This is a genomic window from Acinetobacter sp. YH12142, from assembly GCF_013418435.1.
In the GTDB taxonomy this organism is placed as follows: Bacteria; Pseudomonadota; Gammaproteobacteria; order Pseudomonadales; family Moraxellaceae; genus Acinetobacter; species Acinetobacter amyesii.
Genome location: NZ_VPCB01000009.1, coordinates 1 through 115,343 on the forward strand (window position 1 = coordinate 1; position 115,343 = coordinate 115,343).

Annotated in this window: 112 protein-coding genes and 1 pseudogene (1 of these 113 running past the window's edge); 50 read left to right on the top strand and 63 right to left on the bottom strand. The window is 41.6% G+C overall.

The annotated features are described in order from the left end of the window. Window positions 1–200: 200 nt before the first annotated feature. Entirely contained in the window at window positions 201–1,721 is a 1,521-nt protein-coding gene (locus FTU77_RS09040) for a catalase (protein WP_180055605.1), read from the bottom strand. A gap of 1,042 nt (window positions 1,722–2,763) precedes the next feature. Between FTU77_RS09040 and FTU77_RS16165 the strand changes: the two genes are divergently transcribed. Then, a complete protein-coding gene (locus FTU77_RS16165; RefSeq protein ID WP_180055606.1) occupies window positions 2,764–3,042 on the top strand; it encodes a hypothetical protein in 279 nt (92 codons plus the stop codon). 594 nt (window positions 3,043–3,636) lie between these two features. On the opposite strand, the gene FTU77_RS09050 is transcribed toward FTU77_RS16165, so the two are convergent. Further along, complete coding sequence (locus FTU77_RS09050) at window positions 3,637–4,245, bottom strand: TetR/AcrR family transcriptional regulator (RefSeq protein WP_180002945.1); 609 nt, start codon at window positions 4,243–4,245, stop codon at window positions 3,637–3,639. Window positions 4,246–4,336: 91 nt separating this feature from the next. On the opposite strand from FTU77_RS09050, the gene FTU77_RS09055 reads away from it, so the two are divergent. Together FTU77_RS09055 and FTU77_RS09060 are read left to right on the top strand one after the other, a co-directional pair. Further along, entirely contained in the window at window positions 4,337–5,998 is a 1,662-nt protein-coding gene (locus FTU77_RS09055; RefSeq protein WP_180055607.1) for an acyl-CoA dehydrogenase family protein, read from the top strand. 195 nt (window positions 5,999–6,193) lie between these two features. Next, window positions 6,194–6,394 carry a hypothetical protein gene (locus FTU77_RS09060; RefSeq protein ID WP_078189843.1) on the top strand — a complete coding sequence of 67 codons (201 nt, stop codon included), beginning with the start codon at window positions 6,194–6,196 and terminating at the stop codon, window positions 6,392–6,394. A gap of 22 nt (window positions 6,395–6,416) precedes the next feature. On the opposite strand, the gene FTU77_RS15980 is transcribed toward FTU77_RS09060, so the two are convergent. From FTU77_RS15980 to FTU77_RS09080, 5 genes are all read right to left on the bottom strand, one after another. Next, complete coding sequence (locus tag FTU77_RS15980) at window positions 6,417–6,701, bottom strand: DJ-1/PfpI family protein (RefSeq protein WP_257222220.1); 285 nt, start codon at window positions 6,699–6,701, stop codon at window positions 6,417–6,419. Between the two features lie 18 nt (window positions 6,702–6,719). Next, a complete protein-coding gene (locus tag FTU77_RS15985) occupies window positions 6,720–6,998 on the bottom strand; it encodes a hypothetical protein (RefSeq protein ID WP_257222219.1) in 279 nt (92 codons plus the stop codon). A 67-nt stretch (window positions 6,999–7,065) separates the two neighbouring features. After that, window positions 7,066–7,494 carry a hypothetical protein gene (locus FTU77_RS09070; RefSeq protein ID WP_180055608.1) on the bottom strand — a complete coding sequence of 143 codons (429 nt, stop codon included), beginning with the start codon at window positions 7,492–7,494 and terminating at the stop codon, window positions 7,066–7,068. A 79-nt stretch (window positions 7,495–7,573) separates the two neighbouring features. After that, the gene (ptsP, locus tag FTU77_RS09075) at window positions 7,574–9,871 is read right to left on the bottom strand and encodes a phosphoenolpyruvate--protein phosphotransferase (protein WP_180005299.1); all 2,298 of its coding nucleotides are present in this window, start codon (window positions 9,869–9,871) and stop codon (window positions 7,574–7,576) included. A 77-nt stretch (window positions 9,872–9,948) separates the two neighbouring features. Beyond that, window positions 9,949–10,428 (bottom strand): RNA pyrophosphohydrolase, encoded by a 480-nt coding sequence (locus FTU77_RS09080; protein ID WP_078189729.1) that lies wholly within the window; start codon window positions 10,426–10,428, stop codon window positions 9,949–9,951. Window positions 10,429–10,610: 182 nt separating this feature from the next. Here FTU77_RS09080 and FTU77_RS09085 point away from each other — a divergent pair, with 182 nt between their 5' ends. The 3 genes from FTU77_RS09085 (at window position 10,611) to FTU77_RS09095 (ending at window position 12,173) form a co-directional block, all read left to right on the top strand. Then, complete coding sequence (locus tag FTU77_RS09085) at window positions 10,611–11,267, top strand: HAD family phosphatase (protein WP_180055609.1); 657 nt, start codon at window positions 10,611–10,613, stop codon at window positions 11,265–11,267. 93 nt (window positions 11,268–11,360) lie between these two features. Then, entirely contained in the window at window positions 11,361–11,834 is a 474-nt protein-coding gene (locus tag FTU77_RS09090) for a DUF2628 domain-containing protein (protein ID WP_180055610.1), read from the top strand. A 96-nt stretch (window positions 11,835–11,930) separates the two neighbouring features. Beyond that, the gene (locus FTU77_RS09095) at window positions 11,931–12,173 is read left to right on the top strand and encodes a DUF2789 family protein (RefSeq protein ID WP_078189726.1); all 243 of its coding nucleotides are present in this window, start codon (window positions 11,931–11,933) and stop codon (window positions 12,171–12,173) included. 618 nt (window positions 12,174–12,791) lie between these two features. Here FTU77_RS09095 and FTU77_RS09100 read toward each other — a convergent pair. Continuing rightward, window positions 12,792–13,655, bottom strand: coding sequence for a LysR family transcriptional regulator (locus tag FTU77_RS09100; protein WP_078189725.1), 864 nt, complete (start codon window positions 13,653–13,655; stop codon window positions 12,792–12,794). Window positions 13,656–14,124: 469 nt separating this feature from the next. Here FTU77_RS09100 and FTU77_RS09105 point away from each other — a divergent pair, with 469 nt between their 5' ends. After that, on the top strand, window positions 14,125–14,334 hold the full coding sequence (locus tag FTU77_RS09105; RefSeq protein ID WP_180005297.1) for a hypothetical protein: 210 nt from the start codon (window positions 14,125–14,127) through the stop codon (window positions 14,332–14,334). A 129-nt stretch (window positions 14,335–14,463) separates the two neighbouring features. Here the strand turns inward: FTU77_RS09105 and FTU77_RS09110 are convergent, their stop codons facing one another. Next, window positions 14,464–14,700 carry a DUF2061 domain-containing protein gene (locus tag FTU77_RS09110; RefSeq protein WP_078192757.1) on the bottom strand — a complete coding sequence of 79 codons (237 nt, stop codon included), beginning with the start codon at window positions 14,698–14,700 and terminating at the stop codon, window positions 14,464–14,466. A 356-nt stretch (window positions 14,701–15,056) separates the two neighbouring features. Here FTU77_RS09110 and leuC point away from each other — a divergent pair, with 356 nt between their 5' ends. The 4 genes from leuC (at window position 15,057) to leuB (ending at window position 19,049) form a co-directional block, all read left to right on the top strand. Next, a complete protein-coding gene (leuC, locus tag FTU77_RS09115; RefSeq protein WP_180055611.1) occupies window positions 15,057–16,505 on the top strand; it encodes a 3-isopropylmalate dehydratase large subunit in 1,449 nt (482 codons plus the stop codon). Between the two features lie 99 nt (window positions 16,506–16,604). Beyond that, on the top strand, window positions 16,605–17,255 hold the full coding sequence (leuD, locus tag FTU77_RS09120) for a 3-isopropylmalate dehydratase small subunit (RefSeq protein ID WP_180055612.1): 651 nt from the start codon (window positions 16,605–16,607) through the stop codon (window positions 17,253–17,255). Between the two features lie 109 nt (window positions 17,256–17,364). Then, a complete protein-coding gene (locus tag FTU77_RS09125) occupies window positions 17,365–17,928 on the top strand; it encodes a hypothetical protein (RefSeq protein WP_168377913.1) in 564 nt (187 codons plus the stop codon). A gap of 41 nt (window positions 17,929–17,969) precedes the next feature. Beyond that, the gene (gene leuB, locus FTU77_RS09130) at window positions 17,970–19,049 is read left to right on the top strand and encodes a 3-isopropylmalate dehydrogenase (RefSeq protein WP_078192754.1); all 1,080 of its coding nucleotides are present in this window, start codon (window positions 17,970–17,972) and stop codon (window positions 19,047–19,049) included. 74 nt (window positions 19,050–19,123) lie between these two features. Here leuB and FTU77_RS09135 read toward each other — a convergent pair whose 3' ends face one another. The 3 genes from FTU77_RS09135 to infA all read right to left on the bottom strand — a co-directional run bounded on the left by FTU77_RS09135 (window position 19,124) and on the right by infA (window position 20,435). Next, complete coding sequence (locus FTU77_RS09135) at window positions 19,124–19,570, bottom strand: hypothetical protein (protein ID WP_373685819.1); 447 nt, start codon at window positions 19,568–19,570, stop codon at window positions 19,124–19,126. 114 nt (window positions 19,571–19,684) lie between these two features. Continuing rightward, complete coding sequence (locus tag FTU77_RS15990) at window positions 19,685–19,909, bottom strand: hypothetical protein (protein ID WP_257222218.1); 225 nt, start codon at window positions 19,907–19,909, stop codon at window positions 19,685–19,687. A gap of 304 nt (window positions 19,910–20,213) precedes the next feature. Further along, window positions 20,214–20,435, bottom strand: coding sequence for a translation initiation factor IF-1 (gene infA, locus FTU77_RS09145; protein ID WP_001284370.1), 222 nt, complete (start codon window positions 20,433–20,435; stop codon window positions 20,214–20,216). Between the two features lie 231 nt (window positions 20,436–20,666). Between infA and FTU77_RS09150 the strand changes: the two genes are divergently transcribed. Continuing rightward, window positions 20,667–21,674 carry an AraC family transcriptional regulator gene (locus FTU77_RS09150; protein WP_078189717.1) on the top strand — a complete coding sequence of 336 codons (1,008 nt, stop codon included), beginning with the start codon at window positions 20,667–20,669 and terminating at the stop codon, window positions 21,672–21,674. A gap of 130 nt (window positions 21,675–21,804) precedes the next feature. Here FTU77_RS09150 and truA read toward each other — a convergent pair whose 3' ends face one another. From truA to asd, 5 genes are all read right to left on the bottom strand, one after another. Continuing rightward, entirely contained in the window at window positions 21,805–22,602 is a 798-nt protein-coding gene (gene truA / locus FTU77_RS09155) for a tRNA pseudouridine(38-40) synthase TruA (RefSeq protein WP_180055613.1), read from the bottom strand. Between the two features lie 16 nt (window positions 22,603–22,618). Further along, window positions 22,619–23,581 carry an asparaginase domain-containing protein gene (locus FTU77_RS09160; RefSeq protein WP_180055674.1) on the bottom strand — a complete coding sequence of 321 codons (963 nt, stop codon included), beginning with the start codon at window positions 23,579–23,581 and terminating at the stop codon, window positions 22,619–22,621. Between the two features lie 49 nt (window positions 23,582–23,630). Further along, complete coding sequence (locus FTU77_RS09165; protein ID WP_180055614.1) at window positions 23,631–24,941, bottom strand: fimbrial protein FimV; 1,311 nt, start codon at window positions 24,939–24,941, stop codon at window positions 23,631–23,633. 75 nt (window positions 24,942–25,016) lie between these two features. Beyond that, the gene (locus tag FTU77_RS09170) at window positions 25,017–26,450 is read right to left on the bottom strand and encodes a hypothetical protein (RefSeq protein ID WP_180055615.1); all 1,434 of its coding nucleotides are present in this window, start codon (window positions 26,448–26,450) and stop codon (window positions 25,017–25,019) included. 143 nt (window positions 26,451–26,593) lie between these two features. Next, entirely contained in the window at window positions 26,594–27,712 is a 1,119-nt protein-coding gene (asd, locus tag FTU77_RS09175) for an aspartate-semialdehyde dehydrogenase (protein ID WP_180005293.1), read from the bottom strand. Window positions 27,713–27,897: 185 nt separating this feature from the next. Here asd and FTU77_RS09180 point away from each other — a divergent pair, with 185 nt between their 5' ends. Both FTU77_RS09180 and FTU77_RS09185 read left to right on the top strand, forming a co-directional pair. Then, entirely contained in the window at window positions 27,898–29,025 is a 1,128-nt protein-coding gene (locus FTU77_RS09180; RefSeq protein ID WP_180055616.1) for an endonuclease/exonuclease/phosphatase family protein, read from the top strand. Between the two features lie 371 nt (window positions 29,026–29,396). Next, entirely contained in the window at window positions 29,397–29,702 is a 306-nt protein-coding gene (locus FTU77_RS09185) for a hypothetical protein (protein WP_249733635.1), read from the top strand. A gap of 159 nt (window positions 29,703–29,861) precedes the next feature. On the opposite strand, the gene FTU77_RS09190 is transcribed toward FTU77_RS09185, so the two are convergent. The 4 genes from FTU77_RS09190 to FTU77_RS09205 form a co-directional block, all read right to left on the bottom strand. After that, window positions 29,862–30,974 carry a glycosyltransferase family 4 protein gene (locus FTU77_RS09190; protein ID WP_180010178.1) on the bottom strand — a complete coding sequence of 371 codons (1,113 nt, stop codon included), beginning with the start codon at window positions 30,972–30,974 and terminating at the stop codon, window positions 29,862–29,864. Window positions 30,975–31,006: 32 nt separating this feature from the next. After that, complete coding sequence (lpxL, locus tag FTU77_RS09195; RefSeq protein WP_180055618.1) at window positions 31,007–31,942, bottom strand: LpxL/LpxP family Kdo(2)-lipid IV(A) lauroyl/palmitoleoyl acyltransferase; 936 nt, start codon at window positions 31,940–31,942, stop codon at window positions 31,007–31,009. Window positions 31,943–32,029: 87 nt separating this feature from the next. After that, window positions 32,030–32,791, bottom strand: a complete 762-nt coding sequence (locus FTU77_RS09200) for a 3-oxoacyl-ACP reductase (RefSeq protein ID WP_180055619.1) — start codon at window positions 32,789–32,791, stop codon at window positions 32,030–32,032. Between the two features lie 186 nt (window positions 32,792–32,977). Further along, a complete protein-coding gene (locus tag FTU77_RS09205) occupies window positions 32,978–34,882 on the bottom strand; it encodes an ATP-binding cassette domain-containing protein (RefSeq protein WP_180010180.1) in 1,905 nt (634 codons plus the stop codon). 34 nt (window positions 34,883–34,916) lie between these two features. Here FTU77_RS09205 and FTU77_RS09210 point away from each other — a divergent pair, with 34 nt between their 5' ends. The 6 genes from FTU77_RS09210 (at window position 34,917) to FTU77_RS09235 (ending at window position 41,124) form a co-directional block, all read left to right on the top strand. Further along, on the top strand, window positions 34,917–35,162 hold the full coding sequence (locus tag FTU77_RS09210) for a SlyX family protein (RefSeq protein ID WP_078189840.1): 246 nt from the start codon (window positions 34,917–34,919) through the stop codon (window positions 35,160–35,162). A gap of 132 nt (window positions 35,163–35,294) precedes the next feature. Next, on the top strand, window positions 35,295–36,296 hold the full coding sequence (locus FTU77_RS09215) for a hypothetical protein (RefSeq protein ID WP_180055620.1): 1,002 nt from the start codon (window positions 35,295–35,297) through the stop codon (window positions 36,294–36,296). 70 nt (window positions 36,297–36,366) lie between these two features. Continuing rightward, window positions 36,367–36,816 (top strand): ammonium transporter, encoded by a 450-nt coding sequence (locus tag FTU77_RS09220; RefSeq protein ID WP_180055621.1) that lies wholly within the window; start codon window positions 36,367–36,369, stop codon window positions 36,814–36,816. A 38-nt stretch (window positions 36,817–36,854) separates the two neighbouring features. Further along, the gene (topA, locus tag FTU77_RS09225) at window positions 36,855–39,497 is read left to right on the top strand and encodes a type I DNA topoisomerase (RefSeq protein ID WP_078192741.1); all 2,643 of its coding nucleotides are present in this window, start codon (window positions 36,855–36,857) and stop codon (window positions 39,495–39,497) included. A 169-nt stretch (window positions 39,498–39,666) separates the two neighbouring features. Further along, window positions 39,667–40,425 (top strand): hypothetical protein, encoded by a 759-nt coding sequence (locus FTU77_RS09230; protein WP_180055622.1) that lies wholly within the window; start codon window positions 39,667–39,669, stop codon window positions 40,423–40,425. 126 nt (window positions 40,426–40,551) lie between these two features. Continuing rightward, window positions 40,552–41,124: an HdeD family acid-resistance protein gene (locus tag FTU77_RS09235; protein ID WP_180055623.1), complete on the top strand. Its 573-nt coding sequence runs from the start codon at window positions 40,552–40,554 to the stop codon at window positions 41,122–41,124. Window positions 41,125–41,201: 77 nt separating this feature from the next. Here the strand turns inward: FTU77_RS09235 and FTU77_RS09240 are convergent, their stop codons facing one another. Beyond that, window positions 41,202–41,651: a carboxymuconolactone decarboxylase family protein gene (locus FTU77_RS09240; protein WP_180055624.1), complete on the bottom strand. Its 450-nt coding sequence runs from the start codon at window positions 41,649–41,651 to the stop codon at window positions 41,202–41,204. 83 nt (window positions 41,652–41,734) lie between these two features. Here FTU77_RS09240 and FTU77_RS09245 point away from each other — a divergent pair, with 83 nt between their 5' ends. Beyond that, on the top strand, window positions 41,735–42,865 hold the full coding sequence (locus tag FTU77_RS09245; protein ID WP_180055625.1) for a glycerate kinase: 1,131 nt from the start codon (window positions 41,735–41,737) through the stop codon (window positions 42,863–42,865). Between the two features lie 65 nt (window positions 42,866–42,930). Here FTU77_RS09245 and FTU77_RS09250 read toward each other — a convergent pair whose 3' ends face one another. After that, on the bottom strand, window positions 42,931–43,314 hold the full coding sequence (locus FTU77_RS09250; protein WP_180055626.1) for a hypothetical protein: 384 nt from the start codon (window positions 43,312–43,314) through the stop codon (window positions 42,931–42,933). A gap of 97 nt (window positions 43,315–43,411) precedes the next feature. On the opposite strand from FTU77_RS09250, the gene FTU77_RS09255 reads away from it, so the two are divergent. From FTU77_RS09255 to FTU77_RS09275, 5 genes are all read left to right on the top strand, one after another. Next, on the top strand, window positions 43,412–45,400 hold the full coding sequence (locus tag FTU77_RS09255; RefSeq protein ID WP_180055627.1) for an ATP-dependent helicase: 1,989 nt from the start codon (window positions 43,412–43,414) through the stop codon (window positions 45,398–45,400). Between the two features lie 86 nt (window positions 45,401–45,486). After that, entirely contained in the window at window positions 45,487–45,738 is a 252-nt protein-coding gene (locus FTU77_RS09260; RefSeq protein ID WP_078189697.1) for an RNA-binding protein, read from the top strand. A 42-nt stretch (window positions 45,739–45,780) separates the two neighbouring features. Further along, on the top strand, window positions 45,781–46,143 hold the full coding sequence (locus tag FTU77_RS09265; protein WP_180055628.1) for an ASCH domain-containing protein: 363 nt from the start codon (window positions 45,781–45,783) through the stop codon (window positions 46,141–46,143). Window positions 46,144–46,218: 75 nt separating this feature from the next. Continuing rightward, window positions 46,219–46,722 (top strand): DUF6586 family protein, encoded by a 504-nt coding sequence (locus tag FTU77_RS09270; RefSeq protein ID WP_078189695.1) that lies wholly within the window; start codon window positions 46,219–46,221, stop codon window positions 46,720–46,722. A gap of 105 nt (window positions 46,723–46,827) precedes the next feature. After that, window positions 46,828–47,106, top strand: a complete 279-nt coding sequence (locus FTU77_RS09275; RefSeq protein WP_078192732.1) for a hypothetical protein — start codon at window positions 46,828–46,830, stop codon at window positions 47,104–47,106. Between the two features lie 78 nt (window positions 47,107–47,184). On the opposite strand, the gene FTU77_RS09280 is transcribed toward FTU77_RS09275, so the two are convergent. From FTU77_RS09280 to FTU77_RS09300, 5 genes are all read right to left on the bottom strand, one after another. Next, window positions 47,185–47,427 carry a hypothetical protein gene (locus FTU77_RS09280; protein ID WP_078192731.1) on the bottom strand — a complete coding sequence of 81 codons (243 nt, stop codon included), beginning with the start codon at window positions 47,425–47,427 and terminating at the stop codon, window positions 47,185–47,187. A gap of 184 nt (window positions 47,428–47,611) precedes the next feature. Then, a complete protein-coding gene (locus FTU77_RS09285) occupies window positions 47,612–49,330 on the bottom strand; it encodes a cation:proton antiporter (protein WP_180055629.1) in 1,719 nt (572 codons plus the stop codon). Between the two features lie 142 nt (window positions 49,331–49,472). Next, on the bottom strand, window positions 49,473–49,628 hold the full coding sequence (gene rpmG / locus FTU77_RS09290; protein ID WP_001205031.1) for a 50S ribosomal protein L33: 156 nt from the start codon (window positions 49,626–49,628) through the stop codon (window positions 49,473–49,475). A 12-nt stretch (window positions 49,629–49,640) separates the two neighbouring features. Continuing rightward, window positions 49,641–49,877 carry a 50S ribosomal protein L28 gene (gene rpmB / locus FTU77_RS09295; protein ID WP_000048256.1) on the bottom strand — a complete coding sequence of 79 codons (237 nt, stop codon included), beginning with the start codon at window positions 49,875–49,877 and terminating at the stop codon, window positions 49,641–49,643. Window positions 49,878–50,039: 162 nt separating this feature from the next. Next, entirely contained in the window at window positions 50,040–51,488 is a 1,449-nt protein-coding gene (locus FTU77_RS09300; RefSeq protein ID WP_180055630.1) for a coniferyl aldehyde dehydrogenase, read from the bottom strand. 116 nt (window positions 51,489–51,604) lie between these two features. Between FTU77_RS09300 and FTU77_RS09305 the strand changes: the two genes are divergently transcribed. From FTU77_RS09305 to FTU77_RS09325, 5 genes are all read left to right on the top strand, one after another. Next, on the top strand, window positions 51,605–52,306 hold the full coding sequence (locus FTU77_RS09305; protein ID WP_180055631.1) for a TetR/AcrR family transcriptional regulator: 702 nt from the start codon (window positions 51,605–51,607) through the stop codon (window positions 52,304–52,306). 79 nt (window positions 52,307–52,385) lie between these two features. Further along, window positions 52,386–53,252: a formyltetrahydrofolate deformylase gene (gene purU, locus FTU77_RS09310; protein WP_078192727.1), complete on the top strand. Its 867-nt coding sequence runs from the start codon at window positions 52,386–52,388 to the stop codon at window positions 53,250–53,252. Between the two features lie 210 nt (window positions 53,253–53,462). Continuing rightward, window positions 53,463–54,245 (top strand): TonB family protein, encoded by a 783-nt coding sequence (locus tag FTU77_RS09315; protein ID WP_180055632.1) that lies wholly within the window; start codon window positions 53,463–53,465, stop codon window positions 54,243–54,245. A gap of 30 nt (window positions 54,246–54,275) precedes the next feature. Next, the gene (locus tag FTU77_RS09320) at window positions 54,276–54,899 is read left to right on the top strand and encodes a MotA/TolQ/ExbB proton channel family protein (protein WP_078192725.1); all 624 of its coding nucleotides are present in this window, start codon (window positions 54,276–54,278) and stop codon (window positions 54,897–54,899) included. Continuing rightward, window positions 54,899–55,303 (top strand): biopolymer transporter ExbD, encoded by a 405-nt coding sequence (locus FTU77_RS09325; protein WP_180055633.1) that lies wholly within the window; start codon window positions 54,899–54,901, stop codon window positions 55,301–55,303. Before FTU77_RS09320 ends, FTU77_RS09325 begins: the two co-directional genes overlap by 1 nt. A gap of 80 nt (window positions 55,304–55,383) precedes the next feature. On the opposite strand, the gene msrA is transcribed toward FTU77_RS09325, so the two are convergent. The 5 genes from msrA to thyA all read right to left on the bottom strand — a co-directional run bounded on the left by msrA (window position 55,384) and on the right by thyA (window position 59,164). Then, window positions 55,384–55,908 (bottom strand): peptide-methionine (S)-S-oxide reductase MsrA, encoded by a 525-nt coding sequence (gene msrA / locus FTU77_RS09330; protein ID WP_180055634.1) that lies wholly within the window; start codon window positions 55,906–55,908, stop codon window positions 55,384–55,386. Window positions 55,909–56,067: 159 nt separating this feature from the next. Next, window positions 56,068–56,526, bottom strand: a complete 459-nt coding sequence (locus tag FTU77_RS09335; protein ID WP_168377884.1) for an META domain-containing protein — start codon at window positions 56,524–56,526, stop codon at window positions 56,068–56,070. 84 nt (window positions 56,527–56,610) lie between these two features. Beyond that, window positions 56,611–57,681, bottom strand: a complete 1,071-nt coding sequence (locus FTU77_RS09340; RefSeq protein ID WP_180055635.1) for a DUF4105 domain-containing protein — start codon at window positions 57,679–57,681, stop codon at window positions 56,611–56,613. Window positions 57,682–57,708: 27 nt separating this feature from the next. After that, on the bottom strand, window positions 57,709–58,221 hold the full coding sequence (locus FTU77_RS09345; RefSeq protein ID WP_168377882.1) for a dihydrofolate reductase: 513 nt from the start codon (window positions 58,219–58,221) through the stop codon (window positions 57,709–57,711). Between the two features lie 100 nt (window positions 58,222–58,321). Next, complete coding sequence (thyA, locus tag FTU77_RS09350) at window positions 58,322–59,164, bottom strand: thymidylate synthase (protein WP_111884060.1); 843 nt, start codon at window positions 59,162–59,164, stop codon at window positions 58,322–58,324. A 559-nt stretch (window positions 59,165–59,723) separates the two neighbouring features. Here thyA and FTU77_RS09355 point away from each other — a divergent pair. Further along, complete coding sequence (locus tag FTU77_RS09355) at window positions 59,724–60,236, top strand: peptidoglycan amidohydrolase family protein (protein WP_168377881.1); 513 nt, start codon at window positions 59,724–59,726, stop codon at window positions 60,234–60,236. A 21-nt stretch (window positions 60,237–60,257) separates the two neighbouring features. Here FTU77_RS09355 and FTU77_RS09360 read toward each other — a convergent pair whose 3' ends face one another. From FTU77_RS09360 to lgt, 3 genes are all read right to left on the bottom strand, one after another. Then, entirely contained in the window at window positions 60,258–60,626 is a 369-nt protein-coding gene (locus FTU77_RS09360) for a hypothetical protein (protein WP_180055636.1), read from the bottom strand. Further along, window positions 60,627–61,019 carry a hypothetical protein gene (locus FTU77_RS09365; protein ID WP_180055637.1) on the bottom strand — a complete coding sequence of 131 codons (393 nt, stop codon included), beginning with the start codon at window positions 61,017–61,019 and terminating at the stop codon, window positions 60,627–60,629. Between the two features lie 156 nt (window positions 61,020–61,175). Next, entirely contained in the window at window positions 61,176–61,988 is an 813-nt protein-coding gene (gene lgt, locus FTU77_RS09370) for a prolipoprotein diacylglyceryl transferase (protein ID WP_180007176.1), read from the bottom strand. A 93-nt stretch (window positions 61,989–62,081) separates the two neighbouring features. Between lgt and FTU77_RS09375 the strand changes: the two genes are divergently transcribed. Further along, the gene (locus FTU77_RS09375) at window positions 62,082–62,861 is read left to right on the top strand and encodes an NRDE family protein (protein WP_180004559.1); all 780 of its coding nucleotides are present in this window, start codon (window positions 62,082–62,084) and stop codon (window positions 62,859–62,861) included. Window positions 62,862–62,900: 39 nt separating this feature from the next. On the opposite strand, the gene FTU77_RS09380 is transcribed toward FTU77_RS09375, so the two are convergent. From FTU77_RS09380 to tatA, 4 genes are all read right to left on the bottom strand, one after another. After that, complete coding sequence (locus FTU77_RS09380) at window positions 62,901–65,117, bottom strand: PhoX family phosphatase (protein WP_180055638.1); 2,217 nt, start codon at window positions 65,115–65,117, stop codon at window positions 62,901–62,903. Window positions 65,118–65,338: 221 nt separating this feature from the next. Next, window positions 65,339–66,109: a twin-arginine translocase subunit TatC gene (gene tatC / locus FTU77_RS09385; protein WP_180055639.1), complete on the bottom strand. Its 771-nt coding sequence runs from the start codon at window positions 66,107–66,109 to the stop codon at window positions 65,339–65,341. Then, window positions 66,106–66,582: a Sec-independent protein translocase protein TatB gene (gene tatB, locus FTU77_RS09390; RefSeq protein ID WP_180055640.1), complete on the bottom strand. Its 477-nt coding sequence runs from the start codon at window positions 66,580–66,582 to the stop codon at window positions 66,106–66,108. Before tatB ends, tatC begins: the two co-directional genes overlap by 4 nt. Before the next feature lie 12 nt (window positions 66,583–66,594). Further along, window positions 66,595–66,816, bottom strand: a complete 222-nt coding sequence (gene tatA / locus FTU77_RS09395) for a Sec-independent protein translocase subunit TatA (RefSeq protein WP_078189673.1) — start codon at window positions 66,814–66,816, stop codon at window positions 66,595–66,597. Window positions 66,817–66,957: 141 nt separating this feature from the next. On the opposite strand from tatA, the gene FTU77_RS09400 reads away from it, so the two are divergent. Next, window positions 66,958–67,839: a permease gene (locus tag FTU77_RS09400; protein WP_180055675.1), complete on the top strand. Its 882-nt coding sequence runs from the start codon at window positions 66,958–66,960 to the stop codon at window positions 67,837–67,839. Window positions 67,840–67,875: 36 nt separating this feature from the next. On the opposite strand, the gene FTU77_RS09405 is transcribed toward FTU77_RS09400, so the two are convergent. From FTU77_RS09405 to FTU77_RS09450, 10 genes are all read right to left on the bottom strand, one after another. Continuing rightward, entirely contained in the window at window positions 67,876–68,169 is a 294-nt protein-coding gene (locus FTU77_RS09405; protein ID WP_180055641.1) for a hypothetical protein, read from the bottom strand. A 65-nt stretch (window positions 68,170–68,234) separates the two neighbouring features. Further along, window positions 68,235–68,858, bottom strand: coding sequence for an RdgB/HAM1 family non-canonical purine NTP pyrophosphatase (gene rdgB, locus FTU77_RS09410; protein WP_180055642.1), 624 nt, complete (start codon window positions 68,856–68,858; stop codon window positions 68,235–68,237). Between the two features lie 103 nt (window positions 68,859–68,961). Next, a complete protein-coding gene (locus tag FTU77_RS09415; protein WP_078189669.1) occupies window positions 68,962–69,552 on the bottom strand; it encodes a tetratricopeptide repeat protein in 591 nt (196 codons plus the stop codon). Beyond that, on the bottom strand, window positions 69,549–70,142 hold the full coding sequence (gene metW, locus FTU77_RS09420) for a methionine biosynthesis protein MetW (protein ID WP_067763682.1): 594 nt from the start codon (window positions 70,140–70,142) through the stop codon (window positions 69,549–69,551). Before metW ends, FTU77_RS09415 begins: the two co-directional genes overlap by 4 nt. Further along, window positions 70,142–71,302, bottom strand: a complete 1,161-nt coding sequence (locus FTU77_RS09425; RefSeq protein ID WP_168377871.1) for a homoserine O-acetyltransferase — start codon at window positions 71,300–71,302, stop codon at window positions 70,142–70,144. Before FTU77_RS09425 ends, metW begins: the two co-directional genes overlap by 1 nt. Before the next feature lie 104 nt (window positions 71,303–71,406). Beyond that, window positions 71,407–73,104, bottom strand: coding sequence for a 2-isopropylmalate synthase (gene leuA / locus FTU77_RS09430; protein ID WP_111884051.1), 1,698 nt, complete (start codon window positions 73,102–73,104; stop codon window positions 71,407–71,409). 263 nt (window positions 73,105–73,367) lie between these two features. Continuing rightward, complete coding sequence (locus tag FTU77_RS09435; RefSeq protein ID WP_180007180.1) at window positions 73,368–74,468, bottom strand: alpha-hydroxy acid oxidase; 1,101 nt, start codon at window positions 74,466–74,468, stop codon at window positions 73,368–73,370. Beyond that, window positions 74,465–75,148, bottom strand: coding sequence for a Fe2+-dependent dioxygenase (locus FTU77_RS09440; RefSeq protein ID WP_180055643.1), 684 nt, complete (start codon window positions 75,146–75,148; stop codon window positions 74,465–74,467). The genes FTU77_RS09435 and FTU77_RS09440 overlap by 4 nt, the downstream gene beginning before the upstream one ends. Before the next feature lie 97 nt (window positions 75,149–75,245). Further along, window positions 75,246–77,534 carry a catecholate siderophore receptor Fiu gene (locus tag FTU77_RS09445; RefSeq protein WP_180055644.1) on the bottom strand — a complete coding sequence of 763 codons (2,289 nt, stop codon included), beginning with the start codon at window positions 77,532–77,534 and terminating at the stop codon, window positions 75,246–75,248. Window positions 77,535–77,835: 301 nt separating this feature from the next. Beyond that, window positions 77,836–80,046, bottom strand: a complete 2,211-nt coding sequence (locus FTU77_RS09450; protein WP_180055645.1) for a TonB-dependent receptor domain-containing protein — start codon at window positions 80,044–80,046, stop codon at window positions 77,836–77,838. Window positions 80,047–80,318: 272 nt separating this feature from the next. On the opposite strand from FTU77_RS09450, the gene tig reads away from it, so the two are divergent. The 4 genes from tig (at window position 80,319) to FTU77_RS09470 (ending at window position 84,667) form a co-directional block, all read left to right on the top strand. Beyond that, the gene (gene tig, locus FTU77_RS09455; protein WP_078192708.1) at window positions 80,319–81,650 is read left to right on the top strand and encodes a trigger factor; all 1,332 of its coding nucleotides are present in this window, start codon (window positions 80,319–80,321) and stop codon (window positions 81,648–81,650) included. Between the two features lie 194 nt (window positions 81,651–81,844). Further along, window positions 81,845–82,450, top strand: coding sequence for an ATP-dependent Clp endopeptidase proteolytic subunit ClpP (clpP, locus tag FTU77_RS09460; protein ID WP_078192707.1), 606 nt, complete (start codon window positions 81,845–81,847; stop codon window positions 82,448–82,450). Between the two features lie 29 nt (window positions 82,451–82,479). Continuing rightward, entirely contained in the window at window positions 82,480–83,790 is a 1,311-nt protein-coding gene (gene clpX / locus FTU77_RS09465; protein WP_180055646.1) for an ATP-dependent protease ATP-binding subunit ClpX, read from the top strand. Between the two features lie 163 nt (window positions 83,791–83,953). Continuing rightward, complete coding sequence (locus FTU77_RS09470; RefSeq protein ID WP_180055647.1) at window positions 83,954–84,667, top strand: DUF2846 domain-containing protein; 714 nt, start codon at window positions 83,954–83,956, stop codon at window positions 84,665–84,667. Window positions 84,668–84,794: 127 nt separating this feature from the next. On the opposite strand, the gene FTU77_RS09475 is transcribed toward FTU77_RS09470, so the two are convergent. The 6 genes and pseudogenes from FTU77_RS09475 to FTU77_RS09500 form a co-directional block, all read right to left on the bottom strand. Continuing rightward, a complete protein-coding gene (locus tag FTU77_RS09475; RefSeq protein WP_078189659.1) occupies window positions 84,795–86,321 on the bottom strand; it encodes a fumarate hydratase in 1,527 nt (508 codons plus the stop codon). Window positions 86,322–86,948: 627 nt separating this feature from the next. Next, window positions 86,949–87,848 (bottom strand): hypothetical protein, encoded by a 900-nt coding sequence (locus tag FTU77_RS09480; RefSeq protein WP_180055648.1) that lies wholly within the window; start codon window positions 87,846–87,848, stop codon window positions 86,949–86,951. Further along, window positions 87,832–88,684 (bottom strand): annotated as a pseudogene (locus FTU77_RS16100) (DUF2515 family protein). The gene FTU77_RS09480 and the pseudogene FTU77_RS16100 overlap by 17 nt, the downstream one beginning before the upstream one ends. 139 nt (window positions 88,685–88,823) lie before the next feature. Next, a complete protein-coding gene (gene pta, locus FTU77_RS09490) occupies window positions 88,824–90,965 on the bottom strand; it encodes a phosphate acetyltransferase (RefSeq protein WP_180055649.1) in 2,142 nt (713 codons plus the stop codon). A 59-nt stretch (window positions 90,966–91,024) separates the two neighbouring features. Then, on the bottom strand, window positions 91,025–92,242 hold the full coding sequence (locus FTU77_RS09495; RefSeq protein ID WP_078192700.1) for an acetate/propionate family kinase: 1,218 nt from the start codon (window positions 92,240–92,242) through the stop codon (window positions 91,025–91,027). 492 nt (window positions 92,243–92,734) lie between these two features. Beyond that, window positions 92,735–94,000 (bottom strand): glutamate-5-semialdehyde dehydrogenase, encoded by a 1,266-nt coding sequence (locus FTU77_RS09500; protein ID WP_168378406.1) that lies wholly within the window; start codon window positions 93,998–94,000, stop codon window positions 92,735–92,737. 303 nt (window positions 94,001–94,303) lie between these two features. On the opposite strand from FTU77_RS09500, the gene FTU77_RS09505 reads away from it, so the two are divergent. After that, window positions 94,304–95,632 (top strand): alpha/beta fold hydrolase, encoded by a 1,329-nt coding sequence (locus FTU77_RS09505; protein WP_180055650.1) that lies wholly within the window; start codon window positions 94,304–94,306, stop codon window positions 95,630–95,632. 28 nt (window positions 95,633–95,660) lie between these two features. Here FTU77_RS09505 and FTU77_RS09510 read toward each other — a convergent pair whose 3' ends face one another. Further along, window positions 95,661–96,530 carry a class I SAM-dependent methyltransferase gene (locus FTU77_RS09510; RefSeq protein ID WP_180021060.1) on the bottom strand — a complete coding sequence of 290 codons (870 nt, stop codon included), beginning with the start codon at window positions 96,528–96,530 and terminating at the stop codon, window positions 95,661–95,663. Between the two features lie 130 nt (window positions 96,531–96,660). Beyond that, window positions 96,661–97,683: a beta-N-acetylhexosaminidase gene (gene nagZ, locus FTU77_RS09515; RefSeq protein ID WP_180055651.1), complete on the bottom strand. Its 1,023-nt coding sequence runs from the start codon at window positions 97,681–97,683 to the stop codon at window positions 96,661–96,663. Window positions 97,684–97,883: 200 nt separating this feature from the next. Here nagZ and FTU77_RS09520 point away from each other — a divergent pair, with 200 nt between their 5' ends. The 7 genes from FTU77_RS09520 to FTU77_RS09550 all read left to right on the top strand — a co-directional run bounded on the left by FTU77_RS09520 (window position 97,884) and on the right by FTU77_RS09550 (window position 108,183). After that, on the top strand, window positions 97,884–100,094 hold the full coding sequence (locus FTU77_RS09520; protein ID WP_180055652.1) for a carboxy terminal-processing peptidase: 2,211 nt from the start codon (window positions 97,884–97,886) through the stop codon (window positions 100,092–100,094). A 436-nt stretch (window positions 100,095–100,530) separates the two neighbouring features. Then, window positions 100,531–102,597, top strand: a complete 2,067-nt coding sequence (locus FTU77_RS09525) for an EAL domain-containing protein (RefSeq protein WP_180055653.1) — start codon at window positions 100,531–100,533, stop codon at window positions 102,595–102,597. 240 nt (window positions 102,598–102,837) lie between these two features. Further along, the gene (locus tag FTU77_RS09530; protein ID WP_078189646.1) at window positions 102,838–104,430 is read left to right on the top strand and encodes a peptide chain release factor 3; all 1,593 of its coding nucleotides are present in this window, start codon (window positions 102,838–102,840) and stop codon (window positions 104,428–104,430) included. A gap of 106 nt (window positions 104,431–104,536) precedes the next feature. Then, window positions 104,537–105,364 (top strand): hypothetical protein, encoded by an 828-nt coding sequence (locus FTU77_RS09535; protein WP_180055654.1) that lies wholly within the window; start codon window positions 104,537–104,539, stop codon window positions 105,362–105,364. 74 nt (window positions 105,365–105,438) lie between these two features. Further along, the gene (locus tag FTU77_RS09540) at window positions 105,439–106,395 is read left to right on the top strand and encodes an RsiV family protein (RefSeq protein WP_180055655.1); all 957 of its coding nucleotides are present in this window, start codon (window positions 105,439–105,441) and stop codon (window positions 106,393–106,395) included. Window positions 106,396–106,403: 8 nt separating this feature from the next. Further along, window positions 106,404–107,225, top strand: a complete 822-nt coding sequence (locus tag FTU77_RS09545; RefSeq protein ID WP_180055656.1) for a TatD family hydrolase — start codon at window positions 106,404–106,406, stop codon at window positions 107,223–107,225. Between the two features lie 151 nt (window positions 107,226–107,376). Further along, on the top strand, window positions 107,377–108,183 hold the full coding sequence (locus FTU77_RS09550) for an enoyl-ACP reductase (protein ID WP_180055657.1): 807 nt from the start codon (window positions 107,377–107,379) through the stop codon (window positions 108,181–108,183). A gap of 151 nt (window positions 108,184–108,334) precedes the next feature. On the opposite strand, the gene secB is transcribed toward FTU77_RS09550, so the two are convergent. From secB to rsgA, 4 genes are all read right to left on the bottom strand, one after another. Beyond that, entirely contained in the window at window positions 108,335–108,790 is a 456-nt protein-coding gene (gene secB / locus FTU77_RS09555) for a protein-export chaperone SecB (RefSeq protein ID WP_078189641.1), read from the bottom strand. A gap of 40 nt (window positions 108,791–108,830) precedes the next feature. Continuing rightward, window positions 108,831–109,085 carry a glutaredoxin 3 gene (gene grxC / locus FTU77_RS09560; RefSeq protein ID WP_078189640.1) on the bottom strand — a complete coding sequence of 85 codons (255 nt, stop codon included), beginning with the start codon at window positions 109,083–109,085 and terminating at the stop codon, window positions 108,831–108,833. 20 nt (window positions 109,086–109,105) lie between these two features. Then, window positions 109,106–109,513 (bottom strand): rhodanese-like domain-containing protein, encoded by a 408-nt coding sequence (locus tag FTU77_RS09565; RefSeq protein ID WP_078189639.1) that lies wholly within the window; start codon window positions 109,511–109,513, stop codon window positions 109,106–109,108. A gap of 93 nt (window positions 109,514–109,606) precedes the next feature. Next, window positions 109,607–110,665 (bottom strand): ribosome small subunit-dependent GTPase A, encoded by a 1,059-nt coding sequence (rsgA, locus tag FTU77_RS09570; protein ID WP_180055658.1) that lies wholly within the window; start codon window positions 110,663–110,665, stop codon window positions 109,607–109,609. Window positions 110,666–110,790: 125 nt separating this feature from the next. Here rsgA and orn point away from each other — a divergent pair, with 125 nt between their 5' ends. Next, window positions 110,791–111,348 (top strand): oligoribonuclease, encoded by a 558-nt coding sequence (gene orn / locus FTU77_RS09575; RefSeq protein ID WP_067763591.1) that lies wholly within the window; start codon window positions 110,791–110,793, stop codon window positions 111,346–111,348. A 56-nt stretch (window positions 111,349–111,404) separates the two neighbouring features. Here orn and FTU77_RS09580 read toward each other — a convergent pair whose 3' ends face one another. Further along, window positions 111,405–111,845, bottom strand: a complete 441-nt coding sequence (locus tag FTU77_RS09580) for a GNAT family N-acetyltransferase (RefSeq protein WP_180055659.1) — start codon at window positions 111,843–111,845, stop codon at window positions 111,405–111,407. 199 nt (window positions 111,846–112,044) lie between these two features. On the opposite strand from FTU77_RS09580, the gene FTU77_RS09585 reads away from it, so the two are divergent. The 3 genes from FTU77_RS09585 to FTU77_RS09595 all read left to right on the top strand — a co-directional run. After that, window positions 112,045–112,815, top strand: coding sequence for a ThiF family adenylyltransferase (locus tag FTU77_RS09585; RefSeq protein WP_180004537.1), 771 nt, complete (start codon window positions 112,045–112,047; stop codon window positions 112,813–112,815). Between the two features lie 115 nt (window positions 112,816–112,930). Next, window positions 112,931–114,745, top strand: coding sequence for a tetratricopeptide repeat protein (locus FTU77_RS09590; RefSeq protein WP_180055660.1), 1,815 nt, complete (start codon window positions 112,931–112,933; stop codon window positions 114,743–114,745). A gap of 236 nt (window positions 114,746–114,981) precedes the next feature. Continuing rightward, window positions 114,982–115,343: the 5' portion of a type VI secretion system Vgr family protein gene (locus FTU77_RS09595; protein WP_180055661.1), read on the top strand. 3,055 nt of this gene lie beyond the right edge of the window; only the first 362 of its 3,417 coding nucleotides appear in the window; its start codon is at window positions 114,982–114,984; its stop codon lies off the right edge, out of view.

The following is a 115,343-nucleotide window of genomic DNA, read 5'->3' on the forward strand; positions in this document are numbered from 1 at the left end:
AAGTAACTTGGACCAGTGTTGATCATTTAGCATTGTTCGAGGCATAGCGAGTGTAAAATTGGGTTTGGCGATTTAATTTTACTATCTCGCTATTTTTTTAATCAACAAATGTCAACAGACCCTAATTAAAAGGTAATTGGAATATTTAATGCCAAGAAAAAACCACCTTAAAAGGTGGTTTTTTTATTCAAAGATAAAACTTAAAGCAAGCCAGGATTACCTTGAGCTGGATCAGTTGCACGAGCAGCTTGCGCATCCGCTACAGTTAAGCCTAATGCTTTTGCAACACCTTCACCATAAGCTGGATCACATGTGTAACAGTTACGGATATGACGGTATTTAATGAAGTCGAGTGCATCGCCCATTGCGCCAGCAGTGTTATTAAACAATGCTTGTTTTTGTTCATCATTCATTAAGTTGAATAATGCACGTGGTTGACTGAAATAGTCGCTGTCATCTTCACGATAATCCCACAAGTCAGCATCACCAGTAATTTTCAATGGTGGTTCTTTGTATTGTGGTTGCTCTTGCCATTGGCTGAAGCTGTTTGGTTCATAATGCGGTGTTGCACCATAGTTACCATCCATACGGCCTTGACCATCACGACGGTTGGAATGAACAGGGCAACGTGGTGCATTTACAGGAATTTGGTAATGGTTTACACCCACGCGATAACGTGCAGCATCAGCATAGTTGAATAAACGCGCTTGCAGCATACGGTCAGGTGAGAAGCTAATGCCCGGCACCAAGTTACTTGGTGCAAAAGCGGCTTGTTCAACATCTTGGAAATAGTTTTCAGGGTTACGGTTGAGTTCGAATTCACCCACTTCAATCAACGGATAGTCGCCTTTAGGCCATACTTTGGTTAAATCAAATGGGTGATAAGGTACTTTTTCTGCATCAAGTTCAGGCATAATTTGAACGTACATTTTCCATTTTGGAAAATCGCCGCGTTCAATTGCATTGAACAGATCGGTTTGTGAGCTTTCACGGTCTTTGGCAATAATCGCTTCAGCTTCAGCATCGGTTAAGTTTTTAATGCCTTGTTGAGTGCGCATGTGGAATTTAACCCAGAAGCGTTCATTATTGGCATTAATAAAACTGAAAGTATGACTGCCAAAACCATGCATATGACGGTAACCATCTGGAATACCGCGGTCAGACATCACAATAGTAACTTGGTGTAGAGCTTCAGGTAGTAAAGTCCAAAAATCCCAGTTATTAGTTGCACTACGCTTATTGGTTTTAGGATCGCGTTTTACTGCTTTGTTTAAGTCAGGGAATTTACGAGCATCACGTAGGAAGAAGACAGGGGTGTTATTACCAACTAAATCCCAGTTACCTTCTTCAGTATAGAATTTAAGGGCAAAACCACGAATATCGCGTTCTGCATCTGCAGCACCACGCTCACCCGCTACGGTAGAGAAACGAGCAAAAAGTTCAGTTTTTTTACCAACTTCTGAGAAAATTTTAGCGCGGGTATATTGGGTAATATCGTTAGTCACGGTAAACGTACCGAAAGCACCAGAACCTTTGGCATGCATACGACGCTCTGGAATTACTTCACGAACGAAATTACCGAGTTTTTCATTAAGCCATAGGTCTTGGGCAAGCAAAGGACCACGTGCACCTGCCGTCATACTGTTCTGGTTGTCTACAACAGGAGCACCAGCATCAGTTGTTAGGTGGGTGACAGGACATTTTTTAACGTCGTCGCTCATTGAGTATCTCCATTATTATAATCATGTATTAAAGTTGGGAGTTATAACCCTTCAATTGATAACACGCTCAACAGCACATGACATTAACCGTTTTGTTAATTCATTTTAAAGTGACAATGTGACAACAGTTTTTCTCTCATTCTAAAATTTTTCAAGCAGCAATCAATCGAAGAGAAGTCATAAAACTGTAGCCGTTAAAAGCTTAAAAATCTTTATATACTTATTGACTCTAAAGCTTTCTGTGGCTTTTGACAAATGGAAAAATAGTTTTGAATAAATGGTTAATTCGATGAATCAAGTTATTGAATTTATATTATTTATTTATATATTTTGTTTTAATATTTTATCGATGAATTAAACTCAAATATATCGCTATGATAGGTAGAATAGGACGAAATATCTAAATCCATATTTCTATTATGGATTTTGGCCTTAATATAGGTTTTTTAGCTGATTCTAGTTAATGAAAGACATTTTTATGTTGTTAATATTGGAGAGCTTTTTTAACATTAAAGACATTATTTAATACTTAAAATAAGCTAAAAATACAGCTGAAGAAATATTGGCAAGTGGTCTAAGTTGTTTTAGAAAATTGTAAATAAATTTTTTATGGGGTGATGCTAGTTGGCACACCTATCTTTATTGTTGTCAGGTCAGGTGTTGTCACTCCAGCTTGAATCGATTCCTACATCATATCAACATACTAGGCAACCTTACGTGATCGCATATCGTAGTTGAGGGGGTTAATGGCGAACCCATTTTGACCTCGGGATATATTTTACGCCTAAAAGGATAAGCACTTAAACAAGACTGGACCGTATTGGCATGAGCACATGGCACGACTGTGTGGCTGATACAAGTGCTCCTTCAAGTGATTATACAATGGGCCTGTATATAGTTTGCAACTAGTCATAGATAGTGCAATCGACAGTTGTTTGAGGCATGGCTATGTAGTGGTTGCAACAGATTATAAGGACTGGGTAAGCCAAAACTGCGCCCTCATATGAATGTAGTCAGTTAAGTTTATAACTTGGTGGATTCTGTGCGTGCATTGCATTCTTGGAAGCCGAGGCAATTTAATAAAGACTGGATGGTGATGGGGCATAGTCAATGTGCTGCAGCTGCTATTGCGGTTGCAGCTCAGGGGCAAAAAGATGCGCTTGAATTGAATCTTAAAGCTGCAATACCCTTGGCACCGGGTGGTTATCAATATGAATGTATTGCTGAATACGTAGAAACCAATCCAAATCCAGATACCAATGTAGCGGCATTTTTCCCCATCGTGTTGTTGGGAGCAGCCGAAGCAGATCGATCAATGTAGATCAACAGGTTAGTCCAGATATGAAGTCTTTACTAAATCAGGCCCGTAAACGCTGTTTATCAGAACTAAAAAATTAGTTAAAACAAGCACCTCAGCCAATCTTTTAAAAAATTCAGACTTAAGGCCATCCCTAAGCTATTTAAAACGGCAGTCGATTGAATATATGACCCTAACCGTAACACTGATGTTTGTTTAAGGCGTCGCAGACCATTTGTCGATCACCTTGGTACTCAAAGTTATTACCAGAAAGTGTGCAAATAAAAATTGCCAGTAGTCTATCAGGCGATCCCAAATGGCTATCCTCGGGGTGCATTAGGCCATAGTCCAAAATATACGGCTGAATTTTTAAAGAGCTTACAACTGGCCAGCATTGCAAAGGCGTATAAATGAGACAAGTAAGCTGGCAATAAAAGCTTAACTTCTAAAGCACTTTTATTGACGGATGAACAAAGTGATGAATGATTTTCTTCTACCGTAAAAATGAATTTCCTAAATATCTAAAATAACTGGTTTAAGAGCCGATTTTTTGTAAATAACATGACTTTATTTTATTCACCGATGCATTTGAAACATCATTAGACTTGTCCGCGAAGTCTAATCGCGCAACATATGAATTATATCTCGCTTTAATTCATCCCACTCCCCAAAATCAGGCTCAATCAATAAAGTTTGCGACACAAAGCCATAACACACCCGCTGCATATTTAAAGCCATCTGTTTGAGCTGTTCATCATCCTGTATAAATGGCTCAAGCATACTGCGCCACATTTGCACCATCATGGCATAACTCTTACGGTAACTTTCAATATCTGAAATCTGCCGTTCTAACAAAAACACCTGTGACCATAAAAACTGCTGTGCTTGAATTTGCTCAATTTGAAAATGAATAATTCGCTCTAAATAAGTCTGAAACTTCAAATCTGTGGATAACTTGATCAAGCTATGTGCATAACTTTTTAAGCTTTCCGCATTGTGTTTCACATGTAAATGAATGGTTAGCGCAATCAAATCTTCCTTTTTAGAAAAATATTCATAGAACGTTCCCAAGCCCACGCCTGCAAGGTCGGTAATTTCCCGAATGGTAATTTGGCTGGCAGGACGCTCATGCAAAAGCCGAACAAAACTGTCCTGTAAGGCTTCTTGCGTCAGTTTGGCACGTGATTGACGTGGCTTACGCCGTATTTGAATGGCTGAATGCTTCATATTTTTAAGCGCGGAAAACCGAACGTCTATGCTTTAAATTTTCTCTATACTGAAATGAAAAGCCAACAAGAACAAGCGGAAAATATAGACGATGAATACATTAGAACAGACATGGATGACGCATCAAATCAGCAACCAATTTGATGAACTGGAAAACTACAATCTATTTTCAAGTGATACGGTTTTACATGAAATCTTAAAGCGCTATGGCAGCCACGATCAGCCGATCTTATGCGAAATGGGCAAAGTCGCAGGTTCGAGTGAATACTTTCAGCATGGGGCTTTAGCCAACAAACATACCCCAATTTTACATGCCTTCGATGCTCGTGGTCGCCGTACTGACTTTATCGAATTTCATCCTTCATGGCATAAATGGATGGGACTCAACCGTCAGTTTGATACCCATGCGCATCCTTTTAATCAGCCTAACTCCAAGACTAAATGGGTGGAATGGGCAGCACGTTTTTATCTCGCAGGTCAGGTCGAGTGTGGCAATTTATGTCCGAACTCCATGACGCTGGGCAGTATTCCCTTAATTCAACGTGAACCTGAACTATGGGCGAAAATTGGCGAGAAACTATTATCGACGGAATATGATGAACGTGATGTACCCATCGCGAAGAAAAAGTCGATTTGGCTCGGTATGGGCATGACCGAAAAGCAGGGCGGTTCGGATGTACGCGCCAATGAAACCATTGCCGTGCCTGTAGCAGAAACAGGACGAGGCAAGGCTTATTTGCTCACAGGGCATAAATGGTTTTTCTCTGCGCCGATGTGTGATGCGCATTTGGTGGTGGCAAAAACCGAACAAGATGGCTTGGCGTGTTTCTTTGTACCGCGTTGGTTGGAAGATGGCACGAAGAATAATATTCAGGTGCAACGCCTAAAAGAAAAAGTCGGTAACCGCAGTAATTCAAGCTCGGAAGTCGAATTCAAAAATGCGTGGGGCATTATGATTGGTGAGGCAGGGCGTGGCATTCCAACCATTATTGAAATGGCGAATTACACCCGTCTGACCTGTTCGGTCGGTTCGAGCGCCATGCTGCGTCAAGCTTTGGTGCAATGCATTGCCTATACCCGTCAGCGTCAGGCTTTTGGTAAACATTTGATTGATCAACCGCTTATGCGTGCAGTCTTGGCAGATTTGGCTTTAGAAAGTGAAGCAGCGACGCAGCTCAGTTTCCATTTGGCGCAGTGCTATGAATCGGATGATACTTTGTCTGTGGCATGGAAACGCATCATGACCCCAGCAGCCAAGTTTTGGATTTGTAAGCGTGCCGTAGAGCTAACAGGGGAGATGATGGAAGTCTTTGGCGGCAATGGCTATGTCGATAACGGCATCATGGCGCGCATCTTTAAAGAAGCACCTGTGAATACCATTTGGGAAGGTTCAGGCAATGTCATGTGCCTAGATGTGCTGCGTGCGATTGGGCGTGACCCTGAATCTATTGAAGTGCTGTTTAAAGATTTGGCGAGTACAGCAAGTACAGATGAAAGCTTGCAAACAGAATTGCAGGACTTGTTCAGGTTGTTCCATCAATCACCTGAAGATTTACAATTTATGGGGCGCAGTTTGGTCAGTCGTTTAACGGTACTTGCACAAGCGGTGTTATTGAAACGCTATGCGCCTGATTATGTAGCAAATGGTTTTATTCAAAGCCGCTATAGTGCGAAACATGGGCAAGTGGTGGGCATGCTGGATGCTAAAAAGGTCGATGTAGAGCGAGTATTAGAACGGGCTTTTGCTAGCTAAATACAACGTATTTCCCTCTCTCAATGGGAGAGGGTTAGGGAGAGGGAAATAATGTGGCAAAGCAATTTTTTTTTGGCCTTGGGGCTAACTACGCTGTATCAAAAAGCCATAGGAAAGTGCTTGAAAAAATCTAAAAATAGATCAATATATGCACTACAGTACGAGGGTGCTGTATAGGCAAAAAGGTGAATGCAAATGGCAAAGAAAAAAGTCCTGCCTGAAGTTGAAGTTCGCAACTTTGTGGCAAAACACATGAACGATTTTAACAAAAGCCAAACTTTTGTAGATCGAAAGAAAAATGCAAAACGCGGCTATGCAAAGCACAAAAAAGGGGGATATTCGAATGATTATCTCCCTTTTTATTTCAGTGTATTTTTAAGTTTTCTAGTACGTTAAATTATTCTGCGTCAACATCTGCTTAAATAAATTCCGCATCATATTGCATACGTTTCGCTGTTTGCTTTGCAATCTCTAGGCCATGCAATTTGGCTACAATATAAAGCGATGCATTGATGCCCGAAGAAATCCCTGCAGCAGTAATAATTTTGCCATCATCGACATATTTCACATCGCTGAGCACTTCAACTTGAGGGAATTCTTGCGTGAGTCGTGGAATATCCATCCAGTGCGTAGTGGCTTTTAAACCATTCAGCAAACCAGCTTCTGCCAAAATAAAGGCACCTGTACAAATTGAAAATGTCAGTTGAGCCTGTGCATGACGCTACAGCAGCCATTCTCTTAATCGTTGGCTATACATCTCGATAGTCGCCGCACCGAGACCACATGGAATGACCAATAGATCAGTATGCGGGGCTGTGTCTAAGGTGTAATGGCTTTTGACCACCAAACCATTACGTGCCGTAATTTCGGGCTGCTCAGAAACGGTAAATACATTAAATAACTTTTGTTGCTCTGAGCAGCTACAAATTGAGAACACTTCAAAAGGGCCTGCAAAATCTAAGACTTCAACCTCGTTGAATACTAAGATAGCTACGTTCATTCAGATGGTTCCATGCGGCATTTAAAGCATTGGTTTTGAGTTGAAATGTAGAGCCCTAAAACACGACTTATTTTGAAAATAAGTTTTCAAACATTTTGTTGAATGTGGATTTTTGTTGCGGTCTAGACGCTGTACTTTGATGTTTTTCTGCGTCATTGGTTTGCTGGAGTACGTGTTCCACTTGACTGGTCAATTGCTCAAACCATGTTGAGTCAGTGTGATGCGTCTGGTTTAGCTGTTTGGCGCGCTGTGCAGCCAGTACCGATGGATCATTTTTACCTAAGCGGCGCTGCTGTGACGCAGTAATTTCTATACCGAGTAAGGGGGGAATACGAGAGCGGCTGACCGGAGCTTTGGATTTTGTTGGCTTGGTTGGGCGTATATTGACTTGTTGTGCTTGGGACGGTCTAGGTCGAGTTGAGGATACTTTTTCAATCGGTGTATCGTGTTGCAGCTCTAACATTTTTTGTTTGAGTTGCGGATGGATCTTTGTCATATAAAAGGCAATTGCGACAAAAGCCAGAAAAAATAAAAAATCCATCATCACCTCATTTTATTATTTTACATGAGTGTTCTTAAGCACTCACGATTCGGGTTGCCGATTTCACCATATCACCAAGACCATGAGTCTTGAAGTAGTACTCCATCATGCTTTTCACCATCAGTGGATTATTCATGCTCAAAGCACGATCCAAGAGCTCTTTTGCATCTGGCATCGGCACATGGCAGATGGCTTTACGGACTTTGAGGATATTACTCGAACTCATCGATAGGGTATTAAAGCCCATCGCCATCAGTAAAATAGCTGTGAGTGGATCACCGGCCATTTCTCCACAAATACTAATCGGCTTGTCGTATTTATGACATTCTTGCACCAAGCGAGTCAGCGCACGAAGTACGGCTGGGTGTGAGTGTGAATAGACATTGGCAACCCGTGGGTTATTACGGTCAACCGCAAGTAAGTATTGGGTTAAATCGTTAGATCCGACCGAGAAGAAGTCAACCAATTCAGCAAACTCATCGATCTGTAACAGCACACTCGGCACTTCGACCATGATGCCGATTTTGGGTTTGGTAATTTTCACCTGTTCTTCTTCTTGCACCGCTTGCCAGTCACGATCGAGCAAATACAACGCTTCTTCGACTTCGCTGACACTGGTCACCATCGGCAGCAATATATGCAAGTTGTTCAGGCCAATACTGGCTTTGAGCATGGCACGAATTTGGGCTGAAAAAATCTCAGGATGATCGAGGGTAAAGCGAATTCCACGCCAACCCAGTGCTGAGTTTTCTTCTTCAATCGAGAAATAAGGAAGGTCTTTATCTGCACCAATATCGAGGGTACGCATCACCACTGGTTTATTGGCAAAATGACTGAGCTGTTGACGATAAATAGCGCGCTGTTCTTCTTCACCAGGGAAGCGATCACGCAGCATAAATGGAATTTCAGAACGGTATAGACCGACACCTTTGGCGCCACGTTGTACACCGCGAACCACATCGATCATCAAGCCAGTATTTACAAACAATCGAACTGCAACACCGTCAGGGGTGATGGCATCTTTGGTTTCGTATTGCTTCAGATCTTTAGCAATTTGCTCTTCTTCTTTTTGAATCTCTTTATAACGTGTGCGTAAACGACGAGGTGGATTGATGAATACACGACCTTGATGTGCATCGACAATCATTTCGACATCATCGAGGGTATTAATTGGTAGTTCAGTCACACCGACTACGGTTGGAATACCGAGGGCACGTGCCACAATCACCATGTGTGAGTTCATGGCACCTTCAGTGGTTACAATCGCCGCTATTTTATCGACAGGGAGTTCAACCAAGGCAGCCGTAGAAATTTCCTCACCAATTAAAATGCTTTCATCGGTGATTTCACGGTGACTGGCATCTGCTTCTTGCAAAAAGGCCAAGATACGACGCCCTAGATCTTTTAAGTCTGAAACACGTTCGCGGAGATAGTCATCTTCCATCTGTGCAAAGAGCGCAATATGTTTATCAATAACAATGCGTACCGAACCTTGTGCCCAGTTACCGTCACGAATTTCACTTTTGATTTCCGCGGGGAGGGCATTGGCATCGAGCATCCGCAAGAACACGCTAAATAATGCCCGCTCTTCGGCCATGAGGGCATCTTGCATCTTTTCATCGAGAGACAAAATTTCTTGACGAACTGCGTCTATGGCATTGTCGAGTAATTCGAGTTCTTCACTGATGTCATCGGCTTCACGATCGGGGACTGAAGCCAAATCAGCAGGTGGATACAGGATGACTGCACGACCTAGCGCAATACCGCCTGAACCTGAAATACCTTGGAAAGTTTTATAGGCAGGGAGGTTGTTTGGTTTACGAAAGACTTCAATATTCCCGACGGCATGTGCATGGGCAATCACCCCTGAAAGTTGAGCGCACAGGGTCACGAGGAAAGATTCGGCAGCTTCGCTAAAGTCTTGAGGCTCTTTGTTTTGAACCACCAAGACGCCCATAACTTTACGGCGATACATCACCGGAACACCGAGGAAGGAATTGTAAATTTCTTCCCCCGTTTCTGGCAGATACATAAAGCGTTCGTGTTTGGGTGCATTGTCTAAGTTGACGATTTCTTCACGTTGTCCAACTAAGCCGACCAAACCCTCACTGGTATGCAAAGAGACATGCCCAACGGCTTCAGGGTTTAAACCCTTAGAAGCCATTAGTAAATAACGATGATTTCGTTCATCAAGCAAGTAGATTGAGCAGACATCCACATGCATGGCTTCGGCCACTTGATTGACCATAATGTCTAAAGATTCATGCAAACTGGCCGACGCATTAATCTCTTGGACTATGCGTCTTAAGGTATCCAGTTGCATGTTCGACATCGTGTTTGCTCCAAAATTTATTCTGCTTTATTTATAACAACACTCATCCTAAAAATCTGCATCCATTCTGCAAATTTTTACGGTTTTTGCGGAAGCTGATTGCACAGCTCCACCATGGCTTTACGATATACATCGCGTTTAAAATTCACCACTTGACCCAAAGGGTACCAATAGCTGACCCATTGCCATTGATCAAACTCAGGTGGATCTGACAAATCCAGCTGAATATGCTGTGCTGAAGCTGTCAGTTTCAATAAAAACCACTTTTGCTTTTGACCAATACAAACGGGGTCTGAATCCGTACGTATATACCGATGTGGCAAACGATAGCGCAACCACCCTTGGGTTTGTGCTATCACCTGGACGTGTTCGGGCAGTAAGCCAACTTCTTCTCTCAGCTCACGGTAAAGTGCCTGTTCGGGGGTTTCTCCATGTTGGATACCTCCTTGTGGAAATTGCCAGGCATTGTGACCAATGCGCTTTGCCCATAAAACTTGTCCAATGTCGTTTGCCAAAATGATCCCGACGTTGGGTCGGAAACCTTCTGAATCGATCATTTGGCTACCTAAATATTGTGTAATTTATGACTTTGCTCACGGGGACGTTTTATTTCTGTGTCCATCTCGAAAAAGCAAAGTGTAAAAATGTTAAAATTGTTATGATCTTAACGAATTTCTATCGACTAGCGGAGATAGATTTACAATTTTTTTCTTAAATTTCAGCTTTTACGAGTATTTTCATGAAATTGGCACTGTTTGACCTTGATCACACCTTATTAAATACCGACTCAGACCATTCTTGGGGGGAGTTTTTGGTCAATGAAGGCTTGGTTGATCCAATTCGTCATCGTGCCATGAATGACAAATTTTATGATGATTATAAAAAAGGCCAGCTTGACCCGATTGCTTATAACGAATTTGTATTTGAGTTTTTAACCCAACATGACAATGCCTACTTAACTGAGTTACATCAGTTGTTTATGAAAAAAGTTATTCGTGCGCAAATGCGTCCTGAGGGCTTTGCTGCCATTCAGCGCCATCAAGATGCAGGACATCAATTGGTCGGGATCACCGCAACGTCTGATTTTATTACCGCACCGATTTTTCGTGAATTTGGTATTACTGAAATCATTGCGACCAATGCCGAAGTTGTGGATGGTAAATATACGGGTAAAGTGATTAATACTCCGTGCTACCAAAAGGGCAAATTAGTCCGTTTGAATCAATGGTTAGAAGGTCGTGATGTGACAGAATCTTGGGCCTATTCAGATTCAATCAATGATCGATTCTTATTGGAATATGCGGATCATGCAATTGCAATTAACCCAGATGACCGTTTAGAAGTCCTTGCAAAAGAACAAGGTTGGGACATTCAAGACTGGTCAATTCAAGCCTAAAAATAGATATGATAAAAAAGCATCTTGAGATGCTTTTTTATTTGATGTTCTTTTGATTAACCCTCGACTCACTTATTTGAACTATCGCTCCGTATGCAGACAGAAGCTTCTTTTAAACATTTAATTCAAATCTTTATTGGGCCACGTGCTCAATCTTATTTAAATTTCATTGAACAACAAGTTGGACAGAACAATGGTCTGAGTTGGGCAGGGCTAATTTTTGGACCCTATTGGTTACTCTATCGAAAGATGTACCGCTATTTCTTCTTATTCTTTGCGGTTGGTTTTTTGATTAGCATGTTGGCACTCATCATCGGTGTGCCTGAACAAGTCTTGATGGGGCTGTCATTGATTCCTAACCTCATACTCGCAGGGATCGGAAAGTGGCTTTATAGCGATTTTGCTGTGCAAAAGACCAAAGCCTATATGCAGCAGCCGAAATATAGTGAACAGGTGTTTGCTGAAGAAGGAGGAGTGAACTGGGGGCTGCCTTTATTGTTGGTATTTATTCAATCTGTCGTGATGATTATGCTCAGTTTGCCTTTTATTCAATTTTCACCGCTATAGAATTCTGTAATTGAGTGCGTGTTCGTTCCGTGTTATATCCTTAAAACAGAATAATTTTGTATCCATAAACAATAAGTTTTAACACGGAGAATGACAATGAGTGTACGTCCACGCATGACTCATCTATTTGAACAACTGGGTTTAGATTCGAGTGAAGACGCGATTGCTTTATTTATCGTGACGCATCAACTCAGTGCCCAAACTAAAATTACCGAAGCAGATTATTGGACAGATGCTCAGCGCCAGTTCTTGGCCGAAAAAATTAAGTCAGATGGTGAGTGGGCGATTATTGTCGATCAATTGAATGAATCATTACATGAAGATTCATTGACGAAATAAAACCGACAGGTCTTCCTTGGTTTTTTTAATGGGATCGGCTGAAATAGGCGATCCCATTTTTAATGAAAAACTGATGTTACGTACGTAAAAGTTATTTCGTGTTTTTAAAATGATTTTTAAGTCTATTCAACGAAGTCTTACATCTAGGAATTGAATAAATTGATTGGCCTTCGGCTGGAGGTACTTTTGTTTCGGCAAAAGTACCCAAAACCATTGTCATCCGCAAAACTCGTTCACTACCGTCTAATTATTCAAAGTATCGCAAAAACATTTTTGATGAGAAGTAGTCCTATCTCAAACACTTGCGGATGACCTTGCCGCGTATCGTTCTTATATTTGAATCAAATTGCACTTCTGATGTTACTGTATAACATCAGTGAAAAGAGGTTGAACTTTCACAATAAGTAAGAGCATCTATTGCTGACCTTGAGCCAAGCTACAAATATTGATGGCAGATTTGAAGGTCACTGCATTGTATATGATGACTATTCAACAAGGACTGTTCAACACTTGGCTAATCAAATCATTCGCTTTTTCTAAATGCTCAAACAGATCACTAAAAAAAGCCACCATAACGGTGGCTTGATTAATAATTGAATTTTGTAGGTAAAAATTCAATTAGATGTGTTTCATCAATTCAACCAGCTTTTGTGCAGCAAGTGACTGAGTACGGCCTGGGTGCCATACCATGCCCAATTGACGATTCATGTTTGAAGGTAAATTCAGTTGTTTTAAATCTTGGTTCAATAAGGTTTTAGGAAGGACAGACCAACCGAGACCAATGGAAACCAACATACGAATCGACTCAAGTGAGTTATTGCTCATGGTAACTTTTGGCTTGAGTCCATACTTTTCAAACTCAGCCAAGGTAATTTGACTGGTATAGGTTTGCGCTGCAGGTAAAAGACTTGGGTATTGGATCAAATCCTCTAAGGTCAAATGTTCGACTTGCGCCAAAGGATGGAAAGGCGCAACCACGAATACCAGTGGATCATTCCATGTCGTGATGTATTTTAAACGGCTGTCACCTTGTGGTGGTAAAGTCAAAAATGCCAACTCTAAGTCACCTGCCAAAACTTGCTCATGGGCTTGTTCAGAATCAACAAAGTGTACATCTAAGGTCACTTCTGGAAACTGTTGTACATATTGACGCAAATGCGCCGGTAAATGGTGTAAGCCGATATGATGGCTAGTGCCAATTTTCAGTTTACCTTGAACCTGACCTTGCTCATGGCTGAGCGTATGGTGAATATCGCCCAACTCATTCAGCCAGCTTTTTACTTTTGGCAAGAGAGAGTTTGCCGCATGCGTCGCTTGAACACCACGACCCGCCGATTCAAAAAGTTTGACACCGAAGTATTCTTCTAAACTGTGAATACGCTTGGTCACAGCAGGTTGCGTAATGAAGAGCTGATCTGCTGCCAAAGAGATCGAACCAGTTTCCATGACTTTTACAAAGGCTTCAAAGGCTGCGAGATTCATCTTCATTCCTATAAAGAATTTTTATGCGTAGTCTCATTGTTATAATATTTTAAGAATAAATCAAAGGAAAAGTTGTATCTTTTGATTTAAAACTAGGCGTTCAAGCCAGATGACGCTTTAAATCTGAGGGGATTTTCAGGGTTCAATAGTGTTATTTGAGTACTTGGTCACTGCATGATTTAAGATTGGGCTGTGACATTTTCAGCTCAAATGCGCTGTTACAAAGTTATTTTTTAAACCGAAACCGCAGTTATGCATAATATAAAAAATACAGGGCTGGAAAGTAATTCAACCGTTTGAATTAAAGAGGAGCGATGACGTTTCTTTTTAATTCAGTATTGAACTAAAACAAAAAAATGAACTCAAGTTTTGATGGCTTGGGGAACATACTTTTCAGTGAATAATTATAGCAACAGGTACAGTCATGGCTGCATCGATTAGCAATGTTGTACCTCACAGGGAGAAGGCGATGGATATTAAACACATTAAAAATTTATTGGATATTTTTGAAGGGACAGTCGAAAAGCGCTGTGCAATATATGAAATCGCAGATGACGAAGACGACGAAAACCGTGCAGCTGCCGAGTGTAATGCGGCAAAAAACAAACTGATTCTTGCGATAGAACAATTGATCGAGGCGCATGATCAGCTGGTCTTACAACAAAAACCCAAGCTTTGATGATCTGTCTACAATTGAATCTATAGGATGAAATGAATAGAAAGTTAAAGTGGATAGAGTAAAAGAACGTTTTAAGGTCATTAAAAAAACCACCGTGATGGTGGTTTTTTTACAAGGAGCAGGATTGGATTAAGCGGGGATATTTTCCTCTACAGCTTTATCTTTCTTTTCCCATGCTTTTTCGTGGAAGAAAAAAGCAACCGCTTGAACAGTTGGTTCAAGTAAACTTAAGGTAATGGCCATTGCAATACTGCCTGTCACGTAATAACCAACCAACATCGCAACCGTGATATGCATAATGTAATAGCTCAAGGTTTTTTTGAACATGCGCTGATTATTTTCGACGAACTTGTTAATGTGTGCCATGAGAATGCTCCTTGTTAAATTGATAAATCTTGGCAATGAGTTAATAATAATGATTCTTATTTGCAATGTAAAAGAGAAAATTCAATTTATGATCATTGAATTTCTAAATCACTGCTTAAAAATGGCAGAAAGTGATCAAAAAGTCGGAGAAAATTCTAAAGTTTCATCTGCTGAAAGTATTGAAGTGAGCGTGTTTTGAACGCATCAATGGTGATTAAAATGCAGCGGAAATCAGCAGTTAAATATCATTCCTATAAGTTTTTAAACTAATAAAAATGATAAATTAGATTTATGTGAATACGTGGTTATAATCGATTTAACGAAAGAATTTACCCAGTCCAGTGGAGCAAATCGACATGGCAGGCGAAACCCAAAAAGCGGAAACCCAAATAAAAAAAACCTTGTATGACAAATTGTGGGATGACCATCTAGTAAAACAACGAGATGATGGCTCTTCATTATTGTATATCGACCGTCATTTATTGCATGAAGTGACTTCTCCACAAGCCTTTGAAGGGCTACAACTTGCAGGTCGTAAACCATGGCGTTTAAGCGCTAACGTGGCAACGCCAGACCATAACGTACCTACGTCTACTAAGGAGCGTGCTGAAGGTATTGCGGGTATTGAAGATGATACCTCACGTATCCAAGTGCAAACTTTAGATGACAACTGTAAAACCTTTAATGTTGCCCAGTTTGACATCAACGATGTACGCCAAGGGATCGCGCATGTAGTTGGGCCTGAACAAGGTTTAACGTTGCCGGGTATGACCGTGGTGTGTGGTGATTCACATACTGCAACGCATGGTGCATTTGGCTGCTTGGCACATGGTATCGGCACATCTGAAGTTGAACATGTGTTGGCGACTCAATGCTTAGTTCAAAAGAAAATGAAGAACATGTTGGTGCGTGTTGACGGTCAATTGGGTCAAGGCGTAACTCCTAAAGACGTGGTTTTAGCAATTATCGGTAAAATCGGTACGGCAGGTGGTACAGGTCACGCAATTGAGTTTGGTGGTCAAGTATTCCGTGATATGTCGATCGAAGGTCGTATGACGGTGTGTAACATGGCGATCGAAGGTGGCGCGCGCGTGGGTATGGTGGCTGTCGATGACAAAACCATTGCCTATGTAAAAGACCGTCCATATGCACCGAAGGGCGAACAGTGGGATGCTGCAGTAGAATATTGGAAGACTTTAGTGTCTGATGAAGGCGCGCATTTTGATACTGTTGTGGTGTTGCAAGGTGAAGAGATTGAGCCACAAGTGTCTTGGGGGACTTCTCCTGAGATGGTGATTCCTGTATCTCAAGCAGTGCCAACTTTAGAACAAGCTAAAGATGACGTACAGCGTAATGACTGGACACGTGCATACAACTACATGGGCTTAGAAGCGGGTCAGGCATTGGCTGATATTCAATTAGACCGTGTATTTATTGGTTCATGTACCAACTCACGCATCGAAGATATTCGTGCAGCGGCTGAAGTGGCCAAAGGCAAAAAAGTGGCGGCATCGATTAAACAAGCCATGGTGGTTCCGGGTTCAGGTTTAGTTAAAGCACAAGCAGAAGCAGAAGGCTTAGATAAAATCTTAATTGAAGCAGGCTTTGAATGGCGTGAGCCGGGTTGCTCAATGTGTTTGGCAATGAATGCTGACAAGTTGCAACCGGGTGAGCACTGTGCATCAACGTCTAACCGTAACTTCGAAGGTCGTCAAGGTAATGGTGGTCGTACGCATTTGGTGAGTCCAGCAATGGCAGCAGCTGCGGCAATTGCAGGTCACTTTGTGGATGTGCGTACATTCTAGTTTAAGCCCTCATCTCAACCTTCTCCCTGAGGGAGAAGGAGTTCCCTCTCCTTTTAGGAGAGGGTTAGGGAGAGGTCACGGATTCAGTGAGAAATAAACATGAAAAAATATACCGTTGAACAAGGTATCGTTGCACCATTAGACCGTGCCAATGTGGATACAGATTTAATCATTCCAAAGCAGTTTTTAAAATCAATTAAGCGTACTGGCTTTGGTGCCAACTTATTTGATGAGTTGCGCTATTTGGATGAAGGCTATTTAGGTCAAGACATTTCAAAACGTCCAATTAACCCCGATTTCGAATTGAATAAACCGCGTTATCAAGGTGCGTCGATTTTGATCTCTCGTGCAAACTTTGGTTGTGGTTCGAGCCGTGAGCATGCGCCTTGGGCATTAGAAGAATATGGTTTCCGTACTGTCATTGCACCAAGCTATGCGGACATTTTCTTTAATAACAGCTTTAAAAATGGCATGTTGCCAGTGATCTTGTCTGAAGAGATCGTCGATCAGTTATTTAAAGAATGTACTGCATCTGAAGGCTATCAATTAACCATTGATTTGGCTGCGCAAGAAGTACGTACACCGAGTGGTGAAGCATTTACATTTGAAGTCGATCCATTCCGTAAACACTGCTTATTGAATGGCTTGGATGATATCGGTTTAACCTTACAAGCAGCCGATGATATCCGCGCTTATGAAGAAAAAACCAAAGCATCTCGCCCTTGGGTATTTGCAGACATTAAAGCTTAAGTCAGTGTCATTGTAGAACTTCTTAGTAGTCAGTCGGCTTAAGTCTTGCTAATATCAGGCGAAACAAAATTTATACGTTAGCCAGAATTTATCAGGTTGGGTTCGAAAAATGAAAAAGTTCTTCGGTCAGCTGGTTGTAACGGGAGCGCTGTTCGCAACGCTCTCTGCCTGTCAAAGCTTTGACACGGCACGCATTAAAAATGTGAAAGAAACTGAAAGTACAAAAAATAATGCTCTGATTTACTGTGCAGGTACAGCGCATTGTGAATTTGAGCGTTTTGATCAAATACAGGTGGTTGATCCAAATAATCAACATGTACAACGTGCTGCGATTAAAGCAGGCATTGTACGGTTGAATGGTCGTTCATTGTCTGAGCCTAATCCTTTGTATTTGTCTGTACCTTCAGGTCAGCATGAAGTCGTGATTCGCTATTATCCAATTTCTCAGGAAAAAGCAGAGCGCTTGCATGTCATTCACAACTTTAGGTCCAAACACGAGTACACCTTTAAAATGTACCGAGAGCGTTCAAAAAACACAGGCAGTTTACTGGATAAATCTGCGCCTGATCCGCTCTGTGTAGACTTAAAGCAAGGTGCAAAAACGATTCGACGTTTCTGCCGACCCTACAATGTCCTCACAGGACTTGGTGAGTTTGTAGAAAAGAAACTTTAAATCTGACTGGTAATCAAGCCAGCGTATAAATGGAAAGACTCATGTCAAAACATATTTTGATTTTACCAGGTGATGGTATTGGTCCTGAAATCGTGAAAGCGGCTGAACAAGTGCTGACACGTGTAAACGAGAAATTCAACTTAGGTTTGACTTGGGAACAAGGTCTTTTAGGTGGTGCAGCGATCGATGCGCACGGTTCACCTTATCCAGAAGTAACAGCAGCACAAGCGAAGACTGCTGATGCGATTTTATTGGGTGCAGTGGGTGGTCCTAAGTGGGATACCATTGAGCGTTCAATTCGTCCAGAACGTGGCCTATTAAAAATTCGTTCAGAATTAAATTTATTTGCTAATTTACGTCCAGCAATTCTTTATCCGCAGCTTGCAGATGCGTCGAGCTTAAAACCTGAAATCGTAGCAGGTTTGGATATCTTGATCGTACGTGAGTTAACTGGCGGGATCTATTTTGGTCAACCACGTGGTATTCGTGAACTCGAAAACGGCGAAAAACAAGGTTTCAATACTGACGTATATGCAGAATCTGAAATCAAGCGTATTGCCAAAGTTGCTTTTGAAATGGCGAACTTACGTGGTGGTAAAGTGTGTTCAGTGGATAAAGCCAATGTACTAGAAGTGACTGAGCTTTGGAAACAAACTGTAACTGCGTTAAAAGAAGAGCAATATCCTGAAATTAACTTGTCTCATATGTATGTTGACAATGCTGCAATGCAATTGGTTCGTGCGCCAAAACAATTTGATGTGATCGTGACTGGTAACTTGTTCGGCGATATCTTGTCTGATGAAGCGGCAATGTTAACCGGTTCTATCGGCATGTTGCCATCGGCTTCTTTAGATGAAAATGGTAAAGGCATGTATGAACCTTGCCACGGTTCAGCGCCAGACATCGCAGGTCAAAACATTGCGAACCCATTAGCAACGATTCTGTCTGTTGCTATGATGCTACGTTATACCTTCCGTGAAGAAGCTGCGGCGAAAGCAATTGAAGATGCAGTAGGTAACGTCTTAGATCAAGGCTTACGTACAGGTGACATCATGTCAGAAGGCAGTACTCAAGTCGGTACTGTTGAAATGGGTCAAGCTGTAGTTTCTGCATTGAACTAATGGCGAATCAAAAAACGCAGCGTTTATGCTGCGTTTTTTTGTGCCTAGAAATTATCAATCCTAGAATTGATGCGTTAACAGGTGCGACCAGTTAATCGGACATCAGTTGCAATATTATGCTTTAAGCTAAATTGAATAAGGCAGTTTAACTCAACCTCATAGCGTGTATTTCCACTGGGAATCGGCACAGCAGCGCCGCTGCCCATGCCCATCGCAGGATTTTCCGCCATCGGTAAAGGAATACTGATCGGGCGTGCGACACGATAAAGGAGGTAGTCCGAACTGACCTCTACGGGAGAGGTTCTTTGATAGCCGAGTTTGCTGAGGTCGAGTTCTGCTTGAATCGTTTGGCTCGATTGACCAATAAATGAGGCTAAATAGCGTTCACGTTCAACGGATGAGAGAGTTGAAGTCGTGGTACAGCCAGCCAATAACACAATGCTTAGAACGCAACCCATGCTCAATGTGGGGTGAATAAAATGGTGATCTTCGTAAACCTGATGTTCCAAAATAAATTTCATGGATCAGCTCCTCACGAAATAAATTCAGTTTAGTCAGATTGGTCTGTATAACACTGTAGTCATTTGATACACGGTCATCCGAGCAGGATTAGCCTCTAGTATTCAAATACAGGATCAACAAGCTTTACCGACATAGTCAATGGATTCAACGATTTGGTTGCGTAATTTGAACTCGATTTTACATTCCATATCGACAGTGATTCCACCTTTAGACGGCGTTGGGATAGGTGCGCCCATGGCTATACTGGTGCCGATATTTGGTGTACCTATTGGGATTGGCATCGAGCGTACAATCGTATAGCTAAGTTTTTCATTGCTTTGTACAGGTGCTCCCATCACTTTGTAGCCCAATTGACTTAAGTTGAGCTCTTTACGAACTTGATCAGCTGGCTGTCCAATATCGTGTTGTAGGGATTGATTGAGTTGCTTTTGGCCTGTCGTGGCACAAGCAACTCAAAAGACAGCACCGACTAATCCTAGATGTTTCATATGATTTTATATCCTTATATTTTAAATTTTTTAATCGAATTTTTATGTTTTTAGACTGTAAAGGAAAGCAAATTTGCAGTCAATTTTTATCATTGCATTGAAATAGATACAAAAAAAAGCCACTTATAAAGTGGCTTTTTCGCTTCGCTAAAACTTAGCGCGCACGGTAAGTGATACGACCCTTAGTCAAATCATAAGGTGTCATTTCTACTTTAACACTGTCGCCAGTCAAAATACGGATATAGTGTTTACGCATTTTGCCAGAGATGTGAGCAATCACTTCATGACCGTTTTCTAAACGTACACGGAACATAGTATTAGGAAGCGTCTCGGTGACAACGCCTTCGAACTCGATGAGTTCCTCTTTATTGGCCATAGCCTACCTGAATGAATAAATTAGCAAGGCGCAAATTATAGTCAATTTTTTTTCAGAATACAAGCCGTAAAAGGCTTTGAACTGATCGACTGTCAGTAAAATAAGCGAACAATTTAGTTAAATATTTTCAACAAAAAATGTGCAGTAACTGTTGTCAGTTTGGTCAATCGCAGTTAATCTAAAATCAATCTTTTTAGGTATAAATGAAGTACATACAAGGAAGGTTCTGGAGTGGGTCAGCTAACTGATGCATCTGTTGTGTTGCGTTTAGGGTATCAAGCGATTCGTCGTGCCGGATTGCCAACAGAAGAAATTTTAACAAAAGCGGGTGTGGCATTAAATCAGGTTGAAACCAATGACCGTACCCCATTGAATGCGCAATTTGCGTTCTGGGTGGCTGCAGAAGAAGTCAGTAAAGATCCTGATATTGGTTTGCATCTGGGAGAGCATTTGCCTTTATATCGAGGGCAGGTGATTGAACACTTATTTATATCATCTGAGAATTTTGGTGAAGGTTTAAAGCGGGCTTTGGCGTATCAACGCTTAATCAGCGATGCCTTTCATGCGCAATTGGTGATAGAAGATGACCGCTGCTATTTGACCAATGGTCATCAGCCTTGGGCAGAAAATATCGTGAATCGTCATTTTTCTGAATGCGCGATGTCCGGTGTTTTGCGTTTCTTTAAGTTTATTACTGAAGGGCGTTTTCAGCCGATTTATATCGACTTTAACTTTAGTCAGGGCGCGCCAGATGATGAGTATTTCCGTGTTTATGAATGCCCTGTGAGCTTAGGGCAAAAAGAAACCCGATTGTATTTTGATCCGGCTATTTTAGAGTATCAATTGTGGCAGGCAGAACCTGAGTTATTACAATTGCATGAGCAGTTAGCGATTGAAAAACTTCAGGAGTTGGCGCGTTATGATTTGGTTGGTGAAGTTCGCCGTGCTATTGGTTCAACGCTTGAAAGTGGTGAAACCACACTCGAAACGGTCGCTGCACAGCTCAACATTACCCCACGTCGTTTACGGACTCAGTTGTCAGAAGCCAATACCAGTTTTCAGCAAATTTTGTCAGACTATCGCTGTCGTTTGGCTAAAAAATTATTGGCCAATACCAATGAAAGTGTGGAGCGCATTGTTTACTTAACGGGTTTTTCTGAGCCAAGTACGTTCTATCGCGCATTTAAACGCTGGACCAATGAAACGCCTGTGGAATACCGTAAGCGGAAGCAGCGTTAAGGTTGATCTTCGATAAAATCCTTCCCTAAACAGAATCCCCCCCTTTGAAAGGGGTACTTTCATTTTTAGAACCTAGCAATGGCGAAAATGACACTCATCCCTCTGTGAAAGGGAGGTTGGGAGGAATTTTTTATTCAGGCATATTTAACCAATGAGGTCCCAGCGGAACTTGAGGAAGTTCAAACTGTGCTGGATAGTCTGCATGGATAAAATACAGCCCATCGGGCGGTGCGGTGACACCAGCTGCTTTTCGGTCTTCAGCCGCAAAAATGTCGTCAATATGGTCAACGTCATACATACCTTGCCCAATTTCCAATAAACAGCCCATGATGTTACGCACCATGTGATGTAAAAAACCATCGGCCTGAATATCTAGGACTAAGTAACATCCGTGTTGGATCAAGCGACAATGGCTGACATGACGAACTGGCTGATTGGACTGACAGGCTGCGGCACGGAAGCTTTCGAAATTATGAGTGCCTTCAAATTTGGCCGCGGCACGTTGCATTTTCAGCACATCTAGCTTGGTATAAACATGGGTCACTTGCTTATGTAATAAAGCTGGACGCTGTGGATTATTATAAACCACATAGCGATAACGACGTGCTTGCGCTTTAAAGCGGGCATGGAAGTCCTGATCCATTTCCTTAATCCATTGGATGGAAATATCACGGGGTAATTGGCTATTGCTGCCCATTAACCATCCACGAATGGGACGAATCGCCTGAGTATCGAAATGTGCCACCATATTGGTTGCATGGACGCCGGCATCTGTTCGGCCAGCGCCGTGCAACATGATTGGCTCATTGGCCACTTTGCTGAGGACGGTTTCAATGGTTTCTTGCACGCTTGGTACGCCCGGTTGCTGAGTTTGCCAGCCCTTGTATTGCATGCCACAAAACTCAATCCCAATCGCAAAACGTTGCATAGTTACCTCAAATGACTTAATCGTTCCAATGCGCAGTCCAGTCTGCGGCACTGCCGTATTGTAAATACATTTTCAAACATTTGGCATAAAGATCTGCATGACCCAAACAATTGCTCAGTAATATTCCACTATCTTTGACCCAGTCACTGACAGCATAGCGCTGATCTATACCGCCATGAACAACCTGTGTACTTAAAATAATTTTGCAATTTTTTTGTTGTATAGCCTTCAATATATTGAGTAATTCAGCATCAACGGCAATGTTGCCTGTGCCAAAACCTTGCAGAATTAAAACGTCTGGAGTGTGTGTAAGTAGAGCCGCTAAATTTTGACTGTGTAGCTTGGTTGCAATCGGTTGCAACATCCAATTCAGGCAATTGAAATGAGCCGCTTTGTCTAAATCATTGGCTTGAACAATATATGGCGATGTAAGCGTTGAAAGTGGCTGTGTGGCTGGCAGCCCATCAAAGGCTTTCAGATCGGTTGTATGTACTTTTAGTGCGGATTGAGCATGCATCAGTTGATGATGAAAGGCCAAATAAACCCCAACACTCGATTGATGTACCGATTCCAATGCAAAATTTAAATTGTCGATGGCATCGGTAAATTCACGGGTGTTGTCACCAGCCACATTAAACAGCGGATATTGGCTGCCTGTAAGCACGATATGAGCAGACTGTGCCATAAAGTGTGCAAGTACTGCGCTGGCATAGCTAAGCGTGTCTGTGCCATGAATAATTACGAAATGCTGAAATTGTTGTAATTGTAAACTTTGAATTTGTTGGATCAGTGCCAGCCAGTCGGGTGCAGTACAAGCACTACTGTCACGAATGACAGGTGCAACAAAACATTCAATGTTTAGGTGTAGTGGCAGCACATGCTGTAATTTAGGTAAAAACGCATTCGCTGGCATGGGGCTTAACGGTTCACCGATACAACCGAAGGTACCACCCATATAAATAAGAGCAATTTTTTTCATCATAAAAAAAGCAGCCTTGAAAGACTGCTTTAGTTTAAATCGCTTTTGCTTAAGATGCGATTTGATTCAGTAACTGATCTGCTTGTTGACGTTGAGCTGAAGAAAACTCAGCTTCTTTTTCAGTCAAAATTTCACGTGCAGCGTCATAAGCACCCAGTTTGATGTATTGCGCTGCCAACTCAAGATTCAATTCAATTTCATTGACTTCAACCAGTTCGGGGAAAGATTGAACCAATGGATCGTTTTGGTCTGTAGCAGATGGGGTTGAAGGTGTGCCTAAACCGCTAATGTCAAAACTCACACCACTTGAAGAAGGTGCGGCAGGTTTCTCTTCAGGCGTAGACTCTAAGTTAAACTCTGTTGCAGGAGCGACAACGGCTTCTTCTGTTTTTGCTGTTTCAAAAGCACCTAAGTCAAAGTTTAAGGTTGGAGCTTCAACTTTGTTTTCTTCTACAACTGGTGTTTCTGTTGTAAATGAAAAATCTAAAGGCTCGATTTTTTCTTCTACAGTTTCTGTTTTAGTTTCAGCCGCAGCTTCAGTGCTTGGGGCAAAGTCCATTGCAAAATCAATTGGTTTGATTTCTTCAACGGCAGGAGATGGCTGAGCAATCTCTTCGGTTTTCAGTGTTGCTTCAAGTGCAGGTTCTGGTGAAATTGAAAGCGTGTCAAATTCAAGCGGCTGTATTTTTTCAGCAGGCGCACTTTCAACTGGGGTAGAAATGTCTGCTTTTGCAGGCGTTTCAGTGGTGAAATTAAAATCTAGTGGTTTAATTTCGGCTGCTTTGGGCTCAACAGGTGCAGCAGTTGAACTTTGCATTAAAGCATCAAAATCAGAGGTATTTTGGGCTTTTGAGGGAGCCTCTTCAGTGATCGGTGATACAAAGTTAATGGCATCATCTTTCACATTTTGAGAATTTTCAAACTCTACTTTTTTTGCTTCAGCTTGTTCTAAAATTTCATCGAGTTCAAGTGAACGAATATGGCTCAGCAATTGGCTGATGGCAAATTCGTCTTTTTGTAAAATGTGAATATCTAATAGATATAGATACAACTCATGTTGTGAGTTGTCACGTTTTAATGATTGATTAATTTGCGCTTCAGCAGAAAAGAAATTACGTTCCGCAATTAATTTTTCAATTTTACCACGAGCATCGGTCGTTAACGGCGTCATTGATTTTTTTTCAATGACACTGCTTTCAACCACTTGAGTTTTCTTCGGAGTCGCTTTGGCTGAAACACCCGATTTCTTGGTTTTAGTGGATGTTGGTTTGGCTTTATCTGATTCTTGACCTTTTTGGCGTTTGTTTAAAAAAACCAATACGATCACTAAGATCACTAATGGAATCACATAAATCAGCATGTTTTAACCCCTTGGAGATAGAGCGATATAAAGTTGCACTCATCCCTATAAAATCTTGATTAGTAACGTTTTAGTTTATTGGCTTCTTTTATCTGCTTGTTGAGCTTTCAACTGTTGTTGCAGTTGAGCAAGACGAGCATTTAATAATTGAATTCTGTGATCCTTTTGATTTAGCGCCAATTCTAATTCAGTTACGTTTCTCTGTAATTTAACGGTTTTTTCACGAGATGTCATAACTTTTAATGACAACTCTTTCGAAGTTTTATTCTTTTCTGCTGCGCTGTTGGCAGAAGATTGTGCCGAATCTTGCGCTTTCTCTGCCACCAGACTCATTTCAGCTTGATTCAAGCGGTATTTGGTTTTGCCTGACTGCTTCGAAGGCACTTTGGCAAGTTCTGCAGCAGAGACTTTTACAGGCTGTTTTGCTTGCTGCATACCATGCAGATTTAAGGCAGCACCACGGCGCAGACGGTTTACATCGCCTTGAATGAATGCATGTTCGTTGCTGTTTTTAATTTGTTGCATGACTTCAGAAACAGGGCGGTTTTGTTCTGTCGCGATACGTGAGGCAATCCCCCAAAGGCTTTCATTTGAGCGAACCACATATTTTGCCGCTGGTGTTGCTGTCGATGAAGCCGCGGTACTTGTTGGTTTTGGTGTAGATGCTTTTTGAGCTGTCGTTGTTGGATTTTCACGTTTTTGTGCTGCCTGCTCCGCAGCAAATTTTTGTGCCAATGGGTCTTTAGATCTTGCAGTTGATGCTGTTGCAGTTTGTGTGGCTTGCATTTCTGAACTGACAGAGCCGGTCGAATTGGTTTTTGTAACTTGCGAAATTGATGTTTCAGAACCAGATGAAGTATTTGCGCTATTTTGCTCCGCAGGTGCAACGCTATAATTTTGTACATGCGTGACAGGTTCAATCGCAACAGGCGTTGAAGTTGCTAATTGTGCTAATTTTGGCGGTGCTTTGGTACTGAGTAATAGGGGGTGTTCTGCAGCTACGGGTGCTTTTGCGGTATACAGTGTGCTGACAGGTAAATTTAAGGCAATATCTTTTTCATTTACAATAACGACAGGTGCTAAAGCACGCTCATTGGCACGTGTTTGATTCGCATTCGACGGCGCTGGATTGCGTTTTAATGGTGTGCGAATTTGTTGCAGGCGTGAAGCATTACCTTCTTTAATATTGACAATAAAATTAAGCTCAGCATCGGTCACTGGACGCGAAGAGGTAATGGTAATTACCCCATTGCCTGCACCATCACGACGTGTAAAGAAGTTTAAATGTCCCGGTGGTTGATGCCCTGTACCCATACTTAACAAATCCTCTGCCGTGGCTAAACTTGCATTGAGCGGCACAGATGTATTTGAGTGGCGAAAATGAATCTCAGCGTACAGCAATTCCCCGGGTGCTGACTGGACTTGTACAGGATCAATGCTGATCGCTTGAATGTTTTGAGATGCAATAACGGCTAAAATGGCGATCTTTAATTTGTTATATACGGTCATCTTAATCTTTAGCTCGAATATATGTCGCATGGCGAAAATTATAGATTAGCGAGTTGTCGAAGAATTGTAAAATATTTACACGACAGTTACATAAAAAAGCCGATCAATTGTGATCGGCTTCTTGTTCAGAGACTTAAAAATGCTTAAGCATTTTTATAATCAATGAGAATTCTTAGCATACGACGTAAAGGTTCAGCAGCACCCCAAAGCAATTGGTCACCCACAGTGAATGCACCTAGGTATTCTTTACCCATGTTGAGCTTACGTAGACGACCAACTGGAACAGACAAGGTGCCAGTTACAGCAACAGGAGTCAGATCAGTCATTGACGCTTCACGCGTATTTGGAACCACTTTAGACCAATCGTTGGCACTTGCGATAATATCTTCGATTTCATCCAGTGGAACATCTTTACGAAGTTTTAAAGTCAATGCTTGAGAGTGACAACGCATTGCACCGATACGGACACAGTGGCCATCGATTGGAACGATTTGCTGGTTGCCTAAGATCTTGTTGGTTTCAACTTGCCCTTTCCATTCTTCTTTCGACTGACCGCTTTCAAGCTGTTTGTCGATATAAGGAATGAGAGAACCCGCTAAAGGCACACCGAAGTTTGCAGATGGGAAACCTTCGCCACGTTGTAACTGTGCAATTTTAGAATCGATATCTAAAATTGGTGAACGTGGGTCATCCAGCAAGTCTTTGGTGTTGTTATACAAGTAGCCCATACCTGAAATCAGTTCACGCATGTTTTGCGCGCCTGCACCAGAAGCCGCTTGATATGTCATTGAGGTTGCCCATTCCACTAAATTATTTTGGAATAGACCGCCTAAACCCATCAGCATAAGTGAAACGGTACAGTTACCACCCACGAATGTTTTTGTACCTTTCACTAAGCCGTCTTTGATTACGTTCATGTTTACTGGGTCAAGTACGATGATCGCTTCATCATCCATACGTAAAGTCGATGCAGCATCGATCCAGTAACCATTCCAATTTTCAGCTTTAAGCTTAGGGAAAACTTCAGTCGTATAATCGCCACCTTGGCAGGTGATAATGACATCCATTTGCTTCAGACTATCAATGTCCGTTGCATCCATAAGTGCTGGGGCAGTCTTACCACCAAACGCAGGGGCTTCACCACCTGCATTACTGGTAGAAAAGTAAAACGGTTCGAAATGAGCGAAATCGTTTTCTTCAACCATACGTTGCATAAGGACGGAACCAACCATCCCGCGCCAACCGACCAGACCTACTTTCATGTCACTTTGCCTCGGTGCGTTAAAAAAATAAAAAGGGGGTTCGAGTGTACCAAAAGGGCGCATAACTGCAAGCGCTACATAATGAAAACACCAATAATATTGTGCAATATATCTTGTTTATGTTACATGCAAAACTGATATAAATTTATGAATCAATAAAAAATAAAGAATATAAGGGAGGCGTAATGATTTGGATTGAAATACTGGCGGGCTTCGTCATTTGGTTGACATTTTGGTCACTCATACCACGAGATGAATGGTGGTTTCGTGGTGCAGATTTTCCGCGTCTGCAAATCTTGGCTTTGGGCATATTTGCCTTCATAGGCTTAATTTTATGGAATGCTGAATGGGACTTGGCGCGTGAAATCATTTTAATTGGGTTGATTGCTGCCTTGGCATATCAATTAAAAATGGTTTTGCCTTATACCTTTATTTGGAAAAAACAAGTCAAAAAAGTTCGTTCAGACCAGTTAGATAAACAGAAACAAATTTCAATTATTGTCTCAAATGTACTTACGCCGAATACTCAATATCACTTATTATTGGCACAAATACAAAAGCATCAACCTGACTTAGTACTCACGCTAGAAACAGATCAAACTTGGCAAAATGAATTGGCAGTGATTGAAGCTGATTATCCTTATCGCGTACCCGTACCTTTGGATAATTTGTATGGGATGCATTTGTATAGCAAGTTAGAACTTAGTGAAACTGAAGTCAAATTTATTCTCAGTGATGAAATTCCTTCGATCCATACCCGAGTCACCTTAGCATCAGGAAATCAGGTTCAACTGTATTGTTTACATCCCAAACCGCCAAGTCCAACAGAAGCCAAAGATTCAACTTTACGCGATGCAGAATTGCTGATTGTGGGCGATCAGATTAAAGATTTAGATGAAAGTTGCATCGTTATGGGGGACCTGAATGATGTGGCATGGTCACGTACTACACGACTCTTTCAACGAATCAGTGGGCTTTTAGACCCACGTGTTGGACGGCATTTCGTAAATACCTTTCATGCCAATTATCCACTGCTGCGTTGGTCGCTCGACCATATTTTTCATAGTACAGATTTTGCCTTGGTACATATGGAACGCTTGCCCAATATCGGTTCAGACCATTTTCCTGTCTATGTAGTGCTGCAAACAGGCAGGGTATTTGAGCAAATCCAAGAAGAATTAGAGCAAACAGATGAAGATGAACAAGAAGCGCAAGAGGCAATTCAGGAGGGTATAGAAAAAGCTGAGAAAGAGGAGAAGATTGTGACCGATGAAATCGCCCGTGATTATAAGGATGGTACGAAGGCACTTTGATTTTGTTTGATTTAAGAGAAAAGTGTAAGAAATAGCTTACACAGCTTTCGGCTTCTGACGAATGGTCAGGTCAAGTGTATTGACTTATTCTTTGTTCATCGGCACATGGAACTGGGAACGGAACATCCCACTAAGGAAGACGAAGCCGATGGAAGCATCACGGAACGGATGCAGGAAAGGAAAGCCAATAAAAAATAAAAAGAATACTTGTGAAAGCACAACCTCATAGACCCGAGTTTTGCAGGATGCAGAACTCGGGTTTTGCTTTTGTGATATAGAATTTTTTGCTTTTCTTTTGATCAATTTCTTTATACAGTGTGCCAAGAAAAAAACGATGAATTTCCAATAAAAATATAGGTATGAGACGTTCTATGCTGTACGAATGGCACCAAAAAATATTGCAGATTACACACTTATCCACCGATGCACTTTCCATTTACCTTGGCTTAATACTGTTCTTTTTTGTGGCCTTTTGCCATCACCGCCAATTGAAATCACCTTATGCGATTTGGACTGTTGTGGTCGTCGCAGTGGGATTGGAATTGTTTAATGCACGCCATGATATTTTAGATAGAGGCTTTTGGCGTATAGGGCAAAGTTTGAAACATATTCTAAATGTCATGTTGTTGCCGCTAATTCTTTGGTTGATGGCCCGATACCGTGTATGGAAGGGTTGAATCACCATTGAGTCATTCATAATAACCATTGAGTAGTTCATAATAAAAAAGGATATTGTGCATTTCACAATATCCTTTCTAGATGCTGATCTAGTTGCTGAATTAAAAAGATTTCCAGAGCGTTATCCTGTACAGCAAAGATCTATGGCGTGTAGTCAATCAAGCTGAATGCTGAGAGACCACTTGCGTATACAACTCCAAAGTCTGATCACACATCTCTTTTAAACTAAACATGCTGATAGGCTGCACGTGTTGTGGTTGGTCTAAATGCAACTTTAAGGTGTCGAGTAATTGTGTTTCATCATCGACAGTGACTAAACCTTGCGGATAGACATTCGATAAAATTTCAGCTACGCCACCACGGTTCCAACCGATTACAGGTGTACCTACAGACAGTGCTTCAAGTACTGTCCGTCCAAAGGTTTCCGCTTGGCTCGACAAAGACAAAACCAAATCGCTAAAAGCTAACCATTCACGGATATCTGAACGATGACCGACAAAAGTAATCCGATCACTCAGCCCTTTAGCCGCAATACTGTCTTGCATTTCTTGTAAATAAGCCGCTTTTTTCGGATCTGCACCACCGACCACCACCGCATGTACGTCGGGATACTGTGTTTGTAGCTGTTCCATTAAATGGATCAGGGTTTCATGACCTTTCAAACGGGTGATACGGCCTGGTAAGCAAATCAGACGCTTATTTTCTAGTTCAGGGAAATCTTTTAGGGTTTGATTGAGCCACTGTGCTGAGGGTTGATAACCATGTGGAAAAGCAGCGGGGTCAATGCCACGATAAATACGCACAATGTCCTTGGTAGGACAGTTTTTGTAGTTGTCCGTGATGTATTTGACAACACTATCCGAGACCGCAATGACTTTTTCAGCCTGCGTCATGATTTGACTATAGCGATTAATCGAATAAAAACCATGTACAGTTGAAATCAGGTGAGGTCGCTTGTTTGCAGGAATCCCTTTGAGGGCAAAATGCGTGAGCCACGCAGGGACACGTGAGCGCACATGCACGATGTCTGGTTGATGCTGCTCAATCAGTTTACGTAGAGGACGAATTTGCCATAAGCTTGATAAGGCTTTTTTATGGATTGCGAGCGTGAGATGAGTTGAGCCTTCGGCTTCCAATTGAGTCACCATACGGCCACCATTTGAAACCACTAAGGACTCATGACCGGCGGTCACTAAAGCACGAGCTATTTCTAAGGTTCCTCGCTCGACACCACCACTGTTCAATTCAGGTAAAAGCTGCATCACTTTCATAGCATTTCTCTTTTTTATGTGCTGAGTTGAACTCAATAGATTTTGTCATAGCCTTGTGGGCGGGTTTTAAAGCGGCGATGGAACCACATGTATTGTGTCGGTGCGATTCGCAGCTGATTTTCAATAATTTTATTGGTTCGAATAGCATCCGAAACTTCATCGTCACTCGGAAAATTGTCCAAAGCAGGTTCAATCAATACATGATATTGAGGGTTGCTGATGTCGCCGTCTCGATAAAAATACAACGGGATCGCCTCGGCTTTAGCAATTTTTAATAAGCGACGATGTGCAGTAACAGTGGCTGCTGGAGTACCAAAAAATGGTGCCATGACCCCTTGTTTTAAACCAAAGTCTTGATCGGGACTGTACCAAATGGCATGGCCATTTTTCAGATTGCGAATCAAGCCACGCATATCATCATGATCGATTTGGTTGGCATAGATGGTGGCACGGCAACGCACAATCAACATATCCAACAGCGGATTATTTTGCGGACGATAAACCACATCCGGTTCAAAGAACTGTGCGCATAAATAGCCACCTGCATCGAGCAGGGTAGAATGTGTGCCGAGGAGCAAAATACCTTTGCCTTCAGCTTGTGCATTTTGAATATGTTCTAAGCCTTCAATTTGCACCCGATTTTTGAACCACTGCGGGCTGTACCATGCATTTAAGGTTTCAAAAATGCCAATCATTTGGTCGATAAAAACCTGTCGTGCATTGGCCTCAACTTGTTCTGCCGTCCATTCAGGAAAGCAAACTTCCATGTTGCGAATCGTGGTTTTACGACGTGACTTAAGATTGTTAAATGCAACAGAACCGAGGAGTTGCCCAAGTCGATACTGAACTGCCCATGGAAGAATCGCCAAAATCATAAGAAATACAATCCCTATCCATATTCCCCAATACTGAGGAAGTAAGAAAGACCATTGGAATTTTCCGGGTTGATATGTTGGCTTTTGACTCATAGGGCTAAATCAAAGATTAAAAAATAGGGTTCAGTTTAGCATGAAGCTGAATTGAAAGAGAAAGTTCAACCTCATGCTGCGCTAGACTTAACCTTTGACTAAACCGCCATCGACAATCAAATTCTGCCCTGTGACCGCACGTGAGTATGGGGATAAGAACATCATGATGGCCGCAGCAAATTCTTCAGGCGTGGTCACTGTGCGTAAAGGTGTTGATGCCGCGATTAAATCAAACACGGCATCGGGCGTCGCTTTACTGGCATCGGTGCTTTGTAATAAGCCACCTGAAAGCATATTGACGTTAATCCCAAACTCACCCAGCTCATGCGCCGCTGTGCGAGTGAAGGCCAAAAGTGCCGCTTTTGCTGCAGTGTAGTCGTGGTAAGGCACGACAGGGTTTTGTACCAAGTTGGTGCCAATATTGACAATGCGACCAAAACCCTGTGCTTTCATCTTGGGAAGCGCCGCTTGCGTGGTGTTGAGTGCAGCGACGACTGCGCCATCAAACTGTTGCTGTAAGTGCTGTGCAGTCAGTTCTTCCATTTTAGGACGGGCATCGCCATTAAATTGAAAATGGATGAGGGCATTATTCACGACAGAGGTGATTGCGGTACCAAAATGTACTTCCGCCGCCGCAAAAAGCTGTTCTACTTGAGCTTTATCGGTGACATCTGCTTGATAGGCAAACACTTGCTGAGGAAATGCGGTCGCCAACTGTTTTGCTGCAGTTTGACTGGATAGATAGTTCACGACCACGCGTGCGCCTTCAGCAATTAACGTTTGGCTAATTGCCAAACCGAGGCCACGTGCGCCCCCTGTAACCAAGACAATTTGATCTGAAATTTGCATGCTCGTGACTCAATCTTATGTTGAACGTCACCATAGCAAGCTTTTCACATTAGCGGAATCGTCTTTACAAACGCTGTATGCTCCAATTTAAAACAGCGTCATTTAGGTTAGCCATCCAGTCGAGTCATATGACATAAAAAAAGCCGTATCGAAATACGGCTTTTTCTGTATGGAATCTTTGTGGACTTAGCCTTTAGCAAGTGTTTCTAGCTCATCTAGACGTTCCATTTTTTCCAGCATTTCGTCATCAATTTCAGCTAGACGCTGTGATGCTTTGGTCGCAGCATTAGCGTCAGTCATAAACCAAGAACCGTCAGCTAATTTTTCAGACAATTCAGCTTGCTCTTGTTCCAATGCTTCAATTTCAGTCGGCAGTTGTTCTAGGGCACGTTGGTCTTTATAGCTGAGCTTGACTTTTTTAGGCACCGCAGCGGCAGCCGCTGCTTCGGCTTTAGCCATGGCTTTTTTCACATCGCTTTTTTGATCCACGACAGTTTGGTCAGGACGCTGTTCCAAATAGTCTTGGTAACCGCCGATGTATTCATCGATTTTACCTTTACCATCAAATACCCAAGTCGACGTCACCACGTTGTCCATAAAGGCACGGTCATGCGAAATCAGTAACAGTGTGCCTTTGTAAGCGCTGAGCATTTCTTCCAACAGTTCAAGAGTTACCATATCCAAGTCGTTGGTCGGTTCGTCCATCACGATAAGGTTCGATGGTTTCAGTAGCAGTTTCGCCAACAGAATACGGTTACGCTCACCCCCAGACAGTGCTTTAACTGGTGTACGTGCGCGTTCTGGAGAGAATAAAAAGTCTTGTAAATAACTGTAGATGTGACGACGGCTACCGTTTACATCGACATGGTCTGAGCCTTCAGAAACGTTATCTTTCACTGATTTTTCAAGATCAAGTGCATTTCGAAGCTGATCAAAGTAAGCAACTTCAAGCTGTGTACCTGTTTTTACTGTACCAGTATGTTCTTGCTCACCCAAAATAGCTTTGATAAGAGTGGTTTTACCCACACCGTTGTCACCGACTAAGCCGATACGGTCACCACGTAATACCAGTGCCGAGAAATCTTTGATGATTGGCGCGCTGTTGCCAAATTGCACAGCTAAGTTTTCAATTTCAAAGACCACTTTACCTGAGCGCTGCGCATCTTGCGTTGCCATGCTCACTTTGCCTTGTTGTGAACGGCGCGCTTTAGACTCTTCACGCAATGCTTTTAAGGCACGAACACGACCTTCGTTACGGGTACGACGCGCTTTAATGCCCTGACGAATCCATACTTCTTCTTCAGCGAGTTTTTTATCGAATAGCGCATTTTGCTTTTCTTCCGCTTCCATTTGCTGAGCTTTGAGTTCGAGGTAACGTGAATAGTTACCTTCATAGCTACGCAAAATGCCGCGGTCAAGTTCCACAATACGGGTTGCGATGCTGTCGACAAATGAACGGTCATGCGAAATAAACAACAGGGTTAAGTTGTTTTGATCAAGCAGGAATTTTTCGAGCCATTCAATACTTTCAACGTCCAAATGGTTGGTCGGTTCGTCGAGTAGTAATACGTCGGGCTGCGTCAAGAGAGCACGTGCCAATAAAACACGACGCTTACGACCACCAGACAAATCTGCAAGGTCAGCTTCTGGGTCTAGGCCCATTTTACTGAGGATGGCATTCACTTTAGTTTCAAGTGACCAGCCATCCATTTGATCCATCTGATGTTGTAGGTTACCCATGCGCTCACAGGCGTCCATATCACCGAGTACGCAGGCTTCGCTGGCTTCATGATAAGCACGCAGTACAGTAGCGGCTTCACCTGCACCATCGGCAACAATATCAGCAACTTTGCCCGAATCCATGGGCACATCTTGAGCAAGCATTGAAATCGTAATGCCATTTTGCAATGAAACTTCACCCCCGTCTGGCAATAAAGTTCCCTCAATCAGTTTAAGTAAAGTAGACTTACCTTCACCATTACGACCGATTAGACACACTCGCTCGCCACGTTCTAAACTGAAGTTCGCGCCGTCGAGTAGGGAAGGTCCGCCAAATGCAAGCTGGACGTCCCTTAAAGTAATATAGGCCATAATGTTTCCTGAAATCTTATATGAGGAGTGTAAATTGACTACACAACAAAATCTTGATGAACAGGCGTCATTTTCCGCACCCATTGAAGATTTGCAAGTCCGAATTGCATTTTTAGATGATTTAGTTGACCAACTGAATGATCAAGTTGCGCGTCAAAACGCCGAAATCGCTGATTTAAAGAAACAAATGCAGATGTTGTATCGTCGTATTGAATCGGCAGATTTATCTGAAGGCATCGCGGCATTTGACCCGATGACCAACCGCCCACCGCATTATTAATGTCACTATTGAATGACAGGCAGATGACGAATCAGCGCCAAAGCTGTGGATTGGTGTAAATTTATTTGACCTTTTGCAGCGTGACAGGTCTAATGCACCGCATCTGCTGATCGAAACCCATTATTTCATCTCATGAGTCAAAAAGTTGTCCTGCTAGATTTGGAAAATAACCCGCCCACAGCAAATCTATTGCGCAATATCATTGAACATTACAGTACTTTGTATGTGTTTAGCTGCAGCGGAAAATTTGAATATGCACTTGAAGATTTGACTGAAATTGCAGGGTGGATCGCGAGTGGTCAATTGGTGGTTTTGGATATTCCAGAAACACCGCAAAAAGAATTTGAATATGCGGTGATTGTGGGGCAACTGATGGCCTTGATGGATCCAGATGCGCATATTGAAGTCATTTCAGCAATGCCTGATATTGAATTACTGATGGAACAATTGGATGGCTCTGGACTCAGTGCACATCTCATTCAAATTCAGTCAGAACAAGAAGTTTCACATAAAGTGAAGTATAAAATTCCTGACCTAGAAACCATTCGGAATAAACCTGATTTATTACTGATTAAACACTATTGTGATGGTCTGGAAAAACTCAGTGGCAAACCCAACAGTTTGGATAAACTGAAAAACTCATTGATGAATATTTTGCAAGTCTCTAGCGAAAAAGCTCAGCATTTGGTCGGTATGTTGATCAATCTAAAAATCGTCAAACGCTTTGATGAGCAAATTTCGATTCGAAAAAAAGTACTCAAACAATGGGTACAGCTAGATTTAAATGCGACTGCTGAAACAGCATTGCCGATAAAAACAGACCTGAATGCATTTAGTGCTTCACTCGAAGATCAAACCTCAAATACTGATGATACGGCATCGATGATTCAGGCTGCACAGCAAGGCTTGTTTAAAAATTTCAATAAAATTGACCCTGTGCAAATGGAAGTGATCCGAAAATTGCATGAATTAAAGTCAGATAAACCAAAAGATATCTACGCCTTACGTGATTTATTGGAGCAAATGTTCCCACAATCTGACGTTCGATTATTACTTAAAGAGTTGATCGAAAAAGGATATATCTATTGGAATGGTCACGAAGTGCTATATAGCCACGAGATGTTCCTGAATTAATTTTATCGAGTGAACTTGCGTTTTATATTGCGCTTATGCAACTCTAATAAAGGAATATAAAGGTTGTGCTATGGAAAATACTGGAATCTGGGTTACCGTTTTTATTGTGGTCTTTGTACTTGGGTCGATTTTTGGACTTCGAGTAAATCCTAGAGAAAAAGCCTTGGGCATTATGCGTGAGAAGGCGCGTAAGATGGGGCTGCACCCACGTTTAGTGGCTGCACCTGCTTGGACCAAGATTCCAATGGCTTCTGAAAAACGTGCCAGTATGGTGGCGTATTACAGTGTGCTGATTCCAGATGCGCGTTTGCCTTTAATGCGTGCTTTAGTGGTCGATGAAAAACTTGAACTGGTGCATGGTGATGACAAGTTCAAGGATTTAGCCATTACATTAAAGGGCATTTATGCTATTGATATGCAGGCAAACTGTGTAGGAATCTATTGGAACGAAGAATCTGACTTAAGAGCCACACAGCTTGAAGATATGAAAGCATTTTTACATTCATTGGCTGAACTTTAAATTTTAAAAAACCTATTAAACAGGAATGATGGTTAACTATGGCGAACGCTCCTCGGTCCACATCTAAAAGTACCACAGCAAAATCTGCCGATGCTGGGAAAAAGCGTGCGTTAGTGATTGTGGAATCGCCTGCAAAAGCGAAAACAATCAATAAATATTTGGGCTCTGATTACATCGTGAAATCATCGGTGGGTCATGTCCGTGATTTACCTACAGGCGGCTCGAGTAAAACAGCAGAGAAAAAGCCAGTAACTCGTGCAAAATTAACTGAAGCTGAAAAAGCCAAAAAAGCACAAAAAGCTTTGGTTAATCGTATGGGTGTAGACCCTGAAAATGACTGGAAGGCACAGTACGAAGTCCTACCGGGTAAAGAACATGTTGTTGCGGAACTGAAAAAGCTTGCATCGCAAGTTGACGAGGTCTATCTCGCAACGGATATGGATAGGGAAGGAGAAGCAATTGCTTGGCATTTAAAAGAAGTGATTGGCGGTGACGACTCACGTTATCAACGTGTGGTGTTCAACGAAATTACCAAAAATGCCATCCAAGAAGCGTTTAAACATCCTTCTCGCCTCGATACAGATAAAGTCAATGCTCAACAAGCCCGTCGTTTCCTCGACCGTATTGTGGGCTTTATGATCTCGCCACTCTTATGGGAAAAAATCGCCCGTGGTTTATCGGCAGGTCGTGTGCAATCTGTGGCTGTTAAACTTGTGGTTGAGCGTGAACGTGAAATTCGTGCCTTCGTTCCAGAAGAGTTTTGGCAAGTTTTTGCAGATACCAAGTCGAAGAAAGACGATATCCGCTTAGAAGCGGTGAAGCAAAATGGCAAGACTTTAAAACTGCACAACAAAGCTGAAACGGATGCTTTACTGAACCTGATTAAAGATGCCGACTACACAGTTTCAGCTCGTGAAGATAAACCCACCAAGGTTAATCCAAGTGCGCCATACATCACGTCTACACTGCAACAAGCAGCGAGTACACGTTTAGGTTTTTCTGTGAAGAAAACCATGATGTTGGCACAGCGCTTATATGAAGCGGGCTTTATTACTTACATGCGTACAGACTCAACATTCTTGAGTGATGACGCTGTAAATATGGTTCGTGGTCATATTGAAACTGAGTTTGGACAAAAATATTTACCGGCTAAACCAAATCGCTACGGCAATAAAGCTGGTGCGCAAGAAGCCCATGAAGCGATTCGTCCATCAAATGTAGCGCTAAAAGGCGATAGTTTGGTGGGTGTAGAGCGTGATGCGCAGCGTCTTTATGACCTGATCTGGCGTCAGTTCGTTGCATGTCAAATGACCCCTGCAGAATATTTATCATCAACGATTTTAGTCAATGCCAATGGTGTTGAACTCAAAGCCAAAGGCCGTACACTGGTCTTTGATGGTTTCACTAAAGTACGTGGTCAAAACAAATCGGATGATGATGTACTGCTACCTGCTGTAAAAGTTGGGGAAGTACTCAAGCTTGAAAAATTAGATCCATCTCAACACTTTACTAAACCACCTGCGCGCTTCACTGAAGCATCATTGGTCAAAGAGCTTGAGAAAAAAGGGATTGGTCGTCCATCGACGTATGCTGCGATTATCTCAACCATTCAAGACCGTGGTTATGTGAAGCTCGATAACCGTCGTTTGTTCGCCGAGAAAATGGGTGAAATCGTGACAGACCGTCTCGATGAAAACTTTAATAACTTGATGAACTATGCATTTACTGCAGACCTTGAAGGCCAGCTGGATAAAGTCGCCGATGGTGATCGTAACTGGAAAGAGTTACTCAATAGCTTCTACGGTGATTTTAAAACACGCTTAACCACAGCTCAGGGTGAAAATGGCATGCGCCGTAATTTACCTGTAGAAGTGGATGCGGTGCACTGTAAAGAATGTGACCGTCCGATGCAGATTCGTACAGGGACTACAGGCGTGTTCTTGGGTTGTTCAGGTTATAACTTACCGCCAAAAGAGCGTTGTAAGGGAACTTTAAACCTGACACCTGTAGAATCATTGGCTGCATTGTCTGACGATGACTCGGCAGAAACAGCAGATTTAATGTCGAAAAAACGTTGTCCAATCTGTGAAACAGCCATGGACAGCTATGTGATTGATGGCGGTCGTAAGTTACATATCTGTGGTAATAACCCAGATTGTGCTGGTTTTGAGCTTGAAGAAGGTGAGTTCAAAATCAAAGGTTATGATGGTCCAACCATTCCGTGCGACAAATGTGATGGCGAAATGCAATTGAAGACAGGCCGTTTCGGTCCTTACTTTGCATGTAATAGCTGTGACAATACACGTAAAGTGTTGAAGAGCGGTCAGCCTGCACCTCCACGTGTAGATCCGATTAAAATGGAGCACTTACGTTCAACCAAACATGATGACTTCTTTGTCCTTCGTGATGGCGCAGCAGGTTTATTCTTAGCTGCAAGTAAGTTCCCGAAAGTTCGTGAAACTCGTGCACCGAAAGTGGCTGAACTACGTTCTGTCGCAGATCAGTTGGATGCGAAATATCAGTTCATCTTACAAGCACCAGATGTCGATCCTGAAGGAAACCCAACATTAGTAAAATTCAGCCGTAAAAACCAAGCGCAATATATTGGTTCTGAAAATGCTGAAGGCAAACAAACCAAATGGTCTTTGGTGTACCAAGACGGTAAGTGGGTTGAGGCTTAAGCTTTAAAACCAATAAAGTGCTGACTTCGGTCGGCATTTTTTATGTCTTTTGATCAGGCATATTTGATGATAGGCAATCTATTGAGCTTTTAAATTGTCCAAGACATTTTAAGAATGTTCTGTTTTAATTCTGAAAATAAACGCTAAAAATTAATTGAGATCTTGGGGAATGTGGAAAAAAATTCGGGTACTGTGCTTATTGCTGATTTTATTGGTTGTCGCAGTCAATGCCTATAAAGACAAAAATCAAGACTGGAGTAAACCGATCTTTGTATTGTTACATCCAATTAATGCTGATAGTCGAGAGAGCACACAAGCTTATATACAGCAGCTCTCTGTCAATGATTTAAACGATGTTCAGCAATATTTACAAGCGACGGCACAGAAATACCGAGGGCAACCGACTTATGTATATTTTAAGTTAGGTCGCGAGCTGAAAGTTTTACCTCCCAAAGTACCCAATGATGCTAGCATTTTGGACGTTATCTTATGGAGTTTGAAATTCCGCTACTATGCTTGGCAGCAGCATGAAAATGTAGATGGTGTTTCGAGTGTGACGCTATTTTTAAATTATTACGATCCGACTCAAACCAAAGAACTTAAACATTCCACAGCCTTGGAAAATGGTCGAATTGGATCGGTGAATTTATTTGCATCGAATAAACAGACAGCGCAGAATAAAATCGTTTTAGCCCATGAGTTATTACACGCTTTTGGTGCAACTGATAAGTATGATTTGGCTACAGGTCAGCCGATTTTTCCTGTCGGTTATGCAGAACCCCAGCGGCAGCCTTTGTTTCCACAAAGTAAAGCTGAATTAATGGCGGGGCATATTCCTACCTCACAGACGCAAAGTAAAATGCCTGAAGATTTAGCTGATACTGTGGTGAATGACATCACAGCGATTGAAGTGGGATGGAAAAAATAATGTGGATAAAGCGTATTTTATCCACAGCTTCAAGTGGCAGTGTGGATAAGATTTGGACTTTTCTTTCATTTTTCTTCATCATGAAGTTGCATAATCCATTGAATAACGAATAACTTGAGAAAAAACATGAGAACAGTAGGCAACGATTTAATTCGCAGTCAGCTCCATGAAAACCGTAAGTGGTATCTCGGTTTAGGTGCTTTATTGGTGGTCTTCGGATTGGTCCTTTTGGCAGCTTTGCCATTCGCGACAATCACTGTCATTTATATTTTTGGTGTGCTGATGATGTTAGGTGGTGTAATCCATTTCATCGCGGCATTTAAAATTTTTGAAGGCGGCTACCGCTGGTTCTGGGCACTATTTGGTGTGTTGTATTTGGTCGCAGGCTATTATGCATTTACAACGCCTGTTAAAACGGCCATTGTCCTAACCAATTTATTGGCGATTATTTTGATCATTGCAGGGGTCATTCGTATCTTTAATGCTGTGCTATTTCGAGCATTTCAAGGTTGGGGATGGACACTATTTTCAGGCATTCTAACTTTGGTGACAGGTGTTATTATTTTGATGTCGCCTGATGCGCCATTTTGGGTATTAGGATTATTCTTGGCGGTTGATATTTTATTCCAAGGTGTCAACTACCTTACTTTGGCTTCTTATATTCGACGTGAAGTGCCGAAAAGCTCGGCAGAGCAGTAAGCTGCTTGCGGATCCAATAAATAAAAAAAGAGTGCTGAGGCACTCTTTTTTTATTCAGTTTTAATGTGTACAACCCGTTAAGGTTTCACGCTATAGCGGCTACTAATGGCGATACGATTCCATGTGTTAATGACAATCGCAAGCCATTCAATCGCACTGATTTGATCATCCGTTAAAAATGGTAGAGCATCTTCATAGACGGCATCGGGAACTTGGCCTTCAGCAATTAACGTGATCGCTTCGATCAAGCTCAAAGCTGCACGTTCTTTTTCATCGTAGTACGCAGTTTCACGCCATGCATTGAGTAGGCTAATACGTTCAATGCTTTCACCTGTTTTAAGTGCATCTTGCGCATGCATGCGAATACAGAACGCACATTCGTTGATTTGGGATGCACGTAATTTGAGTAAATGAGCTAATCCTTCACTTAGGCCAGCTTCATTTATTTTTTTCATTGCCAGTGCATCAAGTTCTGCGACTTTTTTATATAGCTCAGGTGCAGACTGACCTAGATTGATTCGTGACATTTCGAGCCTTTCTGATGTTTTTAGATATACCTGCTATTTTAAAACCGTTATGGTTGAGGACAAGTTTTATTTTGAGCATTTAGATGACCACTTTTGTTCTTGCGCCCGATTCATTTAAAGAAAGTATGAGTGCTCAACAAGCCTGTGACGCGATGCGGCGTGCAATTTTAAAACTCATACCTGATGCAAATGTCATCGCTGTGCCAATGGCAGATGGTGGTGAGGGAACTGTAGATGCGTTACTCAGTGCTTGCGACGGCCAAAAATTGACGATAGCGCTTACAGGTCCTTTGCCCAATCAAGCTGTGACGACGTATTTCGGTTTGATCGACGGTGGAAAAACTGCGGTGATTGAAATGGCAAAAGCCAATGGAATTCATCTTGTCGATATTGCTCAGCGAAATCCTTTACTGACGTCAACTTATGGTACGGGCGAAATGATCAAGGCTGCTCTAGACTTCGGAGTAAGTAAAATTATCATTGGCTTGGGCGGGAGTGTGACCAATGATGGCGGTGCAGGTATGGCGCAGGCCTTGGGGGCGCAATTTTTAGATGAAAATGGCTTCGAAATAGCAGTTTGTGGTGGTTATCTGGATCAAATTAACAGTCTTGATTTGACGCAGCTCGACTCACGTTTAGCGCATACAGAAATTATCATTGCCAGCGACGTCATTAATCCACTATGTGGTGAAAATGGTGCATCCCATATCTTTAGCCCGCAAAAAGGTGCAACGCAGGAGATGGTGCGTCAGTTAGATCAGAACCTCAGTCATTATGCCGATGTGGTTGAAGCGACATTGGATTGTGCTTTACGTGCTGTCGCAGGTGCAGGCGCTGCAGGTGGATTAGGTTTTGGGTTGATGGCTTTTGCAGGTGCATCGATGCAATCAGGTGTGGAATTGGTCATTGAACAATGTCAGTTGAATGAAAAAATAGCACAGGCAGATTATGTGCTGACAGGTGAAGGGAAAATTGATCATCAAACTAAGTTCGGTAAAACGCCATTTGGTGTGGCGCAAGTTGCAAAAAAGTTTAATAAACCTGTGATCGCCTTTACTGGTCTAGTGGGTGAGGGGATAGCAGAACTCTATGATTTAGGTTTTACACAGATTGTTGGGATTAATCCACCAGATTGTAAGTTGGAAGATGCATTAAAAAATGCGGAACTAAATTTGGAACATTGCTGTCGAAATGTGATGAGATGTTTGAGATAAAAATCAAGGAAAAATTTATACATGCATCTAGTGAGTTTTAAGATAATCATAGTTAGAAAATATGATTAATTTGGTTGAGAATCTTTGCAATATTTTTCCATTGGTTTTTGATTTTTTGGAATTATATTTTCAATGTTTTTTATATTTTCTATTGCATTTTCTTTTGCCCGTTTCGCTTTTAATAATCCAGAATTCTCTGAAGCAATTTCATATTGTGCTTTACTCATTTTATAAGTTGCACATAAATTATCGGATATAAGCTTATGATTGCCAGAAATTAGAGCTACAGCTAGATCATCATGGAGTTGAATTCCTTTCTGATTATTTTTACTTATCAAGTGATCAAATTCAGTTTGAGTCAATTTTTTTGCATAAGATGGATGATTTGTAAATATTATGAGTAATAAAACTGGCTGAAGGAAATGGCTAATTAGCTTAAAATTTTTCATAAACTTATCGTTTTCTAGTTTTAATTTTGATCCTACATTAGCATGTATTTTTTTTCAATCTGCTAAACTATACCTATCCATGAAATGATGAGTACATATGAGTTTAGCCAACCTGATTGATGAATTAAATCCTCAACAAAAACAAGCCGCAACAACAGAAGCACAGCATAGCTTGGTTTTGGCAGGAGCAGGTTGTGGTAAAACCAAAACCATCGTGGCGCGTGCAGCTTATTTAATTGATCAAGGCGTGCCTGCTAATCAAATTCAAATTTTGACTTTTACTCGCCGTGCAGCGAGTGAAATTGTTGCTCGTGTGGAGTTGGCTCTAGGTGAGCAAGCCAAAGGGTTACGTGCATCAACCTTTCATACCTTTTGTATGTACCTCTTGCGCCGTATTCCAAAAGCCTTTGGTCTAGAACAGTTTTCGATTATTGATCGTGATGATCAACTCATGATGTTCCGCTTGATTCGTGGTCGTGATGATAAGAAAAACCCGAACCACTTGCCCAAGCCGAAAGAACTCTGTGATCTGTATTCCTTTGCGCGGAATACGCGTCAAAAACTCAGCATTGCCATGGAAAAGCAAATGCCTGAGTACTTTGCGTTAAAAGATCAAATCGCGGATATCATGAAAGAATACGAAGCTCGTAAACGTGCGCGTAGTTTTTTAGATTATGACGATATCTTGGCGATTGTGGCGAAAGCCTTGGCGGAATCAGATGGACTGGTCGATTATGTCGCTTCAATTTGTCGCCACATGTTGGTTGATGAAATGCAGGATACCAATCCGCTGCAATGGGCGTTACTTGAGCCACTAAAAGAACGTGTCAGCTTGTTCTGTGTCGGCGATGATGCACAGTCCATTTACGGCTTCCGTGGTGCAGACTTTGAAAATATTCATCATTTCAAAGAGCGTGTACCCGACGCACAGATTTTCAAACTCGAAAAAAATTATCGTTCAACCCAAGAAATTTTAGATCTGTCAAATTGGTTGTTGGATGAAAGTGAAATTAAATATGACAAACGCCTAGATGCCTATCGTGGTGAAGGGATTAAGCCGAAAATGCATATTTTCCCGAATGAGTTTGATGAAGCCAAATGGATTGCCATTGATATTAAAGAGCGTCATTACCTCGAAGGCAGCAAATGGTCGGATCATATGGTGCTTGTGCGTTCAAGCTTTGCTGCTCGTCATATTGAAGCGGCCTGTATTGCCGCAAATGTGCCGTATCGCTTTATCGGCGGCATGAAATTACTTGAAACAGCCCATGTAAAAGACTTACTCAGTGTATTGCGTGTAGTGGCCAATCCTTTAGATGATATCGCGTGGATGCGCTTTTTAACCTTATGGAATGGTGTGGGTGATGTCGGTGCGAGTAAGTTATCGCAGCAGATTTTACTTGAGCCAGAAATGAAAGCCATTGCAACCAAGTTGGAAAATTTTGGCAAAGTACCTGACCAAGCGATTCTGATGATGAAGCAAATGTCGGTGTTGAAAGATCAGGTCAAAGAATGTGTAAGCTTGGCTGTTCAAGCGATTTCTGAGCAGCTAGAAGAAAACTATAAAAAAGATTGGAACCGCCGTCAGGGTGATTTTGATTTGGTGAAACAACTAGCATCCAAACATACGCAGTTGAGTGAATTCTTAGAAGAATATGTCCTTGATCCAGTGTCCATTTCTGAAATTGAACGCCAATCTGACAGTGATGTCGTGACTTTAATTACCATTCATTCGGCAAAAGGAACGGAGCAAAAAGTCTGTTATGTGGCGAATGTCACGCCAGGGCAATACCCGCATGCACGTGCCCAAGGCAATTTCGATGAAGTGGAAGAAGAGCGTCGCGTGTTATATGTAGCGCTGACACGTGCGCAAAATGAACTGATTTTGACTAAGCAAAACTTGAACCACTGGGCGCGTGAAACTGTCGATGAGCAAGGGCGTAAAGTAGAAAGTTACTTTATGAATGATTTAACTCGAAATTTATGTAGTTTGGAAACACACTATAAAACCCGTCAGCAAACCGTAAAAAGTGCGTTAATCGAAAGAAAATCGATTAATTTAGATTTTGGTATCGATCTCGATTAAAATAGATTTTTGACGTGATTTACACGCAAGTTAAAAAGCAAAATAGACAAATGCTTTTTGATGATGCTGTCTATTTGGAAGATTGAATGAAAATTTTAGTACGTAACTTAGAGCGTTCAGTTACTGAAGCAGAATTGGTTGAACTGTTTAAACCATTTGGCGCAGTAGAGTCTGCTGTTGTTGTTATGGATGCAAGCACAGGTAAATCGAAAGGGTTTGGTTTTGTCGAAATGCCAAATGGTCGTGAAGCTGTAAAAGCGATTAAAGGCCTGAATACATTGAAAGTCAAAGGTGCGGGTATTCGCGTAAAAGCGGCTGAAGATAAGCCTAAAGCATAAATTTAAAAAGGAGCGTTACGCTCCTTTTTTTATCGGTGATCTATGAAAAAATGCTACTCGGCTTTGTCTATTGTTGCGCCATCTGGTTCGAACATTGCGTGCGGGCTTAAAACGCTTGAAGTCCGCTCATGGCGGCCTGAGCATTTGCCTTTAAAAGATTTAGTGATCGTGGAAAATCAACGCTACTTACATGAAAGCGGAGATGAAGATATTGGACGTGCAGTGGCGATGGTCGATGTATATGACGTTCATGCATGGACTGAAAATGAGGTAGAGCTAGCGCAGGCGACATATTGGGCAGCAGGGTACTGGGCTTGGCGTCTGGAAAATATCAGGATGATTGATTGGGATATGCCTGTTCCTGCCAAGCGTGACATTTATTTAATTGAAATCGATCATCCATAATATTTATTGTGAATTTCCTAAAAATCCGTTTAAGCTTATTCATGTAGAAAAACGCCAAAATTTAGGGAATTGTTCATGTCTCGTGTTGCTCGCTTTCATGCTGATCGTACCAATCAAAAGTTATATTTTACCCGTCTTGCATGTCAGCAAGCTGAGCAGACCGATCATGTTCAACAAGCTCAGGCTTATCGCGAAGCAGCAGTTTTTCATTTGCATGGTGCAGTACTTGCGTTTTTACAAGAGTTGGTGCGTTACTATCGTTTAAATGATCCTGCGCCCACGTTAAAGTCGATTGAAACGCTGATGGCTGAAAAAGGTCAGGTGTCACCTGAAGTGACTGTTATGCAGCAATTGGCAAAGCAGGGCTTTATTGCAGAGCTGAAACGCGCACATCGTATGTGTCAATATGCACCTGAACCGTCTGCACCAGAGCCAGAAGATGAAACGTCTTCAAATTTAATTATTAAAGTTACCCAAACACCGCAAGCATGGTTGCCAGATACCGCTATTTTGCGTGAATGGCATCGTGATCTAACTCAATTAATTGATGGATTTCGTAACGAGATGGTGGAGTTCTAATTGGACTATTGCTACTTGAAATAAATTTATTTAACCCGATATAAGATTATCTAAGTAATACAAAGTGCAGATGCCTTTATCACCATGTTGCGCATGGAGGGATATATGTCTATAGAACAGTTGAAAGAACTCTTTGGGAACCAGGAAGCAATTTTAGAGCTGGTTCAATTGGAAGGTGGTGAGTTGGCATTGCGTAATGCAGGCTCAGAAAAAGAGCCTTTGGTGACTATCCAATTCAATGAAGAATTACGCAATATTTTGGGCGATCAAATGAGTGTGATCGCTCAGCAAATGATTCAGGCTGCATTGTTTGGTTTGTTAGAAAAACAAGTGGATGAATGGCATGCCGAAGTGGTTGATGAAAAGCCCAAATATATGAGCTAATCATATAGCTGCTGACTTTGCGGATCATGATAATGAAAACGCACCTTTCGGTGCGTTTTTTTATGCCCAAAATGACACTTAGACTGTGCCCAGTTCAGTAGGTGAGATCAGTATCGAACCTAAAAATACAATAAAGACCCCGATGAGCTGTAAAAAAAAAGGATTTTTGGCATCTTGCCAATACAGAATCAGAAAGACGATGGAAATGGGATAAAACAATAGACAGCCCAGTCCCCATAAAATACTGGTTTTAAATGCAGCGATGAGAAAGCCCAGACCGCCAATCAAAATAATGGCAAGGCCTAAATAGAGGATGTACATGTTTTTCTCGTTTCTTGTTTGAAGTTTTTAAAAATGATGCTTCGTTTGATGCTTATTTTATCAATATGTTTTTTAAATTCAATTATTTGTAATTTTAAAATCAATGAATTATATCCATTAAAAAAAGGCGATGCTTAAATGCATCGCCTTTTTGGTATTGCCCCTAAGCGTTTTATTTAGGCACTTAGTGTGTCGGTGTTTGGTGATGGGCAATTTGGATTTGATTTAAAATATGATTGCTCATATTTTTCGCCATTTCCTCTTTGGCATAATAAACCTCACCGACATTGTCACGACGAATGACTTCAGCTTCTTCTTTGCTTTCCGCACAAACCAACACTTGGATAGACGAATTCAGCATTTTTGCAATGTCGACAATTTTATGAATATCTAAAATATCCATAGGTGAAATGACCAAAAGGCGTGCGTGTTGAATATGGGCTTGAATTAAAACGCCGGGTTCTGTTGCCACACCAGATACCGCAGCGATGCCTTTTTCCCGTAAGTTTTCCACGATTTCACGGTTTTCTTCAGCAATAACCACTTTAATGTTTTCATTCATTAATTCGCGGGTAATACGACGACCGACTTCACCATGACCAATCAGCACCACCTGATCACGTAGATAATCCTGTGAGACCTCATCCGGCAACATGGCCAATGGGTCACTACTACGTTCCAGTAAACGAGCCAAATTCGAGCGCTCACGGATGAGTCGCTGCATAGGCTCGATTGCAGAAAATACAAATGAATTCAGCGTAATCGAGATTAATGCACCTGCCAGTATCAGGTTTTGTCCTTCCATAGAAAGGAGGTTTAGAGATACACCCAAGGTCGCCAAAATAAATGAGAACTCACCAATTTGCGCCAAGCTTGCCCCAACGGTTAATGCGGTATTGATGGGGTAGCGGAAGAACAATACTAATGCCATTGCAGCGATGGTCTTACCAATCATGATAATACCGACCACAGCTAAGACGTGAAGCGGTTGTTCAATCAAGATCCGTGGATCAAACAGCATGCCGACGGAGACGAAAAACAGAATCGAAAAAATTTCACGGAGCGGAAGGGTTTCTTCTTCTGCACGGTGACTAAAGTCAGACTCTTTGACCACCATACCGGCAAAAAATGCGCCCAGTGCCATGGATACACCAAATACCTTGTAGGCACCAAAGGCAATAGACACGGCTGCTGCAACCACAGTGAGCGTGAATAATTCACGTGAGCCTAAGCGTGCAACCACTTGCATAATCATTGGCACTAAACGTTTACCAATGATCAGCATGAAGGCAATAAAGCCAGCAACTTTGAGTAAAGTTAGACCTAAGGTCAGCCAAATATTTTCATCAGCACTGCTTTCTGTGAGCGGTTGGCCGCCAAGCAGTACGGCAGTAGCAGGCAGAAGGACCAGGACCAAAACCATCACCAAGTCTTCAACCAAGAGCCAACCCACGGCAATTTTACCATTGACGGAGTTGAGTAAACCGCGATCACCTAAGGCTTTGAGTAGAACGACAGTACTTGCACACGACAAACTTAAGCCAAACACTAAGGCTGAGCCCATGCTCCAGCCCCAAAGCATGGAAATTCCCATACCGAGTAAGGTCGCCACTGCAATTTGTAAAATGGCACCGGGGAGGGCAATACGACGGACTTGCATCAAATCATTGAGTGAAAAGTGCATACCCACGCCAAACATCAGGAACATGACACCGAGTTCGGCCAATTGGTTAGCGAGATGGATATCGCCAACTACCCCAGGTGTGTTTGGGCTAATAATAATACCGGCAATCAGATAGCCGATAAGGGGAGGAAGTCGCAGGCGTGCAGCAATATAGCCAAAAATTAAGGCAAAACCAAAGCCAACAGCAAGTAATATTATGAGTTCTACATCATGAGGCACTAAAAACTCCTTAAGCCTAAGTTAAGGGTAAAAAAGACAAGCACAAAAAGTGCCAAAAAGCATTTTGAAAGTTTAGCAATTCGAATAAAAAAAATGCAAAAAAAAACGACCTAAGTAGGTCGTTTTTTTCAAAAAACTAAAATTATTTGATTTTAGCTTCTTTGAAGATTACGTGTTGACGGATTTTTGGATCAAATTTTTTGATTTCCATTTTTTCCGGCATAGTACGTTTGTTCTTAGTGGTAGTGTAGAAATAACCTGTACCAGCAGAAGAAACTAGGCGAATTTTATCACGCATGTTCGTAGCTCCTTAGATCTTTTGACCTTGAGCACGTAGGTCAGCAACAACCTTTTCGATGCCCAATTTGTCGATAATACGCATACCTTTAGTAGTTAGACGAAGACGTACGAAACGTTTTTCGCTTTCTAACCAAAAACGGTGGTGATGCAGGTTCGGCTCGAACCGGCGTTTAGTTTTGTTGTTGGCGTGTGAGACGTTGTTACCAACGACTGGACGCTTGCCGGTAACTTGGCAAACCTTAGACATGGTGTAACTCCATTGATTTAGCCAACAGCAAATCTGTATGGCCAGTCAAAAAAAACATTGAATTCATTCAAGGGGCGTTTTATATCAAAAATGCGCTTAAAAGACAAGCGATTTTGCATAAAACGAACGATCACCTAGTGTGATCGTTCATGCCTTGATCGTTTATCGAAGAAGTGTCTTCGAAATCAGTTTGTGGATCGGCTTATTGAACGGTGGAAGAATGAATTTCAAACTATAGAGTTTTGGATTCGACATCACCGAGCGTTCATGCGACAAACTGAAGAAACCTTCTGGACCATGATATTTCCCCATACCCGAAGCCCCCACACCGCCAAACGGCAGGTCATCTTGAGCAACATGGGTTAATACCGTGTTTTGTCCGAAATGTCCTGAATGGGTACGTGTTGCGACATAGTCGGCACGTGCCTGATCAAAGTCGAAATAGTATAAAGCAAGTGGACGAGGACGGCTATTAATAAAAGCAATAACCTCGTCAATTTGATCATATTCCATGATCGGAAGGATCGGACCGAAGATTTCATGCTGCATAATTTGCATGTCTGGAGTGACACCCGTTAAAACAGTCGGTGCAATTTTACGTACAGCGTCCACATCTTCATTTTGTGGGTTAAAACTGATGATTTGTGCGCCTTGATCACGCGCATCTTCTAAATAACCTTGTAGGCGGTTGTACTGCTTGTCATTAATAATCGAGGTGTAGTCCTGATTATGGGCAATACTTGAGTACATGGCTTCAACGCACACTTTATAGTGATCTAAAAATTCAGCCGTTTTACCACGAGGTAAGAACACATAGTCAGGTGCAACACAAGTTTGACCTGCATTCCAAAGTTTACCAACAGCAAGACGCTGTGCGACATCTGCTAGGTCAATAGACGGATGAACCAATACAGGTGACTTTCCGCCTAATTCTAAAATCACCGGAACTAAATTTTCAGACGCTGCCGCCATGACGGTTTTACCGACATTGGTCGAGCCAGTAAAAATCATTTTGTCGAAGGCAAGGTGACTAAACGCATCTGAAATTGGGCCACCACCGTTGACGACTGCGACCAATTCTTGAGGAAATGCTTCTGCGAGAGCTTTTTCTAGCACATCACCAAATGCCGCAGAGGCACTCGAAATTTTGATCATGGCATGGTTGCCCGCAGCCAAAGCACAAATCAGTGGGCCTATAGAAAGAAGCAGTGGGTAGTTCCATGGCGTAATAATGCCGACGACACCAAGCGGTTGATATTGCACCCATGCTTTTGCAGGTTGGTGAATAATTCCGACATGGCGTTTGGATGGTTTCATCCAGTCTGTCAAATGCTTGCTATAATATTTGATGTGCTCAAGACATGTGAGTAACTCACCAATCTTGGTTTCACCGATAGAACGGTTACCATAGTCTTGATTAATTGCATCAGCAAATTGATCTTGATACTTAACTAAGATACGCTTAAGCCGAGCCAAACGGTCAATACGTTCCTTCGCTGTAGGCAATGGGTAACGTAAATACGCTTGTTTCTGCTGTTCCAACATATTGTTGAGATGCTGGTGATCAAAAGAATGTGGTGTCATTGAAGTTGTTTTTGTCTGACTATTCATGTCGCACGACCATATCCAAATTAGCGATTAATTAATTTTTAGAGCAAATACTCTAAATAGTCAAGTTACTTTATGTGTTAGTGTTCTAATGCTTTGAAATAAATGGTTGTTTTAGGATGTCTCACACCAAAACCTTAAAAACGAAAGAACGTATTTTGCAGCTGAGTTTGCAGTTGTTTAATGAGCGTAGCGAGCGTTCAGTGACAACCAATCATATTGCTGCTGAACTGGGAATGAGCCCAGGTAACTTGTATTACCATTTCCGAAATAAAAGTGAAATTATTAAGGAATTAATGGAGCAATATCAGCATGAAACGCTAGAAATGTTAGCGCTTCCTGATGATCGTCAGCTTGATGCCAATGATAAAATTCGCTATTTCCAAGTGTTAAGTAGCCAATTATGGGCTTATCGCTTTTTACATCGTGATGTTTATCACTTGGTCGAAAATAATGAAGATTTCCGCAAAATGTATCCACGTTTTGCCGGTCAAGTCATGCAACAAGGGCAGAAAATTTATCGTGCCTTTGTTGACGCAGGCTTAATGCAGATGACCGATTCTGAAATTGAGGCCTTAACCATTAACTTGTGGATCGTGCTGACCAACTGGACCAACTTCCTTTATATGTCGGGCCATATTACTGACTCAAACACTTTGGAAGAAAAGTGGGTGTGGCAAGCACTACGACAAATGGTGTTCTTAGAAGGCGCATATCTACGTGGTGAAAGCCGTGAAACCTATGAGCGACTGCTCGATACTTTAGGGCCGTCGGACTTATTTGCAAGTCTTTCAAACGCAAAGCATCAGGTTACTGAATAAGACTATTTAGTCTGGCTTTAAAAAGCGTTAGAATACTCGGCTCTTTTTTCAATTTAACTGATTAGTGATATAAACCAACATGAATATGTCGACCGCTAACACAGCACGCTTACTCATTACCTGTGAAGATAAACCAGGGATTGTGCAAGCTGTATCGAGCTTTTTGTATCATCAGGGAGCAAATATTACCGCACTTGATCAATACGCGACTGAAGCTCAAGGGGGGCGATACTTCATGCGTGTTGAGTTTGAATTGGACAATTTACAAAGCCGTAAAGAAAGTCTAACTCAAACATTTGCGAGCAATGTTGCTGAGCGTTACAACATGCACTGGCGTTTAGCTTTAGTCAGTGATGTGAAGAAAGTCGGTATCTTGGTGTCTAAAGTTGACCATGCATTGCTTGAACTGTTATGGCGTCATGCACGTGGTGGTTTGCCATGTGAAATCACCAAAGTCGTGTCTAACCACGATGCTTTACGTGAATCTGTAGAAAATTTCGGTATTCCGTTTGAAGTTGTTCCTGTGAATAAAGAAAACAAACGTGAAGCTTATGAGCAAATTGATCAATTGATGCAAGGCAATGATTTACTCGTTCTTGCTCGTTATATGCAAATTTTAGACGAAGAATTTGTTCAAAAATGGGAAATGAAAGTGATCAACATTCACCATTCATTCCTCCCAGCCTTTGTTGGTGCGAACCCATATAAACAAGCGCATGAAAAAGGTGTGAAGTTGATTGGTGCGACAGCACACTATGTGACTGCGGATCTTGACCAAGGGCCGATTATTGAGCAAGACGTAGAGCGTGTAAGTCACGACTTTACCGTTGAACAATTGCGCGAGTTAGGTCAGGACGTAGAGCGTAATGTACTCGCACGTGCAGTCAAATGGCATCTTGAAGATCGTATTATTGTCGATGGTAATAAAACTGTTGTATTTCAATAAAACGAGATAAATTTTTGAATAAAAGGGCATACTTTAGGTATGCCTTTTTTATATTATGATTAAAAAAAGTCATTAAAACTGACGAATTAATAGTTGCAAATGAAAACACTTCTCATTTATTATTGCCGTACTTTAATTGTGCTAACCGATGAGCATGATTGTATTTTTGACAAAATAAATGCAATCGCTTCTTCAAGGTAACTGAGTTTAATGAGTCAATCTCCCGCTCCAATGATGCAATCACCTAACCCGATGAAAAAGAAAATCATTACTGCGCTTCTCGCTGTTGTGGTAGGGCATATGGGAGTATTGTGGGCGGTCAGCAATATGAAAGCACCAGAACTTAAACCGATTGAAAAAGATCCGATTAAAGTTCGTTTTGTGAAGATTGTTGAAGAGAAAAAACCTGAACCTCCAAAGCCAAAACCAGAACCGAAGAAAGAGCCACCAAAGCCAAAAGAAGTTAAAATTGTAGATAAGCCTTTACCACCTCCACCGAAGAAAGTGGAAAAAGTGGAACAGGTGAAAAAGAAAGATGCGCCGAAACCAACTGTTGAAGCGGTCAAAAACGTACCACCAACACCTGTTGTTTCAACTGTGGTTTCTGAAACGAAAGTCGTTCGTGTTGAACCAACACCTCCGGCACCTGTTGCACCACCACCTGCGCCTCCAGCACCACCTGCGCCTCCAGCACCACCTGCGCCACCGACACCTAAAACAGTCAGCATCGGTAATGGTGTCAGTTGGATTAAGAAACCTAATGTTCAATTTGAAGATGGTGAATTAAAAGCGTCGTGTACAGTTGAAGTTGCGATTGCAGCAAGTGCTGAAGGTAAAGTCGAATCAGCAACGATTAAAAACTCGACTTGTGGCGCTGCTGTGAACCGTAAAGTGACTGCAGCAGTGAAGCGTGCGCGTTTATCCAAATATATTGATAATGGTGTCGCAACTCCGACGCGAGTTGATCAACCATTTAACTTTAAACTTAATTAAGATTCCGGCTAACCCATTAGGAGTTCGAATATGAACTTTTCAGTTTATTGGCAACATGCAGATGCAGTCAGCAAAACACTGTATTTCGTGTTACTTGCAATGTCGATTGCGACTTGGACGATCTTCGTTCTTCGTATTATGGGCACACGTCAGCTCAAACAAGTGGCGTATAACCACCTTGCAGATGCACTAAGCAAACTGAAAGCGAAATTTGCTCCTTTGGCTTTTGAACAACGTAAGGCTGTGGCTGAACAAGCATTACTACGTCAAATTTCGGTAGAAAAAGCTAATGCTGAAAAAGGCGTATCTGTATTGGGTACGATTGCTTCAATTGCACCGTTCGTAGGTTTGTTCGGTACAGTGTGGGGTATTTTCCATGCCCTTGTAGCAGTGGGTAAAAGCGGTCAAGCGGGTTTAGCGCAAGTGGCAACTCCAGTCGGTGAAGCTTTGATCATGACCGGTCTTGGTTTGGCTGTGGCGATTCCTGCGGTATTGGCTTATAACATCTGTGTTCGTTTTAACCGTACACTGTCGAATGAATTGCAAGATCAAGCGCATGGTTTATTGATTGATACTATGTTGCAACAAGAATCTGCAGCGAAGAAAGAAGACGTGAAAACTGCACAGCAAAGTTTAGCTGGAGGTCAAGCTTAATGGCTTTTCAATTGGGTGAAGACAACGATGCTGGCATGAATGAGATGAACCTCATTCCGCTCATCGATATTATGTTGGTATTGATGATCATCTTCTTGGTGACTGCGACTGTTGCCAACCCATCAATTCCATTAACCTTGCCACAAACGACTGCAGAAGTGATTGATCTGCCGCCTGAAAGCGTAACCATCAGCATTAACTCAGCGGGTGATATCGCTTGGAATGGTGATATTATCACGCTCGAAGATTTAGAAAGTCGTCTAAATACAGCTGGTCAGCAAGAACGTAAGCCTGCATTGGTATTAAAAGCCGATAAAGAATCACGTTATGACACAGTTGCACAAGTGATGTCGCGTGCGAGTGGAGCCGGACTCAGCGATATCGCCTTTGCCAGTGATAACTAAGCACTGAGCTAAGATATAAAAAAGCGACAGAAATGTCGCTTTTTTATATCTCTATTTTGAAAAGACGTCGTACAAATAGATCACTCAGATTTGAGTAGGTCTTGAAATTTGCTACGTAATTTCATGAGTTTAGGTGGTATTGAAAAATTACAGTAGCCTTGGTTTGGGTTACGCGCAAAGAAGTTCTGATGATATTCTTCGGCAGGGTAGAAGGTCGGCATTGGACTGAGTTCAGTCACGATATTGATGCCTTCTGCTTTTAACTCTTCAATACGTTGTTCAGCGAGCTGCTTTTGTGATTCGTCCTGATAGAAAATCACAGAGCGATACTGTGTGCCGACATCATTGCCTTGACGGTTCAGCGTGGTTGGATCGTGGGTTGCGAAAAATACATCCAGCAATTGGCTAAAACTGATTTGGCTGTCATCAAAATTGATTTGGATGACTTCTGCATGTTGGGTATTTCCCTCACAGATTTGCTCATAGCTTGGATGCTGAGTAATTCCCCCTGCATAACCACTGACAACTGTTTGCACGCCCTGAAGTTGTAGAAAAACTGCTTCTACACACCAAAAGCATCCACCACCAAATACCGCTTGTTGCATAGTGAAATCCTATCTTGTTCCCTGATGTTTAATATGGGGTTATAGCTAAAAACTGCAATGTACGTCTGTATACTAATCACAAGTTTATGTGCATTAAATGTCTCTGGCATGACTGAACAGTGAATAAAAAAGTCTGCCGAAGCAGACTTTTAAAATGATTTAACGCGGTTGAACGGCGCTTTCATATTGAATTAATAAATTGCCATGACGGTCTAGCAATTTCAAGGTTTTTCCAAAAACTTGATAATGCGTTACCTTTTCGAGTGCTGCATGGTACTGTCGGTCTAGCCCATTGTTATTGAGACAAGCCATTTGTGTCGCTGCAATCGGGCCAAACGTTATAGTGTCTTTGCCGGCGTTATAGCCGCCCATTATACGATTACAGCCGTCTGCACCTGAGACACGTTTTGAAGCCGCATCGAATTGAATGCTTGGAATATTATGCGCATTGGGTGCTGTTTTAATTGGGGTATTGCCAATCTGAGTGGCAATCCAAGTACGATTTTGTAATAGGTTTAAATTTTCAGTTATGGTGTTGTCTTGTGCAGGCATGCTTTCACAGCCTGTCACCACTAAAGTTGAAACCAAAGTTGCAGCAACAAATATTTGTTTTAGCATCGGAATTTCCCCGTGGAAGCATTTCAATTATCTAAGCAAATATCGCACAGATAAGCTAGCCATATTTGTATCAATATTTAAGAATTACAATTGATTGGCGCTTGGATTAGACTGTGAATGCGGCAAACCTTGTCGGATTAACTTCGAATATTGTTCACTGCTCAGTTGCTTAATTTGAGAGACGCGGGGGTTAACATGGGCTTTTTGATACCATGTTTTCATATCCCAATTTTGGTCTATGGCATGTAGGTCGTGCAAATAATTCGGCAAATAACCGGATGCAAATAAGCGGTAATCGGTTGGAAGTTGATGTTTGGAAACCGCTTGAATCATATCAAACACCAGTGTTGTACAATTACTGGTGAGCGTGTTGTACCATTTGGGTTGAGTCTGTAGTTCATCGGCTTTATGCAGATATTCAATAAACAGCGCCTGCATTTCAGATTTTGGCATGTTGACGGGGAAGAAATAGACCTGTTCACCGCGTGTGTTGCTGCGGGTATAGATGATATCTTTTTCATCAGAAGCAATGAGGCTCAGTTCATATTTACGGAAAAAACCACCAATCGCAGAGAATTCTTCATTTTTCTCTTTGCGAATTTCAATCGAAAACGTCAGCGGTGGTCGGTCAGCAAAATCAAAACTGACCAGTGTATGTGCAATTTGCGGCCCCATCCAATACGAGGTAATGATGTTGACGCCATTGATTTGACTTAGGTCATATTGGCGGGTTTCCCAACGCGGGGTATAGCTGCCATCGGCATGCCAGTCGAAATTACGCACATTGTGTAAGGTGACCAGATTGCCTTGCTTTTCATAATGCAGAATTTCTGCCACTTCAGGATTCCATTCACGATCTTGGCGTGCTTCCATGCCAAAATACCAAAATAGACCACAGATAAAGCCCACAATATAAATCAAGACATCTTTACGACGGCTAAAAAAGTGTTGGGTAATATAGATGCCTAAAATGCTCAGGGCAAAAGCAATCCAGATCCCAATGATAATGCGGCTGCCTAACCAGCCTGCCGGTTGCTGTATCCACAGGGCGGCACAGAGCCAAATCGAAGAACAGAGGACAAACACACTAAATAGGGCATGAAGAATACTTCGCCCTATTTTTTTGAAGATTGCTTGTTGGTCACTCTGTTGCATATTTTTCTTTTAGCTTAAGATTTTTCTTTATTTTCGGTAAGTTGCGAACTCAAAAGCAATCCCAGTTTTGTCGTCGATATGTTGTTCTGACGCCACTTTTTGAAAGTCCGCAGGAATTTCAGGATAATGCGCATCACCTTGAACATCGAGTTCAACATGCGTGAGTTCTAAACGGTCTGCGATGCCGATGGTTTGCTTAAAAATTTCACCACCACCAATAATAAACAAACTCGTTGGTTTTTCTGAACTCGCGACATCAGCAACAGCTTGCGTTAACGCCTCGTCGATACTATATGCGACTTTGGTGCCTTCAAATGACCAATTACTATCTCGTGTAATGACCCAATTGACACGCTTCGGTAGGGTACGTCCCATAGACTCTAAGGTTTTGCGTCCCATAACCACCACACCACCTTGGGTGATGGCTTTAAAGTGCTGTAAATCGGCAGAAATATGCCACGGCAAATCATTCCCTTTACCAATGCAGCGCTGCTGATCCATAGCGACAACGTGCACGATTTCTAAATTTTGAAATGCCATAGTTTGAACTCAAATAGCCGAAATATTTGCCGTCTATTAGAATGCAAAATCCCGCTTGAGGTAAAGCGGGATTTTGCTTTTCACTTGGGATTTCTAAAAATTAAACAGCAACAGGGGCTTTAATCGCAGGATGTGATTCATAACCTACAATTTCAATATCTTCAAATTTAAAATCGAAAAGATCGGTGATTTCAGGATTGAGTTTTAATTGGCACAGACCCATTGGTTCACGTGTCAGTTGCAACTGCGCTTGTTCGAAATGGTTGGCATACAAATGTGTATCCCCACCGGTCCAAACGAAGTCGCCCACACCAAGACCACAAACTTGCGCAATCATGTGTGTTAACAGGGCATAGCTGGCAATGTTAAACGGCACACCCAAAAAAACGTCAGCACTACGTTGATATAATTGGCAGGATAATTTTCCGTTTTGGACAAAAAATTGAAACAAGGTATGGCATGGTGGCAATGCAACATTACCTGCCTCATTTGGGTTCCAACCAGACACGATTAGACGACGAGAGTTAGGATTGGTTTTGATTTCATTGACCAACCATTTGATTTGGTCGAAACCATCTTGTTCATATAGGCCATCGGCTTTTTTGGTTGCACCGAAATTACGCCATTGATGACCATAAACAGGACCTAATTCACCGGCAGGACGACCAAAACGAGCAGTTTGTTCTGCTGTAGACCATTCATCCCAAATCGAGACTTTATTGTCTTGCAAATATTGAACATTGGTATCGCCTTTAAGGAACCACAACAGTTCAATCACGATAGAGCGGAAATGAACTTTCTTGGTGGTGAGTAAAGGGAAACCTTGAGAAAGATCGAAGCGCATTTGATGACCAAATACAGAACGTGTTCCCGTACCCGTACGGTCGCTCTTGTCGCCGCCGTTGTCGAGAATGTGTTGTAAAAGGTCTAAATACTGGCGCATGTCTCTCTCATAATTTGCTAAATTTCTTGTGGCACATATTAGCTTGTTTTGCGTGTGGAAGGAACTGTGATGGGCGCTTGAATATAGTCAGGTTTAAAAAATCCAAAACATACGGTGTTTATTGGGTGATGACCAAATTTTGCAGGCAACAAGAGCTGAGTTGCCTGAGCTGAAGACGTCTATTTATAACAACTACATCAAGTGTTAACGAGACAATATGTCTGTTAAATCAAGCATGAGCTTAGAAAACGAAGCTCTATTTTTTACATATTGAGAGATGCTTCTTTCGCAGTGTTGAAAAAAATACAGATAAGTTTGATTAAAAAATAAACGTGATTTTTCTCATTATGAAGAGGTGATATTGAACAACTATTTTTGATTAAGAGTTTGATATAAAAAATAAATCTATTTGAATTAAAAATAGACGGTCGTATTTAAATGTGAAGATTTGTTTAAGAAATCTTACATTTTTTACATGAAAAAACATGATTTACGCGGTACTATCACCCTCGTTAAAATTTTTGAATGCCTAAATATAGGCGGGAGTGTGGGTTAAAGAATGGCTTATGATCACAATGTAAACTTGAGTGAAGTGCATGCTCCAGTTCAGGCAAATATCATAATTCGTTCTCAGGCGAGTAAAAATACGGGCAAGTCCAATACCACTCAAAAAGCAGCGACTAAAAATGTGGTATCCCGCAATGGTCAGCGTATCGATATCGATCGTTTGACTGGATTTTTACAAGGCATTACCCGCCAAAGAAGTACTCAGAAATGTGCCCGCAGTGTTCGTTTAGCACTTGAGTCCGCAGGGGCACGTTTTAACGGTCACCCCGTTGCCGCAGCAGATTGGGGCAGCACATTACAAAAAATTGGTTATCAAAAAATTAATTTAGCGTTTGATCGACCAAAGAAAGGCGATATTTATATTATCGACCGCAATCAAAGTAGCCGTTATGGTCATATCGCAGCATATTCAGGTAAGGATTGGGTGTCTGATTATCGTCAAGCGGGTTATGCGGTCTATCGAACTCCAAATGTGAAATACAGCTATTACCGCTTAGCGGATTAACAGCCCATGGCTGCAAAAAGGTTAGTCTTCAAACCTTTTTGCACGCTGACTGTAGATCGAGACGATAAATAATCCAATTGCCGCAAAGCCCATACATTGCAGCGCTAAAATCCAGCGTTGCTCATTGGGTAGAAAATAAATTAAGCACACTAAACATAAAATTGGCAAACTAGCCAAACCGTATTTTAATGACGGAGACAGTGTTTTTAGTTTGTCTTGTCTGAGCTTATAAAGCAGATCAATCATCAAACCAATGGCTAAACTTATGCCCGCAAAGCGGGGATCTAGTTGTTTTTGTTCAGCGCATAGAAAAATAAGCACACAGGTACTGATACAAATGATGAGCTTGATTTGTCGGTTACAGCGCTCAGAGTACCAAAACGTCAGCATTTAAATTTTACCTTGGGGTGAAGTTTTCTCGTTTTTATTCAGTAGAGAAATCGGGGAGAGTAGGCAGATTGCCAAAGCCATGATGCCAATGCCTTGAGCACCCGGGATCAGAATTTCACCCTTATTCATGTTAATAAAAACCAATGCCAACAGCAGTGCAATCGGTATCCACGTCAATAAACGATAGAGCAAACCTGTTGGGTTTTTTGCTGCAAAATGAATCTTGCAATAACGACAAATCAGGAAAATGACGCCTGTACCCATGAACATTAGAATGGCTTGAAGTGTTAGGGGTTCCATCCAATACAGAACACCGGTCAGTACGACCATCGCAATAAAAAACAGGATTTTTTTAAGTACAGAAACGCTGGGGTTAAACCAAAATTCAAGCATGGATCGATAGTTTAAAAATAAGCTGAATAAACTTTAGCACAGATCAGTTGTCTAATTCAGTCACTTCATGTGCAGTAAATGCATATGAAGGAATAAATTTCAGCGCATAAAAAAGCGAGGCTTAGACCTCGCTTGCTTAAAGACAATTATAAAATATTAATGATTTTTTTGTGGACCCCAGTCATAGATTTTTTTCTGGTAGGCATACCACATCATCCATAGGCCAATCAGAATCATCGGAACCGTCAGGAACTGACCTTTACTCATCCATCCAATGAACAGTTGACCATTGTCCGGCTCACGGAAGAATTCAACGGTGAAGCGTGCGATACCATATCCGATAAGGAACAAGGCTGAAACGGCATAACGTGGACGAGGTTTTGAACTAAACCACCACAGCACGATAAACAGAATTAAACCTTCACAGAGTGCTTGATAAAGCTGCGACGGATGGCGCACCAACTGAAGTGGATCGGTTGGGAAGATCATACCGAAAGCAAAATTTGGGTCAGTCACTGCACGACCATATAGTTCGCCACCAATAAAGTTGCCAATACGACCAAACATTAAGCCTGTCGGAACGCAGGGTGCAATAAAGTCGAGGGTCTGGAACCAAGTCATTTTATATTTCTTGCACCACAGTAACATGGCAATCATGACACCAAGGAAACCGCCATGGAAGCTCATGCCGCCTGTCCAAACTTGGAATAGCCACAATGGGTTGGCAAGGAACTGATCGAAACCATAAAAGAAGACATAGCCAAAGCGTCCACCAATCACGACACCTAATGCACCGTAGAAAATCAGGTCAGAGACCATTTCTGCGTTCCAGCCGTCACGTTGTTTTGCGCGGTAGCTTGCCAAGCCCCATGCAAATAAAAAGGCCAATAAATACATCAGACCATACCAGTGAACTTGTAGTGGCCCCAGTGATATCGCCACAGGGTCGATATTTGGATATGTCAGCATTGCTGTTCCTTGTCATTATGTTTTGCACAGATTTTAGCTGAATGTGCTGAAAAATGTTGTACATTCAATGTGTAAAGATATTGAGAGTTGAATATGTGCATTGTGGCTTTTGCTTGGCAGGTCTTGGATGACATGCCACTCTGCCTGATTTCGAATCGTGATGAGTTTTATCATCGACCGACGACAGGCCTAAAGCAATGGGTAGATAGTCCGATTATTGCAGGGCAGGACTTACAGTCTGGTGGAACATGGATGGGGATAACCGCTCAAGGGCGTTGGGCGATTGTGACCAATTTTCGTGATGGCCGTGATCAGACCACATATCCCACTTCACGCGGCGCTTTGATTCAGCAATTTTTAGAATCAGAGCAAACACCCATTCGGTTTGCGCAAGCACTTGAACAAGTCCAATGTAATTATGCCGGCTTTAATTTATTCGTTGGCGACGCCACTCAAGCCGTTTATATGAGTAATCGCGGTGAAGCGCCACAAGTCTTAGCCAAAGGGGTGTATGTCACGTCTAATGGTTTAATGACTGAACATTGGGAAAAGACCCGACATTTACGTAAACGTTTCACGCAAGAATTTTTGCCGATGCTACAAAGCCAGCAACCACAGGCGGACATAGATGCCGCTGCGTGGGATATTTTGGAAGATGAACGTAAAATCATTCCAGCGCTGTTACCCAATACTGGGATTCAGGCGGAAATGGAACATTTGTTGTCTTCAACCTTTATTCAAAGTCCGGTGTATGGCACACGTTGTTCAAATTTATTGTGTATGCGGGATTCACAGTGGCAATGGCAAGAAAAACAGCAGCAGGGTGAGCAACAAGGACAGATCACCCAGATAGAAGTGCATTTAAAGCAATAAAAAAGCCGACGATTCGTCGGCTTATTTTTTAGAGTTTTTTTATGCGGTTTTTTGCGTTGGCTGAGCTTGTTCTACCGCTTCGCCAGCTATCACACCACCATTTTTACGGGTGATGACAACGGTTGCAGAACGTGGGCGTGAGGTCGCTGCAGCATTGGTTTGTGATGCAGGCCAGTGGCTGGTCGGTTCAGCATAGGATGCTGAATCTTCGCCGGGATGTTGCACATTGATAAAAATCGCTTTGTAGTCAGGTGTCATCGTCACACCTGTGATTTCACATTCTTTAGGTCCAGTCAGGAAGCGACGTAAGTTTTCATCATTCAGTTTTGCACCCACAATGGTTTCTTGACCCGATGAGGTCGTAGCTTTTGTGCCATCACCGACTTGACCTGGAAGTGCAGCAAGCATCATACAGTTGGTGGTATCGGTATAAGCACCGTCATCGGTTTGAATCCATAACACACCACGTGGGTCGAACCACATCCCATCAGGTGATGACAAGTCATTATTGTCATTTAGACCAGATAAGTTAATGTTGCTCGCCATTTTTGCTTCAGCACCAAACAGGTAAATATCCCAAGTAAAGCTGAGTGCTGTGGTTGTATCACCATCTTCACGGAAACGGATAATATGACCGTTGACATTGCCTTTACCACCTTCAGGGTCGGTGTAGTTACGAGGGTTGGCAGCATCTAGTGCATGCGTCGTACCACGGTTCGAGTTATTGGTGAGGGTCACATAGACTTCACCATTGTCTGGATGCACAGCGACCCATTCAGGGCGGTCCATTTTGGTAGCACCGACAGCATCTGCGGCAAGACGTGCGAAGGTCAGAACATCTGCTTGTGAGCTAAACGGATACACGCTGTTGCTTTGGTTTAAACCATTGACGTTATAGCTCAATTCAATCCATTGACCTTTGCCATCATTGTTAAATTTGGCAACGTATAACTTACCGTTGTTCATGTATTTGTCGCCCGCGGCATAGCCACCGTTGACATCTTTTTTATTCCATTTTTGGTCTGATACAAATTTATAGATGTATTCACCGCGCGAGTCATCGCCCATGTAAAACGCAAGGTTGTCATCTTCACGTAAGCGACTTGCACGGCAGTCTTCATGTGCAAAGCGACCCAGTGCTGTACGTTTTACTGGGTTTTCACGGCGGTCAAATGGGTCGATTTCGACAATCCAACCAAAGGTGTTTGGACCATTACGATAATCTTCTGCTGCCTGAGTACCGGTAACATTCGCTGACCAACGGTCATATAAATCTTGTGACTCATTACTTCCAATCGCCGTTTCCCAACCATAGCGTGAGTTTGCACCCGCTTTTAGGCCATAACGGTTGAGTGCCACAATTTCAGCAGGACTACGTTTGGCATCATCGTCTTTTGCACGAGCGAAGTAACCAATGAAGTTTTCTTCTGTTGTCAGGTAAGTGCCCCAAGGGGTATAGCCATTACCGCAGTTGTTGTGTGTACCACGGGTTTGCTGGCTATTGGTTGAAAATTTCGTGCAAACTAAGCTTGAGCCTGCTACAGGGCCTTTAAAGTCCATTACGGTCGATGCGGTAATACGACGGTTAAATGGAGAATTTTGTACCAGTTTAACGGCTTGAGTCTTGCTGTCTTTTTCAATTTGAATCACAGAAACACCGTGTGCATTGACTTCACGGATGACTTCATCTTCAGGGCGACGACCATCCACTTTGGTTGGGCCTTGTGGGTGTAAGAAGGTTGGATTGATGTATTCATGGTTCATCACCAACAAACCTTGGTCAGACTGCTTGGCATCATAACGTCCAGAGGTGGTATTTAAACCAAAGAAGCTCATACCGTCATGGCAGTCACCAGAGCGGAATTGGAAGCTCGGGCCAGAAGGAACATTGTTATCATCCCACGCTGGGTATGCAGGGTTAATCGAGTCACCCATCGCATATAGCACATGCGCTTGATAGCCTTCAGGAACAGTCACGATATCGTCTAAATTTTTTTTCACCGGTGTGAAATTGAACTTGGTCGGTTTTTGATTTGGATCGGTAACTGGTGGTTTGGTATTGCTATTTGAACCTGAGTCATTGTCATCATTACACCCCGTTAATGAAGATGCCAATGCAAGTGCGACTGCACCACTCGCAGTCTTGGTAATCAAGCTACGACGGCTGATGCGTTGTTCTAAAATGTCACGAAAATGAAGGTTATCCGAAGTGTTGTTATCAAGTTCTTGATCTTCGTTATATGGCATGTTTGTCATGAATTTAAATCCTGGCAAAGGTGTGCTGGGTAAAAGTTGATCACATAAAACTATCGATAAAATATGACAATGCTTTGAAGCTAATGTTGCAAACTGATGAAATAGGCGTTTAGATTTCGCTGCATGTAAATTGCAAAACATTAAATGGGTGCATAAAAAAAAGAGGCTATCTCAGCCTCTTAGGTGTAAAACTCACCAAAATTGTCGAAAAATAAGTTTGTTTAAGGTGCAGATGCACGTCGTTTTTCAATCAGCTTGCCAAAGAACAAACCCAGCTCAAACAACATCCACATAGGAATGGCTAACATGATCATCGAAAGCGCATCGGGTGGAGTGGCAAACATGGCGACAAAAAAACAGCCGACGATAATAAAACGACGCTTCTCCACCAAGGTTTGAGTAGACACCACCCCGATCAAAATCAAAATTAACGTGATGATCGGAATTTCAAAGGTCAGTCCAAACACCAAAAATAGCTTTAAGCAGAAACTTAAATAACTATTGATGTCCGTCATCGGGGCGACTGTTTCAGGGGAAACACTCATAAAAAAATGTAGGATGGATGGCAGGGCAACCCAATAGGCAAAGGCAATACCGGCATAGAAGAGGATGATGCTGCCGAATAATAAGGGCATCGCCAAATGCCGCTCTTTTTCATACAGTGCAGGTTTGATGAAGGCCCAAAGTTGATAAATTACGAAGGGCATAGCGAGCATTAGCGCGACAAAGAAATTCAACTTAAACGGCGCCATAAAGGTGGCGGTCACATCCGTTGCGATCATGGATGAGTTCATCGGCAACTGCGCACGCAGAGGCTCTGACATCAATTGATAGCTTTGATTGGCAAAGGGCAATAAACAAAAGAACAGAATCAAAATGAGCCCTGTAATTTTGATCAAATGCCGACGCAAAATCACCAAATGTTTGGTGATTGGCATTTCTTCCAAATCAGGCACAGTGTTCTGTGAATTATTCAGTGAAAGATCTGTCATACGGCCACCTGATATTCTGCTAATGCATCGGTCGAGCTTAATGCAGCAGATTGATCTGTTTTAATTTCGTGCTTTATTTTCATTTGGGGTGTAACCATGGCAAAGATCGTGATCTGACCACGTTCGATGTACTGATAACGTGGGGATAAATTTTTATTGTCAGGTAGGACGGCTTCTTGTTGTTTTTGCGCAGTCTGTTCTATGGGGTGTTGCGTTTGTTGTAATTCATTCATCTGCGCTTGCATACGCGCTTCGAGGTGTTGAATACGTTGCATTTCTTTTTGCATTTCTTCACGAAGTTCGGACATGCGAAGTTCACGGTCAATATCTGTTTGCACGTTACTGATCAGTCGTTTAACTTTCCCGTACCATTTACCTGCAAAGCGGATACCTTCGGGCAGTTTTTCTGGGCCGAGTACGATCAGCGCAATAATGCTGAACACCAGTAATTCGCTAATACCAATATTAAGCATTATGACAACCCCTTAGCTTTGAACTGAGGAATTGGTTTTATTTTGAGCTTCATGCTCTAGCGTGCGAGGCTCATTAAGCTGCGTATTTGCTGCGTCTTCATCACGCATCGATTTTTTGAAATCTTTGACCGCGCCGCCGACATCTTTGCCCAAGTTTTTTAGTTTTGATGTACCAAAGAGTAAAATCACCACAATTGCAAAAATCAGTACATGCCAAATCGATAGTCCAGCCATCTTGTTATCCTCTTGTTGGTCTGCACAACATTTCAGCAGTTGTAGATGACAGTGAAGTGACCAAGATGTTGCAGTTTAAAGACAGCCGCGACGCTTATGTTCAGTGTTACTATGCATGGATTGAGCAGTGAGGGTGGTGTAGTGGCGTTTCTTCTTCCGATATTGGGTTTTTTAAGTGGCCTCGGATTGGCATCATTATCAGGAACCGCATCGCTCAAATCGATTTTCTCTAGCTTACTTGCACGCTGTTTTATTCCAGCCGTGATCATCTACAACATGGTGTTCTATCAAGCAGGAAGTTTAGCACTCATGCTTTTTAGCTTTGGTGTTGCCGTGCTGATGTTTTATTTATTTCGCTGGCTGTTAAAAGATAGTTTACGTGCCTTGTGTGTCAGTTATTTGAACTTGGCTTGGCTGGGTTTTCCTTTTGCCTTAGCACTGTTTGGCCCTGAAATTAGTGCAGCGATGGTGGCTCTGTATGTCGGTGGCTCTATCTTTGGCAATATGTGGGCAGTGACAGCCGTCAGTTCAGCCCAATTACCATGGTCGAGCGTGATGCAAAAAGTGGCGATGTCTCCCCCTGTATTTGCCTTGATGATTGCAGGCGTTTGTCGAATAGTTGGACTGCAGCATTTAGAAGAACATCAGATCTTAGATTGGCTCTATCAAGCTGCAAAAATTGGAATGAGTTTCACGGGGATGTGTGTCTTAGGCATGTGGCTGCGTCAAACCAAGGTACAATGGCGTGATCTGATGAACAGTAGTCGTATTTATGCGATGAAACTCACCGTTGGCGCGGTGATCTGTAGTTTGAGTTATGCCTTTCTTCCAATTCCTCAGATCGAGAAATATATTGGGGTGATGTTTATGCTCTTTTGCTTACCCCCTGCAGCGAATATTGTGGCTTTAGAAACGCATTATCAAGGAACAGGCACTTCGGCGCGTTATATTGCTTCAGGCACGATTATGAGCTGCATCGTCGTCAGTTTTTATGGGTTAATTTTGCATCTTTTTTCGCTTTAAGATGAAAAGTGAATTATAGATGCCCGCAAAGGGCGACTACTTGAGCTGTTTGCGAATCTGCCAATCACGCACGAGGGCATATATCATCGCGATACCTATCAGGCCTGGAAATCCAATTTGACCTTGCGACAGATTAAGCATGATCGACAGTACGATCAACACTGCAAAAATAGCGTAAGTGGTACGAAAGCCTGAGGTGAGCGGGTAGGTCAGTTGCGCCTGGCAATGAGGGCAGCTTAGTTTTTGAAAACCAAGAAAAGAGCGTGTCGGGATTTCAGTTGAAGTGTGATGGCAAGCGTTGCATATGATCTGTATCGGTTGAAGTTCCATAATTATTCTATTTTTATTCAGGGATTGGAGTTAATCTTTGGCATTAAGATTAACTCCAATGCAAATTATTTCAAACTTGCTTTAAATAATTTCATCGCCTGACCACGATGGCTGATTTTATTTTTTTCTTCTTTTGATAATTCAGCGCTAGAAACATTCAGTTCTGGCAGCCAAAACAGTGGGTCATAGCCAAAGCCATTTTCACCACGTGCTGCTTCCATCACTTCACCGCGCCAAACCCCTTGGAAAATTTGTGGGAGTGGGTCTTCAGCATGTTGGACCAAAGCCAAGACACATACAAACATACCTTCGATTGCTTCACCCTCTTTACGGAGCGGTTTGAGGTCAGCAAGCAACTTGGCATTGTTAGCGGCATCATTGCCATGTTCACCTGCATAGCGCGCAGAGTAAATCCCCGGTGCGCCACCAAGCACAGGTACGCAAATGCCAGAATCATCTGCAATGGCTGGCTTGCCTGAAATTTTCGACGCATGACGCGCTTTGATAATGGCATTTTCAACAAAGCTTAGGCCGTCTTCGATGGCATCTTCTATGTTTAATTGACCTTGTGGAATCACTTCAACAGGAAGATTAAGCTCGGCAAACATTTTTTCAAATTCTGCAATTTTGCCTTTGTTATTACTTGCAAGCACTAAAGTGCCTTGAGATAACCAATCAGTTGAAGCCATGTGAATATTCACCATAAAACAAGATTTGAGGCTATTTTAACAAGATGCTGTGGTTGACAGGCAATAAAAAAGCACCCGAAGGTGCTTTTTAAGATTCAAAAACTTATTGTGCCTGAATCCATTTGTCCGCACGGTCACGTGCTTGACGAATTTGGTCTTGGCTTAAGTTGGCTGCCAATGCCGTTTTCTTACCTTCAGATAGGCTGATCACTTTGTTGTCGAGCATGCCATCACGGGTAGAAAGCTCATACCATTGGTATGCACCCATGTAGTTTTTCTTTTGCTCTTCCATCATGGCTAAGTTAAAGCTTGCGCGGTTATCACCACGGCTGGCTGCTTTTTCGAAATATTGACGAGCAAGCGCTTCATCTTTTTTAGTCCCAATGCCATCTGCAAGCATACGACCTACATTAAGCTGTGCTGCAGATAAACCTTGATCAGCAGCAGCCTTATACCATGCAAAAGCTTGACGTTCATCTTTGGCAACGTCTTTACCTTGTTGATATTTAGTGCCTAAGTAAAACTGAGCACCGGGCTGACCTGCTTTAGCAGCTTTACTTAAGCTGTGAATATCCATAATTGAATATTGAGCAGCTTGGCTAGAAACTGAAGATGATGGAGCAACATAATCCGCATGGGCTTGTATGCTAAAAAGTCCAATCAGTAGCGTCGTGCTTAATAATAATTTTTTCATAGAGCGCTCACTCGATAAATTGCGACTTCACCAAATAGATTTGGGAGACGTTTACTGAGTAAACTGTCTTGTTGATCCCCATTCACGGCAAGTCGGTTAATAATCCGGATGTTATTCTCAGCACACAGCGCTTCAAAATCACGGAAAGTACATAAATGAATATTGGGCGTGTTATACCACATATAGGGTAACGCGTCTGAAACGGGCATCATTCCTTTTAATGCAAGGAAAGAACGAGTCTTCCAATGTGCAAAGTTTGGAAAGGTGATAATGGCCTGTTTCCCCACACGCACCATGTCTCTTAAGAGAACGTCTGGTGCATCTACAGCTTGCAAGGCTTGTGCCATAACCACATAGTCAAAAGACTGGTCGGCAAAGCGACTTAAACCTAAGTTCAAGTCCTGTTGGATGATATTTAACCCGCGACTGACTGCAATTGCAATCTTTTCTTGATCAATTTCTAAGCCATATGCACGAATATTGTGCTTTTTGCTCATATGTGCAAGCAGTTCACCGTCACCACAACCTAAATCGAGTACGCTTGAATCTGGTTTAATCCAACGTTCAGCCAGTTGATGATCAATACGCATTAGTTGGTCTCCTTCGGTGTTTCTTGCAGGTGTTTTACACCGCCTAGGAATGCACGTAAGCTTTTCACATATAACGGAATCGGGAACAAGAAAGAGTCATGACCTTGTTCGGCATCAATATCCACATAGCTCACAGGCTTATGATTGCTAATTAATGCATCTACAATTTCTTGCGAACGAGCAGGGGTAAAACGCCAGTCCGTTGTAAATGAAACAACTAAAAATTGACACTTGGTTTTAGACATCGCGGTTTTTAATGATTGCTCATATTCACGTGATGGATCGAAATAATCTAAAGCCTTGGTCATGATCAAATAGGTATTGGCATCAAAGTTACGGCTAAATTGCTCACCTTGATAACGCAAATAACTTTCGACTTGGAATTCGACGTCAAAGCCATACATAAATTTACCTGACTTTAAGTCACGGCCAAATTTTTGTTTCATGGCTTCTTCAGAGAGGTAAGTGATATGACCCACCATACGGGCCAAGATCAAACCACGCTTAGGATAACTGTCATTTTCTAAATAACGACCATCATGAAAATCTGGGTCAGACAAAATAGACTGACGCGCCACTTCGTTAAAGGCAATGTTTTGCGCAGACAGTTTTGGTGTACTGGCAATAATCACGCACTTTTGTAAACGATCTGGATAGTCCACAGACCATTGTAGAGCTTGCATGCCGCCTAAAGAGCCGCCAATCACCGCATACCACTGCTGAATTTCTAAACGATCAGACAACATGGCTTGGGTTTTGACCCAGTCACGGACAGTCACTAATGGGAAATCAGGACCATAAGGGCGATTGTCATTTTCAGGATTTGGAGAGGTCGGTCCAGTAGAACCGCTACAGCCGCCAATATTATTTAATGCTACGACAAAGAATTTTGACGTATCAATGGCTTTGCCTGGTCCAATACATGCGTCCCACCAACCCGGTTTACGGTCATCTTCATGATGATAACCTGCTGCATGATGATGGCCTGACAGTGCATGACAAATCAAAATTGCATTAGATTTGTCTGCATTCAGTTCGCCATAAGTTTCAACCATGAGCTCAAAACGTGGGAGTATGCGATCGCATTCGAGCTCTAACGGCTCTTCAAAAATAAACTTTTGTGGGGTAACTAAGCCCACTGAGTCAGCTGGAAAAGACACAGGAATAATTCGCCTTAAATCTTTAGTATGAATAATAAAAGGATACCACTTGAGGGTATCCTTCTAAAGTCATTTTATTGCTATTTGATATTTATAGCATTGAATTAGACTGCAGCAGCAATCACTTGTTCAGTACTCAAAACACCTTGTTCAATTAAACGGTTAGTGCTGGCAATAATCGCCTCGATAGATGCGGTCACGATGTTGTCATGCACACCTGCGCCGAATGCAGACTTACCTGTACCTTTCACTTGAAGCTCAATCAACGCCAAGGCTTTAGCATGTGCGCCTGAACTGATGCTACGTTCTTCATAGTTCAAGACATCAATCGGTAACTGCAAGGCATTTAAGATAGCAGAGATTGGGCCGTTGCCTTCACCACGTAATTGCTGGATCTCACCGTTCACTTCGACATCAAGCTCAATGACTTGTTTGCCATTTTCATCATGTAAGCGGTAGTTTTTCGCCGCATAATGCGTGTCTTTGGCAGCCACATACGTGTCTTTAAATAAAGACCAGATTGCTTGCGCAGAAATCTCGGTACCGTCTTCATCTGTTTTTTGCTGTACGATTTGCGAGAACTCAATTTGAATACGACGAGGCAACACCACGTTGTAATTTGATTCTAACAAGTACGCAATACCGCCTTTACCAGACTGTGAGTTGACACGAATCACGGCATCATAGTCGCGGCCCAAGTCTTTCGGGTCGATTGGCAAATAAGGCATATCCCACATTTCTTCGTTCTTTTGGAACTCGAAACCTTTTTTAATGGCATCTTGGTGTGAGCCAGAGAACGCGGTGAAGACCAAATCACCAGCATACGGATGACGAGGGTGTACCGGCAAGCCTGTGCATTCTTCAATGATTGAAATGATTTCGTTAATGTTTGAGAAATCTAAGTTTGGCGCAACACCTTGGGTATACATGTTCAATGCAATCGCTGCAACGTCCACGTTACCTGTACGTTCACCGTTACCAAACACACAGCCTTCGACGCGGTCAGCACCAGCCATAATGGCCAACTCAGAAGCGGCAATACCACAGCCACGGTCGTTATGACAGTGCACAGAAATAATCACACCGTCACGGCGTTGAATGTTACGGTGCATCCATTCCACTTGGTCTGCATAGACGTTCGGACCTGAAACTTCAACCGTTGCAGGCAAGTTTAAAATCACTTTGTTCTCTGGAGATGCTTCCCAAATTTCAGTGACCGCATCACAGACATCTTTAGCAACTTCTAATTCTGTTGCAGTAAAACACTCTGGACTGTATTGGAATACAAATTCAGTTTCAGGCTGTTTTGCAGCGTATTCTTTGACTTTCGTTGCGGCATTAATCGCTAATTGTTTTGCACCAGCAACATCAACATTCAACACTTTATTGCGGAAAGTTGGAGAATTTGAGTTGTAGATATGCACGATTGCGCGTTTTGCGCCCTGCAATGATTCAAATGTGCGTTGAATCAGATGATCACGCGCTTGAACCAAAACTTCGATGTACACATCATCAGGAATATGGCCGCCTTCGATCAACAAACGCGTGAAATCGAAGTCGATTTGTGATGCAGAAGGGAAGCCGATTTCAATGTGTTTGAAACCAATTTTCACAAGCATTTGGAACATTTTGAACTTTTGTTCAATGTTCATTGGCTCGAAGATCGCTTGGTTACCGTCACGAAGGTCGGTACTCATCCAGATCGGCGCTTTATTGATTTCGTTATTTGGCCATTGACGGTCTGGTAAGTCTACACGTTGGTACATGCGACGGTATTTTTTGCTTGGATCTGCCAACATCATGTGAAAACTCCTTATAGCACCGTGGATAAATGTCGTGGATAAACGGCAAGGTACTACTTATATAGATTGTGTCTATTCTAGCAATTTACAAGTTTAATTTCGGAGTCTTTAGCCGAAAGTCGAAATAAATCTGTAAAGATTCACATGACTTAGCTTTACCGTAAGCTCGTAAATGTATAACTAAATATTAGTCCATATATTCCGGAAATAATTTCCTATTTTTGCGTCAAGATGCCATTACTGGAAAATATTTTTCTATAAAATTAGCTTTTTTGAAAAATATAATCTTTATTAATCTCATCGACGGTGGCTGTTCCCATCAATGCCATCGTAATCTCAAATTCTTCTTTCAGTATTTTGAGTACATGTGCAACGCCTAAAGCACCCGCAGTCGCTAAACCATAAATGCAGGGACGGCCGACTAATACGGCAGATGCACCCAAGGCTATCGCTTTAAACACATCTGAACCACGACGAATACCACCATCATATAAAACTGGGAAATCCAGAGGCACAACTTTTTTAATCAGTTCTAAGGCGGTGAGAGGGGAAATGCAACCGTCCAGTACGCGCCCACCATGATTCGACACAATAATGCCTTGTACACCGTGTTGCAGGGCAAGTTCAGCATCATGTGGACTGACAATGCCCTTTAAAATAATCGGTAATGAGGTGTTTTGACTGAGCCAAAGGATATCCGCCCATGTCGGCGCGATTTTCATCAGACCTTGAAATAATGGGTGTTCATTTTGCTTGCTTTGAGGTTGTTGAATAAAATGATGAGGCTGAGGTTCATACTTAGGAAGTTCAAAAAATGCATGTCTCTCTCGGTCACGAATTCCTGAATGTGGAGAATCAACGGTCACCACAATCGCTTTAAAACCATGTGCTTCTGCCATTTTGACCAGTGATAATGACTTTTCGCGCTCACCTTGCCAATACAATTGGAACCATTTGAATGGATTGCCCTGCTTTAACTCACGCATATCTGTATTGGTAAACGTACTGAGGATCATATTGCTGCCAAGGACTTCGGCGGCGAGGGCTGTTGCAGCTTCAGCATCAGGATGAAATTGTTGTTGATGTCCGATCGGGGCAACAAAAATAGGGTGCGGAAAGCGCTGTCCTAATATCTCAATTTGGGTATGACCTTGGGTCAGATCTCTGAGCATACGTGGTAGAAGTTGTATCTGTTCAAACTGAGACAAATTGCCACGTACACTGTGTTCATCCATAGAACCACCTTGTAGGTATTGCCACACCATGTGTGACAGGTGCAGTTCAGCCTGTTTTTCGTAATCGGCAATGGTTTGTAAATGAGCAGGAATCTGAGTCAGTGGTTGCAATGGAGAATGTTGACTCATAGAACTGCCCATTGACGTAAAAGATTATGGTAGTGATTCGTCAGTTGTAATATTTCTTTGCTATCGCCTAAATTTTGTCGTAATTGCATAATGGTCTGATCTAAATTAAAAAGCATGCTTCTTTGCCAATCATCTTTGACCATGCTTTGTACCCAAGTACAAGCTGCTATACGGGAGCCTGAAGTCACAGGTTCAACACGATGTAGACTGGTCGCTGGATAAATAATTGCATCGCCAGCATCTAACTTAACTTCATGTTCACCATAAGTATCCTCAATGATCAGTTCACCACCTTCATATTCATCGGGTTCTGATAAAAAAATGGTCATTGAGACATCTGTACGCACAGTTATATTTTTTTCATGATAGTAATGGATTGCATTATCGACATGATTACCGTAGTGACCGGTATCTTGGTAGCAATTGAAAAGCGGAGGCAAGATTTCTTTAGGTAATGCAAAAGATTGAATGAGCAGACTTTCATTAATTTGCGGTAATACTTGCTGACTTAACTGCTGATAGAGCTGACTGTTTGAATTGATTTGTAAATTTTTTTTGATGTTTTGAGCTTGTGCTCCGGCCGAACTTTTTCCTGAAACCCACTGATTATCTTGGTTCATCGCTTGTCTGATGCTTTGAACGTGTTGCTTTGAAAGGACATGAGGGACATGAAGAAGCATAATTTAACCTTAATCTAATTTTAATCAAATCTACATAAGATAAGCATAAATAAAAAAGCCTTAATACAAGATTAAGGCTTTTTTTAGAATATTTAATTTAGAACTTAAAATTAAATGTTAAGCGATAGTTACGTTCAGCACCTGCGATGTAACGTAATCCACCACGGTTGATGCTGTTAATGTAGTCTTCATCAAATAAATTGTTGATGTTGAATTGAATCCCTACATTTGGTGTTGCTTGGTAACTAACCATTGAGTCAAATACCCAGTAGTCAGGGATGACAGCAGGACCGACCTGATTGCCATCTTTGTTTTTAGTCATTTCACCATTGTAACGCGCGCCGCTACCAATGCTCCATTTATCCATATTGTAGGTCGTCCACAATGTGAATGCATCAGAAGGCGTAAATGGCATATTACTTGAACCATCTGCTGAAACTTGCTGGTTACTCGCAGCTTGGGTTACATTTTTAATGTCTGTTTTTTGATGTGTATAACCAGCAATAACTTGCCAATTGTCATTTAAGTTACCAATCACGCCAAGTTCAACCCCTTTAACTGATTTTTCACCAGTTTGGTAGTATTCTTCACCATCTTTTTCCAACTCATTTGTGAGTTCAGTTTGGAAAAGTGCACCTGTTAAGAGTAAACGGTTGTCAAAAAATTCCCATTTAGCACCAACTTCAATGGTTTCAATTTCTTGAGGATCAAGATCTAAGTTGTTATTGCTGCTCGCTGAACCAGATGGGGCAAATGCATTGGCATTACCAATACCGTCACCACCTGTAATAGTACCCGGTGCTTGTTGTTGGATGGCGTAGTTAGCATACAAGCTACCGTTTTCAGTTGGTTTATATAGTGCCCCAACTTTCCAGTTGAATAGGTTGCCGTCATCCTTAAAGCTTTGTGCAACATAATTTGCCGGTTGACCTGAAGCAGCCGTATTCACAAATGTATCGGCATCAAGTTTATAACGATCTAGACGAACGCCACCATTCACAGAAAATTGTGGTGAAATTTCAATAGTATCGAAGGCAAAAATAGAGTAGGTATCCATTTGAGCTTCAGAATCACCATTACCATTGGTATTTCTGACTAAAGCGGTATGTACAGTGCCTTGTGGGTTATACAATGAACTTGTACCGGTAACCGTAGCAGTCCAACCACGTGTTTTCATTTCTTCACGTGTAAATTCAACCCCTGTACTGACATCATGTTTTAAGCGACCTGTATTGAAACTTGTAACCAAGCTAGTTTGGTTAGTTATAATTTCATTTTCAGTATCACTATTATTTGCACTGCCTGAAACGCGCATCGCAGTAGGATCATTCAGGTCAGTTGACGTTGTAGTGAAGGCATTACCTGAGAATGTCGTTAAATATTGATGCTCTGCTTTGCCCCAACGAGAAGTATTTTTGATTTTCGTATTTTCTGATAAATCATACTCTAAACGAGCAGTTGCCATGTCCGCAGTGACATCATCAAAATCTTCAGGTGCACCATAATAATTTGAAGTATCAACTTTATGGCTATTTAGATATGGCGCAAGACTTTTAATACTTGCATTCGTACTTTTATTTGCATCAAACCCTGGTAAACCTACAGTTGGGATACCACCATCCAAGACATTGTCTTGTTCAATATGTAGATAGTCTAAGAAAAAGCGAAGATCTGTGCCTAAACCAAAGCCTGCTGAAAGTGCAGCAGCCCATTTTTCATTTTCAACACCGTCACGACCAATACCGTCTGAGTTTTCACCCATGGCATTAAAACGGATGGCCGTTGTATCGTTTATTGCTTTATTAATATCCGCAGTTGCTCGGTAATATTCATCTGAGCCGAAACCAAGAGTTGCATTGTTAGCGTCTTGAAGTTTTGCTTCTTTTGTTGATAAATTAATTGAACCTGAGGCAGCTGTACGACCATTATCTGTACCAGCAGGGCCTTTAAATACTTCAATTTGTTCGTAATTAAACATGTCTCGAGTAACGTTACCCAAGTCACGTACTCCATCGATGAAGATACTATTTGCTGTATCAAATCCACGCATGGTAACAGCATCACCAGTATTCATTCGTCCGTTTTCACCTAGGGAGAATGTGCCGACACCAGGAACGTTTCGAAGTGCTTCTGTTAGGGTCGTTGCATTTTGTTCTTTTAATACTTTCTCAGGGATAATGGCCATAGTCTGAGTCGTATTTAGTTGAGATTGCGTAAACTTATCTGAAGACGCTTTTTCTACTTTATAATTCTCTTTATTTACAGTTTGATTAATCGTCTCGAGTTGGACAGCTTTTTCTTCAGCCATTACATTGCCTGCAATGATTGAAAGTGATGAAGCAATCGCTGTAGAAACAATTTTCTTACGTGTTTTAATGAAGGCCATTTCGAACCCGATTCGGAGTAGTGAATTTGTATGCGAATAATAATGATTCTTATTTGTTCTTACATCTTTATGTAATTGTTATTCACGATAAATAATCGTATCGTGATAGCCATATTTAATGTAATGATATAACAAGTATTAATTAAGTATCTGTTTTTTATTAAGTATTGATAAAACATATTATTGGTTTGTAATTGATTGAGATTACAAATATAGCCATGATTGTGAATTAAATAAGAATAAATCGTAAATTGTTGATGCAAAAAAACCTGCCGAAGCAGGTTTTTTTATAAAGTGTTATTTAGAATTTAAAGGTTGTACTTAATTGTACGCGGCGGCCTTCTTGAGTATTGCTATAATGGTTGTAATAGCTATTTGCGACTTTCTCATAATCGTTAAAGTCTTTATCAAAGACATTGTACAGAGCAACACCAATATCCCAGTTTGGCGTGACATTAAAGTTTGAACCGACATGTAATAATGCGTATTCCTTGTAGTCACCAAGGGCATCATAAACCTGTTGATTCGCTGCAGTTAGATTGTCATGGGTTGAGGTGAAACGTGCACGTTCACTTCGATACTCACCACGCGCCCATAAATTCATAAAGTCAGCAGCTTGCCATTTAAGCGACGCATTAACTATGTGTTCTGGTGTGTCATTAAGTACAGGATTGCCTAAACTGCTATCTTTAATTTCAGTTTCAGTCCACGTGTAGTTCAGTCCAAATTTCCAATTATCGGCAAATGCCCAGTTTAAACCAGCTTCAATACCATAGACTTCAGCTTCTTCGGCATTCACAGGGCGAGTCACATTCCATGAGTCTGGTGTGCTACGGTTATAATCCATCACCCATGGCGTTCCAACCGATGCCATGAAAGCTTCACAGTCAGCTTTAGACCAATTAATACCCGAAGTCGTTGTGTTATCAGTATTACAGCTAATTTCCTTGTTACCCGTCATGATTTTATCTTCGATTTGACTAAAGAAAGCCGTAACGTTGAAGTCAAAATTATGATTGGTTGAGAAATATGTACCAAATTCAAAGTTTTTACTGGTTTCAGGTTTTAGATTTGGGTTACCAAAAGTTGGTGTACGGCCCTGACCACTGACATTGACCACACCGTCAGTTAAGCGTTCCAAACGTGGGGCTTTATAACCCTCACTATATCCGCCTTTGAAGGTCCAGTTTTCATGTGCATTCCATACCAAATATGCACGTGGCGTCCAAAAATCACCAAACGTATCGTGGTCGTCATAACGAAGACCAAGTGTTAATGCTAGATTGTCGTTCAGCGACCAAGTATCTTCGGCAAATAGACCCAATTGCTCAAAAGAAACTTCTTTTTTTACACGTAAACCATCACTGATACTGGCTTCCCACCATTGACCGCCTAGAGTAATACGGTGGTCTTCAAAATGTTGAGTGGTAAATTTAGTATCAAAAATCGTATCTTCACTTTCTAACACACGAGGAGTGATGGCTGTTGACATCCCTTGTGCACGTGCAGGAATTAAACGTCCAACCGTTTCTGTTTGAGTATTGATAATACTTGACTCAAGTTTACCAATAGCATTATTCCAAGTATGTGCGAGGATCATTTTCTCACGGTTATATTCTTGAGCATCACCATAACCACCGTTTGCACCAAGCGTCCCTAATTGACCTTTGCTATTGTCATACCATTGTTCAGTTTTTTCATATTCAACTGAAATATCATGGTCGCTGTGCGGTGTCAGTGTTAAGCGAGCACCGATAGTTTCTAGATCTGATTTAGTTGGGCTATTTCCGCCACTAAGTTCAGCACCAGTATCATCGTCATCACTACGTATTAAATCTGATTGATCACGTTCCGCTTTACGTGCACGGATTTGTAAGCCCAATAAATCTTGAATGATTGGCCCTGTTAAAAATGCATCGACAGCGCGTTGGTTACCAAAGTCTGAGTGATTTGGCAGCACTGTCCCTTCTAACGTGACCGAACCTGTCCATTCTGGTGAAACTTTTTTGGTAATGATATTGACTACACCACCAATTGCATCAGAACCATATAAAGTAGAAGCTGGTCCGCGGATGACTTCGATGCGTTGGATAGCCGAAACAGGGGGGATAAAACTATTATTCGACTCACCAAATCCATTAGGGGCAATGTCACCTGTACTATTTTGTCGGCGGCCATCAATTAAAACCAAGGTATATTCGGCGTCCATACCACGAATACGAATATTTAATCCGCCGGTTTTCCCTGCTGTAGGGCTAATATCGACACCTTCTACATCACTTAATGCATCTGCAACGGATGTAATTCGTTTATTTTTTAAGTCTTCAGCCGTAATCACGGTAATTGAAGCAGGAGCATCCTTTACTTTTTGTTCAAAGCCCGCTGCAGAAACAACAATGGTCTCCATCTGTTGAGCTTGAGATTCAGCTGTTTCAGCATGTGTGAAACTCGTAGTAGTTACAATTGCCCCAAATAAAGCAGCGGAAAGAGGGTTGAGATTAAATTTACTCATAAAAGAATACCAAATATGGACAAGATAAATATATGAAAATAAATTAAAAAAATATCATTAAGAATAATAGTGAGAAAGTTTCTCATTTTCAATGGTGAATTAAAAAATAATCAATATTTCTTCGAAAAAAGCTGAAAAATTCTAAAAATAAGAAGGGCATCCATGCCTGAATTTATAGTGTTATAATCCATTTTTGTATATCTTTAATTGTTGTCATATAATGTGGCACTTTTTTTTAAAACTGTTTTAACTAACAAATTATCGAGGAAGCCATGCAAGTAACTTCTGAAGCGGTTTCGGGCGTTGCCCGTCGTTTAAATGTATCTGTACCGACGAGCCGTATTAACGAGCAGTTTGAAGCTCGCTTGAAACGCACTGCCAAAACTGTGAAGATCAACGGCTTCCGTCCAGGTAAAGTACCTGTAAACGTTGTTCGTCGTGAATACGGTGCTGGTATCTATCAAGAAGTTGTAAACGACATCATTCGTGACACAGTATTCGAAGCGATCCAACAAGAAAAAATCAATGCTGTTGGTATGCCAAACATTGAAAAAACTGAAATGAAAGATGATGCTTTAGTTTATGAAGCAACTGTAGAAGTTTATCCAGAAGTTGAAGTTAAGTTCGAAGGTCTAGAAGTTGAACGTAAAACAACTTCAGTTGACGACAAAGACGTTGAGAAGATGATTGAAAATCTTCAAAAACAACGCGCTTCATGGGTTGAAACTAAAGGCATGGCTAAAAAAGACATGCAAGTAACTTTCGACTTTGAAGGTACTGTTGATGGCGAGAAGTTTGAAGGCGGCGCTGCTGAAGACTTTAAACTTGTTCTTGGTTCTGGTCGTATGATCCCTGGCTTCGAAGACGGTATCGTTGGTATGAAGAAAGGCGAAGAGAAAGTTATCGATGTAACTTTCCCTGAAGACTACCAAGCTGAAAACCTTGCTGGTAAAGCTGCTCAATTCAAAATCACTGTTAAGCTTGTTGAAAAACAAAAACTTCCAGAAGTTGATGCTGAATTCTTAAAAATCTTCGGTCTAACTGAAGAAGAAGGCGTTGAAAAACTGAAAGCTGACGTGCGTAAAAACATGGAACGTGAAGTGAAAAACGGTCTTCGTAACCAAGTGAAAGGTGCAACTTTTGATGCGCTTGTAGCTGCAAACGAAGTAGAACTTCCAGAAGCAATGGTTGCTCAAGAAATTGACCGTCAACGTCAACAAATGATCCAACAATTCACTCAACAGTTTGGTGCTCAAGGCGCTAAAGCGTTTGATTCAAGCATGCTTCCAGATGACCTATTCAAAGAGCAAGCTGAAAAATCAGTTAAACTTGGCGTATTAGTCAGCAAAGTATTAGCTGATGCTAAAATTGAAGTTGATGCTGCACGTGTTGATGCTTACATCGAAGACATGGCTTCTTCTTACGAAGATCCTAAAGAAGTAATTGAATACTTCAACAACGATAAACAGCAACGTGCTCAAATCGAAGCTGTTATTCTAGAAGACCAAGTTGTAGATCACATCTTAGCTTCTGCTAAAGTAACTGATACAACTGTGAGCTATGAAGACTTATTGAAAGAGCAACAAGCTCGTCAACAAGGCTAATTTCTAGCTTTCAAAAAAAGGCGCATTAAGCGCCTTTTTTTATCGAAATTTGCCCCCAAATAAGTTGTCCTGATTTCACAATGCTTATGAAAAAAATATCTGTTATTTAATTGGGAATCTTTTGCAATTTCGACAAATATCCCTCATATTGTGAATTATGGGTTGAGTCAGAAAAATTTAGGAATAAATAACGTATGTATGTTCCAACAATTGAAAACGCACTAGTGCCAATGGTGGTAGAACAGTCATCTCGTGGCGAGCGTTCTTTTGATATTTATTCACGCCTTTTGCGTGAACGTGTGATTTTTTTAACCGGTGAAGTTGAAGACAACATGGCAAATTTGATTGTTGCCCAAATGTTGTTCTTAGAAGCAGAAAACCCAGATAAAGATATTCATTTATATATCAACTCACCAGGCGGTTCGGTTACAGCAGGTATGGCGATTTACGATACCATGCAATTTATTAAACCTGATGTTGTGACTTACTGCATGGGGCAAGCAGCATCGATGGGTGCATTCCTGCTTAACGCCGGTGCTAAAGGCAAACGTTACTGTCTTGAAAATGCCCGTGTCATGATTCACCAACCACTCGGTGGTTTCCGTGGTCAGGCATCTGACATTGAAATTCATGCACGTGAAATTCTATTCATCAAAGAACGTTTAAATCGTTTAATGGCAGAGCATAGTGGTCAAGACTACGAAACTGTTGCTCGAGATACTGACCGTGACAACTTTATGACAGCGCAAGCTGCGAAAGAATACGGTCTTGTGGACGAAGTTTTATCTAAACGCCCATAAGTTTTAAAGAATTAATTATTGGAGTGAATATGTCCGAACATCCTCAAGGACAAAAGCATTGTTCATTTTGCGGTAAAATGCAGTCTGAAGTCGGGAAACTGATTGCAGGTGAGGACGCGTACATCTGTAATGAGTGTGTGGACGTATGTCTTGACCTAGTTCAGACCAGTCAGCAAGTTGAATCAAATGACTGGGCAACTCGTCCTTTACCAAAACCGCATGAAATCCGTGCTGCGCTTGACCAATATGTGATTGGGCAAGATGTTGCGAAAAAGACCCTCTCTGTTGCGGTATACAACCACTATAAACGCCTAAAAGTTGGCACCAGTGGTAAAAAACCAGAAGACGGAGTAGAGATTTCGAAAAGTAACATTATGTTGGTTGGACCAACAGGTTCAGGTAAAACGCTGCTTGCTCAGACACTTGCGCGTCTTTTAGATGTGCCATTTGCGATGGCAGATGCAACGACTTTAACTGAAGCCGGTTATGTGGGTGAAGACGTTGAGAACATTGTTCAAAAACTCCTTCAAAAAGCCGATTACGATGTAGAAAAAGCACAAAAAGGCATTATCTATATCGATGAAATCGACAAAATTACCCGCAAGTCTGAAAACCCATCGATTACTCGTGATGTATCGGGTGAGGGTGTTCAGCAAGCGTTATTGAAAATGATCGAAGGTACGGTTGCGTCGATTCCGCCTCAAGGTGGTCGTAAGCATCCGCAGCAAGAATTTATTCAAATTGATACTTCAAACATCCTGTTTATCTGTGGTGGCGCATTCTCTGGTCTAGAGAAAATCGTACAGCAGCGTCAGGAAAAAGGTGGTATTGGCTTTACAGCTGAAGTGCGTAAGAAAGATGAAACTAAAAAACTATCTGACTTATTCCGCCAAGTTGAAGCGACAGATTTGGTTAAATTCGGTCTGATTCCTGAATTTATTGGTCGTTTACCTGTCATTGCTACCTTGGAAGAACTCGACGAAGAAGCATTGATGCAGATTCTGACTGAACCAAAAAATGCATTGACACGTCAGTACCAATATTTATTTGAAATGGAAAATGTTGACCTCGTATTTGAAGACTCAGCATTGCGTGCCGTGGCTAAAAAAGCCCTTGACCGTAATACGGGTGCACGTGGTCTACGTTCGATTTTAGAAAATTCATTGCTTGAAACGATGTATGACCTACCAAGTCGTTCAGATGTGGGTACGGTTGTCGTCAATGAAGCGGTGATTAATGGTGAAGCGGAACCTGAATTTAAATCAGAACGTCAACCAAAGAAAACTGAAGAAGCTGCACCGAAGTCAGATTTAAAAGTTGTGAACTCTAAATCTGCTTAAGCGCTATTCGTCTGAAACGTGTGTAAATCCAAGATTTGCACACGTTTTTTATTTCCAAAAATAAAAGCAGAATGTTAATCTCAGCAGGATGGCGTGGATGCCTGAATGTAAAAAACTGAAAACAAAAGTGTAAAAATAAAAAAAGACGCAGTGAGGGATAATCATGCGTGGAGTTGCAATTCTACTTTTAAGCAGTGTAGCGCTGCTGGGTTGTCATGGAAAATCAGCCGTTGAGCAAACGTCATTGGCTTCAACATTAAAGCCTGTGGATCCTGAAAGTACACCGGGTCATATTGAGCAATATCGATTGGGTATGTTTACCATTGGTGGTTGGGTCAATCAGAAACAAGGCCGACATTTTCAAGAAGTAAAAGCTCAGCATGACCAAGCAGCGATTGTGTATTTATATCGTCCAGACAGTAAGTGGAACCGCCAAGAAATTGTGGCTAGTAGCTTATTTCTGAACAGTGAGCGTATTCCAAGTTTATTGAATAATCATTATTACTGGGTGGAGTTACCGGCGGGGAATTACCGCTTATCATCGAGTCGCCCTTTGGGGGTGAATCATTTTCAAAAGCCTAAATATTTAGACTTTGATGTTGAAGCAGGTCAAACTTACTTCATTAAATATGATGAAGAGAATTTATCCAGTAAAAGAACGGTTTCAGGGCCATTGCTGCTCATGCCTGAAAAAATTGGTCGAAATGAAATCGCATTTACAGAGTTGAAATCCAACAGTTTTAACTTTGTGGCAAAAGATCAAAACACTGGAAAAGTGCGGAAAAGTGCGCAGAAGTTGAAGGCACCTCATTATGATCCTGCGGAAGATGTGCAGTTGACCAAGCCTTTTAAACTGTGGAATCCATTAACTTGGTAATGTAATTAGCCGTTGTTTTTAGTGTGTGAAAGCATTAAATAGCGAATGTCATTCGACAGACAGTCTAAATATTGACAATAAAAAAGCACCCGATGGGGTGCTTTTTTAGATCTTGAATGTGGCGAAATTAGTTCGCAGCAGCATCAACTACTGGGATTTTACCAATTTTTGCTTGCCAGATTTTTGGTGCAGTTGCGTGAACAGAAGTACCATTTACGTCAACAGCTACAGATACAGGCATGTCTTTTACAACAAATTTGTAGATCGCTTCCATACCTAAGTCAGCAAATGCTACAACTTCAGCTTCACGAATCGCTTTCGATACTAAGTACGCAGCACCACCGACAGCCATGAGGTAAGTTGCTTTGTTGTCTTTGATTGCTTCAACAGCAGCAGGACCACGATCCGCTTTACCAATCATACCGAACATACCAGTTGCTTCAAGCACTTGACGTGTGAACTTATCCATACGTGTTGCAGTTGTTGGGCCAGCAGGACCAACGACTTCGTCACCGACTGGATCAACAGGGCCAACGTAGTAAATAAATTTACCTTTTAGGTCAACTGGAAGTTCTTCACCTTTGTTTAACATGTCAACCATACGTTTGTGCGCAGCGTCACGACCCGTATAGATTGTACCGTTAAGAAGTAGTGTGTCACCTGGTTGCCAAGAGTTCATTTCTTCTTGAGTGATGTTATCTAAGTCAACACGTTTAGACGTTGATGAATCCCAAGTTACTGCAGGATAGTCTTCAAGGCTAGGCGCTTGAATATGCGCTACACCTGAACCGTCTAATTGGAAATGTGCATGACGAGTTGCAGCGCAGTTAGGAATCATACCCACTGGTTTACCTGCAGCGTGACATGGGTAGTCTTTGATTTTGATATCAAGAACAGTCGTTAAACCGCCAAGACCTTGAGCACCAATACCTAAAGCATTTACTTTTTCGAAGATTTCGATACGAAGTTCTTCGATTTGGTTTTGTGGGCCACGACGAAGTAATTCGTCCATGTTGATTTCTTCCATCAATGCTTCTTTTGCAAGCATCATGGCTTTTTCAGCAGTACCACCAATACCGATACCGAGCATACCAGGAGGACACCAACCTGCACCCATTGTTGGAACAGTTTTAAGTACCCAATCTACGATAGAGTCAGAAGGGTTAAGCATTGCAAGTTTAGATTTGTTTTCTGAACCGCCACCCTTAGCAGCAACAGTAATATCAACTTTATTACCCGGAACGAGTTTGTAGTGAATTACAGCAGGGGTGTTGTCTTTGGTATTTTTACGACCAAAAGCAGGATCAGCTAATACTGATGCACGAAGAATGTTTGAGTTTTCAAGATAACCTTGACGTACACCTTCGTTAATTGCATCGTCTAGGCTCATGGTTAAATCAAATTTAACGTCTAAGCCCACTTCAAGAAATACGTTCACAATACCCGTATCTTGACAGATAGGACGATGGCCTTCTGCACACATACGAGAGTTAATTAAAATTTGTGCAATCGCGTCTTTTGCGGCTTTGTTTTCTTCACGGTCATACGCACGGCTCATCGCTTGGATGAAGTCCTGTGGGTGATAGTAAGAAATGAACTGAAGCGCATCTTTTACCGATGTGATCAAGTCATCTTGCTTGATAATAGTTGTCATACAAATATCTCTTGAGCGGGCTGATAGCTAGCGGGCTAAATTATAAGACAAAAACACAGTTGTGTGGGTATTTCGCTTAATCTTTGGCCGAAAGTTTAATAGGCTTAAACAGCGCCATGTTTCGCTGTCATCAATATCCTAAAAATGACGTTTTCACTGTCATATTTCATGAAATATTTGTCACATAACTAGAGGAGAAGATTTGTTTTTGTTTCTAAGATTATGAAATTAAATAATATTTATTATTTTTGGATATGTCATATTTGTCATATAACTGTCATAAAACTTTTACATAATGACGTCATCAAAGTTAGAGTGTGAATTATATGGTTACTCCAGTGTTGTCAGTTATTGGTTTTTCTCTATTTATCGCAGCAACTTGGTTCTACGGTCAACAAGAAGATCAAGCCTAAAGCTTTATCTTCTTTTTTTTTGCTTTAAATTTTATAAAAATAATATTCTTCTTCAAATCTTCAAATCTTCAAATCTTCAAATCTTCAAATCTTCAAATCTTCAAATCTTCAAATCTTCAAATCTTCAAATCTTCAAATCTTCAAATCTTTAGTTTCAATGATCAATTTTGTGTAAAAGTGCTTTAAAATTGAGTCTAAACGCGACAACATTTGATTATTTAACATATTGCCAAACATCAGGATCTTCATAATTTTCATCGATATGGTAGCCTTGTACTATAACTTCTTTTTCATCAATTTCTCTTGATTTTTTATTTCTTATCAGCTCATTTGCAAATGCTTGTTCTAACTCTTTTGAGGTCATTTTGTAAGTATCAATATTATTCTCTGAATCATCCATTGAATTTCTTTCATCATAACGAATCGTATTGAAAGCATAACGAACCATATATTGTTCTTTACCATCTTCAGTTTTTTGAGTTTGTTTTATACTCAGATCCAAAAGAATACCATTGGCATATAATCGGTAGCCTATAGTGTTCCCTCCAACTGTATTTATTATCTTTTTCCATTCTTCATAATTAAAGATATAAGTCGGGTCAATGACATCACCTGATTTCATTAGATATCGAATATTATCTTCCTTTGCTATTCGTGCAGAAAAACGATAGAAATAATTTTTCCATTCGGCCTGATTTATACGTCTCATTAAGTCAACATAAGCTTGGTGGGCTTGTTCAGGACGTACAAATTCCTCTTTGTTTAGCCCTGCATTAATATCAAGCCCTTGTATTCCATCCTCATTATTAAACGATGTTCCTAGAACTGAAAATACATGATCTATCACTAAGCTATTCTCACCATTTTCAACTTTAATCTGACCTAAGTTGGGCGGTGTAAAATCTAACTCTTTAAAACCTGCTCCAGATGGATGACTATCGGGATGCCCAAGATTATGTTGAGAAAAATCTTTAAATCCTTGTTTGCCTAAATGTAAACTAAAACGCAGTTGATTCATGACATTATTCTCTGTATTTTTTGCACTAGGTTGACAAGCTGAAAGGAGATAACCCACCATAAAAATAACAATGCAGTAATTAAATTTTTCCATCATTACTATCCTTTCCAACTGTAAAATTAGCTTTGCTATCGCCCCATTTCGCAATAATTTTTAGTTCTTCTTCTAAAAAGTATCTTCCTTTATCACTTTGCATTAAACGATGATATTTTTCTGCTGCTTTATTAATCCATTCCATACGGCTATCATAATTGGCGACTTTAGTGTTTGATAATGGTTCGCTGTATACTGTTTCTGGTACCTTATCAAGTACACCGGCGTGTCGCCCCTGATATTCTCTTTCCATGTTTTTGATATTATAAGAACTCGGCAGAATACTTTTCAATTTTTGGTAGATATTCAAAAGCACTTTTAATTTCTAAAGTGCTTTTAAGTTTTTAATTATGGGTAAACAATTTGACCAAGGAATGTTTATAACTTCTTCTTTAATATGAGTAAATTTGGAAACATCACGTTGAGTTCGGCATTGATTAAAAGAGGATGAAGACATGCTCAAAGCATAATGCCAAGGTGCAATATCCATAAATAGCCATAAGTTACCTTTTGCAAAAGTATGTACAGGATCACGAATTACCCCTAGTGGAATCCATTTATATCCCCATGCAGTTAAACCATGTTTAACAATGGCAGCTAAGATTATTTGAAGCAAATGCACCTAAGCCCATCCAATAGTAACGACCAACTAAATCCTTGTTTCCATGTTTTTCTTTTTCTAGATAAATATTGGCATAAACTGAAGCAATACGTCACGCCCTAGTTTCATATCCAGGCTCTAATTTATGTAAATTTTTCCTTTTATTTTTTAAATTAGATATGTGTATCAGAGTTTTGATTTCTTTTTTTAAGCGAAGAATGAATACATTATTGGTCATGTACCAAATACTCAAAATTCAGCCATAGAATTTAAAAGAAATTTCTACTAATTCTGAGTCTTTTCAACATAATGGCAGTTATACAAAACAAAAAACCACCCAGTCTTTCGAAAGGGTGGTTAAGAACTCGAAACTAAAATTAAGCTTCTTGTTGTTCGGATTGAATCGCCGTTAATGCAATGGTAAACACGATGTCATCGACCAATGCGCCACGAGACAAGTCATTTACAGGCTTGTTTAAACCTTGCAGCATTGGGCCAACACTGACTACATTTGCAGAACGTTGAACTGCTTTATAGGTTGTATTACCTGTATTTAAGTCAGGGAAAATAAACACATTGGCACGACCAGCCACTTTAGAGTCAGGTGCTTTAGAGCGTCCCACACTTTCCACCGATGCAGCATCGTATTGAAGCGGGCCATCAATGAGTAAATCTGGACGGCGTTCTTTTGCAATACGTGTTGCTTCAGCCACTTTCTCGACATCTGCGCCTGCACCAGAAGTACCTGTTGAATACGAAATCATTGCGATACGTGGGTCAATACCAAAAGCTTTCGCTGAATCTGCAGATTGAATCGCAATCTCTGCAAGCTGTTCTGCATTTGGATCTGGATTAATGGCACAGTCACCGTACACATAGACTTCATCTGGTAGCAGCATAAAGAACACAGAAGAAACCAATGAATAATCAGGTGCGGTCTTAATCAATTGGAATGCAGGACGTACAGTATTCGCCGTAGTATGTACTGCGCCTGAGACTAAGCCATCCACCTGATCGAGTGCAAGCATCATGGTGCCTAAAACAACAGTATCTTGTAGCTGTTCACGTGCTTGTAGATCATTGAGTTTGCCTTTACGCAGCTCAACCATTTTAGGCACATAGTTTTCACGAATCAGATCTGGATCAATAATTTCCAAATCATGTGGAAGTTCGATATTACGTGCTTTTGCAACTTCAATCACGGCTTCAGGTTTTGCCAATAAAATACAGTGTGCAATGCCACGTGATTGACAAATGGCAGCCGCCTGAATGGTGCGTGGTTCATCACCTTCAGGTAGAACAATCCGTTTTTTCGCAGCAATGGACTTTTGTACCAATTCATGACGGAATGCAGAAGGGGACAAGCGTGGTTGATATGAACCATTTAATACTTCAGTAATCCATTCAGCATTGATGTGGCTTGAAACAAAGCGAGTCACTTGCTCTGCACGTTCGACGTCATCGACAGGAATTTCATTGCCTAAATTTGAAAGTTGTTGTGCCGTTTCAAACGTGCTTAAAGGCGTATGTAAAATCGGTAAGCCTTGCTTAATCGCGGTTTGGCAGAAATCTAAAACTTGTGGGTTCGGTTGATGATGTTCAGTCAAAACCAAACCGGCAAGTGGAATACCATTGCTACTTGCAAGGCTAGAAGCCAACAACACATCAATACGGTCAGAGGCGCTGATAATCAGTTCGCCTGCCACAAATTTGTGAAGTTCATGTTCAATATTAGATGCAACTAAGCTGCTATGCAGTACGCGGCGATGAGCAGCATCGCCTTGGTTGATCCATTCTGCTTGGATATGCGTCGCCAAGTCAGACATGCGCGGTACGCTGAGCGTATTACTAAATGGAACGAGGCCAATGACAGGTAGCTGTGTAGAACCCATTTGCGGATTACTTTGTTGTAATTCGAGCACAAATTTATTGGTATCACTGATTAAACGCAGATTTGGATCAAGCGTGACAGGAATTTGCGCAGATTCTTCTGGCAAACCACGTGTGCGCATAAATAAAACGCCCGCAGTACGTTCAGATGCCGCACCACCGAATTGGCGTAGAGAACTGTCAATTTTCTCAGCAGTTTTAGTGGCATTTTGAATATCTGCTGTGCTGACAATAATTACTTTAGCATCAAGAGCTTTTGCTAAAGTTGCGTTGAGTTCTGAGGCAAAGTTATCTCGGCTGTTTGGAACCAAGCCTTCAACAATAATCAGATCATGCTTTTTTGCAATTTCACGGTGCAAACGAACCGCTTCTTCGAGCAGTTCATCACTTTCATCATGACTGAGTTGCTTCACGATGGTGGCATGATGAATAGGTTCTACCGTTTCATTATTAAATAAATGACGATAAAGAGCCGTTGTACGGTCTACAGTATCTGCGACATTTTCCTGTGAAAATGGTTTCAGAAAACCTGCTTTGACCCCTTGGCATTCCAAAGCATAAATTAAACCTAAGCATGCAGATGTTAAACCTACACCTTCCCCAGTTGGCACGAGTAAAATTGTTTTCATACGGTGTCTAAATTAAAGCTAAAAATTAATATTGAAGGCGAAGGGGCTGATGTGATTGCTTATGCAATCGCAGCTTCAGCATCAGACTTTTTTGTAACAGACGCTGTCACCTCGTCTACAACATGCTCAGTTTCTTTGGCAATACGGCCTTCTTCATCGGTTGGAACAACCCAAATTTGTGGGCCAGTACCGTGGTCAATACGACCTTCAGTACCGCGTTTTAAGTTGTCATTTAATTCTTTACTCAGGTTGAAACCAAAGTGCGGTAAGTATGAAACTGTTTTTTCACGAATGTAGGCAGAATTTTCACCAATACCACCAGTAAAGAATAAACCGTCAATACGTGGTAGACCACAGCTGAGGCCTGCTAAAGATTTTGCTAAACGGTAACAGAATACTTCAATGGCAAGTGCGGCATCTTCGTTGCCTTGTTCCGATGCTTCGATCAATGTACGCATGTCATTTGAAAGATCAGACAAACCGAGTAGGCCTGATTGGCTGTTCAGCATCTTGTCGATTTTGTAGATATCCCAACCTAAGTTGCTCGCAAGGAAGCTGTGAATACTTGGGTCAACATCACCACTACGTGTGCCCATGACCACACCTTCAAGTGGAGTCAGACCCATTGACGTATCTACAGATTGACCATTCCAAATCGCACAAGTCGAGCTACCATTGCCTAAGTGAGCAGTTAACCAACCACCTTGTTTAAAGCTACCTGCCAACATTGAGCCACGCTCAGATACGTAGGCATGGCTAGTACCGTGGAAGCCATAACGACGCACGTTATGCTGTGTGTACAAGAATTTTGGTAATGCATAACGGTATGCATGAGACGGCATGGTTTGGTGGAATGCTGTATCAAATACGGCTACTTGCGGAAGTTCAGGGAACAAGCGCATGGTTGCTTCGATCCCTACCAAGTGAGCCGGGTTATGCAATGGAGCAAGTGGAGTTGCTTCACGAATACGTTCAATAATTTCTGGTGTTAAGAGCTCAGCTTTGGTTAATGTACCGCCGTGAACAACGCGGTGACCAATCGCTTGAGGATTATGGTGAGCCAAACGCTCTAAAATAGTTTCAAGGGCTTTTTCATGGTCAGCATGTGGAATAGACAGCTCAAGCGCATCACCACCTGTAGTGACCCCTTTAATACGTGCATCAGCAGAACCTAGGTTCTCGGCTAGACCAAAAATACGATCTTCACGGCGCTCAGAAACTAACGCATATTTGATAGAAGAAGATCCGCAGTTAATTACTAATACTGATGTAGACACGTTTAAATACCCGAATTCTAATTGAAATACTTATCCATAATATTGATCTGATTGCAGTTGTATTGATTGATACAATTTAGATCTGTGATGATGTTTTATCATGGGTTTTTTTATCGTCCTAGATAGACTTTAGGAGATTAGACTTAAGCACTATCGACCCTGAGCACAATAATAATTAAAATTTATCAGTTCATAGTTTTCATTTATTAATAAAATAGTCCTCAAAATTTATACGATTTAAGGGATATACATAGAACATAACATGCGTTCGCTGCGCTGTAATCCTCAAATTGTTGCAAAAAAGCAGGTAAATTTAACTTTTCTCATTCTTCTTAAGTATTTAATTGTCAAAAAATCTGTTTTCGATTCTATATCCTGTGTGTTTGCAGGCTTATATTTCAATATGTGAACCCTGGGTCTAATTTTTTAAATCGCCATAAAAAAGCTGCACCTTTACTCAGAAAAGCACAGCTTTCATTATCTTATTTAGTGTTATTGACGAATTTGACCATCACCAAACACAATCCATTTTTGAGAAGTCAGACCTTCTAGGCCGACTGGTCCGCGTGCATGGATTTTATCGGTTGAAATGCCGATCTCAGCACCAAGACCATATTCAAAACCATCTGCAAAACGCGTCGAGGCATTGATCATCACTGAACTCGAATCTACACGCGCCAAGAACTGACGAGCCAGACTAAAGTTTTCGGTAATGATCGAGTCGGTATGGTGTGAGCCATATTTGTTGATGTGCTCAATCGCTTCATCTAAGCCAGTAACGACTTTCACTGCCAAAATCGGGCCTAAGTATTCGGTATACCAATCTTCTTCAGTTGCAGGAACAATCGATTCACCCAAAATGCGCTGCGTTTCAGCACAGCCACGAAGTTCAACTTTTTTCTCCGCATAAAGTTCAGCAATGCGTGGTAAAAACTCTTCAGCGACATTTTCATCGACAAGTAAGGTTTCCATGGCATTACATACGCCATAACGGTGTGTTTTGGCATTGAGCGCAATAGGTAATGCTTTTTGCAAATTAGCCTGAGCTTCCACAAAAACATGGCAGTTACCATCAAGATGTTTGATGACCGGCACACGTGCTTCATTGGTAATACGCTCAATTAAGCCTTTACCACCACGAGGTACGATCACATCGACATATTCAGGCATAGTAATTAATTGGCCAACCGCAGCACGGTCTGGGGTATTAAGCACTTGAACGGCATGCTCAGGTACACCTGCAGCAGTTAAGCCATGTTGAATCGCTGCTGCAATTGCTTGGTTAGATTCCAAAGCTTCAGAACCACCACGTAAAATAATCGCGTTACCTGATTTAAGCGCTAAAGATGCGGCTTCAAGCGTTACATTGGGGCGAGATTCGTAAATCATGCCGACAACACCTAGCGGCACGCGCATTTTGCCCAGCTGAATACCTGTCGGACGAAAGGCCATATCGGTAATTTCGCCAATCGGGTCAGTGAGTGCGATTACATCTTTTAGACCTTGGAGCATGCCTTTAAAGCGTGTGGGGGTAAGTTCTAAGCGATCAAGTAGAGCACTATCCAAGTTGTTGTTATGCGCTTTGGTCATATCCACTTGGTTAGCTGCCAAAATTGCAGTTTCACTGTTTTGTAAAGCAGTATAAATTGCTGATAAGGCATTATTTTTAGTCTGGGTAGAAGCCCCTGCGAGCACACGTGATGCTGTGCGTGCTTGCTGTCCTACCGTTTGCATGTATTGTTCAATAGACTCTTGCATAGCGGTTTGATCACTTAGAAATTTCAACTCGATATTAACAGCCTGTGACTGAACAATGAAGCACTTAAGTGCATATTCGACTGTACTTGCTGACCAGAATTAACATTTTGAAATTGTTTTTAGAACAAAAGTAGATAAGCGGCGGGGATATCAGTTGCTTGTAAAATGAACCTCTGTATAGAATGAAACAATAGCGACATTGAAGTCGTACAAATAACGATTAAAGAGCAGGACGCTAAGTCGAGCAGAGTCTCTAAATGAATTCCTGACAATAAAAATAAGGCAGGAATGGAGGAAAGGAATATGAATTCCATTATCCAAATGGATCCCACCGTACAGGAAAGTACGCATTACAGTTTTTTCGATCTATATGACAAGCAAAGCTTTAAACAGCCTGCCAGAACGACATGGATTGATGGCTGGAAGGTCGAATATATGGCCATTGCACAACCTGAAACGATTCATCGCACCCCGATTGTTATTATTGGTGGGGCATTTCAAAACTTTAATTCCTACAAATATTGTGTCGAACAATTATTTGCGGCAGGCCCAATTATTTTAATTGATTTACCCTCCATGGGCTCAAACCAGCAAATTACCAATGTCGATACTTCGGTGTCGGCAGGGACTTTAGAGTTGGGTGATCTGGCGCAGATGTTGGGCGTTTGGTTGGATATCGTCGGGCTAGAAAAAGTATCCGTGATGGGGATGTCACTAGGTTCAGTGGTGGCAGCAGGTCTGGCCGATCAACGTCCTGAATTGATTGATCGCATGATTTTAATGGGCGTGATGCAAAAAACGCGCAAGAGCTGGCGCATGTTGCTTGAAGAATCCTTGCACTTAATGAAAGAACAGCGCATGGATGAATTTGGTCAAGCGGTGATTTTGTATTTGGTCAATCATGCCAAACTGGATGTGACGCGGATGTCACCGACAGCGAAGCGTTTGTTCTTTAGACAAATGGCTGAATTCACCAATACCGAACAAGAGCGTTATGACATTAACTGTAATCGTTTGCTGCGTTTGCAAGACGTGCCGATTCCACAGTGTGATGTATTGGTGTCATGCGGGCAGTACGACAGTTTTACTTTGCCACATGAAAATGCGGGCTTTGCATTGCAATGTCCGAATATGCAATTTGCTATGATTGCCAATGCGGATCATTTACCGCAGTTGCAACGCCGTAAGGAAACCATGAATTTGTTTGCAACTTATCTACGCGGTGAGTCTATTCAGCAGTTGGAAGGGATCATTCCAATGAGCCGTGAGCAAATGCAAAATATTGAACGCCGTGGCGAAGCGCGTGTAAGTGTACAACAGCCATTCACGCATTTATCTCATCGCCATTCAGACCTTGTGGTTGATACTCAAATTATGGATTTAAATTATTTTGGTGTGTTGTTGAATGTGCAGGCTGAAATGTTGGACTCCATGCACGCATATCCACGAGATTTGGCTTTACATCTAGAAGACGAAGAAGGTGAGTTTAAAATTGAATGTCTCATCTTTGACGTTGTGGATACACAGGTTCGCGCTTTGTTTAAGCATGGTAGTTTTGAGTTGGCAGAGCGCTTATTACGCTTTGTACAACGCCAAAAAGAAGATGTATTGTTATTAGAAGCCGTCAGTTAAAACATGAACAACTAAAAAAAACAGCGCTTTAGCGCTGTTTTTTTGTTTTGGCATGGACCATCCAAACCAAATCGCCACAGTGCTGCTCTGCATCGTGGAAAGGAATCACTTGTTCATGTTGCTGTTGTGGAAAGTATAAGGCCGGCTGAACGACTTTTACTTCTTCAAATCCTGTATGGGTGAAAAACTGCTGTAATTCAGCAGGGGATTGAAAATGAAAAGTAAAAGCGCTGCGAGACATGACTTTGAGTAATTTACTACTGGCCCAAATAAAACGTGCTAAACGGTTTTTAACGGGTTCTGGATAGATGTCGGTCAGATAATGTAATTCCTGAAACGAGGCGCCATATTCGGTGATCCCTTGCAATAACTTATTCAGTAGCGTTTGATCAAAATAATTAATTAGCCCTTCACTAATCACCACCAAAGGACGTTCAGGGTTGAAACTCTGAAAAATACGTTCAAAATCTTGTGTGAAAATGTCGCCAGTTAAGACCTCGGGGGCATGCGGGTCAATCTGTTTGAGTGCCTGTGTTTTGATTTTTGCCATATCTGGCAAGTCGAGTTCACGATAGTCAATTTCAGGATGTTTGGTGCGAAAATTCCAACCGCGCGGGGAGAGGCCACAGGCAATTTCAAGGACTTGTAGCTGAGGGTGTTGGGCAATGAGTTGATCTAAATGTTGATCGATCATGGCATGGCGCTGTTTGAGCGTCGAGCGCATGCTACCGCCCACATTCTTTTCTGCCCAGCTTTCTAAAGGATGGACTAAACGTGCTAAAAATTTGCCTTTACGTGTGGCAAAAACGGGATGCGAAATCCCCATGCTGTACCAAATATAGCCGGTGTAATGTGCAGTAAAGGAAATGTGTCGATGTTCCGATAAACTTTGTGTCATGTCGTCCTGACCTAATGTTGTTTTTATTGGCAATTTTTGTATAGCGCCGAAGCACTTATTTTGTCTTCATCATAAATCAAAAAGGAGCACCTTGTCGTGCTCCATTTTCTAGAATTTTGAAAGTCTTGGATTAGCAATATTGATTTTTAAAATCCACAATACGGTTACGCACGTTTTGCCAGTCCGCCCCGAGTTCAATGCTTTGTCCAATCTCAATCTGTGGGATTTTACCGCGCATACGTTCTAGGCGTTCTTGATTTGGGAGAGCCAAGTTTTGAATGCCATCCAGCGCAATGCATGCAGATTCACGGTTATTACATACAAGGCCCATATCACAACCTGCATTTAATGCTGCTTGCATACGAGCATCTGCGCCGCCAGCGACACAAGCGGCTTGCATGCTTAAATCATCGGAGAATAAAACGCCATCAAATTGGAGCTCTTGACGTAAGACTTTCTGAATCCAATACGGTGAAAATCCAGCAGGATTAGGATCAATATTTTCATAAATCACATGCGCAGGCATTAAGGCATCAAGCTGTGGTTGCAGTTGAATAAAGCTTTGCATGTCTTTTTGGTAGATCTCTTCATAACTACGATGGTCAATAGCAGCAGCGACGTGTGAGTCTGCTTTCACTGAACCGTGGCCTGGGAAATGCTTACCTGTAGATGCCATTCCTGCACGTTTCATACCTTTTAAGAAAGCACTTGCCAGTGGAATGATATCTTGCATATTTTTGGCAAAACTACGGTCACCAATCACATCACTAACATCATTTAGGTCCAGCACTGGTGCAAAACTAAAATCGATGCCGACCGCAAGGACTTCAGCTGCCATCAACCAGCCACATTGTTCAGCCAGTTCAACAGCTTTTTCAGGTTCAGTTAAGTAAAGTTCTCCAAACTTACCCATAGCTGGTAGGAGTGTGAAGCCTTGTTTTAAGCGTTGTACACGACCACCTTCCTGATCGACCGCAATTAAAATATCAGGACGAATTTGACGCATATGGTCGGTTAGGGCACGAACTTGTTCAGGAGATTCAATGTTACGACCAAATAAAATCATGCCGCCAACTTGTGGTGCCTGTAATAGTTCAATATCTTCTTGGGTAAGTTCTGTGCCAGCAATGTCGAGCATTAATGCGCCAATCATATTCGGTGTCCGTGTTGGAATTTTTAAGGAAAAACAATACCTGAATTCTGCAATGATTTGCTACACTTTGTCAGCAGAGAATATGATAAAACTACACGACATAAACATATTAAGTTGTTTAAGATTTTGAATCTATTCAATTCAGGTCGAAAACCAACACGGTAATATTGGTCTTAATACCAAGGAAGTACAAATTATTTATGAAACTTCAAACATTAGCTTGTGCCGTTGCGATTGCGACAGGTGGATTCTTTTTCACTCATGTGGTGAATGACGCAATTGCTGCCAATAATACAGAAGCAGTGAGCGCGGGTACCATTCAGCCCACACAAGAGCAAGCCTTGGTCTCACGTCAGCTTGCAACATTGGTAGACCGTCAACACTATTTAAATCAGCGTTTAGATGCCAATACCTCTAACCGTATTTTAGATTTTTATATTGATAGTTTAGACGCTGAACATACGTTGTTCTTGGCATCGGATATTGAAAATTATAAAAAACGTTATGGTTCAACTTTTGGTGCAAATCTCAAAGCGGGCAATTTAACAGGGCCGTATGCGATTCATGCGCAATATCGTGAGCGCTTAAAACAGTTCTACACCTATATGTTGGAAGAGCTGAAAAAGCCACAGAATTTAAATCAACCGAATAACTACATCGAAACTGATCGTGAAAAAGCACCATTCTTTAAATCGACAGAAGAGCAGCGTGCGCATTGGAATAAAATGTTGGTCTCTCAGCTGATCAATTTAACCATCAGCAAAGAAGAAGAGAAAGCCAAACAAAAAGCGTTGAAAGATGACCCAACACTGGCAAATGGTCAAGACTTAACAGGTCCTGAAGACTTAACACCTGTACAGACTTTAACCAAGCGTTATACACGTCAGTTAGAGCGGATTAGTCGTTTAAAAAGCGATGATGTGCTTGATAAAACTCTGAATGCCATGATGCTGACGTATGATCCGCACAGTAACTATTTTCCGCCTGTAGATGCGATGGAATTGAACCGTCAAACCACGTTGCAATTGGAAGGGATTGGGGTGTCGATTCGTCCTGAACGTGGTAACGAAGACTACACCAAAATTGAAACGATCGTGGAAGGTGGTCCAGCCAGTAAGTCAGGGCAAGTCAAGTCGGGCGATCGCATCGTTGGTGTTGCTCAAGATGGCGACAAAATGGTGGACGTGATCGGCTGGCCGAGCAATGAAATTGTCGGACTGATTCGTGGTAAACGTGGCACCAAAGTGACTTTACGTTTATTGGGTGCTGGTGCGTCCATGAATCAAGCGCGAAATGTCACGATTGTACGTGATGTAATTCAAGAAGAAGATGCAGGCGTGCGTTCACGTACCGTTGAAATTGAACGTGATGGCAAAAAACATAAGTTTGGTGTGATTGAAATTCCATCGTTTTATTTAAATTATCGTGCACGTCGTGCGGGTACAGACTACCGTTCTGTGTCGGAAGATACCAATAAAGCCTTAAAAACATTAGATGCGCAAAATGTTGAAGGCATCATCATTGACTTGCGTAACAACCCAGGCGGCTCACTTGAAGAAGTGGCACGTATGCTTGGACAAGTGATTAAATCAGGTCCAGTGGTGCAAATCCGTGATGGTAATGGCAATGTCAGCGTGTTTGAAGATGATGATGGTGGCGCGCAAACTTATGCAGGCCCATTGGCGGTATTGATTAATTTGGCTTCGGCTTCTGCGAGTGAAATTTATTCTGCTGCGATTCAAGACTATGAGCGTGGTGTGGTGATTGGTAGTACCACAACGGGTAAAGGAACAGCGCAGGTACAACTTGACTCTTTAGCCTATGGTCAAGCAACCTTAACGCAACGTAAATTTTACCGAGTGACGGGCGGCAGTACCCAAAATAAAGGGGTCGTACCGGATATTAAGCTGGTCGATATTTACAATGAAGAGTTTGGTGAGCGTAAATCGAAAAATGCTTTACAGTGGGATACTATTCCAACCGCACCGTTTAAACGTGAAGGCTCGATCCAAGCCTATGTTCCCGATTTGATTAAGTCATCTCAGCAACGTGTCAGCATTGATCCGCAATTTAAATATTTAGAACAACGTACTGCGATTGCGAAAAAGACAGAAGAGCAAAAGCGTGTGGTGCTTGACTTAGCGAAGCGTAAAGCCGAGCTGTTGGCACTAGAGCAAAAGTCTTTGGATGCTGAAAATCAGCGTCGTAAAGTGGTGGGTCAAAAACCTTATGCCAACTGGGAAAGCTACCAAGCGTCTATGGATGCATTGGTGGAGGCACGTGCAAAAATGAAGGCAAACCAGCGTCCAGCACTGCCTGAAGAAGAAGTCTTTGTGACGGAAGCAGCAAACGTGCTAATGGACTATGCCAAATTACAAGGCAAAACGCATACAACAACAGCCAAAAAGTAAGTAATTCATCCATAAATAACATTGAGATGATTGCTTGAGTTTTTGACAGAAAAGATGAATTTATCCATTGAGAAATAGCGAGCTACGGCTCGCTATTTTTTTGTGAGTAGGGCGGTGTTCGATTTAAATCTAGAAAGCAATCTATAAATGATTCTAACTTATTCATTTTATTATGGTTAGAAACTGTTCTAAAATAAAAACCACCTGATGCATTTTTTATCAAAAGTTTAAGTTTTAGTGAACTTCATCAAGCTTTCTTTTTTTAAATTAATCAGTTGCTTAAAATCTTGAAAGAAAGACTTGACCATTATCGTAGACTAATAGATTCTAAGGGAAAATAAGTAAGTAATTGAAAACGTAACAAGTTAAAGGGAAGAGATAGATTGGGTAATTCGGTTAAAGAAAGTGCCACGATAACCTAAGCGGAACGCTTGATATGACCCATATTCATTATGATTACAATCTGGTCGTTGGTTCAATCGTAGTTGCATTATTAAGTTGTTACTTAGCGGTTTCACTCGAACAAATGTTGTTTCGTGGAACACGACCAAGATATGAAAATGTCATTTTATTATTCAGCGGCGCAATTTTAGGTGCTGCGATTTGGTGCATGCATTTTGTAGGTATGATGGCCAGCCATTTGCCTTCAAATCATAGTTTTGATACCAGTCTGACTCTAACTTCCTATTTTATCGCCTTTGTTGCGTCCACTTTTGCAGTGTGGCTGACCACTCGTCCGACCTTACCTTTTCCGCGTTTAATTTTAGGCTCCGTGTTAATGGGACTTGGCATTTCCGGCATGCATTATACCGGCATGCTGAGTTTAGCCGTTCAGGGCTATGAACAACGCTACGAACCTTTAATTGTTATCTGTTCAATTTTGGTCGCGATTTGTGGTTCAGGTTTAGCATTTTGGTTGACATTTAAAAATAAGTATTCGTCTAAACGTAACATCATGAATGCCTTTGTTGCAGTCATGCTGACTTTTAGCATTGTCGCTATGCATTATATAGGAATGGCGGCTGTAGATTTTGTACCGCTAAACTCGATGGATGTATTGGTCGCGGCTCAAATTAATCACAATTTATTGCTGTTTATTGTCTTATTTGTCACCAGTTTATTGTTGATGGCAGCCTTTAGCGTTGCAGTACTAGAGCAACGTTTAGAGCATCGCAGTTTGCAGTTGATGCGCGCAAATCGAGAACTGGCCAATCAAGCGGTACAGGACAATTTGACTCGTTTACCTAATCGACTGTTTTTGGCTGAATATGCACATTTCCTATTTACAGAGCATCGTTTAAGACAAGATAAAATTGCTTTTATTTATATTGATATTGACCGTTTTAAAGCGGTCAATGATGTGTTTGGACACCATGTCGGTGATCAACTGCTGATTCAAATTGCTACGCGTATTCACCGTTTAATCGATGATCAAGCCAAATTGCTACGAATCGGTGGCGATGAATTTCTGATTGTGCTCGAGTCGGCAAGCAATGACTCTGCCACAGCAATGTCTGAAAAAATATTGGAATTGATGCAAGAAAGCTTCTTGATTGCAGGCAAGGAAATCAATATTTCAGGCAGTATTGGTATTGCGATGTACCCTGAACATGGTGCGAACTTGCAAGATCTGCTGATCAATGCAGACACTGCAATGCTGAGTTCGAAGTATCAGGGGCGTAATACCTATTCGTTTTTTAATTATACTGCCGACCAATTTGAAGAAAAAAGTCAGACGAAACTGATCAATGATTTATATAAAGCGGTAGAAGAACAGCAGTTTAGCTTGTTTTATCAGCCAAAATTTAATGCCACTGATCTTGAAATTTGTGGGGTTGAGGCCTTAATTCGTTGGAATCATCCAACCTTAGGTATGCTGACGCCAAATAAGTTCATTAATGGCGCGGAAAAAACAGGACTAATTATTGCCATGGGCTATTGGGCGCTTGAAGAAGCCTGTAAGCAAATTCAGCACTGGGAAAAGCTGAACATGCCGCTGTATCCGATTGCGGTCAATTTATCAGCGATTCAGTTTGAGCATAAACATTTATTTAGTACCTTAGAGTCGCTTTTTGCAAGGTATGAAATTAACCCATCAAATTTAATTATTGAAATTACCGAGTCAACAGCGATGCATCATATCGATGCCAGTATCTTGACTTTTGAACATTTGAGAAAGATGGGAATTAAAGTTGCGATTGATGACTTTGGTACGGGACATTCAAGTTTCTTGTATTTAAAAGAACTGCCTGTAGATGAACTGAAAATTGACCGTGAGTTTATCCGCAATTTGAGCGTCGGCTCTAAAGAAGAAATTATTTTAGAAAGTATTATTCACTTGGCAATTCGACTGGGTTTAACGGTCACTGCAGAAGGTGTAGAGACAGAACAACAAGCAGAAATTTTAAAACGTTTAGGTTGCCAACAGTTGCAAGGATATTTGTTAGGAATGCCGATGCCAGTGGCACAGCTTGAAGAACGCATGAAAATGAAAGTTGAATAAAGTCCTCGTAGTCTGATCGCATTGCCAATGAGTGAGAAAAAAAGACAGAGAAATGCTTTATATCGTCGATAAAAACAGGTCGTCATCCAATGTAAAACATCAAGACACACCACGCTAAGATTTTGACTCAACCCGATGTGGTTGATTATTTTTAATGGTCAATCTGATACAATATCGCCAATTTTCCATATTGATCAGATCTGATCTTTTGCACTGCGAGTTTTGCAGTAGGTGTCTTTCATGAGTTTTAAAGAAGAATTAGCGACACAGGTCGCTCAGCGACGTACTTTCGCTATTATTTCCCACCCCGATGCCGGTAAAACCACAATGACAGAAAAACTGTTGTTATGGGGACAGGCGATTCAGGTTGCAGGTATGGTAAAAAGCCGTAAATCTGATCGTGCGGCAACGTCTGACTGGATGGAAATGGAAAAAGAACGTGGGATTTCGATCACCACCTCTGTTATGCAGTTCCCGTTTAAAGACAAGATGATTAACTTGCTCGACACCCCAGGGCATGAAGACTTTTCTGAAGATACTTACCGTACATTAACCGCTGTTGACTCTGCGCTTATGGTGATTGATGGTGCAAAAGGTGTCGAAGATCGTACGATCAAATTGATGGAAGTGTGTCGTATGCGCGACACGCCGATTATTTCATTCGTCAACAAAATGGACCGTGAAATTCGTGAGCCATTAGAACTGCTTGATGAAATCGAAAACGTATTAAAAATTAAATGTGTTCCGATTACTTGGCCACTGGGTACAGGTCGTGACTTTGCCGGTGTATTTAACCTACTCGAAGAAAAATTCTACGTTTATAAGGCAGGTTTCGGTTCAACCATTACGGATATTGAAGTCCGTGATGGCTATGACTATGCAGATTTGCGTGAAAAAGTCGGCGATCTCGCTTGGGCCGCATTTGAAGAATCATTGGAGTTGGTTCAAATGGCCAATGAGCCTTTAGACCGTGATGAATTTTTGGCAGGTCGCCAAACGCCAGTCTTGTTTGGTACGGCACTCGGTAACTTTGGTGTAGACCATGTTCTGGATGCATTTAGTCAATATGCGCCTGAACCTAAAGCACATCCGACTCAAGACCGCAAAGTTGAAGCGACTGAAGAAGGCTTCACAGGTTTCGTCTTTAAAATTCAAGCCAATATGGATCCAAAACATCGTGACCGTATTGCATTCATGCGTATCTGTTCAGGTAAGTATGAAAAAGGCTTAAAAATGAAACATGTGCGTCTAGGTAAAGATGTACGTATTAGTGATGCCTTAACGTTCCTTGCCGGTGACCGTCAACATCTTGAAGAAGCATGGCCGGGTGACATTATCGGTTTGCATAACCATGGTACGATTCAGATCGGTGATACCTTCACTTCAGGTGAAGATTTACACTTTACCGGTATTCCTCACTTCGCACCTGAAATGTTCCGTCGCGTGCGTTTAAAAGATCCATTGAAGTCAAAACAGCTACAAAAAGGCTTAAAAGAACTTTCAGAAGAAGGTGCAACTCAGGTCTTTATGCCACAAAACAGTAATGACTTAATCGTGGGTGCTGTGGGTGTACTTCAGTTTGAAGTCGTGGCTTATCGTCTGAAAGAAGAATACAAAGTTGATTGTATTTACGAGCCTGTAAGCATCAATACCGTACGTTGGGTATCGTGTGATGACGAGAAAAAATTCAACGAATTTAAGAAAAAAGCACACGACCAATTGTCTGTCGATGGCGGTGGTCATTTAACTTATCTTGCACCAAGTCGTGTGAATTTACAGTTAATGCAAGAACGTTATCCGGATATCGTGTTCCGTAATACACGTGAACACTAAGTTATTCTTTTACAGAAATAAAACAGCTTCTTCGTGAAGCTGTTTTATTTTGTGGTAGAGTTTTTAAATCCATACATTCCGCAATCATTTGGTCGTTTAGGACATCATGAAAATATTCAAGGATGCTACAGTTTTTGTACTTTTGGGGAGTGTTTTGCTGCTCAGTGCATGCGATTCAGGAAAAGAAAATAAAGCGACAAAGCCGGCCGATGATGGCGCTTCTGAAGCGACCGTAATCAATCCAGATGTTTTGCCCTATTTAAATATCCAAGAGCAAGCCGCAAAAATTGCCAAACCGTTTTGTGAAAATAAAAGTTGTATTGATTTAGAGATACAAACCATTCAGACCGTAGATACGTGGTTGAATGGTTGGATTGAAAAAAATCAGGCCAGCGTCGTACAAGATCAGATTGCACTAAAGCAGAATATGAATCTCCAACAAGCCGTCGATGCGTATGTGAAAAAATCAGATGCTTGGCAGGCAGAGTTTAAAACCAATAAAGCCTACGAATTGGCCATGTACACACGAGTTCCTTATCAACGGAATCAATATGTGTTGCTGCAAATCGGTGTTGATACCAAGCAGGAAAATATCACGGTCAAAGAGCGGTATTATTTTTTTGTGGCAGACCGTCGTGCGAAAAAGAATCTTAAACCTTTAGATATTATTGATGCAAAGCAACAGCAAAATATGGATGCTATTGTGCAGCAAGCCTATAGCAAATGGTTAGATGAACAAGAGGTAGATGTCAAAAAATCGGCACCGAAAAAACTCTATTGGGGCCAAGCAAATTGGTTCTTTGATCAAGAAGGCGTTGGTTTGCATTATCGTACAGATGAAATTGTCAAAGATGGTAAACAATTGGATATTTATCTCAGCAAAGCGCAAACACAACAAGTATTGAAAGCTGACGTTTATCAGCATATGTTCTAATCAACGAAAGTATTTAATTTGATAAGATATTTACCAAAATAAATATCAATTATTCGAAATGAAAGGTTGAAGCAATGGTGCAAAAAAATAAAATTTGGGCAAGCTCAATATTGGCAGTTTCTGTTGCATTCACGGCGTGTCAGCCACAACAAGCTGAACCTGAAAAAAAGCCAGATCAAGCAAAAACTGAACAGCCAGATTTGAGTGCAAAACTGATTGGTGATGCGGAAAAATTACAACTGAATTTACCTGAATGTGATGGCGGGGTCTGTCCTGAAATTTCAGTTGAACGCTTAAACAGTAATCAAGCCTTTATTGATGACTTTATTGATGCGGAAATTCTAAAACAGTTAGGTGAAATTCTATCTGTATCGCCTTTAGAAGATAAAACGCTGAGTACTGATGCTCCCGCTGCAAGTGAAGTTCCTGCAGCGTCTGAAGCAAAATCTGCTTTGGCAAAGGTTGAAACGCCCAAATTAAAATTGGAAAAAGCCACGCAGCCTTACATGCAAGCGTTCTTAAATTTAGATAAAGAATTGAAATCTTTAAGTGCCAATCAGCAAATCAGTTTGATGATTAAACCTAAAATATTGAATGCTGAAAAACCCTTGGCAACAGTGGTTTTAAATACCAGTTCATATTTAGGTGGAGCGCATGGTTCTTCTGCACAGCAATATTATAACTTTGATTTAAGCGCTCAAAAATTGGTGCAGCTCAATGACATATTATTGCCTAATCAACGTGCAGAGCTTGAAAAGCGGGGCTATGAAGTCTTTAAAACTTGGGTGAAAGATGCCAAGTTGGCAGACAATATTCAAGAATACGAACAGATTTGGAAATTTAAACTGTCTGATAATTTTTATCTGAGTCAGCAAGGTTTAATTTTGCAATATGCCGAATATGAAATTGGGCCGTATGTGGTGGGTTTACCTCGCTTGACCATTCCCTATGATCAATTGCAAAGTGTATTGAAAAAGCAATATCTACCTCCAGTTGAAGCTGTTGAAGCCTCAGCCGCAAAAGCAAATTAATTAGTTCAATGACTTACTCACTGTTTGATACGCATACGCATTTTGATGTTCCCGATTTTGATGCTGATCGGGAACAGTTGGCGTATGCTGCAAAACAGGCGGGTGTCGATGCTTTGGTATTAATTGGTTTTGTACAATCACGTTTTCAAGATTTGCTGCATACTCAAGAGTTTTTAGCTCGTTTATCGAATGTTCCAACAAGCTATTTAGCTCCCGGCTTACATCCGTTTTATATTGAGCAACATCGTGCAGAACATTTGCTCGACGTGGAACAGATGCTAAAGCAGCATGATTGTGTTGCTGTCGGTGAGATAGGTTTAGATACTTTTTTGAAACAGCATAAACAGCCTGAACTTTTTCAAAAGCAGCAGCAGTATTTTTCCGCACAACTTGAATTAGCACAGCAGTTTGATAAACCAATATTGCTGCATATTCGTAAATCCCATGCGGAGGTGCTTTCGATGTTGAAAAAGCATCAATTTAAGCTCGGTGGTATTGCACATGCATTTAGTGGTGGTGTTGAAGAAGCGAAGGCATTTACCAAGCTAGGTTTTAAAATTGGTGTAACGGGGCAAATCACCAATCCCAATGCAAAAAAATTACATCAAGTGGTTCAGACTTTGGGTGTAGATCATTTGGTCTTAGAAACTGACTGTCCAGATATGACACCCTTATGTTGTCAGCATTCAACGGAAGGGCGTACTCGCAATACGCCGGTCAATTTGCCCTATGTCTTGCAGGGGCTAGCTCAGAGCTTAAACCGTACTGAATCTGAGATTGCACAGATCTTATGGACTAATTCATTACAAGCATTGCATCTGGACGCTTAAGGGCCAATAAATATTGACGCTGTTTGATTGAATCTAGTTTCATTCGCATCGTGCATGCAATGATGGTTTTCTAAAAAAAGGCGCATTATGCAATTTCTAAAATGCTTTAGACTTGGCATTATGCTGTTAAATTATTTTGAGTGAGTTTCACATGGCACAAGGACTATTGGCTGGCAAACGCTTTTTAATCGCGGGTATTGCAAGTAAGTTATCAATCGCATTTGGTATTGCGCAAGCTTTACATCGCGAAGGTGCAGAACTGGCTTTTACTTATCCAAACGAAAAATTAAAAAAACGTGTAGATGATTTTGCTGAACAATTTGGTTCAACTTTAGTTTTCCCATGTGATGTAGCAGTGGACGCTGAAATTGATACCGCTTTTGCTGAACTTGCTAAACATTGGGATGGTCTAGATGGTGTTGTGCATTCAATTGGTTTTGCACCGGCACATACTTTAGATGGCGATTTCACTGATATTACCGACCGTGAAGGTTTTAAAATTGCTCACGACATCAGCGCATATAGCTTTATTGCGATGGCTCGTGCGGCAAAACCTTTATTGGCTGCACGTCAAGGTTGCTTATTGACGCTGACTTACCAAGGTTCTGAACGCGTAATGCCAAACTATAACGTTATGGGTATGGCAAAAGCGTCACTAGAAGCAGGCGTACGTTATTTGGCAACAAGTCTTGGCGCTGAAGGTATTCGTGTAAATGCGATTTCAGCAGGTCCGATTCGTACCTTAGCGGCTTCAGGGATTAAATCTTTCCGTAAAATGTTAGATCTAAATGAAAAAGTCGCACCGCTTAAACGCAATGTCACCATTGAAGATGTCGGTAATGCAGCATTGTTCCTTTGCTCACCTTGGGCAAATGGTATCACAGGTGAAATTCTGTATGTTGATGCTGGCTTTAATACTGTAGGTATGAGCGCTGACTTAATGATGGATGCTGAGTAATTTGCTCCTCCCTTTTAAAAAGGGAGGGTGGGAGGGATTTTGTTAAGTAGAAGTAAATCCCCCTCATTCCCCTTTTTTAGTAAAGGGGGAAGCTAAAAGGCAATAAAAAAGACCGCTAAAAGCGGTCTTTTTTATATCTGAGATCAAGTAATTAAGCTTGGCCTTCAGCAGCAGTTTGCGCACGTTGCAAATTCGCTTCGAATTCAGCATCGAAGTTAATTGGTGTAAGCAATAATTGTGGGAAGCTGCCTTTAGTAACCATATCGTTCACAGCTTCACGTAGGAATGGGAACAAGATATTTGGGCAGTAAGCACCAAGAATGTAAGGAAGACGTTCTTCTTCAACGCTATCGATCAGGAAGATACCTGCTTGAGTAACGTCAACGATAAATGCAGTGTCACCCGCATTGTTCGCTTGAACGACAACTTTCAGTGAAACTTCGAAGTGTGTTGGATCAACTTTTTCTGCAGAAGAAGAAAGGTTGATATTTAGTTCAGGCTGCCATTCTTTAGTAAATACTTGAGCCCCAGGTACTTCGAAAGAAATATCTTTAGTATAAATACGCTCTAATGCCAATTGTGGTTGAGCTTGTTGTTCTTCACTCATTGTTTATTCCTTAATATGAGGTGACGATTTATGTTTAAAATTAAGATAGCATGCCGTCGAGTTTGCCTTCACGCTCTAAAGCATAAAGTTGGTCAAAACCGCCAATAAACTGATCATTAATAAAAATTTGAGGAACGGTACGGTGGTTGGTGCGTTGCATCAATTCAACACGTACTTCAGGCGCTTCATTTGATAAATTAATTTCTTTATAAGCCACGCCTTTACGCTCTAGGAGCTGTTTTGCACGAATGCAGTAAGGACATACAGTTGTTGAATAAATCGTAACTTCAGCCATGTTAATCTCCTAAGAAGCGCTTATTTGCTTTTAACTAGAGGTAAGCCTTGAGCTTTCCAGTTGCTAATGCCGCCGTCTAAACGGTATGCATCTGCATGACCGACTTGTTGCAATGCAGAACCTGCCACTTGACCAAGGTTACATACAAAAACCAACGGGCGATCAGAAGTTTTTAACTCTTCAATATGTTTTGTAATTTGGCTATATGGAATATTACGGCTACCGCTAATATGACCTTCGCGGAAGTCTTTCGCATCACGTAAGTCAATCAATTGAGCATTTTTAGCTTTAACTAAAATCCCTAAAGATTGAGGTGAAATTTTGCGACCATTACGCTGGCCTTCAAGAATAAAGAACAGCACGACCAATACAGCCAGCGTTCCAAATAAGAAGGGGTGATTCCCCATAAATTCGAACCAACGTTCCACAATTCACCTAACTACAATTTTAAATTGCCAAGAGTATAGCCCATAAATATGGTGATCAAAATCACCCCTTCAAGGGCATGAACAGAATAAAAATTAATTTTTTTGCTGCGCTTCCGTGATTTCGTCGATCAGACGTAAATAACTGTCTAATCGGCGCGGTAAAATTTCGCCATTTTGAGCCGCCATTCTAAGCGCACATTGCTTTTCATGTTTATGCGTACAGTTACGGAACTGGCAATAGCCCAAATGTGACTCGATCTCAGGGAAACCTTGTTGAACTTTTTCCAATTCTAGGTGCCATAAACCAAATTCACGGATTCCTGGTGAATCAATCAATGCAGAACCTTCACCAAACGCAATTAAGCGCGTAGAGGTGGTGGTGTGCTGACCGAGCGCGGAGTTTTCCGAAATAATATTGGTTTTTTGCGCAGCATCCGGAACAATGGCATTAATTAAAGTACTTTTACCAACCCCAGACTGACCTACAAATGCGACAGTTTCACCAGAAAGTCGAGCAGAAAGTGCGCTTAAGTCACCATCGGATTGGGTTTGCATGACCTCATAGCTCAAGTCACGATATTCTTGTAATAGCGTTAAGATCGGATCGTTGTCTTTAAGTAAGTCTGATTTATTTAAGACCAATAAGGCTGGAATATCAGCATCTGCACAGGCCACCAAATAGCGGTCAATCAGGCCAGGTGCTGGCTCAGGAAGCGGTGCAAATACAATCACAATCAGGCTGACATTGGCTGCGACAGGTTTCACTTTGTGATAACGGTCAGGGCGTGTCAGTAAAGATTGGCGTGGATGAATCGCGGTAATAATCCCTAAACCTGTGATCGGGTCAGCTTGCCATTTGACACGGTCACCCGTCACCAATAATTCGAGATTGGTACGGGTATGGCAGCGCCAAACACTGCCTAATTCGATGGGTTTCCAATGTGGTTCAGGTTCACCAGCTTGCACAATGGGTTTTTCAGGATGTTGGTCGGGTGTAGACAGCGCTTGAACTTCAAGTTGACGACCATAATGTTGGACGACCAAGCCTTCCAAATCTGCAGAAGTATCGATTTCTTCCTGACGAGATTTATGTTGCTTCTGAATGCGACGTTGCTGCTGTTCAGTCAGTCGGCGCTTACGAATTAAAGCCATTCATATCCTAAAAAACCGTGAAAACTAGATGGCAAAAATAGCATGAAAGCAGGGTCTATTTACAGCGCAAGCCCAATAAATTTGCTACTATGTTCATTTTTACAGCCTAATAAGATTGCACATTTATGAGCAGCACACCTGATACACGCCTGATTTGGATTGACCTTGAAATGACAGGTCTAGATACAGATAACGACCAGATTATTGAAGTTGCAACAATTGTGACGGATGATAATTTAAATATTCTGGCGGAAGGGCCTGTGCTTGCGGTACATCAGTCTGACCGTGTGCTCAATGCAATGGATGAATGGAATACTCGCCAACATGGTCAATCAGGCCTAATCGAACGTGTACGTCGTAGTAAATTGACAGCACAAGATGCTGAACAGCAAACTTTAGAATTTTTGAAAAAATGGGTGAATCCAAAATCATCACCAATGTGTGGTAACTCAATTTGCCAAGATCGTCGTTTCTTGCATCGTTTAATGCCTGAAATGGAACAATACTTCCACTACCGTAATCTCGATGTATCATCAGTGAAAGAATTGGCGAAACGCTGGCGCCCAGAGATTATGGGTGGCTTGAAGAAAAATGCCTCGCATTTAGCAATGGATGATATCCGTGACTCGATTGCAGAGCTTAAATACTACCGTGAATATTTCTTTATTATGAATAAAGACTAAGGTTGTAAGATCGAAAAAGAGGCGAAAGCCTCTTTTTTTTATCCAAGATATTTTCTCTATCGTTGATAGATGTTGGCTTGATGAATCTCGAGAAAACTTGCAGGCTGAGCCAAATCAGTGAAGCCAAATTGACGATATAAACCATGTGCATCCGCCGTTGCAAGTAACATGCGTCTTAGATCTGCGGCGCCACATTTTTCAAATAAAGTACTCACAATTAATTTTGAATAGCCTTTGCCTCGATGCTCATCGGCGACATAAATATCGGCTAAATAAGCAAAAGTTGCATAATCCGTAATGGCACGACCAAAACCGATGATTTCATTATCGAGAAGTAAGGCCACGGCCAAAGAGTTTTCAATCGCTTTTTTCACCACATGTTTTGGAATATCTTTTGACCAATAGGTATGGCTTAAAAAACGATGCACGGTGTCTAAATCCATTTCATTTTTGTCATCGGTAATTTTTAAATTATTTGGCAGAGGATGGATGTCCATGGCAATACACACTTGAGTTTTTGATCTATGGTTATACTTTTTAAAGCAGACCTCCGTTCACTGTAAATGTTTATTTTGATGGATTTAGACCTGATGCGAATGCCGCTCTGTTGCGCTGACTGCTGAATTGTGTTTTATCAAAGAAAAAAAGCAGTGAATTTGCTAAAATGGCGGCTGATTTAACACTGCCTCCAAACCTATGACTGAACTGCTCCAAGATGATGAATATGACCGCCGTTTTGCTGGCGTAGCCAAAATATATAGTGATGAAAGTTTTCATCATTATGAAAAAAGTCATGTCATGGTGATAGGGATTGGTGGTGTAGGCTCATGGGCGGTCGAAGCTTTAGCGCGTACTGGTATTGGTGAGCTGACCTTGGTCGATATGGATGTGGTTGCTGCATCGAATATTAATCGACAATTGCCTGCCATGAGCACGACATTGGGACATGAAAAAATTGAAGTGATGGCAGAGCGATGCCGTGCGATCAATCCCCGAATCAAAATAAATTTGATTGATGATTATCTCACACCCGAAAATGTCAAAGAAATTTTGGCAGGTGCTCCTGACCTAATTTTAGATTGTATTGATGATGTGAAGGCCAAATTTGCCTTAATGCTACATTGCCGTTTTAATAAAATTCCGTTGATCGTTTCCGGTGGAGCAGGGGGTAAACTTGATCCGCTGAAAATCCGAGTCGCAGATTTATCAAGAACAGAGCAAGACCCGATGTTAGCCAAATTGCGCACACAATTACGCGGCAAAGGCATTTGTAAAAAGCCGAAAGAAAAGTTTGGGATTACCTGTGTTTATTCGATTGATAATCCATTTTCCAGTGCTGATGTTTGTCCAAGTGCAGGCTTACGTTGTGGTGGATATGGTTCAGCAGTAGTCGTGACGTCCAGCTTTGCGATGGTGGCTGTGTCAGAGGTGCTCAAAAAACTTGATGCAAAACGAGCAAAAGCATGACAGCTATCTCATTTTGAAAAAAATAAAGCACCGAATTCGGTGCTTTTTTTGTATATAGAATTAAAATCAGACACAATGTTGGAATAATTAAAATATTGATTTTTTTGGGGCGAGTATGTGGTTTTTACTGATACTAATTTTGGGGATGGGAGCACTTGCGTTTTGGATGTGGAAAAGACCCGATCCAGTTAAACGCGATCAGGCTAAAGCGGTTGGGCATGACTTGTGGATAGACCAATTAGATGCACAGCTGAAATTTGCAGAACGTTTAATGCTTGATGCACCAACCGACTATGCGCGTGCCTATGAGTTGTATCAAAATTTGGCCAAACAGCATGAAATTCCGCAGGCCTATGTCGCTATGGGGCAGATGCATTTACAAGGCTTAGGCAGAGAAGTCAGTGTGGAAAATGCGCTGGCTTTATTGGAAAAAGCCAATAGTTTAGGTAGTGATGATGCTGCATATGTGTTGGGGCAAGTTGAAGAAGGTATCTATGGCGGTGTGCCCAATATTGAAAAAGCGCAATATTGGTATCGACATGCGATTTCACGCGGTCATTTGGATGCACAATATCGACTCGCCGAACTAAACCCAGAAGATCAGACACATGCCGAGCAGCAACATTTAGATTTGTTGCAAAAAAATGCGGACAATGGACATGCCAATTCACAGTATCAATTGGCACAGTTCTATTTAAAACAAGCCACGCCAAATATTGCTCTGGGATTGGAATATTTACTGAAAGCTGCCCAACAAGACCATATGGCGGCTATTCAGCAATTGCAGCAATTCTATGCACAAGGAAAGTATCTTGCGCAAAATGATGAAAAGTCATTGCAATATTTAAAGCGAGGATTGCTACTCGGGCACCAGCAGCAGTTGTATGAATATTATCAAGCAGTATTGATGGGTAAAATCGACGTCGATCAGCGTCAGCGGGTTTATCATGATCTTTTGCAGCAGGCCAAAGAGCACAAAGTTGCAGCAGCCAGCCGATTATTAGGCATTGCACATTTTCATGGTTGGTACTTGGAGAAGCAGGAAACTTTAGGTTTTCGCTTTCTGACCGAAGCTGCTCAACTTAAAGATGCTGATGCAATTAGTCTTATTGCAGCGCTGTATTTTGAAAAGTATTTGGTTAGTGATGATCCACAAAAAGCATTTGAGTTATATCAAACAGCGTATCAATTCAAACCATTATTCATTAACCAAGTCGGTTTGGCACTATGCTACCTACATGGGGTCGGTGTTGAGCGAAATATCAAGCAAGCACAGCAACTTTTAATTGAAGCTGCTAGGCATTTAAATGATATGTCCATTACTTGTGTCGCCGATCAGAATTATGTGATTGGGCGTTTTTATGCATTGCCAGAGTATCCATTAGCACATCGTGATCAGTGTTTGAGTTATCTCGAAAAAGCCGCAGAACAAGGTTCGCAGGATGCTGCTTGGTATCTCTACCGTTTAGCCGTGGACAATATCTTGCCTGATGTACAGTTTGATGAAGCTCAAACCCAGCGAGCATTGTTGAAGGCGGCGAAATTAGGCCATCCTGATGCACTTACGCAACTAGGTCTAGTTAATTTAAAAGGACAATGGGGAACACAAGATTTCCAACAAGCGTTGCAGTATTTCTCGCAAGCGGCGGGATTAGGAAATGTGACTGCCTTGTACCAGCTTGGTGAAATGTCAGAACATGGTTTGGGTGTGCAGCAAGATTTAACTCAGGCACATAGTTATTATGCACAAGCTGCTCAGGGGATGAATGCTGCGGCGTTAACGCGATTGGGCTATTTATATATTCATGGCATGGGCGTAGAGCGTGATCTTAAAATTGCACAGCAATATTTGGAAAAAGCGGCCTTGCAAGGCTATGTCGAAGCACAAGAACAATTGGAGAATATTCACGCATTTTTAAATACCAATTAATATTGATGCAAGGCAGTAAGGTGGTATGAAGAGACCTGAAGTTTAGTTTGATGGTCTCTATATTTTTTTAATGCAGAAATAAATAGAGTAAAAATAACATAAAGAATTAATGTGGAAATTTGAATTTTTACTTACATAAAACCCAACAAAGCAGGCAGTTTATGCCTAGAAAAATATGAGTTTTTTTGATTAAATACCCCGCATATTTTATAAAAATCTGATTTTAGATAATAACGATGCTGAACAATATATATTCTGCAATTGAAAAATTGGGCATTAGTCCACAAAAACGTGCTTTGCACATTCAATTTTCCAATACCACGCTGAATGAACAAGTATTCTTGCAACGTATTGATGGGGAACATGCCTTAAGTGAAGGTTTGAATGTTCAGCTCATCTGTCTCTCAACTTCTGCCACGCTCGAACTGAAACAATTTATTGGCACGCAAGTCGCAATCGATCAGGTGACCGATGCGGGGCAACTTTTTCGTATTACCGGGATCATTACAGAAGCATTTCAAGGCCAAAGTGATGGTGCATTAACGCTATATAAGTTGACCTTAGAAGATGCAACGGCACTATGGCATAAGCGTCGTAA

Coding starts and splice junctions, on each gene's coding strand:
- FTU77_RS09040 (WP_180055605.1), bottom strand. CDS start 1,721: ATGAGCGACGACGTTAAAAAATGTCCTGTCACCCACCTAACAACTGAT.
- FTU77_RS09050 (WP_180002945.1), bottom strand. CDS start 4,245: ATGAAGCATTCAGCCATTCAAATACGGCGTAAGCCACGTCAATCACGT.
- FTU77_RS09055 (WP_180055607.1), top strand. CDS start 4,337: ATGAATACATTAGAACAGACATGGATGACGCATCAAATCAGCAACCAA.
- FTU77_RS09060 (WP_078189843.1), top strand. CDS start 6,194: ATGGCAAAGAAAAAAGTCCTGCCTGAAGTTGAAGTTCGCAACTTTGTG.
- FTU77_RS15985 (WP_257222219.1), bottom strand. CDS start 6,998: ATGAACGTAGCTATCTTAGTATTCAACGAGGTTGAAGTCTTAGATTTT.
- FTU77_RS09070 (WP_180055608.1), bottom strand. CDS start 7,494: ATGACAAAGATCCATCCGCAACTCAAACAAAAAATGTTAGAGCTGCAA.
- ptsP (WP_180005299.1), bottom strand. CDS start 9,871: ATGTCGAACATGCAACTGGATACCTTAAGACGCATAGTCCAAGAGATT.
- FTU77_RS09080 (WP_078189729.1), bottom strand. CDS start 10,428: ATGATCGATTCAGAAGGTTTCCGACCCAACGTCGGGATCATTTTGGCA.
- FTU77_RS09085 (WP_180055609.1), top strand. CDS start 10,611: ATGAAATTGGCACTGTTTGACCTTGATCACACCTTATTAAATACCGAC.
- FTU77_RS09090 (WP_180055610.1), top strand. CDS start 11,361: ATGCAGACAGAAGCTTCTTTTAAACATTTAATTCAAATCTTTATTGGG.
- FTU77_RS09095 (WP_078189726.1), top strand. CDS start 11,931: ATGAGTGTACGTCCACGCATGACTCATCTATTTGAACAACTGGGTTTA.
- FTU77_RS09100 (WP_078189725.1), bottom strand. CDS start 13,655: ATGAATCTCGCAGCCTTTGAAGCCTTTGTAAAAGTCATGGAAACTGGT.
- FTU77_RS09105 (WP_180005297.1), top strand. CDS start 14,125: ATGGATATTAAACACATTAAAAATTTATTGGATATTTTTGAAGGGACA.
- FTU77_RS09110 (WP_078192757.1), bottom strand. CDS start 14,700: ATGGCACACATTAACAAGTTCGTCGAAAATAATCAGCGCATGTTCAAA.
- leuC (WP_180055611.1), top strand. CDS start 15,057: ATGGCAGGCGAAACCCAAAAAGCGGAAACCCAAATAAAAAAAACCTTG.
- leuD (WP_180055612.1), top strand. CDS start 16,605: ATGAAAAAATATACCGTTGAACAAGGTATCGTTGCACCATTAGACCGT.
- FTU77_RS09125 (WP_168377913.1), top strand. CDS start 17,365: ATGAAAAAGTTCTTCGGTCAGCTGGTTGTAACGGGAGCGCTGTTCGCA.
- leuB (WP_078192754.1), top strand. CDS start 17,970: ATGTCAAAACATATTTTGATTTTACCAGGTGATGGTATTGGTCCTGAA.
- FTU77_RS09135 (WP_373685819.1), bottom strand. CDS start 19,570: ATGAAATTTATTTTGGAACATCAGGTTTACGAAGATCACCATTTTATT.
- infA (WP_001284370.1), bottom strand. CDS start 20,435: ATGGCCAATAAAGAGGAACTCATCGAGTTCGAAGGCGTTGTCACCGAG.
- truA (WP_180055613.1), bottom strand. CDS start 22,602: ATGCAACGTTTTGCGATTGGGATTGAGTTTTGTGGCATGCAATACAAG.
- FTU77_RS09160 (WP_180055674.1), bottom strand. CDS start 23,581: ATGAAAAAAATTGCTCTTATTTATATGGGTGGTACCTTCGGTTGTATC.
- FTU77_RS09165 (WP_180055614.1), bottom strand. CDS start 24,941: ATGCTGATTTATGTGATTCCATTAGTGATCTTAGTGATCGTATTGGTT.
- FTU77_RS09170 (WP_180055615.1), bottom strand. CDS start 26,450: ATGACCGTATATAACAAATTAAAGATCGCCATTTTAGCCGTTATTGCA.
- asd (WP_180005293.1), bottom strand. CDS start 27,712: ATGAAAGTAGGTCTGGTCGGTTGGCGCGGGATGGTTGGTTCCGTCCTT.
- FTU77_RS09180 (WP_180055616.1), top strand. CDS start 27,898: ATGATTTGGATTGAAATACTGGCGGGCTTCGTCATTTGGTTGACATTT.
- FTU77_RS09185 (WP_249733635.1), top strand. CDS start 29,397: ATGCTGTACGAATGGCACCAAAAAATATTGCAGATTACACACTTATCC.
- FTU77_RS09190 (WP_180010178.1), bottom strand. CDS start 30,974: ATGAAAGTGATGCAGCTTTTACCTGAATTGAACAGTGGTGGTGTCGAG.
- lpxL (WP_180055618.1), bottom strand. CDS start 31,942: ATGAGTCAAAAGCCAACATATCAACCCGGAAAATTCCAATGGTCTTTC.
- FTU77_RS09200 (WP_180055619.1), bottom strand. CDS start 32,791: ATGCAAATTTCAGATCAAATTGTCTTGGTTACAGGGGGCGCACGTGGC.
- FTU77_RS09205 (WP_180010180.1), bottom strand. CDS start 34,882: ATGGCCTATATTACTTTAAGGGACGTCCAGCTTGCATTTGGCGGACCT.
- FTU77_RS09215 (WP_180055620.1), top strand. CDS start 35,295: ATGAGTCAAAAAGTTGTCCTGCTAGATTTGGAAAATAACCCGCCCACA.
- FTU77_RS09220 (WP_180055621.1), top strand. CDS start 36,367: ATGGAAAATACTGGAATCTGGGTTACCGTTTTTATTGTGGTCTTTGTA.
- topA (WP_078192741.1), top strand. CDS start 36,855: ATGGCGAACGCTCCTCGGTCCACATCTAAAAGTACCACAGCAAAATCT.
- FTU77_RS09230 (WP_180055622.1), top strand. CDS start 39,667: ATGTGGAAAAAAATTCGGGTACTGTGCTTATTGCTGATTTTATTGGTT.
- FTU77_RS09235 (WP_180055623.1), top strand. CDS start 40,552: ATGAGAACAGTAGGCAACGATTTAATTCGCAGTCAGCTCCATGAAAAC.
- FTU77_RS09240 (WP_180055624.1), bottom strand. CDS start 41,651: ATGTCACGAATCAATCTAGGTCAGTCTGCACCTGAGCTATATAAAAAA.
- FTU77_RS09245 (WP_180055625.1), top strand. CDS start 41,735: ATGACCACTTTTGTTCTTGCGCCCGATTCATTTAAAGAAAGTATGAGT.
- FTU77_RS09250 (WP_180055626.1), bottom strand. CDS start 43,314: ATGAAAAATTTTAAGCTAATTAGCCATTTCCTTCAGCCAGTTTTATTA.
- FTU77_RS09255 (WP_180055627.1), top strand. CDS start 43,412: ATGAGTTTAGCCAACCTGATTGATGAATTAAATCCTCAACAAAAACAA.
- FTU77_RS09260 (WP_078189697.1), top strand. CDS start 45,487: ATGAAAATTTTAGTACGTAACTTAGAGCGTTCAGTTACTGAAGCAGAA.
- FTU77_RS09265 (WP_180055628.1), top strand. CDS start 45,781: ATGAAAAAATGCTACTCGGCTTTGTCTATTGTTGCGCCATCTGGTTCG.
- FTU77_RS09270 (WP_078189695.1), top strand. CDS start 46,219: ATGTCTCGTGTTGCTCGCTTTCATGCTGATCGTACCAATCAAAAGTTA.
- FTU77_RS09275 (WP_078192732.1), top strand. CDS start 46,828: ATGTCTATAGAACAGTTGAAAGAACTCTTTGGGAACCAGGAAGCAATT.
- FTU77_RS09280 (WP_078192731.1), bottom strand. CDS start 47,427: ATGTACATCCTCTATTTAGGCCTTGCCATTATTTTGATTGGCGGTCTG.
- rpmG (WP_001205031.1), bottom strand. CDS start 49,628: ATGCGTGATAAAATTCGCCTAGTTTCTTCTGCTGGTACAGGTTATTTC.
- rpmB (WP_000048256.1), bottom strand. CDS start 49,877: ATGTCTAAGGTTTGCCAAGTTACCGGCAAGCGTCCAGTCGTTGGTAAC.
- FTU77_RS09300 (WP_180055630.1), bottom strand. CDS start 51,488: ATGAATAGTCAGACAAAAACAACTTCAATGACACCACATTCTTTTGAT.
- FTU77_RS09305 (WP_180055631.1), top strand. CDS start 51,605: ATGTCTCACACCAAAACCTTAAAAACGAAAGAACGTATTTTGCAGCTG.
- purU (WP_078192727.1), top strand. CDS start 52,386: ATGAATATGTCGACCGCTAACACAGCACGCTTACTCATTACCTGTGAA.
- FTU77_RS09315 (WP_180055632.1), top strand. CDS start 53,463: ATGAGTCAATCTCCCGCTCCAATGATGCAATCACCTAACCCGATGAAA.
- FTU77_RS09320 (WP_078192725.1), top strand. CDS start 54,276: ATGAACTTTTCAGTTTATTGGCAACATGCAGATGCAGTCAGCAAAACA.
- FTU77_RS09325 (WP_180055633.1), top strand. CDS start 54,899: ATGGCTTTTCAATTGGGTGAAGACAACGATGCTGGCATGAATGAGATG.
- msrA (WP_180055634.1), bottom strand. CDS start 55,908: ATGCAACAAGCGGTATTTGGTGGTGGATGCTTTTGGTGTGTAGAAGCA.
- FTU77_RS09335 (WP_168377884.1), bottom strand. CDS start 56,526: ATGCTAAAACAAATATTTGTTGCTGCAACTTTGGTTTCAACTTTAGTG.
- FTU77_RS09340 (WP_180055635.1), bottom strand. CDS start 57,681: ATGCAACAGAGTGACCAACAAGCAATCTTCAAAAAAATAGGGCGAAGT.
- FTU77_RS09345 (WP_168377882.1), bottom strand. CDS start 58,221: ATGGCATTTCAAAATTTAGAAATCGTGCACGTTGTCGCTATGGATCAG.
- thyA (WP_111884060.1), bottom strand. CDS start 59,164: ATGCGCCAGTATTTAGACCTTTTACAACACATTCTCGACAACGGCGGC.
- FTU77_RS09355 (WP_168377881.1), top strand. CDS start 59,724: ATGGCTTATGATCACAATGTAAACTTGAGTGAAGTGCATGCTCCAGTT.
- FTU77_RS09360 (WP_180055636.1), bottom strand. CDS start 60,626: ATGCTGACGTTTTGGTACTCTGAGCGCTGTAACCGACAAATCAAGCTC.
- FTU77_RS09365 (WP_180055637.1), bottom strand. CDS start 61,019: ATGCTTGAATTTTGGTTTAACCCCAGCGTTTCTGTACTTAAAAAAATC.
- lgt (WP_180007176.1), bottom strand. CDS start 61,988: ATGCTGACATATCCAAATATCGACCCTGTGGCGATATCACTGGGGCCA.
- FTU77_RS09375 (WP_180004559.1), top strand. CDS start 62,082: ATGTGCATTGTGGCTTTTGCTTGGCAGGTCTTGGATGACATGCCACTC.
- FTU77_RS09380 (WP_180055638.1), bottom strand. CDS start 65,117: ATGACAAACATGCCATATAACGAAGATCAAGAACTTGATAACAACACT.
- tatC (WP_180055639.1), bottom strand. CDS start 66,109: ATGACAGATCTTTCACTGAATAATTCACAGAACACTGTGCCTGATTTG.
- tatB (WP_180055640.1), bottom strand. CDS start 66,582: ATGCTTAATATTGGTATTAGCGAATTACTGGTGTTCAGCATTATTGCG.
- tatA (WP_078189673.1), bottom strand. CDS start 66,816: ATGGCTGGACTATCGATTTGGCATGTACTGATTTTTGCAATTGTGGTG.
- FTU77_RS09405 (WP_180055641.1), bottom strand. CDS start 68,169: ATGGAACTTCAACCGATACAGATCATATGCAACGCTTGCCATCACACT.
- rdgB (WP_180055642.1), bottom strand. CDS start 68,858: ATGGCTTCAACTGATTGGTTATCTCAAGGCACTTTAGTGCTTGCAAGT.
- FTU77_RS09415 (WP_078189669.1), bottom strand. CDS start 69,552: ATGAAAAAATTATTATTAAGCACGACGCTACTGATTGGACTTTTTAGC.
- metW (WP_067763682.1), bottom strand. CDS start 70,142: ATGCGTATTGATCATCAACTGGCTGAACGTTGGATTAAACCAGATTCA.
- leuA (WP_111884051.1), bottom strand. CDS start 73,104: ATGATGTTGGCAGATCCAAGCAAAAAATACCGTCGCATGTACCAACGT.
- FTU77_RS09435 (WP_180007180.1), bottom strand. CDS start 74,468: ATGAGTCAACATTCTCCATTGCAACCACTGACTCAGATTCCTGCTCAT.
- FTU77_RS09440 (WP_180055643.1), bottom strand. CDS start 75,148: ATGCTTCTTCATGTCCCTCATGTCCTTTCAAAGCAACACGTTCAAAGC.
- FTU77_RS09445 (WP_180055644.1), bottom strand. CDS start 77,534: ATGGCCTTCATTAAAACACGTAAGAAAATTGTTTCTACAGCGATTGCT.
- FTU77_RS09450 (WP_180055645.1), bottom strand. CDS start 80,046: ATGAGTAAATTTAATCTCAACCCTCTTTCCGCTGCTTTATTTGGGGCA.
- tig (WP_078192708.1), top strand. CDS start 80,319: ATGCAAGTAACTTCTGAAGCGGTTTCGGGCGTTGCCCGTCGTTTAAAT.
- clpP (WP_078192707.1), top strand. CDS start 81,845: ATGTATGTTCCAACAATTGAAAACGCACTAGTGCCAATGGTGGTAGAA.
- clpX (WP_180055646.1), top strand. CDS start 82,480: ATGTCCGAACATCCTCAAGGACAAAAGCATTGTTCATTTTGCGGTAAA.
- FTU77_RS09470 (WP_180055647.1), top strand. CDS start 83,954: ATGCGTGGAGTTGCAATTCTACTTTTAAGCAGTGTAGCGCTGCTGGGT.
- FTU77_RS09475 (WP_078189659.1), bottom strand. CDS start 86,321: ATGACAACTATTATCAAGCAAGATGACTTGATCACATCGGTAAAAGAT.
- FTU77_RS09480 (WP_180055648.1), bottom strand. CDS start 87,848: ATGATGGAAAAATTTAATTACTGCATTGTTATTTTTATGGTGGGTTAT.
- pta (WP_180055649.1), bottom strand. CDS start 90,965: ATGAAAACAATTTTACTCGTGCCAACTGGGGAAGGTGTAGGTTTAACA.
- FTU77_RS09500 (WP_168378406.1), bottom strand. CDS start 94,000: ATGCAAGAGTCTATTGAACAATACATGCAAACGGTAGGACAGCAAGCA.
- FTU77_RS09505 (WP_180055650.1), top strand. CDS start 94,304: ATGAATTCCATTATCCAAATGGATCCCACCGTACAGGAAAGTACGCAT.
- FTU77_RS09510 (WP_180021060.1), bottom strand. CDS start 96,530: ATGACACAAAGTTTATCGGAACATCGACACATTTCCTTTACTGCACAT.
- nagZ (WP_180055651.1), bottom strand. CDS start 97,683: ATGATTGGCGCATTAATGCTCGACATTGCTGGCACAGAACTTACCCAA.
- FTU77_RS09520 (WP_180055652.1), top strand. CDS start 97,884: ATGAAACTTCAAACATTAGCTTGTGCCGTTGCGATTGCGACAGGTGGA.
- FTU77_RS09525 (WP_180055653.1), top strand. CDS start 100,531: ATGACCCATATTCATTATGATTACAATCTGGTCGTTGGTTCAATCGTA.
- FTU77_RS09530 (WP_078189646.1), top strand. CDS start 102,838: ATGAGTTTTAAAGAAGAATTAGCGACACAGGTCGCTCAGCGACGTACT.
- FTU77_RS09535 (WP_180055654.1), top strand. CDS start 104,537: ATGAAAATATTCAAGGATGCTACAGTTTTTGTACTTTTGGGGAGTGTT.
- FTU77_RS09540 (WP_180055655.1), top strand. CDS start 105,439: ATGGTGCAAAAAAATAAAATTTGGGCAAGCTCAATATTGGCAGTTTCT.
- FTU77_RS09545 (WP_180055656.1), top strand. CDS start 106,404: ATGACTTACTCACTGTTTGATACGCATACGCATTTTGATGTTCCCGAT.
- FTU77_RS09550 (WP_180055657.1), top strand. CDS start 107,377: ATGGCACAAGGACTATTGGCTGGCAAACGCTTTTTAATCGCGGGTATT.
- secB (WP_078189641.1), bottom strand. CDS start 108,790: ATGAGTGAAGAACAACAAGCTCAACCACAATTGGCATTAGAGCGTATT.
- grxC (WP_078189640.1), bottom strand. CDS start 109,085: ATGGCTGAAGTTACGATTTATTCAACAACTGTATGTCCTTACTGCATT.
- rsgA (WP_180055658.1), bottom strand. CDS start 110,665: ATGGCTTTAATTCGTAAGCGCCGACTGACTGAACAGCAGCAACGTCGC.
- orn (WP_067763591.1), top strand. CDS start 110,791: ATGAGCAGCACACCTGATACACGCCTGATTTGGATTGACCTTGAAATG.
- FTU77_RS09580 (WP_180055659.1), bottom strand. CDS start 111,845: ATGGACATCCATCCTCTGCCAAATAATTTAAAAATTACCGATGACAAA.
- FTU77_RS09585 (WP_180004537.1), top strand. CDS start 112,045: ATGACTGAACTGCTCCAAGATGATGAATATGACCGCCGTTTTGCTGGC.
- FTU77_RS09590 (WP_180055660.1), top strand. CDS start 112,931: ATGTGGTTTTTACTGATACTAATTTTGGGGATGGGAGCACTTGCGTTT.